Source organism: Serratia sp. CC22-02, from assembly GCF_900182895.1.
GTDB lineage: Bacteria > Pseudomonadota > Gammaproteobacteria > Enterobacterales > Enterobacteriaceae > Serratia > Serratia nevei.
Genome location: NZ_FXUD01000001.1, coordinates 1 through 112,744, shown reverse-complemented (window position 1 = coordinate 112,744; position 112,744 = coordinate 1). Strand labels below are relative to the sequence as shown.

Annotated in this window: 112 protein-coding genes, 2 pseudogenes and 1 riboswitch (1 of these 115 cut by a window edge); of the genes and pseudogenes, 56 read left to right on the top strand and 58 right to left on the bottom strand. The window is 58.4% G+C overall.

The genetic code is table 11. The annotated features are described in order from the left end of the window. A protein-coding gene (locus QOL81_RS00570) for a VOC family protein (protein ID WP_070915219.1) crosses the window boundary here: on the bottom strand, positions 1–175 show its beginning. The gene continues 203 nt to the left of window position 1, outside the view; the window shows 175 of its 378 coding nt (coding positions 1–175); the start codon lies at positions 173–175; the stop codon falls past the left edge of the window. A 121-nt stretch (positions 176–296) separates the two neighbouring features. On the opposite strand from QOL81_RS00570, the gene QOL81_RS00565 reads away from it, so the two are divergent. Next, positions 297–536 carry a hypothetical protein gene (locus QOL81_RS00565; RefSeq protein WP_139159367.1) on the top strand — a complete coding sequence of 80 codons (240 nt, stop codon included), beginning with the start codon at positions 297–299 and terminating at the stop codon, positions 534–536. A 548-nt stretch (positions 537–1,084) separates the two neighbouring features. Here the strand turns inward: QOL81_RS00565 and bla are convergent. The 4 genes from bla to QOL81_RS00545 all read right to left on the bottom strand — a co-directional run bounded on the left by bla (position 1,085) and on the right by QOL81_RS00545 (position 4,172). Further along, positions 1,085–1,942: a class A beta-lactamase gene (bla, locus tag QOL81_RS00560; protein ID WP_070914323.1), complete on the bottom strand. Its 858-nt coding sequence runs from the start codon at positions 1,940–1,942 to the stop codon at positions 1,085–1,087. Positions 1,943–2,143: 201 nt separating this feature from the next. Beyond that, positions 2,144–2,524 (bottom strand): nuclear transport factor 2 family protein, encoded by a 381-nt coding sequence (locus tag QOL81_RS00555; RefSeq protein WP_070914325.1) that lies wholly within the window; start codon positions 2,522–2,524, stop codon positions 2,144–2,146. A gap of 85 nt (positions 2,525–2,609) precedes the next feature. Next, complete coding sequence (locus QOL81_RS00550; protein ID WP_060418879.1) at positions 2,610–3,122, bottom strand: hypothetical protein; 513 nt, start codon at positions 3,120–3,122, stop codon at positions 2,610–2,612. A 39-nt stretch (positions 3,123–3,161) separates the two neighbouring features. Continuing rightward, positions 3,162–4,172 carry a LacI family DNA-binding transcriptional regulator gene (locus QOL81_RS00545; RefSeq protein ID WP_060439933.1) on the bottom strand — a complete coding sequence of 337 codons (1,011 nt, stop codon included), beginning with the start codon at positions 4,170–4,172 and terminating at the stop codon, positions 3,162–3,164. A gap of 317 nt (positions 4,173–4,489) precedes the next feature. On the opposite strand from QOL81_RS00545, the gene QOL81_RS00540 reads away from it, so the two are divergent. The 3 genes from QOL81_RS00540 to QOL81_RS00530 all read left to right on the top strand — a co-directional run bounded on the left by QOL81_RS00540 (position 4,490) and on the right by QOL81_RS00530 (position 7,608). Further along, a complete protein-coding gene (locus QOL81_RS00540; protein WP_147839957.1) occupies positions 4,490–5,413 on the top strand; it encodes a substrate-binding domain-containing protein in 924 nt (307 codons plus the stop codon). A gap of 67 nt (positions 5,414–5,480) precedes the next feature. Beyond that, a complete protein-coding gene (locus QOL81_RS00535; RefSeq protein WP_060418885.1) occupies positions 5,481–6,656 on the top strand; it encodes a Gfo/Idh/MocA family protein in 1,176 nt (391 codons plus the stop codon). Between the two features lie 10 nt (positions 6,657–6,666). After that, positions 6,667–7,608 carry a sugar phosphate isomerase/epimerase family protein gene (locus QOL81_RS00530; RefSeq protein WP_197658256.1) on the top strand — a complete coding sequence of 314 codons (942 nt, stop codon included), beginning with the start codon at positions 6,667–6,669 and terminating at the stop codon, positions 7,606–7,608. A 36-nt stretch (positions 7,609–7,644) separates the two neighbouring features. Here QOL81_RS00530 and QOL81_RS00525 read toward each other — a convergent pair whose 3' ends face one another. Next, entirely contained in the window at positions 7,645–8,577 is a 933-nt protein-coding gene (locus tag QOL81_RS00525; RefSeq protein WP_039566114.1) for an AraC family transcriptional regulator, read from the bottom strand. A 166-nt stretch (positions 8,578–8,743) separates the two neighbouring features. On the opposite strand from QOL81_RS00525, the gene QOL81_RS00520 reads away from it, so the two are divergent. The 7 genes from QOL81_RS00520 to QOL81_RS00490 all read left to right on the top strand — a co-directional run bounded on the left by QOL81_RS00520 (position 8,744) and on the right by QOL81_RS00490 (position 15,205). Further along, on the top strand, positions 8,744–9,766 hold the full coding sequence (locus QOL81_RS00520) for an MBL fold metallo-hydrolase (protein WP_050438956.1): 1,023 nt from the start codon (positions 8,744–8,746) through the stop codon (positions 9,764–9,766). A gap of 32 nt (positions 9,767–9,798) precedes the next feature. Beyond that, positions 9,799–10,665, top strand: a complete 867-nt coding sequence (locus QOL81_RS00515) for an oxidoreductase (RefSeq protein ID WP_283439566.1) — start codon at positions 9,799–9,801, stop codon at positions 10,663–10,665. Between the two features lie 27 nt (positions 10,666–10,692). After that, a complete protein-coding gene (locus QOL81_RS00510; RefSeq protein WP_043147473.1) occupies positions 10,693–11,553 on the top strand; it encodes an oxidoreductase in 861 nt (286 codons plus the stop codon). Positions 11,554–11,709: 156 nt separating this feature from the next. Then, a complete protein-coding gene (locus QOL81_RS00505; protein WP_283439565.1) occupies positions 11,710–12,174 on the top strand; it encodes a MarR family winged helix-turn-helix transcriptional regulator in 465 nt (154 codons plus the stop codon). Further along, on the top strand, positions 12,171–14,108 hold the full coding sequence (locus QOL81_RS00500) for an FUSC family protein (protein WP_180548612.1): 1,938 nt from the start codon (positions 12,171–12,173) through the stop codon (positions 14,106–14,108). Before QOL81_RS00505 ends, QOL81_RS00500 begins: the two co-directional genes overlap by 4 nt. A gap of 1 nt (position 14,109) precedes the next feature. Continuing rightward, a complete protein-coding gene (locus QOL81_RS00495) occupies positions 14,110–14,322 on the top strand; it encodes a DUF1656 domain-containing protein (RefSeq protein WP_033648323.1) in 213 nt (70 codons plus the stop codon). 7 nt (positions 14,323–14,329) lie between these two features. Beyond that, positions 14,330–15,205 carry an efflux RND transporter periplasmic adaptor subunit gene (locus QOL81_RS00490; protein ID WP_033648322.1) on the top strand — a complete coding sequence of 292 codons (876 nt, stop codon included), beginning with the start codon at positions 14,330–14,332 and terminating at the stop codon, positions 15,203–15,205. Here QOL81_RS00490 and QOL81_RS00485 read toward each other — a convergent pair. Continuing rightward, positions 15,202–16,122, bottom strand: a complete 921-nt coding sequence (locus QOL81_RS00485; RefSeq protein WP_039566122.1) for a LysR family transcriptional regulator — start codon at positions 16,120–16,122, stop codon at positions 15,202–15,204. The two genes, QOL81_RS00490 and QOL81_RS00485, sit on opposite strands and share 4 nt — an antisense overlap. A 115-nt stretch (positions 16,123–16,237) precedes the next feature. On the opposite strand from QOL81_RS00485, the gene QOL81_RS00480 reads away from it, so the two are divergent. Beyond that, positions 16,238–17,125 (top strand): SDR family oxidoreductase, encoded by an 888-nt coding sequence (locus QOL81_RS00480; protein WP_197827061.1) that lies wholly within the window; start codon positions 16,238–16,240, stop codon positions 17,123–17,125. A 59-nt stretch (positions 17,126–17,184) separates the two neighbouring features. On the opposite strand, the gene QOL81_RS00475 is transcribed toward QOL81_RS00480, so the two are convergent. From QOL81_RS00475 to QOL81_RS00455, 5 genes are all read right to left on the bottom strand, one after another. Then, positions 17,185–18,720, bottom strand: coding sequence for a phospholipase D family protein (locus tag QOL81_RS00475; RefSeq protein ID WP_087762820.1), 1,536 nt, complete (start codon positions 18,718–18,720; stop codon positions 17,185–17,187). A gap of 86 nt (positions 18,721–18,806) precedes the next feature. Continuing rightward, positions 18,807–19,598 carry an AraC family transcriptional regulator gene (locus QOL81_RS00470; protein WP_060418899.1) on the bottom strand — a complete coding sequence of 264 codons (792 nt, stop codon included), beginning with the start codon at positions 19,596–19,598 and terminating at the stop codon, positions 18,807–18,809. A gap of 357 nt (positions 19,599–19,955) precedes the next feature. Further along, entirely contained in the window at positions 19,956–20,273 is a 318-nt protein-coding gene (locus QOL81_RS00465) for a cupin domain-containing protein (RefSeq protein WP_038871643.1), read from the bottom strand. Between the two features lie 237 nt (positions 20,274–20,510). Further along, positions 20,511–21,533, bottom strand: a complete 1,023-nt coding sequence (locus QOL81_RS00460; protein WP_226908255.1) for an NAD(P)/FAD-dependent oxidoreductase — start codon at positions 21,531–21,533, stop codon at positions 20,511–20,513. A gap of 38 nt (positions 21,534–21,571) precedes the next feature. Further along, complete coding sequence (locus tag QOL81_RS00455; protein WP_228011806.1) at positions 21,572–22,744, bottom strand: MFS transporter; 1,173 nt, start codon at positions 22,742–22,744, stop codon at positions 21,572–21,574. A gap of 181 nt (positions 22,745–22,925) precedes the next feature. On the opposite strand from QOL81_RS00455, the gene QOL81_RS00450 reads away from it, so the two are divergent. Continuing rightward, positions 22,926–23,795, top strand: a complete 870-nt coding sequence (locus QOL81_RS00450; RefSeq protein WP_100395794.1) for a LysR substrate-binding domain-containing protein — start codon at positions 22,926–22,928, stop codon at positions 23,793–23,795. A 19-nt stretch (positions 23,796–23,814) separates the two neighbouring features. On the opposite strand, the gene QOL81_RS00445 is transcribed toward QOL81_RS00450, so the two are convergent. The 4 genes from QOL81_RS00445 to QOL81_RS00430 form a co-directional block, all read right to left on the bottom strand. After that, on the bottom strand, positions 23,815–24,498 hold the full coding sequence (locus tag QOL81_RS00445; protein WP_087762876.1) for a hypothetical protein: 684 nt from the start codon (positions 24,496–24,498) through the stop codon (positions 23,815–23,817). A 239-nt stretch (positions 24,499–24,737) separates the two neighbouring features. Next, positions 24,738–25,145, bottom strand: a complete 408-nt coding sequence (locus QOL81_RS00440) for a DUF2000 family protein (protein ID WP_060418907.1) — start codon at positions 25,143–25,145, stop codon at positions 24,738–24,740. 52 nt (positions 25,146–25,197) lie between these two features. After that, on the bottom strand, positions 25,198–26,046 hold the full coding sequence (locus QOL81_RS00435) for an AraC family transcriptional regulator (RefSeq protein WP_283439564.1): 849 nt from the start codon (positions 26,044–26,046) through the stop codon (positions 25,198–25,200). A 70-nt stretch (positions 26,047–26,116) separates the two neighbouring features. Continuing rightward, positions 26,117–27,997 (bottom strand): diguanylate cyclase domain-containing protein, encoded by a 1,881-nt coding sequence (locus tag QOL81_RS00430; protein ID WP_180548608.1) that lies wholly within the window; start codon positions 27,995–27,997, stop codon positions 26,117–26,119. A gap of 181 nt (positions 27,998–28,178) precedes the next feature. Further along, positions 28,179–28,254: riboswitch (Fluoride riboswitch) on the top strand. A 40-nt stretch (positions 28,255–28,294) separates the two neighbouring features. On the opposite strand from QOL81_RS00430, the gene QOL81_RS00425 reads away from it, so the two are divergent. From QOL81_RS00425 to eno, 3 genes are read left to right on the top strand one after another with little or no spacing between them, the layout of a single operon-like run. After that, the gene (locus QOL81_RS00425) at positions 28,295–29,260 is read left to right on the top strand and encodes a DHHA2 domain-containing protein (protein WP_283439563.1); all 966 of its coding nucleotides are present in this window, start codon (positions 28,295–28,297) and stop codon (positions 29,258–29,260) included. Between the two features lie 3 nt (positions 29,261–29,263). Further along, positions 29,264–29,692, top strand: coding sequence for an adenine nucleotide alpha hydrolase family protein (locus QOL81_RS00420; RefSeq protein WP_046687045.1), 429 nt, complete (start codon positions 29,264–29,266; stop codon positions 29,690–29,692). Positions 29,693–29,708: 16 nt separating this feature from the next. Next, on the top strand, positions 29,709–30,992 hold the full coding sequence (gene eno, locus QOL81_RS00415) for a phosphopyruvate hydratase (protein ID WP_060418913.1): 1,284 nt from the start codon (positions 29,709–29,711) through the stop codon (positions 30,990–30,992). Here the strand turns inward: eno and QOL81_RS00410 are convergent. Beyond that, a complete protein-coding gene (locus QOL81_RS00410) occupies positions 30,979–31,401 on the bottom strand; it encodes a MerR family transcriptional regulator (RefSeq protein ID WP_283439562.1) in 423 nt (140 codons plus the stop codon). The genes eno and QOL81_RS00410 overlap by 14 nt on opposite strands. Before the next feature lie 72 nt (positions 31,402–31,473). Here QOL81_RS00410 and QOL81_RS00405 point away from each other — a divergent pair, with 72 nt between their 5' ends. The 11 genes from QOL81_RS00405 to pqqF all read left to right on the top strand — a co-directional run bounded on the left by QOL81_RS00405 (position 31,474) and on the right by pqqF (position 43,979). Then, positions 31,474–32,694: an NADH:flavin oxidoreductase/NADH oxidase family protein gene (locus QOL81_RS00405; protein ID WP_193159081.1), complete on the top strand. Its 1,221-nt coding sequence runs from the start codon at positions 31,474–31,476 to the stop codon at positions 32,692–32,694. Positions 32,695–33,200: 506 nt separating this feature from the next. After that, complete coding sequence (locus tag QOL81_RS00400) at positions 33,201–34,583, top strand: diaminobutyrate--2-oxoglutarate transaminase (RefSeq protein ID WP_071845411.1); 1,383 nt, start codon at positions 33,201–33,203, stop codon at positions 34,581–34,583. Positions 34,584–34,601: 18 nt separating this feature from the next. After that, complete coding sequence (locus QOL81_RS00395; protein ID WP_060419700.1) at positions 34,602–36,071, top strand: pyridoxal phosphate-dependent decarboxylase family protein; 1,470 nt, start codon at positions 34,602–34,604, stop codon at positions 36,069–36,071. A gap of 146 nt (positions 36,072–36,217) precedes the next feature. After that, complete coding sequence (locus QOL81_RS00390) at positions 36,218–37,144, top strand: LysR family transcriptional regulator (RefSeq protein ID WP_060418919.1); 927 nt, start codon at positions 36,218–36,220, stop codon at positions 37,142–37,144. 133 nt (positions 37,145–37,277) lie between these two features. Further along, positions 37,278–38,327 carry a dipeptidase gene (locus tag QOL81_RS00385; protein WP_060418921.1) on the top strand — a complete coding sequence of 350 codons (1,050 nt, stop codon included), beginning with the start codon at positions 37,278–37,280 and terminating at the stop codon, positions 38,325–38,327. Between the two features lie 117 nt (positions 38,328–38,444). Continuing rightward, on the top strand, positions 38,445–38,522 hold the full coding sequence (pqqA, locus tag QOL81_RS00380) for a pyrroloquinoline quinone precursor peptide PqqA (RefSeq protein ID WP_004937827.1): 78 nt from the start codon (positions 38,445–38,447) through the stop codon (positions 38,520–38,522). 58 nt (positions 38,523–38,580) lie between these two features. Then, positions 38,581–39,492, top strand: a complete 912-nt coding sequence (pqqB, locus tag QOL81_RS00375; RefSeq protein ID WP_060418923.1) for a pyrroloquinoline quinone biosynthesis protein PqqB — start codon at positions 38,581–38,583, stop codon at positions 39,490–39,492. 9 nt (positions 39,493–39,501) lie between these two features. Next, positions 39,502–40,257, top strand: a complete 756-nt coding sequence (gene pqqC / locus QOL81_RS00370; protein ID WP_060418926.1) for a pyrroloquinoline-quinone synthase PqqC — start codon at positions 39,502–39,504, stop codon at positions 40,255–40,257. After that, complete coding sequence (gene pqqD, locus QOL81_RS00365; protein WP_016927749.1) at positions 40,257–40,535, top strand: pyrroloquinoline quinone biosynthesis peptide chaperone PqqD; 279 nt, start codon at positions 40,257–40,259, stop codon at positions 40,533–40,535. Before pqqC ends, pqqD begins: the two co-directional genes overlap by 1 nt. Beyond that, a complete protein-coding gene (gene pqqE / locus QOL81_RS00360) occupies positions 40,528–41,664 on the top strand; it encodes a pyrroloquinoline quinone biosynthesis protein PqqE (RefSeq protein ID WP_060418927.1) in 1,137 nt (378 codons plus the stop codon). Before pqqD ends, pqqE begins: the two co-directional genes overlap by 8 nt. 2 nt (positions 41,665–41,666) lie before the next feature. Further along, a complete protein-coding gene (gene pqqF, locus QOL81_RS00355) occupies positions 41,667–43,979 on the top strand; it encodes a pyrroloquinoline quinone biosynthesis protein PqqF (RefSeq protein ID WP_283439561.1) in 2,313 nt (770 codons plus the stop codon). Positions 43,980–44,385: 406 nt separating this feature from the next. Here pqqF and QOL81_RS00350 read toward each other — a convergent pair whose 3' ends face one another. The 6 genes from QOL81_RS00350 to QOL81_RS00325 all read right to left on the bottom strand — a co-directional run bounded on the left by QOL81_RS00350 (position 44,386) and on the right by QOL81_RS00325 (position 50,786). Then, complete coding sequence (locus QOL81_RS00350) at positions 44,386–45,771, bottom strand: purine-cytosine permease family protein (RefSeq protein WP_060418931.1); 1,386 nt, start codon at positions 45,769–45,771, stop codon at positions 44,386–44,388. A 162-nt stretch (positions 45,772–45,933) separates the two neighbouring features. After that, positions 45,934–47,400, bottom strand: a complete 1,467-nt coding sequence (locus QOL81_RS00345; RefSeq protein WP_049199554.1) for an aldehyde dehydrogenase — start codon at positions 47,398–47,400, stop codon at positions 45,934–45,936. 11 nt (positions 47,401–47,411) lie between these two features. Then, a complete protein-coding gene (locus QOL81_RS00340; protein ID WP_049199552.1) occupies positions 47,412–48,449 on the bottom strand; it encodes an LLM class flavin-dependent oxidoreductase in 1,038 nt (345 codons plus the stop codon). A gap of 19 nt (positions 48,450–48,468) precedes the next feature. Then, positions 48,469–49,398 (bottom strand): flavin reductase family protein, encoded by a 930-nt coding sequence (locus QOL81_RS00335; protein ID WP_060418933.1) that lies wholly within the window; start codon positions 49,396–49,398, stop codon positions 48,469–48,471. Further along, positions 49,385–50,212: an alpha/beta fold hydrolase gene (locus tag QOL81_RS00330; protein WP_060418935.1), complete on the bottom strand. Its 828-nt coding sequence runs from the start codon at positions 50,210–50,212 to the stop codon at positions 49,385–49,387. The genes QOL81_RS00335 and QOL81_RS00330 overlap by 14 nt, the downstream gene beginning before the upstream one ends. Beyond that, the gene (locus QOL81_RS00325; RefSeq protein WP_033648297.1) at positions 50,184–50,786 is read right to left on the bottom strand and encodes an amino acid synthesis family protein; all 603 of its coding nucleotides are present in this window, start codon (positions 50,784–50,786) and stop codon (positions 50,184–50,186) included. The genes QOL81_RS00330 and QOL81_RS00325 overlap by 29 nt, the downstream gene beginning before the upstream one ends. 338 nt (positions 50,787–51,124) lie before the next feature. On the opposite strand from QOL81_RS00325, the gene QOL81_RS00320 reads away from it, so the two are divergent. Together QOL81_RS00320 and QOL81_RS00315 are read left to right on the top strand one after the other, a co-directional pair. After that, positions 51,125–51,919 carry a GntR family transcriptional regulator gene (locus QOL81_RS00320; protein WP_204275777.1) on the top strand — a complete coding sequence of 265 codons (795 nt, stop codon included), beginning with the start codon at positions 51,125–51,127 and terminating at the stop codon, positions 51,917–51,919. A 1-nt stretch (position 51,920) separates the two neighbouring features. After that, complete coding sequence (locus tag QOL81_RS00315) at positions 51,921–52,217, top strand: DUF1330 domain-containing protein (RefSeq protein ID WP_060418938.1); 297 nt, start codon at positions 51,921–51,923, stop codon at positions 52,215–52,217. A gap of 74 nt (positions 52,218–52,291) precedes the next feature. On the opposite strand, the gene QOL81_RS00310 is transcribed toward QOL81_RS00315, so the two are convergent. Continuing rightward, on the bottom strand, positions 52,292–52,606 hold the full coding sequence (locus tag QOL81_RS00310; RefSeq protein ID WP_060418940.1) for an AprI/Inh family metalloprotease inhibitor: 315 nt from the start codon (positions 52,604–52,606) through the stop codon (positions 52,292–52,294). Positions 52,607–52,704: 98 nt separating this feature from the next. Next, the gene (locus QOL81_RS00305) at positions 52,705–54,144 is read right to left on the bottom strand and encodes a serralysin family metalloprotease (protein WP_060418942.1); all 1,440 of its coding nucleotides are present in this window, start codon (positions 54,142–54,144) and stop codon (positions 52,705–52,707) included. 933 nt (positions 54,145–55,077) lie between these two features. Here QOL81_RS00305 and QOL81_RS00300 point away from each other — a divergent pair. The 7 genes from QOL81_RS00300 (at position 55,078) to QOL81_RS00270 (ending at position 64,458) form a co-directional block, all read left to right on the top strand. Next, the gene (locus QOL81_RS00300; protein WP_169318417.1) at positions 55,078–57,183 is read left to right on the top strand and encodes a putative bifunctional diguanylate cyclase/phosphodiesterase; all 2,106 of its coding nucleotides are present in this window, start codon (positions 55,078–55,080) and stop codon (positions 57,181–57,183) included. Positions 57,184–57,484: 301 nt separating this feature from the next. Then, entirely contained in the window at positions 57,485–58,834 is a 1,350-nt protein-coding gene (locus tag QOL81_RS00295) for a glycosyltransferase family protein (RefSeq protein ID WP_230200964.1), read from the top strand. 81 nt (positions 58,835–58,915) lie between these two features. Next, the gene (locus QOL81_RS00290; protein WP_070914360.1) at positions 58,916–60,193 is read left to right on the top strand and encodes a glycosyltransferase family 2 protein; all 1,278 of its coding nucleotides are present in this window, start codon (positions 58,916–58,918) and stop codon (positions 60,191–60,193) included. Further along, positions 60,193–61,641: a radical SAM protein gene (locus tag QOL81_RS00285; RefSeq protein ID WP_060418950.1), complete on the top strand. Its 1,449-nt coding sequence runs from the start codon at positions 60,193–60,195 to the stop codon at positions 61,639–61,641. The genes QOL81_RS00290 and QOL81_RS00285 overlap by 1 nt, the downstream gene beginning before the upstream one ends. 3 nt (positions 61,642–61,644) lie before the next feature. Next, entirely contained in the window at positions 61,645–62,454 is an 810-nt protein-coding gene (locus tag QOL81_RS00280; protein ID WP_060419702.1) for a hypothetical protein, read from the top strand. Next, a complete protein-coding gene (locus tag QOL81_RS00275; RefSeq protein WP_060418952.1) occupies positions 62,451–63,623 on the top strand; it encodes an MFS transporter in 1,173 nt (390 codons plus the stop codon). The genes QOL81_RS00280 and QOL81_RS00275 overlap by 4 nt, the downstream gene beginning before the upstream one ends. 22 nt (positions 63,624–63,645) lie before the next feature. Beyond that, positions 63,646–64,458 (top strand): hypothetical protein, encoded by an 813-nt coding sequence (locus tag QOL81_RS00270; protein ID WP_060418953.1) that lies wholly within the window; start codon positions 63,646–63,648, stop codon positions 64,456–64,458. 30 nt (positions 64,459–64,488) lie between these two features. Here QOL81_RS00270 and QOL81_RS00265 read toward each other — a convergent pair whose 3' ends face one another. After that, positions 64,489–65,682, bottom strand: a complete 1,194-nt coding sequence (locus QOL81_RS00265; protein ID WP_283439560.1) for an MFS transporter — start codon at positions 65,680–65,682, stop codon at positions 64,489–64,491. Between the two features lie 149 nt (positions 65,683–65,831). Between QOL81_RS00265 and QOL81_RS00260 the strand changes: the two genes are divergently transcribed. Continuing rightward, complete coding sequence (locus QOL81_RS00260) at positions 65,832–66,749, top strand: ABC transporter substrate-binding protein (RefSeq protein WP_139159316.1); 918 nt, start codon at positions 65,832–65,834, stop codon at positions 66,747–66,749. A 67-nt stretch (positions 66,750–66,816) separates the two neighbouring features. On the opposite strand, the gene QOL81_RS00255 is transcribed toward QOL81_RS00260, so the two are convergent. The 6 genes and pseudogenes from QOL81_RS00255 to QOL81_RS00230 all read right to left on the bottom strand — a co-directional run bounded on the left by QOL81_RS00255 (position 66,817) and on the right by QOL81_RS00230 (position 73,328). Then, positions 66,817–68,001, bottom strand: a complete 1,185-nt coding sequence (locus QOL81_RS00255) for a multidrug efflux MFS transporter (RefSeq protein WP_060418959.1) — start codon at positions 67,999–68,001, stop codon at positions 66,817–66,819. A gap of 128 nt (positions 68,002–68,129) precedes the next feature. Next, complete coding sequence (locus QOL81_RS00250; protein ID WP_283439559.1) at positions 68,130–69,044, bottom strand: RnfABCDGE type electron transport complex subunit D; 915 nt, start codon at positions 69,042–69,044, stop codon at positions 68,130–68,132. Positions 69,045–69,088: 44 nt separating this feature from the next. Beyond that, the gene (locus QOL81_RS00245) at positions 69,089–69,604 is read right to left on the bottom strand and encodes an iron transporter (protein ID WP_060418963.1); all 516 of its coding nucleotides are present in this window, start codon (positions 69,602–69,604) and stop codon (positions 69,089–69,091) included. A 139-nt stretch (positions 69,605–69,743) separates the two neighbouring features. Continuing rightward, positions 69,744–70,094 (bottom strand): cupredoxin domain-containing protein, encoded by a 351-nt coding sequence (locus QOL81_RS00240; protein ID WP_060418964.1) that lies wholly within the window; start codon positions 70,092–70,094, stop codon positions 69,744–69,746. A gap of 47 nt (positions 70,095–70,141) precedes the next feature. Further along, positions 70,142–71,176 (bottom strand): annotated as a pseudogene (locus QOL81_RS00235) (porin). 367 nt (positions 71,177–71,543) lie between these two features. Beyond that, entirely contained in the window at positions 71,544–73,328 is a 1,785-nt protein-coding gene (locus QOL81_RS00230) for a sigma-54-dependent Fis family transcriptional regulator (protein ID WP_070914367.1), read from the bottom strand. A 275-nt stretch (positions 73,329–73,603) separates the two neighbouring features. Between QOL81_RS00230 and exaC the strand changes: the two genes are divergently transcribed. Further along, positions 73,604–75,124 (top strand): acetaldehyde dehydrogenase ExaC, encoded by a 1,521-nt coding sequence (gene exaC, locus QOL81_RS00225; protein WP_149572420.1) that lies wholly within the window; start codon positions 73,604–73,606, stop codon positions 75,122–75,124. Positions 75,125–75,191: 67 nt separating this feature from the next. On the opposite strand, the gene adhP is transcribed toward exaC, so the two are convergent. The 3 genes from adhP to QOL81_RS00210 form a co-directional block, all read right to left on the bottom strand. Then, the gene (gene adhP, locus QOL81_RS00220; RefSeq protein WP_004928541.1) at positions 75,192–76,208 is read right to left on the bottom strand and encodes an alcohol dehydrogenase AdhP; all 1,017 of its coding nucleotides are present in this window, start codon (positions 76,206–76,208) and stop codon (positions 75,192–75,194) included. A 196-nt stretch (positions 76,209–76,404) separates the two neighbouring features. Next, entirely contained in the window at positions 76,405–77,694 is a 1,290-nt protein-coding gene (gene blh / locus QOL81_RS00215) for a bifunctional sulfur transferase/dioxygenase Blh (RefSeq protein ID WP_283439558.1), read from the bottom strand. Between the two features lie 17 nt (positions 77,695–77,711). Then, positions 77,712–78,497: a sulfite exporter TauE/SafE family protein gene (locus QOL81_RS00210; RefSeq protein WP_080440217.1), complete on the bottom strand. Its 786-nt coding sequence runs from the start codon at positions 78,495–78,497 to the stop codon at positions 77,712–77,714. A 191-nt stretch (positions 78,498–78,688) separates the two neighbouring features. Between QOL81_RS00210 and QOL81_RS00205 the strand changes: the two genes are divergently transcribed. Beyond that, positions 78,689–79,927 (top strand): NAD(P)/FAD-dependent oxidoreductase, encoded by a 1,239-nt coding sequence (locus tag QOL81_RS00205; protein WP_060418974.1) that lies wholly within the window; start codon positions 78,689–78,691, stop codon positions 79,925–79,927. Positions 79,928–80,054: 127 nt separating this feature from the next. Next, on the top strand, positions 80,055–80,348 hold the full coding sequence (locus QOL81_RS00200) for an Rdx family protein (protein ID WP_004928553.1): 294 nt from the start codon (positions 80,055–80,057) through the stop codon (positions 80,346–80,348). 22 nt (positions 80,349–80,370) lie between these two features. Here the strand turns inward: QOL81_RS00200 and QOL81_RS00195 are convergent, their stop codons facing one another. Continuing rightward, positions 80,371–81,033: a CPBP family intramembrane glutamic endopeptidase gene (locus tag QOL81_RS00195; RefSeq protein WP_283439557.1), complete on the bottom strand. Its 663-nt coding sequence runs from the start codon at positions 81,031–81,033 to the stop codon at positions 80,371–80,373. A 215-nt stretch (positions 81,034–81,248) separates the two neighbouring features. Here QOL81_RS00195 and QOL81_RS00190 point away from each other — a divergent pair, with 215 nt between their 5' ends. From QOL81_RS00190 to QOL81_RS00165, 6 genes are all read left to right on the top strand, one after another. Next, a complete protein-coding gene (locus tag QOL81_RS00190) occupies positions 81,249–81,743 on the top strand; it encodes a TIGR00645 family protein (RefSeq protein ID WP_033648490.1) in 495 nt (164 codons plus the stop codon). 189 nt (positions 81,744–81,932) lie between these two features. Continuing rightward, positions 81,933–82,388 (top strand): 3-hydroxyacyl-ACP dehydratase FabZ, encoded by a 456-nt coding sequence (gene fabZ / locus QOL81_RS00185; protein ID WP_038873003.1) that lies wholly within the window; start codon positions 81,933–81,935, stop codon positions 82,386–82,388. Between the two features lie 30 nt (positions 82,389–82,418). After that, complete coding sequence (locus QOL81_RS00180) at positions 82,419–83,207, top strand: spermidine synthase (protein ID WP_147839975.1); 789 nt, start codon at positions 82,419–82,421, stop codon at positions 83,205–83,207. Positions 83,208–83,286: 79 nt separating this feature from the next. Next, positions 83,287–83,481, top strand: a complete 195-nt coding sequence (locus QOL81_RS00175; protein WP_038872997.1) for a ribbon-helix-helix protein — start codon at positions 83,287–83,289, stop codon at positions 83,479–83,481. 141 nt (positions 83,482–83,622) lie between these two features. Further along, a complete protein-coding gene (locus tag QOL81_RS00170; RefSeq protein ID WP_048321551.1) occupies positions 83,623–84,024 on the top strand; it encodes a VOC family protein in 402 nt (133 codons plus the stop codon). Further along, a complete protein-coding gene (locus QOL81_RS00165) occupies positions 84,024–84,563 on the top strand; it encodes a dihydrofolate reductase family protein (RefSeq protein ID WP_180548589.1) in 540 nt (179 codons plus the stop codon). The genes QOL81_RS00170 and QOL81_RS00165 overlap by 1 nt, the downstream gene beginning before the upstream one ends. Here QOL81_RS00165 and QOL81_RS00160 read toward each other — a convergent pair. The 3 genes from QOL81_RS00160 to QOL81_RS00150 all read right to left on the bottom strand — a co-directional run bounded on the left by QOL81_RS00160 (position 84,548) and on the right by QOL81_RS00150 (position 87,885). Next, positions 84,548–85,942, bottom strand: a complete 1,395-nt coding sequence (locus QOL81_RS00160; protein WP_060418979.1) for an MFS transporter — start codon at positions 85,940–85,942, stop codon at positions 84,548–84,550. The genes QOL81_RS00165 and QOL81_RS00160 overlap by 16 nt on opposite strands. Before the next feature lie 113 nt (positions 85,943–86,055). After that, positions 86,056–87,123 (bottom strand): oxidoreductase, encoded by a 1,068-nt coding sequence (locus QOL81_RS00155; protein ID WP_060418981.1) that lies wholly within the window; start codon positions 87,121–87,123, stop codon positions 86,056–86,058. Between the two features lie 12 nt (positions 87,124–87,135). Then, entirely contained in the window at positions 87,136–87,885 is a 750-nt protein-coding gene (locus QOL81_RS00150) for a DeoR/GlpR family DNA-binding transcription regulator (protein WP_048321547.1), read from the bottom strand. Positions 87,886–88,033: 148 nt separating this feature from the next. Between QOL81_RS00150 and QOL81_RS00145 the strand changes: the two genes are divergently transcribed. Beyond that, on the top strand, positions 88,034–88,909 hold the full coding sequence (locus QOL81_RS00145; RefSeq protein WP_060418983.1) for an alpha/beta hydrolase: 876 nt from the start codon (positions 88,034–88,036) through the stop codon (positions 88,907–88,909). On the opposite strand, the gene QOL81_RS00140 is transcribed toward QOL81_RS00145, so the two are convergent. Together QOL81_RS00140 and QOL81_RS00135 are read right to left on the bottom strand one after the other, a co-directional pair. After that, positions 88,836–90,053, bottom strand: coding sequence for an MFS transporter (locus tag QOL81_RS00140; protein WP_283439556.1), 1,218 nt, complete (start codon positions 90,051–90,053; stop codon positions 88,836–88,838). The two genes, QOL81_RS00145 and QOL81_RS00140, sit on opposite strands and share 74 nt — an antisense overlap. Beyond that, positions 90,044–91,210, bottom strand: coding sequence for a serine hydrolase domain-containing protein (locus QOL81_RS00135; protein WP_060418987.1), 1,167 nt, complete (start codon positions 91,208–91,210; stop codon positions 90,044–90,046). The genes QOL81_RS00140 and QOL81_RS00135 overlap by 10 nt, the downstream gene beginning before the upstream one ends. 121 nt (positions 91,211–91,331) lie before the next feature. Here QOL81_RS00135 and QOL81_RS00130 point away from each other — a divergent pair, with 121 nt between their 5' ends. Then, complete coding sequence (locus tag QOL81_RS00130; RefSeq protein ID WP_283439555.1) at positions 91,332–92,219, top strand: LysR family transcriptional regulator; 888 nt, start codon at positions 91,332–91,334, stop codon at positions 92,217–92,219. An 83-nt stretch (positions 92,220–92,302) separates the two neighbouring features. Here QOL81_RS00130 and QOL81_RS00125 read toward each other — a convergent pair whose 3' ends face one another. The 3 genes from QOL81_RS00125 to QOL81_RS00115 all read right to left on the bottom strand — a co-directional run bounded on the left by QOL81_RS00125 (position 92,303) and on the right by QOL81_RS00115 (position 93,628). Then, positions 92,303–92,437, bottom strand: a complete 135-nt coding sequence (locus QOL81_RS00125; protein WP_033643027.1) for an AcrZ family multidrug efflux pump-associated protein — start codon at positions 92,435–92,437, stop codon at positions 92,303–92,305. A gap of 193 nt (positions 92,438–92,630) precedes the next feature. Next, positions 92,631–93,101, bottom strand: coding sequence for an Rrf2 family transcriptional regulator (locus tag QOL81_RS00120; RefSeq protein WP_048321542.1), 471 nt, complete (start codon positions 93,099–93,101; stop codon positions 92,631–92,633). Positions 93,102–93,232: 131 nt separating this feature from the next. Then, complete coding sequence (locus QOL81_RS00115) at positions 93,233–93,628, bottom strand: DUF427 domain-containing protein (protein ID WP_060418991.1); 396 nt, start codon at positions 93,626–93,628, stop codon at positions 93,233–93,235. A gap of 231 nt (positions 93,629–93,859) precedes the next feature. Here QOL81_RS00115 and osmB point away from each other — a divergent pair, with 231 nt between their 5' ends. Further along, positions 93,860–94,072, top strand: coding sequence for an osmotically-inducible lipoprotein OsmB (osmB, locus tag QOL81_RS00110; RefSeq protein ID WP_004940700.1), 213 nt, complete (start codon positions 93,860–93,862; stop codon positions 94,070–94,072). A gap of 155 nt (positions 94,073–94,227) precedes the next feature. On the opposite strand, the gene QOL81_RS00105 is transcribed toward osmB, so the two are convergent. Continuing rightward, a complete protein-coding gene (locus tag QOL81_RS00105; RefSeq protein WP_502950659.1) occupies positions 94,228–95,850 on the bottom strand; it encodes a methyl-accepting chemotaxis protein in 1,623 nt (540 codons plus the stop codon). Between the two features lie 336 nt (positions 95,851–96,186). Here QOL81_RS00105 and QOL81_RS00100 point away from each other — a divergent pair, with 336 nt between their 5' ends. The 3 genes from QOL81_RS00100 (at position 96,187) to QOL81_RS00090 (ending at position 98,300) form a co-directional block, all read left to right on the top strand. Then, complete coding sequence (locus tag QOL81_RS00100; RefSeq protein ID WP_100395823.1) at positions 96,187–97,425, top strand: putative porin; 1,239 nt, start codon at positions 96,187–96,189, stop codon at positions 97,423–97,425. Between the two features lie 49 nt (positions 97,426–97,474). Continuing rightward, a complete protein-coding gene (locus QOL81_RS00095) occupies positions 97,475–97,870 on the top strand; it encodes an SRPBCC family protein (protein ID WP_060418995.1) in 396 nt (131 codons plus the stop codon). 226 nt (positions 97,871–98,096) lie between these two features. Continuing rightward, complete coding sequence (locus QOL81_RS00090) at positions 98,097–98,300, top strand: hypothetical protein (RefSeq protein ID WP_223294866.1); 204 nt, start codon at positions 98,097–98,099, stop codon at positions 98,298–98,300. Positions 98,301–98,372: 72 nt separating this feature from the next. Here QOL81_RS00090 and QOL81_RS00085 read toward each other — a convergent pair whose 3' ends face one another. After that, a complete protein-coding gene (locus QOL81_RS00085; protein WP_038875183.1) occupies positions 98,373–100,091 on the bottom strand; it encodes a penicillin-binding transpeptidase domain-containing protein in 1,719 nt (572 codons plus the stop codon). Between the two features lie 107 nt (positions 100,092–100,198). Continuing rightward, entirely contained in the window at positions 100,199–102,124 is a 1,926-nt protein-coding gene (mrdA2, locus tag QOL81_RS00080; RefSeq protein WP_197756873.1) for a peptidoglycan DD-transpeptidase MrdA2, read from the bottom strand. A gap of 294 nt (positions 102,125–102,418) precedes the next feature. Here mrdA2 and QOL81_RS00075 point away from each other — a divergent pair, with 294 nt between their 5' ends. Further along, on the top strand, positions 102,419–102,700 hold the full coding sequence (locus QOL81_RS00075) for a YjcB family protein (protein WP_033634498.1): 282 nt from the start codon (positions 102,419–102,421) through the stop codon (positions 102,698–102,700). Between the two features lie 36 nt (positions 102,701–102,736). Here QOL81_RS00075 and QOL81_RS00070 read toward each other — a convergent pair whose 3' ends face one another. Further along, positions 102,737–103,186, bottom strand: coding sequence for a MarR family winged helix-turn-helix transcriptional regulator (locus QOL81_RS00070; protein ID WP_087762849.1), 450 nt, complete (start codon positions 103,184–103,186; stop codon positions 102,737–102,739). 251 nt (positions 103,187–103,437) lie between these two features. On the opposite strand from QOL81_RS00070, the gene QOL81_RS00065 reads away from it, so the two are divergent. Next, complete coding sequence (locus QOL81_RS00065; RefSeq protein ID WP_197756871.1) at positions 103,438–104,637, top strand: multidrug efflux MFS transporter; 1,200 nt, start codon at positions 103,438–103,440, stop codon at positions 104,635–104,637. 171 nt (positions 104,638–104,808) lie between these two features. Here the strand turns inward: QOL81_RS00065 and QOL81_RS00060 are convergent, their stop codons facing one another. The 4 genes from QOL81_RS00060 to QOL81_RS00045 form a co-directional block, all read right to left on the bottom strand. Then, a complete protein-coding gene (locus QOL81_RS00060; RefSeq protein ID WP_060419002.1) occupies positions 104,809–105,300 on the bottom strand; it encodes a nuclear transport factor 2 family protein in 492 nt (163 codons plus the stop codon). 9 nt (positions 105,301–105,309) lie between these two features. Beyond that, positions 105,310–105,762, bottom strand: coding sequence for a MoaF-related domain-containing protein (locus tag QOL81_RS00055; RefSeq protein ID WP_204275775.1), 453 nt, complete (start codon positions 105,760–105,762; stop codon positions 105,310–105,312). A 310-nt stretch (positions 105,763–106,072) separates the two neighbouring features. Continuing rightward, positions 106,073–106,507 carry a VOC family protein gene (locus QOL81_RS00050; RefSeq protein WP_147839984.1) on the bottom strand — a complete coding sequence of 145 codons (435 nt, stop codon included), beginning with the start codon at positions 106,505–106,507 and terminating at the stop codon, positions 106,073–106,075. Positions 106,508–106,524: 17 nt separating this feature from the next. Continuing rightward, complete coding sequence (locus tag QOL81_RS00045; RefSeq protein WP_096242226.1) at positions 106,525–107,394, bottom strand: helix-turn-helix domain-containing protein; 870 nt, start codon at positions 107,392–107,394, stop codon at positions 106,525–106,527. A 181-nt stretch (positions 107,395–107,575) separates the two neighbouring features. Here QOL81_RS00045 and QOL81_RS00040 point away from each other — a divergent pair, with 181 nt between their 5' ends. Beyond that, positions 107,576–108,493 (top strand): DMT family transporter, encoded by a 918-nt coding sequence (locus tag QOL81_RS00040; protein ID WP_060439986.1) that lies wholly within the window; start codon positions 107,576–107,578, stop codon positions 108,491–108,493. A gap of 54 nt (positions 108,494–108,547) precedes the next feature. Next, on the top strand, positions 108,548–109,444 hold the full coding sequence (locus QOL81_RS00035; RefSeq protein WP_283439554.1) for a PhzF family phenazine biosynthesis protein: 897 nt from the start codon (positions 108,548–108,550) through the stop codon (positions 109,442–109,444). A gap of 151 nt (positions 109,445–109,595) precedes the next feature. Here the strand turns inward: QOL81_RS00035 and QOL81_RS00030 are convergent, their stop codons facing one another. The 6 genes and pseudogenes from QOL81_RS00030 to QOL81_RS00005 all read right to left on the bottom strand — a co-directional run. After that, positions 109,596–109,973: a hypothetical protein gene (locus QOL81_RS00030; protein ID WP_060419005.1), complete on the bottom strand. Its 378-nt coding sequence runs from the start codon at positions 109,971–109,973 to the stop codon at positions 109,596–109,598. Between the two features lie 209 nt (positions 109,974–110,182). Next, positions 110,183–110,509: a hypothetical protein gene (locus tag QOL81_RS00025; protein WP_230200966.1), complete on the bottom strand. Its 327-nt coding sequence runs from the start codon at positions 110,507–110,509 to the stop codon at positions 110,183–110,185. A gap of 223 nt (positions 110,510–110,732) precedes the next feature. Then, positions 110,733–111,086: a hypothetical protein gene (locus tag QOL81_RS00020; protein ID WP_060448642.1), complete on the bottom strand. Its 354-nt coding sequence runs from the start codon at positions 111,084–111,086 to the stop codon at positions 110,733–110,735. A gap of 144 nt (positions 111,087–111,230) precedes the next feature. Further along, positions 111,231–111,407 (bottom strand): annotated as a pseudogene (locus tag QOL81_RS00015) (RHS repeat-associated core domain-containing protein); the annotation flags it as partial. Positions 111,408–111,470: 63 nt separating this feature from the next. Further along, positions 111,471–111,947: a hypothetical protein gene (locus QOL81_RS00010; protein ID WP_060419007.1), complete on the bottom strand. Its 477-nt coding sequence runs from the start codon at positions 111,945–111,947 to the stop codon at positions 111,471–111,473. Next, positions 111,944–112,744 (bottom strand): RHS repeat-associated core domain-containing protein (locus QOL81_RS00005; protein ID WP_283439553.1); only part of this gene is annotated, 801 nt, incomplete at its 5' end. The genes QOL81_RS00010 and QOL81_RS00005, both read right to left, overlap by 4 nt.

Genomic DNA, 112,744 nt, shown 5'->3' with positions numbered 1-112,744 from the left:
TTTCATCGGTTTGAAACAGGCACAATGACACGTTACCCCGATCGGGACAAAGTTCGACGCCATAGCCGGGCTCGCCTTCGGCAACGATCTTTACGCCCAGCGGCGCCAGCGCATTGAGGAAAAACGCTTTGCTAAGGGCAAAGTCGCTGACGCCAAATTTCACATGGTCAAACATGGAGAGGCTCCTGGAGCATGGAAGAATATTCCCATTCAGTATAGCCAACGCCGTGGTGGGCGCCGAAAGCGATACAAACGCACGCCAATGCGTATTTAGCATACAAATAGTGCCCGTTTAAGTGACGCGTTTGGGAGAAATCTGCAGTATCTTAGCCGCCACGTTTTATCAGATTTCACGTAGCGCGATCAAAAAAGCAGGGGATTTCTGGCCAATATCGGCAGGTATGCGCCTTAGAAAATCATGTCCGGTCATCATTACTGAAACGGGAAATGGCGCACGCAGCATCACGGTCGAGGGCTATGAGACGCAGTGGCTGGAACGTTATCAAGATGAAGCGTTGAAACTACGCGAGATGTAGGCTGGCGTATTAACGGCAATTCATCATATCGGTAGTACAGCAGTGCCAAACCAACGATTGATATCTTGCTGGAGATTGAAAGCCTGGCGGCGTTGGATGGTGTGAATGACAAGATGCATGATATGAGATCTACGCCGCGTGGCGAGAACAGCATTACTGGCAGGCGTTGCTGCAGCAAGTGAACAGGCGATCAGACAGTTGGCGTTCAGAGATTTCCTGCGCAAGCATCATGGTATTGCTGAGCAACACAAACACCAGGCAGCAGAAGACCGTCGGCAAAACCCGGCGGCTTATGGCCGGTTGAAAAACGAATTAGTTCAGCGGCATGAGCAGCCGGCGCCGGCATGGCAAGCCACAGGAGAAAGCCCATGAATCAGGCCTGGACGGCAGAATCCACATATCACCACCAAGGTGCGCATAATGTATATTATGTTAAATTAAACCTGATGAATGCTAACCGCCATGGCGTGGAGCTTTCCTGAGTACGTAACTCTCTGCTGCTTATCGGGGCTCTTCCATAGAACCCCTAACCTCTTACTACTATCCTCTTAGTGGCTAAGGTATTCGTCAAATATATGCGAACCTAAAGTACGGATCACCGCTGAGCGTTCATCCAAAGAGGTATCCGCTTTTCTCACATAGATGCTGATGAATACAGGATCATGATTATTTGACCAGACCATCGACGTTATCCCTCTGACACCATAATCACTTGCACCTGACCTATCGGCGATTTTCCATCCTTTAGGAAGAGACGCTCTAAGCATATTATCAGCGACTTTGTTATTGACCATCCATTCTTTCAATTGCGCTTTTGATGCATCGCTGAGAACTTCGCCGGTCAAAATTTTCTTGATACTCTTGCTCATCGCATCAGGAGTCGTTGTATCTCGCAAATCATCCACGGGATTGACCGTCAATTCTGGCTCATATCGGTCAGAGCGAGTAACCGTATCTCCTATAGATCTCATAAATTCGGTCAGAGCTTCTGGTCCTCCACCCGAAAAAATAGCAAAATTAGCTGCTGTATTATCACTGTATTCATTGGCCGCTTTGCAAGCTTGCTCAAGCGTAAATGGCTTGTTCATATAATCTTTAGCAACGGGTGAATAGGTCACAATATTTTTTTCAGTCACTACCATAGAATGATTTAATGAAAGCTTCTTTGCATCAACCTTTGCCAGGACATTGGCACAAGCAATTGATTTAACTGTGCTATCTAAAGGAAAGCGTTGGTTTCCATTTATAGAAATCGTTTTATCATCTGAAGATAGAATTGACAACCCTACCTTCCAGCCCTCTTTTTCGTACTGTTTAACTTGATCTTGTAAAGTCAAAGCAAAAGCAGAGGGTGCCATAGGCATGCTTAATACCAATGTGGCAAATATTGTAAGTCGCAATTTCATAGCAAACCTTTTATAGTCAATGTTTATATAATGAAATTATTCCAGCATAAATATAAGGTTTAATTTATGCAGGGTTTTGTTTTTCCTCATGATTATATTTTATTTTTTATGGTTAACAAATGATGATAATTTTTAGTAGCCTATAGAAAAACTTATAGCGTGAGTTAAATGACTCCATTCGATCAGCTTTTTAAACTCTGCTCAATCCTCTGCCGGCGTACCTTGATGAAAGCGCATCTGCCAACCCGCCTTTTCCGTCAGCAGCCAAATCGATGAGCGTTCAGTGCAACGAACGGCGCGGCCCTGCGCATCACGCTGAAAACTTTTGTACGTCAGCAACACGGCGCCTTCACTGATTTTCGCCAGCTTAAAACCTTCGGCGAAAATTGGCGGATAATCCGTTTCCATCTCCAGCGCCGCAACGGTTTGGCATTTGTCATAACGTAGGCCTGAACGACCAATCTCTTCAAAGTCTTCATGCAACAATGCCGCGACATGTTTCGGATCGCAGCGCGTTGTTGGCTGGTGCAGTTCAACCTCAAGCGCCTGAATTTGGCTAAGCCACTGTGCAAAATGGGTCAAAATGCCCTCCTTTTTGATCGCGCTACGTGAAATCTGGCAAACTTCGGCAGTCAATCTACATCTGAATGACACTCGTGAAACCTGACTATTCCCAGGATTCCTTCTCATAGGGTTTTTGCCAGTTTTTTTCCGTGACGGGCACCAGTTCCCCGTTGAACGTATAGGTACAACAGCGGCATCTCACCGGCACATCTTCTGCGGTGAATGCCGGGTTCACTTTCTGCAGTATCCCGTGCTCATCTATGCATAGCCCGCTGTAATAGCTCGACTCACCACAGCAGACATAGCTCTGCCAGTTTTTACGGTGCAGCGCCACCAGGTAAAAAATAGGTGCTTCTTTATCCAACCGACTAACCGCTTCGCTGTGCACTTCACTCCAGGGTTGGCCCACTTTACTGAGCAAAAATTGAAATAGCGGCGTGTAATCCATGCCATGTTGTATCCGCCCATGCATGCTTTCACGCAGCGGCAACTGCTCATCATCCAGCTGTTTGCTATGCCGTTCCCAGCGGTACTCACCACCGCTGGCTATGGGCCCTCTGGATGTCACGCTTTCTCTCCTATAGAGTTTTTTCTTTCTATCTCGATGTGCTCTCATCAAGCCTCAATAGTGACATTGTCACACAAAAAGAAATCCTTACGCCGGTTTCCCAGCCAAATGCGACCGCCGAACCCGCAACTCTCCGTGCCGCCAGGCGCCGTCTGCCGTGGCGCGATTGTCGATCAGGCGATTCAAAGCCTCCTCGACCAGCCGGTCGATGCGTTGGCTGTAGCTGGTCAGCGCCCAATTGGCTGAGCCGGCTTCGTCGATATCGTCGAAACCGACCACGGCCATCGTGGACGACGGCGCCGTTTGCCTGAGCGCTTCGAGCGCCCCCAGCGCCAACACGTCGTTCTCGCAGAACAGCGCCTCAACCCGCTCGCTTTCCGGCGTTGCCTGCAGGTATTCGCTCATCAGCTGGAAACCGCGTTGGCGATCGTAGTGGCCGGCGGTGAGCACCCGATCCAACTGAAAGCCGGCAGCCATCAGTTTGTCGCGGTAGCCTTCCATGCGCAGCAAATGGCTGCTTTGCGTGTCCGGCCCCTTCATGTAGCCAAAGCGCCGATGCCCTTGTTCTATCAGCAACTCAGCGATCTCTTCGCCGGCGCGGTAACCGTCGATATTGACCACATCAATGTGTTCACTTTCCGTATTGCGGCACACCTGCACCAGCGGGATCTGATGCAGGTCTTGCGCGATCGCCGCCCACTCTTGGGTTAACACCGTCGCCAGGAACAAAATGCCATCGACCTGCAGCTGATCGGCCATCGCCATCACCGCCCGGTAGTTTTCCCCGGCGGTGATGTTCAGCAGCAGCGCCATATAGCCGCGGGTTTGCAGCTGTTTGGTGACCATATCGAGCATCATCATCGAATGCGGGTTCTTCATCTCGTCGATGGCCACGCCGATGATGTGCGTGCGTTTTTGCGACAGGCTGCGCGCCAGCAGGTTTGGCCGATAGCCCAACTCGGCCGCCGCCGCCAGTACGCTTTCACGCGCGCTGTCCGAGATCGACGCGCCGGGCGTAAAGGCGCGCGATACCGTCCATTTAGAGACGCCGGCCTTTTCGGCGACGTCGCTGGCGGTGGCTTTGTGGTGTTTTATCATGGTTGCGTCGATCCCGGCTTCGATGAAGTCAAACTATACCCTGCTCGCTCAGATCCCCTAAGCGCCCGTCGGCATTCCTGCTGCAATTATGTCCCGTTTTTGCACCCGATTGCAATTTGTTGTGCAACCGGGTGCAAAAGGTAAAGAGTTTGTGATCGTCCACGCTGTTTTCACCTTTCCCCAGTTGACCGAATTTTATCCATAGCCGACATTCACGGTGGCATTCAGAGACTCATCGCCGTCTTGTCTTTTGTTTTGCACCCGGTTGCAAATACACTGCTTTAACACAACACCTCTCATCTCGACAGGATACCGTAATGAAAAAAACCAGACTGCTGTTGATGTTAGCCTGCTCGCTGTTTGTCGTGACCGCCCAGGCCAAGACCTACCAGGTCGGCGTGGCGCTGGCCAACTTCGATCTCAACTTCGTCTCCATCCTGCGCAGCCAAATGGCACGAGAACTGGCTGCGCAGCAGCTGCAGGGCCAGTTCGTCGATGCCAAGGGCGATGTCGCCCTGCAGGTGCAGCAGGTAGACGATCTGATTAATCAGGGCGTGGACGCCATTATCCTCAACCCGGTCGATACGCAAGGCGTCCAGCCGATGATAACGGCTGCCCAACGCGCCGCGATCCCCCTCATCTTCGTCAACCGCAAGCCCGAAGTGCCGCTTAGCGGCGCGACGGCCTACGTCGGCTCCGATTCGGCGCTCAGCGGCCGCCTGCAGATGGAAGCCCTGGCGAAAAAAATGAATTACCGCGGCAACGTGGCGATCCTGATGGGCGCCCTCTCCAACGAAGAAACCCGCGAACGCACCCGTGCGGTAGAAGCGGTAATCGCCACACACAAAGACATGAAAGTGGTAGAGAAACAGACCGCCAAATGGCAGCGCAATGAAGCGGTCGACGTGGTTTCCGGCTGGTTGCTGAACGGCACGCCGATCGATGCGATCGCCGCCAACAACGATGAGATGGCCATCGGCGCGATCATGGCGCTGAAGCAGGCCAAAAAGAATGGCGTGCTGGTCGCCGGTATCGACGGCACGCCAGACGGCCTGCAATTTATCAAAAGCGGCGACCTGGCGGTGACCATTTTCCAGGATGCCAAAGCCCAGGCGATCGGCGCGGTGCAGGTGACCCGAGCGATGTTGGATCACACTAAAACCGAGCCTTACAACTGGGTGCCTTATGCCACCGTGACGCGAGAAAACTACCCGCAATTTGCACAGATGAACCAGAAATAAACCGTTGCCACTCTCTTTTTCAACCCATTTTGCACCCGAGTGCAAAACCACAGTATCAGGAGTCAGCATGTTAAATGGTGAAAGAAGCATCCCTCGCCCGCTGCGTTGGGCGATGATCGGCGGCGGCCGCCTCAGCCAGGTGGGCTACAAGCACCGTTCCGGCGCACTGCGCGACAACACCGCTTATCGGCTGGTTGCCGGCGCTTTTGATATCGACGCGGCGCGCGGACGTGAGTTTGGCGTCAACCTCGGCGTGCCCGCCGAACGCTGCTATGACAACTATCAACAGCTGCTGGATCAAGAAGCCGACCGCGAAGATGGCGTTGAGGTGGTGACCATCGCCACCCCCAACGGCACCCATTATGCAATCACGCGCGCCGCGCTGAATGCTGGCCTGCATGTCATCTGCGAAAAGCCGCTGTTCTTCACCACGGCGGAGGCGAGAGAAATCAAGGCGCTGGCGGCGGAGAAAGGCCTGATCGTCGGCGTAACTTACGGCTTCTCCGGCCATCCGCTGCTGATGCAGATGCGCGCCATGATTGCGAACGGCGACATCGGCGAAATACGCATGGTCGAATTGCAATACACCCACGGTTTCAATGCCAACGAAAGCGCGGACACGTTCGAGGCGCAAAAGTGGCGCGTCGATCCGAAAATCGCTGGCCCCTCTTTTGTGCTGGGCGACATCTCCACCCATACCTTCTACATCTCGCAGCTGGTGATGCCCGATATGAAGATTGCCTCCCTGCTGTGCGATCGCCAGAGCTTTATTCCTTCTCGCGCCCCGCTGGAAGACAACGCCATGGTGCTGATGCACTACGAAAACGGCGCCGTCGGCCGCATGTGGGCCTCCGCCGTCAATGCAGGCGCAATGGACAGCCAAAGCATCCGCGTGGTGGGCTCGCTCGCCAGCCTGCAGTGGAGCGACGCTGCCCCCGGCGAATTGCGCCATGAGATCCAGGGGCGGCCCAACCAAACGCTGCACCACGGCATGCCCTATCTGGACGACAGCGCCCTGGCCGAAGAGCGGCTCGGTGCACTGCATACCGAAGGGCTGGCCGAATCCTGGGCCAATATCTACCTCAAGTTCGCCATCGCCATCAGTGCCAGCCAGCGCGGCGATCGGCAGACGCTGGCCACGCTGATCTATCCGGATATCGACGCCGGATTGGAAGGCGTGCGCTGGATTGAAAACTGCGTTCGTTCCGCCGACAACGGCGCCACCTGGGTTAATTACCAATAAGGAAAGCACCATGAAACTTTCATTCTGTACCGACAGCCTGGGTCATTTACCCTTCGAGCAGATGCTGGATCGGCTGCTGGAGCTGGGGGTGAGCGGCGTGGAAATGACCACCGGCGGCTGGTCTCCGGCGCCCCATCTGGATACCGACGATCTGCTGGCTAACCCCGCCAAACGCCGGCAGCTGCAGCAGGCGCTGGCCAGCCGCGGCATGGAGATCGCCGCGCTCAACGTCTCCGGCAATCCGCTCGATCCCGGCGAACTGGGGCAACGCCATCAGCGCCAAACCGACAATACGCTGGAGCTGGCCGGGCTGCTGGGGGTGAAAAAGATCGTTATGATGAGCGGCCTGCCCCCGGCCAGCCCGCATGACACCATTCCCAACTGGATCACCTATACCGTCAGCTGGCCGCCGACGGTGAAAAACTGTCTGGACTATCAATGGAATGAAGTGGCAATCCCCTATTGGCAGGCGCTGGTCGCTCGGGCCAAAGCGTGCGGCGTCGAGCGCTTTGCGCTGGAAAACTTCAGCGCCATGCTGGTGTGGAACCCGGAAACGCTGTTCCGGCTGCGCGAGGCCGTTGGCCCGATGGTGGGCCTGAACCTCGATCCCAGCCACCTGATCTGGATGGGTGCGGATCCCATCGCGGTGGCCCGCGCCCTCGGCCCCGCCATTCACCATGTGCACGGCAAAGACGTGCGCCTTGAGCGCGGCGTCGTTGAGGTTAACGGACTGCTGGAGACCAAACCGATCGACGACGTGGCCCGCCGCGCCTGGAACTATGTCGCCGTCGGCTGCGGCCGGGATCTGCAGTGGTGGAAGGCGTTCTGCTCGGTGGTGCGCATGATGGGCTACAACGACTGGGTGTCGCTGGAAATGGAAGACCTGACCATGTCGGTCGATGCCGGCATCGTTTCCTCCGTTCAGGCGCTGCAGCAGAGCATCAGCCAGTAAAGCCAGGCGCGGCGGTCACGGCCGCTGCGCCCCCTTTCACTCCGGCTCACTCGCCCCGGCCGGCATTTGCCGCCGATACTGCGACGGCGACTGCGCCATCACCCGTTTGAAGGCGGTGCTGAACGCGCTTTCCGAGCCGTATCCCAACGAGTAGGCGATCGACGCGACGTTTTCTTTACCGGCCCGCAGGCGATCTGCCGCCTGCAGCATACGCCAACGCGAGAGGTATTCCATGGCGGTGCTGCCAACCAGCCCTTTGAAACGTTGAGCGAATACGGTGCGGGAAATGCCGGCGATGCGGGCCAGCTCTTCCAGCGTCCAGTTGCGCGCCGGCTCGGCGTGCATGGCGGCGATCGCCAGGCTGATCTGGCGGTCGGTCAGCGCCAGAAACCAACCTTTCGGCAGCCCATGGGCCGTTTCGAGGAACTGGCGAAACACCTGCACCAGCATCAAGTGCGCCAGGTGGGTCGACATCAGCGCACCGCCGAGCTGCGGGTGACGCAACTCGTTCGTCCACTGTTCGAGCGTCCAGCGCAAAACGCCCGCCTGGCTCGAGGCTTTGGGGATGTTGATGATCGGCGGCAGCGCATCAAACAGCAGCGCCGCATGCTGGCCGGAAAAACCGAAACGCCCGCTGATCAAAAAGACCTCGCCACCGCCGTTATGCACGGCGATGCCGTCGCGCGTCGCCTCGGCCATGATCTGCTCCCCTCCCTGCGGCGGCAACGCCGGATCGGACGCGACCCTGAAGCGCCGCCGGCTGTTCAGCAAAAAGCAGTCCCCTTCGCGGAAATGGATCGGCTGCGCCAGATCGTCGGTCATGCCCCAGCAGGCGCCGCGCATCACCGCCGTGAATTTGATGCCTTCATGAGGGGGAAACTCGAACGACCAGTCCCCGGCGGCGTCGAAACCGGCGTAAAACTGGTTTTGGGGTTGCAGCAGCGACAACACGTCTGACAGCGGGTCCATGATGAAATCCGTACTCTTGATAAACAAACAAGTACTTTAGCGCATGGATCGTCCGTCTCTCAAGGCTTATTCTTGACAACAAGTTTTATCGCGTCGTGCGGGCAAAGGCGACCTGAACCGCGCCGCTGCCCGAATCATCCATTGCTGTGCTGAAGGAATTCTGACTTTGAGCCGTTGTTCCAAATTGCGCCCGACAGCGGGCGGCTATGCTTCATCGCCACAATGGCGCGATCGGCGCTTTAACAATCAGCGGCCGCCGGCGCCGGGTGACCTGCCCGAGTCCACCCTGCGCGTGTGGTGGGACGTATTTTTCAACAAGCCCAAAGGCACGGTGCCGGCGACGCCGGTGCCGATTCAGCGCCTGTCGCGCGCCGAGCTTGAGGCGGCACCCGATCGTAGCCTGTACCGCCTGGGGCATTCCACGGTGTTGCTCAAGCTGCGCGGCCAATGGTGGCTGACCGATCCGGTGTTCTCCGAGCGGGCATCGCCGCTGCCGTTCGCCGGGCCAAAACGCTTTCACGCGCCGCCGATCGCGATCGAGGAGCTGCCGCCGATCCGCGCCGTGATCCTCTCACACGATCATTACGACCATCTGGACCAGGCCGCCATTCGGGCGCTGGACGGCAAGGTGGGCCAGTTCGTCGCACCGCTCGGCGTGGGCGATCGCCTGGCGGCCTGGGGCGTGGCGCCGGACAAAATCCGCCAGTTCGACTGGTGGCAAGGCACGGAAATCGACGGCCTGCGGCTGACGGCTACCCCGGCCCAGCACTTTTCGGGCCGGAGCCTGACCGACGGCAACCGCACGCTGTGGTGTTCCTGGGTGATTGAAGACGATGAGCTGCGGGTGTTCTTCAGCGGCGACAGCGGCTATTTCACCGGTTTTGCCGAGATTGGCCGCCGTTTTGGCCCCTTTGACCTGACGCTGATGGAAACCGGCGCCTACGACAAACGCTGGCCCTATGTGCATATGCACCCTCAGCAAACCGTGCAGGCGCACCGGGATTTGCTCGGCCGCTGGCTGCTGCCGATCCATAACGGCACCTTCGATCTGGCGATGCACGCCTGGCAAGACCCGTTCGACCAGGTACTGCGCCATGCCGCTACCTCTAGCGTGCAGGTCGCGACGCCGATGATCGGCGAACGTGTCGATATCGTTCGGCCGCACCCCGGCAGCCGTTGGTGGCGCTAAGCGCCGTTTTATTTATTCGCAGGAAACCTGAAATGAACAATGACCATAAAGTGTGGCTGATCACCGGCGCCTCGTCGGGCCTGGGCAAAGCCCTGGCGGAAGCGGCCATCGCCAACGGCGATCGGGTGGTGGTGACCGCCCGCCGTCTCGACCGCCTGCAGGCGCTGGCTAAGGGCCAGGAGGATCGCGTGCTGCCTTTGGCGGTGGACGTCACGGATGCCGCCGCGCGCGATAAGGCGGTCGCCGATACCCTGGCGCGGTTCGGCCGCATCGACGTGCTGGCCAACCTGGCCGGGCGCGGTGTAGCCGGCGCCTGCGAAGAGTTCAGCCTCGAACAGCTGCGCGAGCAGATGGAGCTGAATTTCTTTGCGGCGGCGGAGATGACCCGCGCCGTGCTGCCGCAGATGCGGCGCCAGGGCAGCGGCAACGTGATCACCGTAAGCAGCATCGCCGGTCTGGTGGCGATGAACGCCGCCGGCCCCTATTGCGCGGCGAAGTTTGCCCTCGAAGGCTGGACGGAGTCGCTGGCCATCGAGGCCAGGCCGCAGGGGATCCACGTGACCCTGGTCGAGCCCGGCGCCTTCCGCACCGAATTCGCCGGCGACGTGAACATGCGGCCGACGCAGCGCATCGAGGCCTACCGCCCGTCGATTGCACCGTTTGAAACCTACCTGGCGCAGTCCGCCGGCCGACAGATGGGCGATCCCGCCAAAGCGGCGCAGCGCATGCTGGAGTTGGTCACTCTCACGGCCCCGCCGGTGCGCCTGATGCTGGGGCGCGACGCTTACGCCATGTGGGACACCACCCTCGCCAAACGCCAGCAGGAGCTTAACGCCTGGCGCGAACGGGGCGAAGACACCGCCTTTGATGGCGCAGAACTCACTGAAATTCAACTGTAACTCCCCACGATAACGAGGAATCTCGATATGAACAAAACCTGGTTTATTACAGGCGCATCTTCCGGCTTCGGCCAGGCTTTGGCTGAGGCCGTGCTGGCCAAGGGCGACAACGTGGTGCTCACCGCCCGCCGTCTGGCGCCGCTGCAGGCGATCGCCGCCGGCCACGGCGAACGCGCGCTGGCTCTGCAGCTGGACGTGACCGATCCTGCGGCGCGCGCCGCCGCCCTGAAGAAGACCGTCGAAACCTTCGGCCGCCTCGACGTACTGGCCAACATCGCCGGCGCCGGTTCTTACGGGGCGCTGGAAGAGTTCACTTCCGAACAGATCCGCGCCCAGATGGAGCTGAACTTCTTTGCGGCCGCCGAGCTGTCGCGTGAAGTGCTGCCGCAGATGCGCGCTCAACGGTCCGGCCATATTCTCAATCTGACCAGCATCGCCGGCCTGGTGGCCTTCCCCGGCAGCGGTCTGTACAACGCCACCAAGTTCGCGTTGGAAGGGTTTACCGAAGCGCTGCACCACGAGGTCAAGCCGCTGGGGATCCACGTCACGCTGATCGAGCCGGGCGCCTTCCGTACCGGTTTCGCCAGCAGCGCCGCCATGAAGGCCGAACGCGAAATCGCGGCCTATGCGCCACTGGATGCCGGCATGGTGGAGTATTACCGCACGCAGAACGGCAAACAGATGGGCGATCCGGTCAAGGGCGCTCGCGTGATCGTCGATATGGTGGCCAGCGCCACCCCGCCGGTGCGTTTGATGCTCGGTAAGGACGCGTATCAGCTGTGGGACAGCGCGGTAGCCTCCCGCAGCCGCGATCTGGCGCCGTGGCGTGAACGCGGTGAAGATACGGCCTTCCCCGGCGCTGCGATGAATCCCGTTCAGGCGCTGTAATACCCACCTTTCAAACGGGCTGCCTATGTAGCCCGTTTGTTTTATGTGACGTCGTCACGTATGTCTTACCTTTTGTTTCTCAGTCGAGCGTTCAAAACTAATTGCCAAAGCAACTGTTGCCATTTAACCTATATACACTGTTTGCCGAGGTATCCCATGTCATCGAAAGAAAAATCCCTCTATGCCCTCACCAACGCCCTGCAACCGGTTCGCCGGGTGTGGAAACAGGCTGCGACGCTGGCGATCGCCAAATCCGGCATCTCCATGTCGTTGGCTACCGTCGTGGTTCTGGTGCATCGCAATCCGCAGGGCATCAATCAGCGCGACCTGGCGGAAGAAGTCGGCGTCAATCCCGGTGCGCTGGTGCGTCTGTTGGATCAGGCCGCCGCGTTAGGCTTCCTCGAGCGGCAGGAGTCGGCCGGCGATCGTCGGTTTAAAACCCTGCGCATTCTGCCCGCCGGCGCCGAATTGGCCAAAAAGGTCGAAACCGCGGCCGATAGGCTGCGAGTCGAGCTGATGCACGACGTGCCGTTGGAAGATATTGAAACCGCCACGCGCATTCTGCGCCTGTTTGAAGAGCGCGCAGGCCACTATCTGCAACAGGCCGGCAATGAGCCATGAAAATCGGTAAACCGCAGCTGCTGTATGCCGCGAAACTGTTTATTTCCGCCATGCTGGCCTTCGCGCTGGCGGAAAGCATCGGCCTGCAAAATCCCTATTGGGCGATGGTGACCTGCTGCGTGCTGAGCAATCCGGTCAGCGGCGCCGTACGCGCCCGCGCCACCTACCGTTTTTGCGGCACGCTGTTCGCCGGCGTGCTGACGCTGGGCCTTTCGGCCTGGCTTAGCAACACGCCGGTGCTGTTGATCGTCGCCGCTGGGCTGTCATCGTCACTGATGCTGGGCCTCTCCTATCTCGATCGCACGCCACGCGCTTACTTTTTCCAGCTGGGCGCCATCACCATGATGCTGGTCGCCATCGCCTACATCAATCACCCGGACACGATGTTCACTATGGTCGTCACGCGGGTGACGGAGATCTGCCTGGGTATTTTGGCGGTGACGCTGGTAGACAGCGTGCTGTTCCCATCGTCGCTGGCGCCGGTGTTGCGCACGCGGCTGAAAGGCTGGCTGGCTGACCTGGCGCGTTGGCAGGAGGACAGCCTCGACGGCAAGGGCAGCGACGCCCAGGCCGACGCGGACCGTATCCGTTTGCTGGGCGACATCGCCTCGTTCAATCAGATGATGACCACCCTTGGCTATGACAGTTCGGTCGATAAGCCCACCCGTCAGGCGGCGATTTCGATACAGCAACGCGTACTGCAAATCGTGCCGCTGCTCTCGGCCATCGGCAGCAGCATCGCCGCACTGCCGGTCGGCCTGCGCCCCCGCCTGCAGCCGTGGCTGAATGAGGTCCGGCGGCAGGCCGTTGAACCCGCACCGCACGCTGCGCCCTCGGTAAGCTTGTTGCCGCCTGCGGCGTCGCTGTCGCCGTGGGAAACGCTGGTCGTCGACGAGCTGGCTGAACAGGTTGAGCAGTGGTTAACGCTGTGGGCCGAGGTACAGCAGTTGAACGCATTCCTGGACGGCGAGCCGCTGCCCGCGGCGCTGCAGGCGCAGATGATGCGCAGCCGCGTCTTCTCGCCGCCGCCGGATATCGGCATGGCGGTGCGCATGTTCGCCGGAATTTTGACGACCTACGCCCTGCTGTGCGGCCTCTGGTATTTCACCGGCTGGGAACAGGGCGCCAATATGGTGCTGATGGGGATCGTGGCCATCGCCTTCTTCGGCGCCGGCGACAATCCCGGCGCCACCATCGCCACTTTTGGCCGCTTCGCCGCTATCGCTATGGCCCTCGGCGCCCTGCTCAGCTATGTGCTGCTGCCGCTGGCCGGGGATTACGGCAGTTTCCTGATCGTGATGGGGCTGTTTTTGCTGCCGCTCGGCGTGTGGGCGGCGAGCAACCCGTTGGCGACGTTGGCGATCGCCCTGTCGCTCAGCAACGTCAACTTTCAGGGACACTATGCGCCTAACAATATGGGGCTGTATCTGGAAAGCACTACCGGCACGCTGATCGGCGTCTATTTCGCATTCCTGTGCGCCGCGCTGTTCCGCCGCTGGGGCACCGATCAGGTGGTGGCGCGGCTGATGCGGCAGGATGCGCAAGAGATGCTGCGCCTCAATCGCCACGTCACGGAGCGCGACTTACAGCGCTATCAGGCCCGCGCGTTGGATCGCATCACCGCGCTGGGTAGCCGCCTGGCCGCCGTTGGGCAAGCCGATCGCAGCCCACAGCTGTTGATGCGCTTAAAAACCGCTATCGACCTGATTCGTCTGCAGCAGGCCGGCGCTCTCAGCCCTGGCGCTTCGCCGAACGCCGGTCTGCCGGCGGCGTTCCGCCAACTTTCTCTGCACGCTGAGGCCCCCTCCGCGCTGCTGGGCCAGATCGACGTCGGTCTGCAACAGGCCTGGCGGCAGAACGATCGGCGCGCGCTGCGGCCGCTTACCCGGCTACGGCTGCTGCACTTCCCCACGGCTTTGCACTGGAATCCCTGACATGATCGGTGAAATCAACATTGACGGCGTGTTCATCTCGCCCTTGCTGCTGTGCCTGGTGTGCGCATTCTTCTCGCGCATGGCGCTTTCCTGGACGCTCAGCGCGGTAGGCGTCTATCGCTGGGTCGCGCAGCGCCCACTGTTCGACACCGCCCTGTTTCTTATTCTGGCCGGGCTGTTTTTCCACGGCCTGAAATGGCTTACCACCCCCTGAGGACCCCATGTTTCGTGAACGTACCCTTGTTCTGCTGCGCCCCGCGCTGACCCTGATTGCCGTTTTGATCGCGGCAGGCGTGCTGTGGCAGCTTTATCTCTATTACACCTATGCCCCGCAAACGCGCGACGGCAAGATCCGCGCCGACGTGGTGCCGCTGGCCACGGATGTTTCCGGCAAGGTGGACGCCGTGCACATTCACGACAACCAGGTGGTGCATAAAGGGCAGCTGCTGCTCAGCCTGGACAAAGTACGGCTGCGCAATGCGCTGGATCAGGCCGAGGCCGCCGTGGAACGCGCCAACGTCCAGTTGGCGTCATCCCAGCGCGAAAACCGGCGCTATCAGGCGCTGCAGTCGGCTATTTCACAGCAGGAACGCGACAATCGCCGCGATGCCCAATCGCTGGCGAAGGCCAATCTGGATCAGGCCCTGGCGGATCGGGCGCTGGCGCGCATCAACCTGCAGCGCGCCGATCTCTATGCGCCGGTGGATGGCGTGATCACCAACTTCTCCCTGCGCCCCGGCGCTTACGCGACCGCCGGTCAGCCGATCATGGCGTTGGTGGATTCCAACAGTTTCTACATCGCCGGATACTTCGAAGAGACCAAGCTGGGCCGCATCCAGAACGGTGACAAGGTGGTGATCCGCATCATGGGGGAACGGCAGCCGCTCTATGGCCACGTCGACGGGCTTTCCGCCGGCATCAACGACAGCGAGCGCACCACCGCCGCCGGCAATCTGCTCGCCAACGTCAACCCGACATTCAGCTGGATCCGTCTGGCGCAGCGCATCCCGGTGCGCATCGCGATCGACACCATTCCCCACGGCGTCGAGCTGATCGCCGGCCGCACGGCGACGGTCAGTTTAAGCGAAACTCATTAAGCCTGTCCCTCCGGCGTCAAACCGGCGATCAGCGCCTGAAGCAAGGCGCTGACTTTCGGCTGAGCCCGGCGGCTTTTCAGCCAGACCACGTTGATCGGCAGGCCGTCGGTCGCCAGATGCGGCAACACCTCGGCCAACGCCCCCTCCTCTAGCTGCCGTTTGACCAGCCAGGTCGGTAACTGAGCGATGCCGTGCCCCGCCAGCACCGCCGTCAGTTGCCCCTCCGCATCGCCAATGGCCACCCGCGGCGTCAGCGTTCTTCGCTCTACCGGCTGGGCACCGCTTCCCGAGAAATGCCAGGGCGTCTGCATGCCGTCGTTTTCCTGATACAGCACGCAGTGATGATGCGCCAATTCAGCGGCGGTGGTGGGTTCACCCTGGCGCTTCAGGTATCCGGGCGCGGCGCAGAAGATATGCCGCTGCTTACCAAGGTAGTGATGCCCCAGCGTATTTGGCCACACATCCGAACCGCCGATACGCACCAGGATATCGATGCCTTCACTGACCGGATCGGCGAAGCGGTCCGTAAACGTGATATGCGGCACCAGCAACGGGTGATCCTCAATACATCGCAAGATCACCGGCAGCGCATGCAAACGGCCAAAGGAAGCGGGAAGATCGATGCGCACCCTGCCGCGCGGCTCGGCGCTTTCCGCCTGCATCGCCAGTTCGGCCTCTTCCAGCTCGGCCAACACGCCGGTACAGGTGCGATAAAATTGGGTGCCGGCGTCGGTCAGCGCCAGCCGCCGCGTGGTGCGCTGGAACAGCTTCGTCTGTAATCGGCTTTCCAGCCGGGCGATCCCTTTGCTGACGGCAGAAGCGGTCAGGTTCAGGCGTTCCGCCGCCAGCGTAAAGCTGCCCATATCGGCCACGCAAACAAACAGACCGATCCCTTTAAGACGTTCGGAAGAAAACATTCCCCTGCCTTATTGATGAATTTAGTTCCCGCAACTCGGTAATTTATAGCGCAAATCATGATTTTTATTCCTATAGACTTTCCCTCACAGCGTTAAAAACCGCAAGAGGTAAGTTATGAAGAACAAGAAGCCCCAGATCCTGATCACCGGCGCCACCGGCCAGATAGGCGGTGCGACCCTGCGTCTTTTACAATCCCAGGCAGAGATCGAGCCGGTTGCCGCCGTGCGCTCTCCCGCCAAGGCGGCGCCCTTCGAAAAACTGGGTATCCGCACCGTCCAGCTCGATTTTGATCGGGAAGAGACGCTGGCACCGGCGCTGGCCGGCATCGAGCGCGTATTTCTGGCCACTGGCTACACGGTGGACATGCTGCGGCAAAGCAAGGTGTTTCTCGATCGCGCGCGCCAGGCCGGCGTGCGGCATGTCGTGCACCTCGGCGCCTGCGGCCGTGACGACACCAGCGTCGCGCACTGGGCCTGGCACCAGCTCATCGAGCGTTACATCGAGTGGTCGGGATTTTCTTTCACCCACCTGCGGCCGGAGTGCTTTATGCAGAACCTGCTCAACTACGACGGCGTACCGGCGGTGAAAAACGGCGTGATCCGGCAATATACCGGCGATGCGCCGTTCAGCTGGGTGGACGGCGATGATGTAGCGCAGGCGGCGGCGCTGGCGCTGCTGCACCCCGAGCGGCACGGCGGCCAAACCTACCGCATGGGCTATGACGTTAAATCCTACTGCGAGATCGCTGCCATGATGACGGAAGAGCTGGGGCAGCCGTTCCGCTATGAAGCGCAAGATCCGCAGGTTTTTCTGGATGAGATGCGCGCGACGGGCGCCGAAATGGCCTACATGAGCTGCGTCTACGACAATTTTCGCCGCATGGCGGCGCGCGATATCCCAGGCGTCGATGAGGTTTTCGATAATTTCCCGCAGATCGCGGGCAGAGAGCCGATGCGGCTAAGGGCGTTTATCCGCAAGCACCGTGACAAGCTGGCCTACTGAGCCTCGCAAGGTTCGCCGGCCAAAACCAGCGAACCTTCCGTTTCCCTCCTGCCGCGCCGTTACAGCATCCATTCGATCGGCAACCAGCCGGCCACGGTAAGAACGATGCGTTTTACCCAGCCGGCGCCGGGCTCTTGCTGATGCACCTCGGTGTGGCCGTCTTCGAAGGCTTCTTTCCACACCATTTTGCCCTCGGGCGTCAATACCGGGCGGTAGGCGGCGTACTCGAGCGGGCCATCAAACAGTTGGCGAGTGTCGGCCGCCAGCGTCGGGCTGTCGATCAAGAAGCCCATTTCGCAGTTCAGGTGCGCCGAGCGCGGATCGAAATTGAACGAACCGATAAACACCCGCTTATCATCGATGGCGAAGGTTTTCGCGTGCAGCGCCGCGCCGGACAGCCCCAGCGGCTTGAGTTCCTTGCGCCCGGTCGGTTGACCGGCGCGCAGCTTCAGCTCGAACAGTTCGACGCCCGCCTGCAGCAGCTCACGCCGGTATTTGGCGTAGCCGGCATGCACCACCAGCACGTCGGTGGTGTTCATCGCGTTGGTCAGCACGCGTATGGACTTCCCCTGTTTGGCAAGCGATTCAAAGAAGCTCGCCCCTTCCCGCCCCGGCACGAAATAGGCGGAAACCAGATCCAGTTGCCGGCCGACGCCGCCGATGATCTTGCCGAGCTGCGTCACCATCAACCGATCGCGCGACGCCTTGCCCAGCCCTTTCGCCGGATCGTCGGCCACCAGCTCTACCTGGGTGAATTCCGGCTGGACGGCGCCATCGCGAAAGCGCACCGCGCTGGTTTCCAGCTGCACCGCCAATTTGCGGGCCCGCTCGCTGCTTTCGGTCGCGGTGGCCTGCGTCAGGAAGGCAGAAAGATTACCTTTGCCACGGATAATCTGCTCAACGCCGAACACCGACGCGCTGTTCCAGTAGCGATCGAAGACCTCGGCCGTTTCTGCCACTACGCTGCCGACGCTCAGCACGTCGAGATCGAGGAAATAGTTTTCGTCGCCGACCTGGAAATACTCGTCGCCAATGTTGCGGCCGCCGATGATCGCCACGGCGCCGTCGACGATGTAAGACTTGTTATGCATGCGCCGATTCATACGCATAAAGTCAAAGGCGTAGCCGGCCAACTTCGGCGTGCGCACGGTTGATGGGTTGAACAGGCGGATCTCGACGTTTTCCTGGGCGTTCAGCGCCGCCAGGGTCTCGTCCATGGCGACGCCGTTATCGTCCAGCAGCAGCCGCACGCGCACGCCGCGTTGGGCGGCGTCATACAGGGTTTTCAGCAGGATCTGCCCGGAGGTGTCGTTATGCCAGATGTAGTACTGGGCGTCGATCGACCTTTCCGCCATCCGCGCCAACGCCAGGCGGCTGGCGAACGCATCGTGCCCGCTGGCCAGCGGCACCACGCCGCTCAGGCCAGGATGCGCCGCCATCAGTTCGGCGGCCCGCGCCGGTAACTGGGCGGCAGGATCCGCCGGCAACGCCGCCTGCGGCAGACGCTGGGAAATATCCGGCAAACGAAAGAGGACTCTTGCCGCAATAATGGCGATCGTCACGGCGAGAATCAGATACACGACAATTTTTATCACGGGAAGCGGCCTCGGAGGTTGACTGCTTTGCTTTATACGTCATTAGGTTGCTTCAATCTATAGGAGAAGCGCGCTATGCCATAAGGCTATAGCGTAAAGCGCGAAGGCGAAACGCCAAACAGTTTTTTGAACGCCACCGAATAGGCGCTGTGGCTCTCGTAACCGCTTTCGAAGGCGGCATGGATGATCGAGTTGCCGGCCAACAGCAGCGGAATGGACGACAGCAGCCGCAGGCGCTGTTTCCACTGGCCGAAGGTGATGCCGGTTTGTTGAGTGAAATGACGCTGGAAGGTTTTCGCGCTGATCGACAGTGAATCGGCCCAGGCCTCAATGCCGCGATCGTCGGCCGGCGTGATGACCAACAGCCGGCAAATCTCGGCCATTCTCGCCTCTGCCGGCCAAGGCAAATGCAGCGCCAGCTGCGGCTGCAGGCTCAGCTCCTCAAGGAACAACGCTCTGAGCAGCATATTGCGTTTGGTCTCCGCCCCTTCGGGCGCCAGCGTCGCCAGCTGAGCGATCAGTTCTCGCAGCAGCGGTGAGACCTGCAATACGCCGTCGCGCAGCGGCAAACGCGCGGCGGTGACTTCATCAACCAAAATCCCGTAAACGCAAATGTTGCTCTGCATGACCAGCTGATGTTCTACCCCCGGCCGCAGCCAGACCGCGGTGGTGGGCGGCACGATCCAGCGCCCGCTGCTCGCCTCGACCGCCATAACGCCCTGCTGCGAATAGAGCAAATGGCAGCGTTTATGCGAGTGGTAAGGAATGACAAACCCCGCCGGATAGTGTTTCACCAGCCCCGTCACCTCGAACGAGGAGTTTTCGTGGCTGCTGAGGTCGATGCGTTTCGTTTCGGCGTTGTCGACTTCGAATCCCATGGTCGTTTGTCCCTTTTGATAACGCGAATGTCTTTTATTTGATAGAGGCGCCGCATGATCCTCCATATAGTGACGTTCTCGCAAGCCACACCAGGGGCCTTATGCGAAGAAACTCACTATTTACACCAAAATTTCATCGTTCTGCGTAAAACCAAGGCGATGACGTTGCGCATGCGCTGCGCGATGGCGGCTCGTTGCGGGGGCGACGTTGCCGAAAGTGATGGAAAGGGAAAGCGCGGTGGCTTAAATCAGGAGGTATACGCATCAATCAGCAGGTAGCTCAGCCTGGGGGGCGGCTTAATGCTGCAGGGATAGGGAGAGCGCCTAGGCTCTCCTCTATCCATTCGTGTTATCACCTCAACGGGCCAACTCAGCGCCGTCCAGCTCGGAAATCGCCAGACAAATAACTTCAGTAATGGCCTGTACCGTATAGGCAGTATTGGCAGGGATGATTAACATCTCATGGGGTTGCAACGTCTGATCGTCAACCTTCAGTTCACCGCTCAGCACCATCAGTTTCACCCACCCCGGATGAAAACGCGCCGGTTGTCGGCTGCCCGCATCCAACTTCAGCAACGCCGTATGGCCAGGCGTCTCCCGTTTCAAAATATGAAAACGCACCCCATCGTAAGGCATGTTTTCGTAATGCAGTGACGCCAGTGTTCTCTTATGCATGGTAAGTGTCCTCGTGACCTGTGAGTAGCTGCTCCGCCTTCGGTCGCCATAAAAACGATTGGCGGCTGTCCCTACCGAAAGCACAGGCTCGCAGCCTCTTGGCGAACGGATTTAACTGTCGTACTTGCAGCGGCCCGACCGACCGCCGTTTCATGCCCAACCTGCCTCAGGCATGCTACTAAATATATAAGAGCCTCGCCGACGGCGCAAAAAACCGCTGCCAGGTTGAGCGTATATTCATTTCCCGTCGTCAAATCGCTCGGGGCGATAAGCGTGCGGAATGGCAGGATTGACGCCATACAGCAGCTCGTCGCTGACCAGTCGGCCAAGCGTTGGCGCGCACATCACTGCCGGGTGCATCACCGCCACATAGAGCCGGGTAGCGCCCAGTGGCCCGATGATGGGATAACCGTCGCGCGGCCGGGGCCGCATCCCCACCGAACACGCCTGCAGTTGCAAGGGTGCCGTATCCGGCAGGCGGTTTTTAATCGCCGATTGCGCGTCGTTTTCCACCCGTTTAACGTCCCCCTCCGGCGGGTAATCCTCCGCCGCCAGCAGATCGCCGCTTTGCGTATGGCGCACTTCAACGTCATCGCCCGCAATCAGCGTGTTCACTGCCAGCGCCGCCGCACGATAGCGTAACAGAATCGCCGGCGACGCCTCGATCGGCAGCGAGAACCCGCTGCCATCCAGCAGCGCGGAGATTCCCGTGCCGCAGGCGAGCACCACCCGATCGGCGGCAATCGCGCCTTCCTCGGTAACGATGCCGATTATCTGCCCCTCTTCACGCAAAAATCCGGTGACGGTTCGCCCCAGGAGCAACTCCCCGCCCCACGCGCTAACGCACTCGAGCAACCGCTGTGTCACTTCTTGCGGATCGACGGCGCCGTCACGCGCCGCAAAATAGGCTTGGCTATCGGGCTGCCTGAGCCCCGGTTCCAGCGCGTTCACCTCGGCGGAGGGCAAAAGCCGATTGTCGGGGTTTTGCGTCGCCGGCGCCTGGCCATAGCTGAGCGCGCCGGACCAATTCACCCAGAGATCCGGGATCTCCTGCGCCAGGCGCATCCAGTCAGCGACGATCTCGCGCCGCAGAAACGCGTCGGGAGCGCCCTCAGGCACGCCTTCGCTGATCCAGCCAAACGAGCTGCCTGTGGCCCCCGCCGAGGGATGCGCCTGCTCAACGACGACAACGTGCTGCCCCTGGCGCGCGAGATGATAGGCGACCGATGCCCCGACAATCCCGGCGCCCACGATAACCATGCGTGATGATGTTCCATTCATTTAATGATGTCCGTACCTCATTTCAAGTGCTGCCGCCAAAGCAGGCAGGCCGCCAAACAGGCTACTCCACCGCCGCAGGCCAATACGGCATAAGACGTGCCCCAGCTCTGGGTGGTATCCATCACGACGCCAAAGGATAAAGGGGCGAACGAACCGATGCCGAACCCCAGCAGCGATCGCCAGCCCATCACGCTACCGAGCTGTTGCGGCGGCACGTTGTCCGCCATCGCGGCCGACAGCACGCCGGAGTCGCCGAGGATGAAGAAACTGCCGATGCTGACGGCCAGCAGCGTCCAGCCCGGCCCCCAGTTCGCCGACCACCCCATCAGCAGCGATCCCAACGCGCCGGCGGCGCCCATAAACATCAGCACCGATGCACGGTTAAAATAGTCGGAAACGGTGCCGACAATCAGCGTGGCAACCATGCCGGCCAGGTGGATCACCGCCGCGACGATCAATCCGGCGCTGAGCGGATCCAGAGAGAAACCGCTCAACGCCTCGCTGACCAGGCTGGGCGCCCATGCCCAGTTACCGAGCAGTTCCCAGCTGTGGGCGATATACCCGACCAGCAACAGCAGGGTCGCATAGGTGATAGCATAGCTTTCACGTTTCGTCTGCCTCCCCAGCGTACGCGGCTGCGGTTCCCGATAACCGACCAGGGCCAACGAACCCGCCAGCGCCCCCAGCAACGCACCGGCGGCACACAGGGAGAACGCCACGCCGGCCCCCCAGCGCATGGCGCTCCAACCGGCGATGAAAACCGACAGAAAATACCCCAACGAACTGGCCGCCAGCATCATGCCGATGGCGTAACCGCGCCGGGCCGGGCCGTTCATCCCCATCGCCAGCAGCAGCGCCGGCGTATAGGCACCGCCCTGCGTCAGGCCGACGAAGGCCATCAACACCAGCGCGCCGGCATAAGAATGGGCAAACACGGCGAACAGCATCAGCGCAGCGGCGCCCAGCCAGGAAAACAGCAGGTAAACCCGGCGCGCCCCCAGCGAATCACACCACCAGGAAGCCACCAGCAACGCCAGGGCGTTGGTCAGGCTGAACACCGTTTGCACCGTACCGGCGGAGGCGGCGTCGAGCTGCCACTCGCTTCTGATGGTCGGCAGTGCACCGGCGAACATCATGGTGCCCAGGCAGAGGCCGGCCCGGCTCACGCAAAGCAGAAAGAAAGCTCGCATCTCAGCGCCGTCTCCCTGCCCATCGGGAGGTGAGGATAATTCGACTAACACGAACGACAGACGAGGAAAATCGCTGCATGACACACTCGGCAAACCGGGAAAGATGCGTGATAATAGTGAGAAAAATCAACGGCTGACAAACGATCTTTCCTCGCTCATTTGGTTGAGCTAGACTCAACCAATGAAAAAAATTCACTCCCTGCCGCACCTGTCCGCTTTCGAAGCCGCCGCCCGCCTTGGCAGCTTCAGCGCCGCTGCGGATGAGCTGTTTCTCACCACCGGCGCGGTCAGCCGCCACATTCGCAGCCTGGAAGAACAGCTGGGGATCACACTGTTTTATCGCGGACACAAGTCCGTGCGGCTGACGCAGGCCGGCGAGAATTTTTCCCGCACCGCGTCCCGGGTGATAAGCGAACTGTATGCCGCGGAAAGTGCACTGAAAGCGAGCGCCGGCCGGCAGCGGTTGGTGGTGCACAGCCTGCCGACGTTCACCATGCACTGGCTGATGCCGAAGCTGGCGGCGTTCAATGAGATTCATCCGGAGGTCGCGATTGATATCACCACCAGCACAGGGGCCGTCGATCGCAATACGCCGTTTGATCTGGCGATCCGGCGCGATCCTGCGCACTTCTCCGGGCTGAAAGCGATCCCTTTTCTGCAGGAAGAGAGCCTTTTGGTCTGCAGCCAGAGCTACTTGCGCGCCATGCCGGTCAGTGCGCCCGGCACGCTGGCCGGGCATACCGCCATCCGTATCCGCGCCCGTGAGGATTTATGGCACAGCTGGCTGAATACCTACCCGACGGCGTTGGACGCCTCGCCGGCGCCGCTCACGCTCGACCATACCTTCGCCGCCATTCAGGCGGCCGAGGACGGCCTGGGGCTGGCCGTCGTGCCTTACCTGTTCTGCGCCAAGCATCTGTCGTCCGGTCGACTGGTGTCGCCTTTCCCGGCGTTGACTATCCGAACCGGCGTTTATTCCCTGCTGCTGCGCGATCGGGACGATGAGGTCGTGAGAAAATTCGCCGCCTGGCTGCAGGCGTTTCAGGCGTAAGCGCCGGTTCGGGAACGCGTCAGCCCTCCCGGACATGCGCGAGCGTTTCGTGCGTCCACTCGGTAAACCAGGCAAAAACGTGGTCGACATGAGCGATGCAACGTCGCCTGATGCCATCCGTCAATGGGATCGCCGCCAGTTCCGCATGATCCTGCAGCTGGGCATGCCCGCTCTCCAGCGCCAGATGAAACTCGCCGCAGTAGCGCAGTTCGACGCCGGTCGCCTGATGAATGCGCGTGGCCAGCGGCGCCGTCAGCCCAAACAGCACGTTACCGGTAGCTTCGATGGCCTCGATCACCACGATCCGCTCCAGGCCGCCGAGGCCGCTTACCCGCGCACATAGCCGATAGGTCAATAACCGATTCGCCTGAGTGCTGTCGCTCCACAGCGTTTCCAGATGCGCCACCGTGTCGACGCAGCGGTTGTAACCGAGTTTGTCCAAATCCTCGAGATACCACGGCCAATGGTGATCATCTTCATGGGTATGCGCATTGACTTTCCGTTGGTAAATATCGGCCGCCGGCGTTTCATTGCGCAGCATCAGCTTATTCACATCGGCGAAAGCCATAATAAAAAACGCGATATGGGGCAGAAACGCCAGCCGCTCCTGAGGCGTGCGATTTTCATCACGCAGGAACTCAAACAGCGGAAGCTGGGCGTAACGTGCTTTATTGACCAAAATATGCTGCAGGACGGTTTTCATAAAAACCCCCTTGATGTTGAAGTGATTTGATAGATTGCGTATCAGGCTGAACGGCTTGCGAGCCAAAAAGAAACGTTGGAGAACTCTCCTGCAGTATAGCTGCTTTCGTTTTATGCACACTGAAGGATAAATAAGGCATTTAATATGAGTTAAATAATCATGCCGTTGATTATTTAACTCAGCTTCAAACTCCTTAACGCTTATTTCGAGGCAAAAAAAACATCGCGCTCACGGTATTCTCAGCCGTGAAGCGCCAGGCCTTTTATCGCCTTATCCACCGCTTTTTTCGATCCGCGCAGCGCCAGACCGACCAAATCCAGATTGTCCGCGTCTTCAGCGAGAAAAACCTGCCGATTGGCTTCATCGTGCCCGGTCGAGAACATGGCGTGCACATAGGGGATCAACGTCAATTCCCGCTCCAACCCTTTGCGATGCACATTTTGCAGGCCCGGCAAATCTGCGGCGAAAATCAGCATCGGCTGCCCGGAAATACCGCCGTAGCGTCTGCCCTGCGCATCCACGTAACACTCGCCGATGATTTCCGGGGCGGCGGCGGCGATGCCCGTCGCCAGAAAGGCCACCACGTTCAGCCGCTGCCAGGTCTGCAGATCGTCGCGTACGATAAACGCTATCTTGGTATCAAACATCTTTCGCTCTACTCCGTAGTGCTGTTAAAAGCACATCATCGGAAATGGCAAATCAGCGGTATAGAACGTTTGTGCACTGGCGTTGATAGGCCGCCGGTGATAAACGGTAGGCACGCTGGAACCAGCGACCCAAATGGCTCTGATCGGCAAAGCCCACCTGCATGGCGACCTGCGCCGGTTCTTGCCCCTGCGCCAACAACAAGCGTGCGGCCCGCAGCCTCAACCGAACCAAATACGCATGCGGCGACTGGCCAAAAGCCCGAGTGAATTGGCGAGTCAGGCGGAAACGGTCCAGACCACACTGAAGCGCCAGGTCATCCAGACTGGGGTTATCCGCCATATGTGCATGCAGATAGTCCCGTAAGCGGTTCATCTCAACCAAAGCGTCGTCGTGTTGGGAATCCGGCCTGGCACAGATGTGCCGTGACAATAGCGTCAGCAGATGGTCCAGGCTTTGATCGCGCGCCAGTCGCCCCTCTCTATGATGCAACGAGAAAAAGGCCTGCTGTATCGCGGCCGCCAGCATCGGATCGTCGGTCAAAGTGCTGTGGAAGGCACCTTCCAGCACGGAGGCATCCCCCATTCCACGGCGGTGCATAGCGGCGGATACCCAATGCTGGGGTAAATAGAGCATTGCATAGGTAAATCCCTCGGCCTGCGGCGCATGGCCATCATGCACCGCACCCGGTTCGATCAGCATGGCGCGTCCCGGCCGGCTGGTATGCAATGAGCGGTGGCAGTTGAAACGCTGTAAACCCTGCTGCGTGACACCCACCAGCATTTCATCATGATCGTGAGGATCGTAGGCATGCCCCTGAAAGTGGGCATTGACGCTCTCAATACCGGTTTCCTCATCGCGTCGCAGTTCGAGCCAATCTTTATGTTGATGATTTGACGCCATGCAATAAATCCGGAGTTCTGCTCACAGGAAAAGAAAAACAGCTTACCCTGAGACCGCCACCGTTGCACGCTCACAGCTCGCAGATGGCATAAGTGCCCTTTCCGGCCGATTTCGCCTGATACATCGCGCCGTCGGCGCGGGTCAGCAGCATTTCCTCCGTCACATCGCCGCGTGGGGAAATGGCCGCGCCGATGCTGGCGGAAAGCCGTACCTTCTGCGGCCCGATCTGCGTAATTTTGGCCAGATGCGCCAACACGTTTTCGCAAAACTCGCTGACTTCGCGCCGCGGATCCGTCAACGGCCACAGGATCACCGTGAACTCGTCACCGGCCAGACGCGAGACGCTGTGGCGCTCGCCGGCGCAGGCGCTGAGCAATGTGGCGAATGTCTTCAGGATCGCGTCGCCGAAGTCATGGCCATAGCTGTCGTTAAGGGTTTTGAACCCGTCGAGATCGATAAACAGCAGCGCCATCTGCCGCTGATGGCAACAGGCCTGCAGCGTGCCCGACAACCGGCGTAGAAACGCGCGGCGATTGGTCAATCCGGTCAACATGTCGTGGGTTGCGTCATATTCCAGCCGCTGCTGCAGCCGCTTCAGTTCGGTGATGTCCATGGCGAGAATGTAAAAGCCCTGCGCTTCGCACGGCACCAGCGTGGTGTGGATCATCAGAAGCCCTTGCCGGGTCTGCAGCTCATTCTCAAAACTCACCATTTCGCCCGCGAGGGCCCGCTCGATCATCGGTTTTGCTATTCGATAAACGCTTTCCCCCATGAAATCGCGCACCGTCATCCCCCTGAGGCTGGACTCCTCCAGACCGAACCAGGTTTTGTAGGCGCTGTTGGCGAACAGGTAGCGTTCATTGCCGTCGATCTGGCTGATTAAGGCCGGCATATTGTCGGTAATGGCGCGCAGACGCTCCTTCTCCGCACTGAGCTGATATTCGGCGAGCACCCGGGTCTCAATCTCTTCGTTGAGCTTTTTAACCACCACGTTCAGCTCCCGCGTGCGAATTTCGACGCGTTGTTCCAGCTCGTGTTGCAGAGCGAACAGATCGGCCTCGGCCGCTTTACGCTCGCTGATATCGACGATAACCGAGATGAAATGGTCCGGCTTGCCGTTCGGCAAACGATTGAGCGCCACCGTCAGCTGCACCCAAACGATCGAGCCGTCGGCGCGGAAATAGCGTTTTTCCATCGAATAGGTACTGATTTCATTTTTCAGCAGCTGCTGCAGCTTTTCCAGATCGGTGTTGAGATCGAGCGGATAGGTGATGTCCTGGAAGGTGCGATCCATCAGCTCGCGCTCGGAGTACTGAAGCATTTCGCAGATGCGCGGATTCACCCGCAGCCAATATCCTTGCAGCGAGACCAGCGCCATCCCTACCGCCGCCTGGGAGAAGGTTTGTTCGAACAGCGCCTCCGTGCGCTGCAGGTCAGATTTCAGGTTTTCGGTATAGACGAGGCGTTCAATGCTCTGCAGATATTCCTCCACCACGGCGGCGAAATCGTGCAGATCGGCCAGTTGAGCAGGAGAAAACGGCTGCGGGTGGCTGTCGATAATGCACAGCGTGCCTAGCGGCAAGCCATCGAGCGACAACAGCGGCTGCCCGACGTAAAAACCGATCCTCGGCCCGCCGATCACCAGCGGATTATCGAAAAAGCGCGGATCCTTGGCGGTATCAGGCACCACCAGCGCTTCGCGTTGCAAGATGGCATGGCCGCAAAACGAGATATTGCGCGGCGTTTCTCGGGCATCCAGACCGTAGCGCGATAAAAACCATTGGCGATCCCGGTCGATCAGCGACACCAGCGCAATGGTCACGCCGAAGTATTTCGCCGCCAACCGCGTGATGCGATCCAGTTTTTCCACCGAGTTCGAATCCAGCACGTTCAGTGAGTTCAATACCGACAGGCGTTCGGCTTCGTTTTCGGGGAAGCAGGGTTCGAGCATGTTGTCTCCCATTGTGTCACCCACGGACCCGGCATAGCCGGCGTGAGTCCGTTCAGCCTATCCGTCGGTTAGCGGCAAATAATATCCTTGTCCATCATAGACTCACTCACAGTATCAATCCGATTATGTATTCTCGCCAACTTTGCCGGGCGTTGCGTTTCCCCCCACGCTGCGCTACAGTCGTTCACAAGGTGATGGTGTTCCACCTTTCCCAACCGCCGCGTTCACTCGAACCGGATGATGACGCCTGATATACAACTTCGCTTTATTTTTTAGGCAGGTATGTCAGGAGTCGCTATGAATGAAATCTCAGGTTTTACCCCTTTTGCACTCCAGCCCGATGCCGTCGCGCGGGAAATGCCCCTGTACGTTTTCGGCCATAAAAATCCCGACAGCGACAGCATCTGCAGCGCGCTGGTGGTCGCGGACTGGCTCAATCACCTCGGCAAACCGGCCGTGGCTTTCCGCCTAGGCGACCTCACGCCGGAAACTCGCTACATACTGGCTGCCGCCGGCGTACAGGCGCCTGCGCTGCTGACAGAAGATCTCCGTGACCGCAAAGTCTGGCTGGTCGACTTTACCGATATCGAACAAGGCCCGGCCTCATTGCCCGACAGCGACGTGGTCGGCGTTATCGACCATCACCGGCTGGGCACGTTAGTCACCCGCAACCCGCCCGATGTCTGGGTGCGCGCCGTCGGCTGTTGCGCCACCGTGATCCTGCAAATCCTGACGACAGAAAAGCCAATGCCACTTAACGCCGCGCAGGCCACGCTGCTGCTGGGCGCCATCTTGAGCGACACCGTCGCGCTCAGTGCGCCGACCACCACGGAACAGGATCGGCTGGCGGTCACCCGGTTGCGCGCAATCTCTCACGTCGACTATGACGCCTTCACCGCCGGGCTGCTGGCCGCCAAAACCGATCTCTCCGGGCAATCCGCCCCGCAGTTGCTGCAGCGCGACGCCAAGAATTACCGCATCCATACCGTTTCGCTGCTGCTGTCGCAGATAGAAGTGCGGGCCATGATCGACATCGATCCGCTGTTGCCCGCGCTGCAACAGGCGCTCGAGCAGGCGAAGCAGGAAGCCGGGCTGGAGATGACCGCACTCCTGGTTACCGATATCACCCACCGCCGTTCCACCCTGTATTTCTCGTCGAACCGGGTGCTCGCCATTCGGCAGGTGTCGCTGCCCGGTATGACGAGCCGAAAAAAAGAGGTTTTACCGTGGTTAACCCTACAGATTGCTCACGCAGGGAGATAAGTCATGCCGATCTACCAACACGCTTTACTGCTGGTACAGGATGAACGCGACGGCCGGCTGCTGTTGCGCCATGCCGAACGCCTCAATCAGCAGATGAATACGCGCATTACCGTGGCGCACATCAGCGCCGACTATGCCGAGCTGGACTACCTCAGCGATGCGCAAACCAAAGATCGCCAGTCCAGCGAGGTGATCGCCGCCAAAGCCATGCTCAGCCGCCTGGTGGAAGACTGCTCAATCCCCCTGGAGGTACGCGCAATGGTCAGCATCCATCGCTTCAAAGACGTCGAAGCCCTGATTGCCCGTGAAGGCGTCGATCTTTTGTTGCTCGGCCATCAGAACCGTCCGTTTGGCGTCTATGCCTCCTTCGGCTTCGAATTCATCAACCATTTATCCATCGACGTGCTGATAAAGCACGTTCCCACTCCCTAGAACGAGGTGACACCCCATGAACGATGAGATTGAAAGCGTAACCGCCAGAGAGATCCTGGATTCGCGCGGCAACCCGACCGTCGAAGTCGAAATGAGCGCGGCGGGCGTCGTGGCCCGGGCTTCGGTGCCTTCGGGAGCCAGCACCGGGTCGCGCGAGGCGGTGGAGCACCGCGACGGCGATCCGCACCGTTTCGGCGGCAAAGGCGTACTGGAGGCGGTGCACAGCGTCAAAACGGCGATCAACGAGGCGCTGCGCGGAGTGGATGTGCGCCAACAAGAGGAGATAGACCGCCGGCTGATCGCGCTGGACGGCAGCGAGAACAAGAGCCGATTGGGGGCCAACGCCCTGCTCGGCGTTTCTCTGGCCGCCGCCCGCCTCGCGGCGCAATTGTCGCAGCTGCCGCTGTATCGTTATCTGGGCGGCATCGGCGCCAACCTGCTGCCGGTGCCCTGCATGAATATCATCAACGGCGGCGTGCACGCCCGGTGGCAAGGGGCGGACTTTCAGGAGTTTATGATAGCTCCCCTGGGCGCGCCGTCGCTGCGCGAGGCCGTGCGCTGGGGCAGTGAAGTTTATCAGACGCTGCGCCAAATCCTGTTGGAAAAAGGCCTGTCGGTCGGCGTCGGTGACGAAGGCGGTTTCGCGCCGGCGGTCGCCTCAAACCGCCAGCCGCTCGAGCTGATCGTGCAGGCGATAGAGAAAGCCGGCTACCGGCCGGGAGAAGATATCGCGATCTGCATGGATCCGGCCTCGAGCGAATTCTACGCCGACGGCAAGTATCGCCTGCGCAGCGAGAATCTCGAGTTGGACGCAGCCCAGATGACGGCCTATTACCAACGGCTGGTGCAGGATTTCCCCATCGTGCTGATTGAAGACGGCTTGGCCGAGGACGACTGGGCCGGCTGGCGTATTCTGAGCGACGCCCTGGGCGACCAGGTGGAGCTGGTCGGCGACGATCTGTTCGTCACCAACGTGAAATACATCCAGCGCGGGATTGATGAACGGTTGGCCAATGCGGCGCTGATCAAGCTGAACCAGATCGGCACGCTGAGCGAAACCTTCGCCGCCGTACAGCTCTGCCAGGCGAACGGCTGGGGCACCTTTATCTCGCACCGCAGCGGTGAAACCGTCGACAGCTTTATCGCCGACATGACGGTCGCGATGCGAGCCGGCCATCTGAAAACCGGTGCGCCGAGCCGCGGCGAGCGGATCGAAAAATACAATCAGCTGATGCGCATCGAAGACCAGTTGGGCGCCGCGGCGGTGTATGCCGGGCGTTCCGCCTTTAAACGCCGCTAAGCTTTGCCGGCCGGGCCGGCGATGCGTCGGCCTGTTTTTCGCCCTTGGCTTGGCACAGCCCGGCGACACCGGACTCCAATAAGGTCAGCCGGGTCATCAACAAGGTTTCTCGTTGTTCATTCAGCGTGGCCATCATCAGCTCGATCTCCGCCAGCCGTTCATCGACGCCGCGTATCAACCCATCCTCATAAGCGCTGCCCTGCAGCGCCAGCACGCGTTGGATCGCCTGCAGCGAAAACCCCAGATTTTGGCCGATTTGGATCAGGTGCAATCGCTCCAGTGCGCTATCGCTGTAGACCCGATAGCCGTTGACGCCGCGCACCGGTTTCGGCAGCAACCCCAGCTGCTCGTAGTAGCGTATCGCCGAGGCGGCCACGCCGGCGCGCTGCGCCAATTCTCCGATCTTCATGCCCTATTGACCTTAAAGTTAACTTTAAACCTAGTATAGCGCCATTCCCCTTACGACAGGAGCGCAAAACCGATGTTTACCCCACTGACGCTGCCCAACGGCAGCCGCCTGACCAACCGTCTGGCCAAGGCGGCGATGGAAGAAAATCTGGCCGCCCCAGGCCAACTGCCCGGCCCGGCGCTGTGGCGCTTATACCGCTATTGGGCCGAAGGCGGCGCCGGCTTGATCATCACCGGCAACGTGATGATCGACGGCCGCGCCATGACCGGCCCCGGCGGCGTGGTGCTGGAACAAGACACGCCGCTCGCCGCGTTCGAAACCTGGGCCAAGGCCGCGCGCCAGGGCGGCGCGCAGGTGTGGATGCAGCTTAACCATCCGGGCCGGCAGGTGATGGCGAACATGGGCGGCAACGCATGGGCGCCCTCCGCCATCCCGCTCGCGATGGGCAAGCACAGCAAACTGTTTGCCCAGCCGCAGGCGATGGATGAAGCGCAGATCGCCGAGGTTATCGCGCGCTTCGCCGCCAGCGCGCACGCTGCCGAACGGGCCGGTTTTACCGGCGTGGAGATCCACGCGGCGCACGGCTATCTGATTTCCCAGTTTCTCTCGCCGCTGACCAACCAACGCAACGATCGCTGGGGCGGCGAGTTGGCGAACCGCGCCCGCCTGCTGCTGGAGGTGGTGCGTGCGGTGCGCGAGCGCGTCTCGCCGGGCTTTTGCGTGGCGGTCAAACTCAACTCCGCCGATTTTCAGCGCGGCGGTTTTTCTTCGGACGATGCGCGCCAGGTGGTGCTGATGCTGAACGATCTGCCGGTCGATCTGATCGAACTGTCGGGCGGCAGCTACGAAAGCCCGGCGATGCAAGGCGAAACGGCGGACGGTCGCACCCTGGCGCGAGAAGCCTATTTTCTGTCCTTCGCCCGCGATCTTGCCGCGGTGGCCCGCATGCCGGTGATGACCACCGGCGGCATCGCCCGTCCTTCAGTGGCGCAGCAGGTGCTGGACAGCGGCGTCGCGATTGCCGGCATCGCCACCGCCATGGCGGAAGTGCCCGATCTGCCGCGGCGCTGGCAAACCGGGGCGGCCCCCCATGCGCTGCCAGCCCCGGTCACCTGGCGCAGCAAAGCGATGGCGTCGCTCGCCCGGATGGCGTTGGTCAAGCGCCGGATGCGAGCGCTGAGTGACAATCGGCCGCGCAGCGTGCGCTATTCCCCGCTGTTCACGCTGCTCGTCGATCAGTGGCGTACCCGCCGCATCCTGCAGCGCTACCACGCCTGGTTACGGCAACGTTAACGGCAACAGCGCCGGCGAACCCGGCCGGCGCTGCGTAAAAATCGCGCTTTTTTGATCGCGCTACGTGAAATCTGAGAGAAATCACCGATCTGGATGCAGCGCTTTTAACGGTTGGCCATTTATATTCATCACAAATTTTGTGTATATAAACGCTATAGGACTTAAGGTGGTGAATAGATAAAAATAAGCCGTTAATTCCTATTTATGTTATTAAACGGAAATTCACCTTATTAATAAGCGTATTAAAGCCGCCTGCAGGTTGGCGACGGAAAGGATTTTTGTGCCATGTTAACGATATGTTGTTTTTTACCGGCAAAACCAACGGTCAATAAATCAACAACATATTGATGAGCCTAAGAAAAAACTAAACAATTCAAAACAAAATCGGCTATTGAGTCCCAGGCGAAAAAGCCATATATTGGTCGCGCTTTTCACAAGGCAGTTACTTTTCTAATTCATTAATTCAATCGGAGCGTGTTGAGACCTTCGGTTGTAGGAGAGATATGATGACGGATAAAGTCCGTATTGATACTTTAGTTGCAAACTCATTAAACGGAAACAATGAAACCTATTTGGCGCGCCAAGCCGAATTTGAGTCGAATGTTAGGAGTTATCCGCGCAAATTGCCGTTGGCAATTGCGAAAGCCCAGGGCGTTTGGATCACTGATGTTGAGAATAATCAATATCTTGATTGCCTGGCCGGGGCGGGAACGTTGGCTCTTGGACATAATCACCCCGACGTCCTGCAAAGCATCCAAAATGTCATTACCAGCGGCTTGCCGTTACATACTCTCGATCTCACGACCCCGTTAAAAGATCGTTTCTCCGATTACCTGCTCTCTCTGTTGCCGGGCGAAGGCAAAGCCTATTGCCTGCAGTTCTGCGGCCCGTCCGGTGCCGATGCGGTGGAAGCCGCGCTGAAGCTGGCGAAAAAGCACACCGGCCGTTCCGGCGTGATCAGCTTCTCCGGCGGTTATCACGGCATGACCCACGGCGCGCTGTCGGTTACCGGCAACCTGTCGCCGAAGGCGGCGATCAACGGCATGATGCCGGAAGTGCAGTTCATGCCTTATCCGCATGAATACCGCTGCCCGCTGGGCATCGGCGGCGAAGCCGGCGTCAAGGCGCTGACCTACTACTTCGACAACCTGATCAACGACGTGGAAAGCGGCGTGCGTAAACCGGCGGCGGTGATCCTGGAAGCCGTTCAGGGCGAAGGCGGCGTTAACCCGGCACCGGCCGAGTGGCTGCAGCGCATCCGCAAAGTGACGCAGGAGCATGGCATTCTGCTGATCATCGACGAAGTTCAGGCCGGTTTCGCCCGTACGGGCAAGCTGTTCGCCTTCGAACACGCCGGCATCGAGCCGGACATCATCGTGATGTCGAAAGCGGTCGGCGGCGGCTTGCCGCTCGCGGTACTGGGCATCAAGAAAGAGTTTGACGCCTGGGAACCGGGTCACCACACCGGCACCTTCCGCGGCAACCAGCTGGCGATGGCCACCGGCCTGACCACCCTGCAATACCTGAAAGAGCACAAGGTCGCCGACAAAGTGGCCGCTCAGGGCGAATGGCTGAAAGGCAAACTGGCCGAGCTGCAGAAACGTTATCCGGTGATCGGTCACGTCCGCGGTCTGGGCCTGATGATCGGCATTGAGATCGTCAAGCCGAACGAAGCGCAGGATCACATGGGCTGCTACCCGGCCGATGGCGAACTGTCTGCGCTGCTGCAGAAGAAATGCTTCGAATCCGGCCTGATCCTGGAGCGCGGCGGGCGCAACGGCTGCGTACTACGCCTGCTGCCTTCGCTGCTGATCACCAATGATGAGCTGGGTATTTTCCTGGATAAATTTGAGCAGGCGCTGTTGGCCGCCGGCGTCAAGCCAGTCTGATTGGAGCGAATGACCGCGATGTCCAAGTTAAACCCGATTCTGGCTTCCTCGGCGCACAGCGCCGAGGCTTACCGCCAGGCGATCGCGCAGAGCAGTGAAGCCGTCGTGCAGTGGCTGCAACAGCCCGAGATGTATCAGGGCAAAAGCGTGGCCGAACTGCGCGAGCGCATCAAGCTCGACTTCACCCCGCAAGGCCTGGGCAACCAGGCGGCGATCGATCGCGCCATCGAGTACTTTTTGAAAGACAGCCTGTCGGTACACCACCCGCAGTGCGTGGCGCACCTGCACTGCCCGAGCCTGGTAATTAGCCAGGCCGCCGAAGTGCTGATCAACGCCACCAACCAGAGCATGGATTCCTGGGATCAAAGCCCGTCGGCCACGCTGATCGAAATGAAGCTGATCGAGTGGCTGCGTGCCCAGGTCGGTTACCAGCCCGGCGACGCCGGGGTGTTCACCAGCGGCGGCACCCAGAGCAACCTGATGGGGCTGATGCTGGCGCGCGATGCGTTCTTCGCGCGTCAGGGCCACTCCGTGCAGCAGGACGGCCTGGTGGGCGATCTGCGCAAGCTGAAGGTGTTCTGTTCTGAAAACGCCCACTTCTCGGTGCAGAAGAACATGGCGCTGATGGGCCTCGGCTATCAGTCCGTCACCCTGGTGAAAACCGATCGCTTCGCCCGTATGGACGTGAACGACCTGGCGGAAAAACTGGCACAGGCCAAGGCCAACGGCGAGCAGGTGATGGCGATTGTCGCCACCGCCGGCACCACCGACGCCGGTGCCATTGACCCGCTGCGCGACATCGCGCGGCTGGCGGCGCAGCAGCAGATTTGGGTACACGTGGATGCGGCCTGGGGCGGCGCGCTGCTGCTTTCCGAGCAGTACCGCGACTACCTGGACGGCCTGGAACTGGTGGACTCCATTACCCTGGACTTCCACAAGCAGTTCTTCCAGACCATCAGCTGCGGGGCCTTCTTGCTGAAAGACGAGCGCCACTATGAGCTGATGCGCTATCAGGCGGCCTACCTGAACTCCGAGTTCGACGAAGCGCAAGGCGTGCCGAACCTGGTGTCCAAATCGCTGCAGACCACCCGCCGCTTCGATGCGTTGAAGCTGTGGATGGGGCTGGAAGCGCTGGGGCGGAAGCAATACGCCGAGATCATCGATCATGGCGTGACGCTGGCGCAGCAGGTGGCGCGTTACATCGCCGATCAGGAATCGCTGGAACTGGTGATGCAGCCGCAGCTGGCCAGCGTGCTGTTCCGCTACCGTCCGGCGCAGCTGGCGGCGAACGGCGACGCGGCCGTCGCGCTGTTCAACCAGCGCATCGGCGACGCCCTGCTGGAATCGGGCCGCGCCAACGTCGGCGTGACCGAGTTCGATGGCGTGACCTGCCTGAAGATGACGCTGCTGAACCCGATCGTGACGCTGGAAGACATCAAGCTGTTGCTGGCGCTGGTCGAGAAAACCGCCCAGCAGCTGCCGGCGTAACGTCGCCCAGCCTGCCACCCAAGCCGATAACCTCCGTTATCGGCTTTTTTATTGCTCATCAATCGCAGGAGACGCAGCGTTTACGCTGATATACTGCAGCAAACGCCTTCCCCCCATTTCCAGCACAACAGGACACCCAATCAATCATGACCGATCCGGATTTCAACCTGTTGATCGCACTCGACGCGCTGCTGACGGCGGGCAGCGTCGTCGGCGCCGCACGGCGTCTCGGTTTAAGCGCCTCGGCGATGAGCCGCACCCTCAGCCGGCTGCGCGCGGCCACCGGCGATCCCCTGTTGGTGCGCGCCGGCCGCCATATGGTGCTGACGCCCTATGCCGAAACGCTGCGCGAGCGGGCGCGGCACGCGGCGTTCGAAGCGCGCGCGGTGTTGCGCCCGGCGCAGGGGGCATTGGATCCCGCCGTGCTGGATCGGACCTTTACGCTGCGCGCCAACGACGGCTTCGTCGAAGCCTTCGGCCCGGCGCTGATCGCCGCCGCGGCCGAACAGGCGCCGCGGGTGCGACTGCGCTTTGCGCCCAAGCCGGAGAAAAGCGACCGCCCCCTGCGTGAAGGGCTGGTCGATCTGGAGATTGGCGTGCTGGGTGACATGGGCCCGGAAATCCGCCTGCAGGCGCTGTTCCGCGATCGCTTCGTCGGCGTGATGAGAACCTCACACCCGCTGGCGCAGCAGCCGGCGATCGGCGCCGCCGACTACGCCGCCTGCGGCCACGTGGTGGCTTCGCGCAGCGGGCGCATCCTCGGGCCGGTAGACGCAGCGCTGGCGGAGCTGGGGCTGGCACGCCATATCGCCGCCGTGGTGCCGAGCTTTCCGGCCGCGCTGGCGGTTGCGCAAGCCTCGAACCTGCTGGCGTTGCTGCCCGCCTCGTTCCTGCATGCGCAACCGGCGGGCGGCCCGCTGCGCGTCTTCGAGCTGCCGGTGAAAACGCCGCCCATCACCGTGTCGCAAATGTGGCATCCGCGCCTGGACGCCGAGGCCGATCACCGCTGGCTACGCCAGCTACTGCTGACGGTCTGCCGCCAACGCGTGCAGGAACCGTTTCGCGCAGAGTGACAATGTCACTAAATTTTGCCTTGCTGACGGCGAGTGATCCCGCCGACGGCAAAGCCCCCATAGCCTGAGGGTTGTTCCCCCTCGCGCGATGGGAGAACATAGCGTTCACGATGCCTGACTCAGTGAAGCGCCCATGACACTTCCCCCTCTCTGGCCGGTGTTCGACGGCCATAACGACCTGCTGCTCAACCTGTGGCTGCAGCATGACGACGATCCGGCCACCGCCTTCTATTCCCGCGTCACGCCGGGCCACCTCGATTTCGCCCGCATGCGGCGCGGCGGATTTTTCGGCGGGCTGTTCGCGGTATTTATTCCCCCGGTCAGCTATATCGCCCAGATGCGCCACCAAACGCAGGACGAGGCGCAGGCCACCTTCGATCCGCTGGCGATCGCCGAACGGCAAATCGCCATCCTGCAGCAGCTGGAGCAGGCTTCTCAGGGGCGGCTGCGCATCTGTCGCACCGCCACCGAGATAGAACAGTGTCGTCTCAACCGACAAATCGCCGCGGTGCTGCATATTGAAGGCGCCGGCATGATCGATGCGGAGCTGACGCAGCTGGAGGCCCTCTACCGGCTGGGTGTGCGCAGTATCGGGCCCTTCTGGAATCTGCCGAACGCCTTCGGCACCGGCGTCAGCGGGCCGTTCCCCGGCTCACCCGATACCGGCCCCGGCCTGACGCCGGCCGGCGAGGCGCTGATCCGCGCCTGCAACCGCCGCCGCATCATGATAGACGTCTCGCACATGAACGAGAAAACCTTCTGGCAAACCGCCGCGCTGAGCCGCGCGCCGCTGGTCGCCACCCACTCCAACGCCCACGCCCTCTGCCCGCAACCGCGCAACCTGACCGACGCACAGCTGGACGCCATCGCTCAGAGCGGCGGGATGGTCGGCGTCAATTTCGGTACCGCCTTCCTGCGTGCGGACGGCAAACGTGACAGTGCAACGACTGGCTTAACAGAAATTGTTAAACACGTTGAGTATTTGATCGCTAAACTTGGTGAAGATCGCGTGGGATTTGGCTCTGATTTTGACGGGGTCAACGTACCGCACCCGTTGGCAGATGTCGGCGGCCTGCCGCTGCTGACGCAAGCGCTGGCACAGGCCGGGTTCGATAACCGGCTGCTGGAGAAGCTGACCTGGCGCAACTGGCTGAACGTGCTCGCCACCACCTGGGGCGAATAACCCGGTTACGCTTTAAAGGTTGCGATCTCCGTCACATTTCGTCAACATTGGGCCGGCCGAATGCGAACGTTTCTCATTGGGCTCGAACTATTACGATGCATGCTAAGGAGCACCGCTATGACTACCTGGACTAAACCTGAGTTTGTTGACCTGCGTCTGGGTCTGGAAGTGACGCTGTACATTTCCAACCGTTAATCGCCCGTCTGCCCGCCTTTCGCGCGGGCATTTCTTTCCCTTTCTTTCTGGTTTAGACATGCAGATAAAAGTTCTCGGCTCAGCAGCAGGCGGCGGCTTTCCCCAGTGGAATTGCAACTGCGACAACTGCCGGGGCGTTCGCGACCACAGCATCAACGCCACGCGCCGCACCCAGTCTTCCATCGCCGTCAGCGACGACGGTAAAAACTGGGTACTGTGCAACGTTTCCCCGGACATTTGCCATCAGCTGCTGGCCTCGCCCGAATTGAATAATCCCGATGTGCTGCGCGGCACCGGTATCGGCGCGATCGTGTTGACCGACAGCCAGATCGATCACAGCGCGGGCTTGCTCAATTTGCGCGAGGGCTGCCCGCATCACGTCTGGTGCACGCCTGAAGTGCATGACGATCTCAGCACCGGCTTCCCGGTGTTTCCCATGCTCTCCCACTGGAACGGCGGGCTGATTCACCACCCGGTGACGCCCGGGGAGCCGTTCCACACGGCGGTCTGCCCGACCGTGCGCTTTACCGCCATTCCGCTACTCAGCAACGCGCCGCCCTATTCGCCGTACCGCGATCGCCCGCTGCCGGGCCACAACGTGGCGCTGTTTATCGAAGATACCGCGCGCGGGGTCGGGCTGCTGTACGCACCGGGCCTGGGTGAGCCGGACGAGGCGCTGATGCCGTGGCTGCGCCGCGCGGACTGCCTGCTGATCGACGGCACGCTGTGGCGCGACAACGAGCTGGCCAACGCCGGCGTGGGCCGCAATACCGGCAAAGACATGGGGCATCTGGCGCTGGCGGAAGAACACGGGCTGGCGGCCCTGCTCGCCACCTTGCCCGCCAGGCGCAAAATCCTGATCCACATTAACAATACCAACCCAATCCTCAATGAAGACTCGGCAGAGCGGCAAAGCCTGACCGCCGCCGGCATTGAAGTGAGCTGGGACGGCATGAATATCGAACTGTAGGGAACCGCCATGACGCAACCACTGCCCCTGACTCCGCCGGCATTTGAAGCGGCGCTGCGCGCCAAAGGCGCTTATTACCATATCCACCACCCGTACCACATCGCGATGCACAACGGTGAAGCAACCCGCGAGCAGATCCAGGGCTGGGTGGCCAACCGGTTCTACTACCAGACCAGCATTCCGATCAAAGACGCGGCGATCATGGCTAACTGCCCGCAGCCGGAAACCCGCCGCAAATGGGTGCAGCGCATCCTGGATCACGATGGCTACGGCGGCAGCGAAGGCGGCATCGAAGCCTGGCTGCGCCTGGGCGAAGCCGTCGGGCTGCAGCGCGACACCCTGCTCTCTGAAGCGTTGGTGCTGCCGGGCGTGCGCTTTGCGGTGGACGCCTACGTCAATTTCGCGCGCCGCGCCTGCTGGCAAGAAGCGGCCTGCAGCTCGCTGACCGAACTGTTCGCGCCGCAAATCCACCAGTCGCGCCTCGACAGCTGGCCGCAGCACTATCCGTGGATCGACGCCGCCGGCTACGACTATTTCCGCAGCCGCCTCGGCCAGGCCAACCGCGATGTGGAGCACGGCCTGGCGTTGGCGCTGGACTATTGCGACACCGTTGAAAAGCAGCAGCGCATGCTGGAGATCCTGCAGTTCAAACTGGATATTCTGTGGAGCATGCTGGACGCCATGAGCATGGCCTATACCCTGAACCGCCCGCCTTTTCACAGCGTGACCGCCGCGCGGGTATGGCACAACCAGAGGCTGGTGTAATGACGCTGAACCCTGAACACACCCCGGTCTTCCGCCGCGGCTACCGCCTGCAATGGGAGCAAGTGCAAAATAGCCACGTGATCCTCTACCCGGAAGGCATGGCCAAGCTGAACGACAGCGCCGCCGCCATCTTGCAGCTGGTCGACGGCCACACCACGCTGAACGGCATCATCGCGCAGCTGAACGCCCGCTTTCCCGGCGCCGAGGGGTTGGCGGATGACGTGCTGGAGTTTTTCCAGCGCGCCTACGAACAAAAATGGGTGACCTTCCGTGACTGAAGCACGCGCGCCGGCGGTGAACCCGCCGCTCTGGCTGCTGGCGGAGCTGACCTACCGCTGCCCGCTGCAGTGCCCCTATTGCTCCAACCCGCTCGATTTTGCCGCGCAGGAAAAAGAGCTGACCACCGCGCAGTGGATTGAGGTGTTTCGCCAGGCGCGGGCGATGGGCAGCGTGCAGCTCGGTTTTTCCGGCGGCGAGCCGCTGGTGCGTAAAGACCTGCCCGAGCTGATCGCCGCCGCGCGCGATCTCGGCTTTTACACCAACCTGATCACTTCCGGCATCGGCCTGACCGAGAAGAAGCTGCAGACCTTCGCCGACGCCGGGCTGGACCATATCCAGATCAGTTTTCAGGCCAGCGACGAAACGCTGAACGCCGCACTGGCGGGCTCCGCCAAGGCGTTTCAGCAGAAGCTGGCCATGGCCAGGGCGGTCAAGGCGCTCGGCTATCCGATGGTGCTCAACTTCGTGTTGCATCGCCACAATATCGGTCAGATCGACCGCATTATCGAACTGGCGATCCAGCTGGACGCCGACGACGTCGAGCTGGCGACCTGCCAGTTCTACGGCTGGGCACACCTCAACCGCGAGGGCCTGCTGCCGACCCGCGAGCAGATCGCCGACGCGGAAGCGGTGGTAAAACGCTACCGCGAACGCATGGCCGCCGACGGCAAGCTGGCCAACCTGCTGTTCGTCACGCCGGACTACTACGAGGAGCGCCCCAAAGGCTGCATGGGCGGCTGGGGTGCGATCTTCATGAGCGTAACGCCGGAAGGCATGGCGTTACCCTGTCACAGCGCCCGTCAGTTGCCGATCGCCTTCCCGTCGGTGCTGGAGCACGATCTGCAGCATATCTGGTACCACTCGTTCGGTTTTAACCGCTATCGCGGCTATGACTGGATGCCGGAGCCCTGCCGTTCCTGCTCGGAGAAAGAGAAAGACTACGGTGGCTGCCGCTGCCAGGCGTTCATGCTGACCGGCAACGCCGACAACGCCGACCCGGTATGCGGCAAATCGCCGCACCACGGCACCATTCTGGCGGCGCGGGAAGCGGCGAACCGTTCGCAGATCGGTATCGATCAGCTGCATTTTCGCAATCAAACCAACTCCCGTCTGATTTTCAAGGGTTGACGATGGCACTCGCCGGCGCCTCCTGGCAGCTCGACAACGGTTTGGCCGTCAAGGCGATAAGCGATCCTGCCGCCGCTAGCGCCGCCGCGCTGGTGCGCATTGAGGCAGGCAGTTTTCAGGCGCCCACCGCCTGGCCGGGCCTGGCGCATCTGCTGGAGCATATGTTGTTTCGCGGCAGCGCGAACTTCAGCGCGCAAGATAGTCTAATGGGCTGGGTACCGTCGGTGGGCGGCCGCCTGAATGCCACCACTCAGGCGACGCAAACCGCGTTTTTCTTCGAGGTGGGCGCCGATCATTTGGCGCAGGGGCTGGCGCGGCTGAGCGATATGCTCGCCGCCCCACAGCTGGCGGCCGAGGCGATCGCACAGGAGGTTGAGATCATCGACGCCGAATATCGCCTGCTGCGCGCCGAGGTGGAAACCCGCTGCGAAGCCGCACAGCGGCAGATGTTCGCCGGCCTGGACGCCATGCACCGCTTTCATATCGGCAGCCGCGCCGCTTTCGGCAACGACATTTCCGCCCTGCAGCAGGCGCTGCGGCAGTTTCACCGGCGCTATTTTCGCGCGCCAAACCTGACGCTGTGGCTGCAAGGCCCACAATCGCTGGCGCAGCTGCATGTTCTGGCCCAGCGTTACGGCAGCCGCTTGCCATCGGGCAGCGCCATACCGCACAAAGCCTCACCGCCGCTGACCGCTGCGAAAGATTACACTCTGTCTCTTCCCGGCACGCCGCAGCTGAGACTGGTGTTTGCCCTGTCGCGCTCCCATGCGCGCGGTTGGCTGCGGCGGCTGGAGCGCCTGCTGCTGGACGAAGCCCCCGGCGGGCTGCTGGCGCGGCTGCGCGCTCAGGCGTGGTGCGATGCGGTTCGGCTTGATTATTCGCGCTGCAGCGAGAACAACGCGCTGCTGAGTTTTATCTTTACCGTCAATCACGGTTCAGCCACTGAAGCTGCCCACATCGAAAGCGCGTTGTTGGCGTGGCTGCAGGCGCTGCAGGTGCTGGCACCGGCTCAGCTTGCGCATTACGAACGGCTGGCCAATCGCGATCTCCACCGTTTGGCGCCGCTCGATCAACTACGCGCCAGAGCGTTTGGGTTGCCGCCGGCGGAGCCGAACGACGAGTGGCCACGGCATATTGCGGCGCTGATTAGCGCGCCGCGCCGCCGCCTGGCCGTGCGGCCCGATGGCGGCGGCGAAACCCGTGAAATTCAAGGGTTGCCGCTGGCACTTGGCCCCTTCGTTGGCGCCGCGCTGACGCCCGCAGCGGAACCTTTTCGCTTTTTCACCGCCTCGGCGGCGCTGCCGAGTCCGACCTTGCCTTCCGGCCTGGCGCCGCTGCGGCATCTGCTCCCTGGCGAAGCGCAGCCGGTGCTGTTGCTGCGGCCGGCGCCGTCCAGCCCCTTCAGCGATGAACAGGCCTGCGGCATACAGGCGGCGCTGCGCGCCGGGGCGGCCGAACTGGCGCATCGGGAGGGACATTTAAGCTTCGAACGCCACCAGGGCGTGTGGCTGCTGCAGTTGGCGGGCTGCCACGCGCTGATCTGCCATGGGCTGAGCGTAGTAAACCGGGCGCTGGCGGTGTTGTCGCCGGCCGTGCTCAACGAGGCGGCGAGAAACCTGCGCCATACGCAGCGGAAAGAGCAAAACGATATCGCCATTCGCCGTCTGTTAGCCCAATTGCCGGCGGCGCTCAGCGCGCCAACCGCAGCGGCGCAATGGCATGCCACCTTGATCGGCGGCGATGGCGAGTTAAAACGGCAGCTGTCGCACCTGCTGTACGGTTTCCCCTATTCCGTGGCCGCGGAGCCGCCGCTGCCGACACATCACCATCATCGCCCCGTCACGCTGACGGAAAGCGGCGCCGAAAGCGCCTTACTGCAGTTTTACCCGCTGCCGAACGGCGAAGCCGAAGGCCGTTGGGCGCTGCGCGTGCTGGCTCAGCTTTACGCCCCGCGCTATTTTCAGCGGTTGCGCGTGGATCGCAACGTGGGCTATGTGGTGCAATGCGCCTTCCACCGCTGTGCCGATGCCGAGGGCCTGTTGTTCGCGCTGCAATCCCCGACGTTCAACGTTGAACAGCTGCGGCAGTTGACCGACGAATTCTTGCTGCAGATGCACCATGAGCTGGCGCACGTTGGCGCTGGCGAGCTGGCGCAAATACAACAGGCGCTGCGGCAAAGCCTGCAGCGCCTCAGCACCGAATCGTTGCAGCGCGCCCGAGAAATTGCCTTGGAAAATCGCGCACTCATTGCCGCCAAGCCGATGACACTGACGCAACTGACGGATTGGCAGCAGCGGCTGTTCCCCGCAGGCTGATGTTGCGGCGTTGCCAATCCGACGCGATATAAACGCAGCAAGACAAACAATCATCGGGAAAAGATATGTCTCAGAAAATCATGTTATCCCTGTAAAGCTTGCTCCGGAAAATTATTTAAATAAGAGCATGTTGATAAATCGCTTAATCGACTTCTTCCTTTTCCTTTTATACCAGGCATATATTCTTCGCTTTTTCATTCTTCTAAACTCATAAGCTAGAGATATATAAAACACCATGAGCAGCAACATTAATATAACAATCATAAGTTAGCCCAAATCCATTTAGCCATTTCATATGATTATTATCTAATTTAATAAATTAAAAAATTAGAAACATCCTGTTCTAAATATTACTTTATCACATCCCTCAAACCGGCCTTTTATGCTGGCCGGCGAGGCTCGAGAGTTATAATTGCACCGCCCAGTTAGCCCGTCGTGAACAACACAGTGGGTAAGCGATGCCGGTCAGCACCATGCTGATCACCCAGGAAATGTCTGCGCCCGGGATCAGATTGGCGTAAGGGCCGGAGAAAAACGCGTTCTCAACAAAAGGCACCTGCACCGCAATACCGCCGAAATAAACGCCGAGCGCGCGGGTGTTAAGCAGGCCGTAGCGCCCGCCGTCTGCGCTGAAAATGGCCGAAATGTCATAGCGTTGGCGGTTAAGCAGGTAAAAATCGATCAGGTTGATCATGCACCACGGGATCAGCACCGAGATCAAGGCAAAGATCAGGTTCAGGAACAGATGTACAAAGTTGGCCGAGGCAACCAACGCCACCCATACCGATCCCAGCAAAATCAATGCCGAGAACAGCGTACGTATCCGCGCATTAGGCATCCACTGCGGCAAGAAGGTTTGTACGGCGGTAATCAACGAGAGCACCGCACCGTACAAATTCATCGAGTTATGGCAGATGATGTTGATCAGAAACAGCACCATCAGCACCGGCCCCAACCCTCCCGTCGCCTGGCGTACCGCCTCCATGGCATCGTCGCTGCCGGCGACCAGATTGACCGCCACCATACCGAACACGAAGGCTAAAATGGTACCGCTGCAGGCGCCCAGATAGGTATACAGGAAGGGTTTGGCAATGCCGACTTCCGCCGGCAGGTAACGCGAATAGTCTGACGTGTAGGGCGAGAAACTGATTTGCCAGACGGCGCCGATGCAGAATGTGGCGAACCAACCGGCAATGCTGAACGATCCCCGCTGCCAAAAATCCGCCGGCAGCGGTTGAGAAAACATCAATACCAACCCGAGAATCAGCGCGCTGCCCATCACCCAGGCGCCGATTTTGTTGATCTTGTGGATGAAACGGTAGCCCACCACCCCGATCAGCGTCGCCAGCACCGCGCCAATCACCGTCGCCACGCCCATGCTCAATGACGGGATGACGTTATGGATGACCTTGCCAGAAAGCGTGATGTTGGAAATAAAGAACCCCAGATAGATCACCGTGGTGAACACGATCACCAACAGCGAACCATATCGGCCGAACTGCGCCCGGCTCTGCACCATTTGCGGTATCCCGACCTGCGGCCCCTGGGCCGAGGTCAGCGCCAGAAAAATGCCCCCGAACAGGTGGCCGGCGACAATCGCGCTCAGCGCCGAGAGAATATCGAGATGAAACGTCTGCGTGGAGATGGCCCCGGTCACCACCGCCAGCGGCGCAATGTTGGTGCAAAACCACAGGGTAAACAGGCTGCGGGCATGGCCGTGACGCTCCGCGGCGGGAACAAAATCGATCGACTTGTCTTCAATAAACGCGGTCTGCTCTGGCTGAGAATTCATATATCCCCCGGTTAACGTGGATTCTTATTTTTTTACAGCGTGTAGGGTGCGAATACGTCGAAAAAAGCGTGCGTTTGCCCCGGCGACATTGCGGTCGCCTGTATCAACGCGATGAAAACAGAGCTGCCGGCGCGACCTGAGATCGCGCCTGATTACGCTGACTCAGCGCATGACGAAGGGATCGTCTATCGGATCGTCACTGGTGCGCAGCCACACCGTCTTGCTGGTGGTGTATTCCAGCGCGGCGTCAATCCCGCCCTCGCGGCCAAACCCCGACTTGCCGTAACCGCCGAACGGCGCCAGCGGCGATACCGCCCGATAGGTATTCAGCCACACCACGCCCACCCGCAGGCGTCGGGTCACCCGATGCGCACGCGTCAGGTTCTGCGTGAAAATGCCGGCCGCCAGGCCATAGGCTGAATCATTGGCAAGCTGAATCGCCTCCGCTTCGTCCCTGAAGGTCAACACCGACAGCACCGGGCCGAACAGCTCTTGCTTTACGCACTCGGCGTCGGGTTGCGCACTGCAGTCGACGATCGTCGGCGGGTAATAAAAGCCCGGTGAATCGATCGCCGCGTGGCCAACCACCAGTTTCGCCCCCTGCTCCAGCGAGCGGCTGACGATGGCGGCGATCCGCTCTTGCTGCTGCCGGGTACAAAGCGGCCCGAACTGGGTGTCCGGGCGATCCGGCGGCCCGATGCGAATACTGCGCACCTTCTCCGTCAGCCGGGCCAAAAACGCGTCTTTGATGCTTTCTGCCACCAACAGGCGCGAACCGGCTACGCAGCTCTGGCCCGACGCGGCGAAAATGGCCGCCACCTGCGCATTCGCCGCGCTGGTCAGATCCGCATCGTCGAAGACGATAAACGGCGATTTCCCGCCCAGCTCCAGCGAGGTGCTGGCGAGGTTTTCCGCACTGCCGCGAACGATGTGCTTCGCGGTTTCCGCGCCGCCGGTAAAGGCGATGTGGTCTACCTGCGGATGCGCCGTCAGCACCGCGCCGCAGTCGGCGGCAAAGCCGGTGATCACATTGCATACGCCGCGTGGAAAACCGGCCTCGTCTATCAGCCTGGCGAACGCCAGCAGCGGCGCCGGCGCGGTTTCCGCCGCTTTGACCACCAGCGTGCAGCCGGCGGCGATCGCCGGGCCGATTTTCACCGCCGCAAGAAACAGCTGGCTATTCCAGGGCACGATCGCCGCCACCACCCCGATCGGTTCTCGCCGCACCCAGGTTTCCATGTCAGGTTTGTCGATCGCCAGCACGCTGCCTTCCATCTTGTCGGCCAGGCCGGCGTAGTACCGGTAGTATTCCGCCACATAAGCGATCTGCGCCTGGGTTTCCCGGATGATCTTGCCGGTATCCAGCGTCTCCAGCCGCGCCAGCTCGGGAGCGTGTTGCTCCAGCAAATCGGCCAGCCGCAACAACAGCTTGCCGCGCGCGCCGGCGGTCATATCGCGCCATTCGGCTCCCTGAAACGCCCGGTGCGCCGCGGCAACGGCGCGATCCACATCCTGGGCGCGGGCTTCCGCCACCTGCGCCCAGGGTTCACCGGTCGCCGGGTTGAGCGAGGCGAAGGTCGCCGAACCGGCGTCAAACCGGCCGTCGATGTAGAGTTTGAATGATTCCATCAGCGCCTCCGTCAGTGAAATTCCGGCATCACACAGCGAATGAACCGCTCCAGAGAGGCCTTTTTACGCGCAAAGCTCATGCCGCTGTCGATCCACAACGCAAACTCGTCATAACCCAGCGCCTCATATTTTTTCAGCCGCGTAATGACCTCATTGGCGGTACCGATAGCCAGGTTAGTGCGCATCATCTCGGCGGAATAATAGGTATTGGCGGCGATCTCTTCATCGCTCAGCGGCTGAATCAGCCCTTGCCGCACCGGCCGCTGGTTCTTGAACCAGGCGCCGAAGTAGTGGTAGAAACGGTTGAGTTCTTCCGCCGCCAGGCGGGCGTCCGCCTCGTCTTCCGCCACATAGCCATGTTGCAACAGCATGATCTTCAGCGGCTGCTCGGCGGCGAAACGCGCACGCGCCTCGTTGAAACAGGTCACCAGCCGCACGATCTCCTCTTCCCCCTGATGCAGCGGCGTAACCTGAACGTTGCAGCCGTTTTGCACCGCAAATTCGTGGCTGTTGGGATCGCGCGCCGCCACCCAAATCGGCGGATGCGGCTGCTGTTTCGGCAGCGGCGAGGAGGTGGTTGCCGGGAACGACCAGTATTCCCCCTGATGGGCATAGTCGCCCTGCCAGAGTTTTTTTACCGCCGGGATCAGCTCGCGCATGCGTTGCCCGGCATCCCAGGCGGTCAAACCGGGCATCAGCCGTTCGTATTCATAGGAATAGGCGCCACGCGCGATACCCAGCTCCAGCCTGCCGCCGGTGATGATGTCGGTCATCGCCGCCTCGCCCGCCAGACGGATCGGGTGGTTGAACGGCGCAATGATGGTGCCGGTGCCAAGCCGCACCCTGGAGGTGCGCCGGGCAATGTCCGCCAGATTGATGAACGGATTCGGCGCGATGGTGAAATTCATGCCGTGGTGCTCACCGGTCCAGATGGCGTGCATGCCGCCGCGATCGGCGATTTCACAGAGTTCGATCATCTCCTGGTAGAGCTTTTCCTGCGACTCTTCGGGTAACGTTCGTTCCATATGCACGAATAAAGACAGTTTCATCACACTCTCCCGTTCAGCCTCAACCGGCGAATTGCTTGATGGCACCGCTGTGCTCATCGCCATAATAGATACCGTAATTGCCCACGGCGTTTTCTTTGACGAACCGGCCCAGCATCGACCGCAGCGCCGGATCCTTGATCGGCAGCCGCGCCAGCGTCGGCATATCGAACCATTCCGCCGCGCTCAGCTGCGGCGTCAGGCTGCCGGCGTCGGTCGGCAGCGCACACAGAAAAACGATGTGCTGCTGGTGCTTCTGCCGGTCGTCATAGACGGAATAGACGAAACCCGGATGGGCGTTGATGCCCAACTGCCGCAGTAAATCTCCCAACGTTTCGCTGACGCTGCGTTTCTCCACCGCGCTGGACGGCAGCTGATAGCCGCCGTCGTTTTGCCGTACCATCACGGCATGCCCTTCAAACTCGATCAGCGCGCTCACCACCACCTGCGGCCCGCCAATCAGCGACTGCGCGTTTTGATACGGCGTGAAATAGGCACCGCGGTAATACCCCAGACCGGCGGTGGCGTTGGACTCGAACCCTTCGACCTGGCCGATCAAAATGGCATGGTCGCCGGCATCCACCACCTGATGCAGCGAGCAGTCGAACCACGCCGAACTGTTCTCGATCAGCGGCACCCGTGACGCGCTCCAGCGCCAATCGATCAGCGCAAAGCGGTCTTCGTTCTTTTGCGCAAAAATGGTTGAAGCCTCTTTTTGCTGTTCCGCCAGAATATTGATGGCGAAGTGGCTGCACTGGGTAAAGTGCGCCAGGTTTGCCGAACGTTTATCGATGCTCACCAACAGCAGCGCCGGATCCAGCGACACCGAAGAAAACGAATTGGCGGTGAAGCCAATCGGCCGCCCCTGCTTGTCCACCGAGGTCACAATGGTGACGCCGGTCATAAAGGCGCCGAAAGCGTCGCGCAACTGCCTGCGTTTATCCGCGTCCATTTGCCGCTCCTAAAGTCAAAGGTTGCTCTGCGGTCAGAAAATCGAGCATCAGCGCGTTGACGCGTTGCGCATCGGTCAGACTGACCATGTGTTTGGCGTTCTCAATGATCACCGCGCGCCCGTTCGGTGCGGCCTGCGCCATTTGCCGCGCCATCTCCGGGCTGGAGTTGGCGTCGTGCTCGCCGGTCAATACCAACACCGGGCAGCGGATAAGGTGCCAACGCTGGGCATACACCCGATCGCCGGTAGCAAACGCCTGATACGCGCGGGCGTAGCCCGTGACGTCCACCTGTTGCAACCAGCCACCCACCTGCCGGCGCAGACGCTGTTCGGCGGGATCGGCGCCAAACCACCGGCTCAGCGGCGAGTCGATCTGCGTCTGGCCGCTGGCCAACGCGCTGGCGCGTTGCGCAACCGCGGCACTGGCCTGGGCCGAGCGCTGGAACACGCCGCTCATCACCACGGCGCGTTTGACCCGTTCCGGATAATCGATCGCCAAACCGGCGGTGATCAACGCCCCCATCGAGTGCCCCGCCACTGCAACGCTCGGCGTATCCAGGGTGTTTAAGAAGGCCGCCATCCAGCGCACGTAATCCTCCAGCGTCGCGGCGTGGGCGAAGCCTTCGCTTTTGCCGTGGCCCGGCATATCGACGGCGATGACCCGAAAGTGCGCGCTAAGCGCATCGAGCTGGGGATACCAGGCCTCCGCGTTCATGCCTACGCCGTGGATCAACACCAGCGGCTCGCCACGCCCGGCGTCCAGATACCCTACCCGCAGAGCGGGCTCAGACAGCTGCCGGATTGTTCTGATCATGGCCCAGCTCTTTCAGATCCAAATAACGGTTGCCGATACGGTGATGCGGCCGCCCCCCCAGCGCCGCGCCCAGTGCGATGACGATTTCGTCGTCGAAAGGCGCGTCGTTGATGTTGAACTGGAATGTCAGGTAGTGCTCGCGGCTGCCTTCGTCGTTTTTCCCCATCATCGGGATCAGGATCGGCGCGTTGGCCGGCCCGCGGGTATTGTTGAACGCCAGATAGCTTTTACCGTTGACCGCCGAGCGGTAGTGGTTGCCGAAATGCAGCGTGTGAATCAGCGCCGAGGCGTGTTCCAACTCACCGCCCAGCCCCACCACCGCGCTTTTGCCGAAGGCTTCCACCCGCTCGCCGGAGCCGGCCTCTTTGAGGATCAAACCGGTCAGCAGCTCACCCAGCACCGGCGCCATTTCTCGAATCTTTGGCGCCAGATCCTCAACAAAGCCTTGCCCGGCCCAGGGGTTTTTAATCACCGCCGCCGCCGCGATCATCACCAGCGGTTTGCCCGCCGATTTGCCGCCATCGGCGTAGAGGGTTTCTGTGGAAACCAGAGTCTTACGGATGTCTTGATGCATAAGGGACCTCGAAAAGTAAATCAAATGTTAATCAGATGTCGCGAGTCGAGGGTATAGCATCGGGCAGATTGGTATGTCAAAATTTGGTATACCATAATACGGTATTCTTATTTTAATCTAAGAGGGTAAAGGAAAATTGAAAATAACAGATATTAATCAAAAGCTTAATAAACCTGCATGGGCTTTGGCCGGGGGCGAAACGCCGGCCACGACCGCTTCCGCTCAGCGGCCGGTGCCCGTGCCGAACCCGTTGAGCCAGCGGGTATCGGCAACGAAAAGCGGTTTTTTTAGGCTATCTTTCGATTTTGTGAGCTGCTGCAACATTCGCCGTTTTAGCGATGCGGCGCGAAATCGGCCGCCGTTGCTTTGCGGGTTGGAAAGATGTTAATAGTACCGGGCAAACGGGAATACGCGTCGTTATCCGGATTAATGATGATCCACAAAAAATAGAGACAATTATGGTTCAGGCGTCATTGAAGATTGAGAATGCACCGGTCACCTTGCGCGAATTGGCATTGGCGAAAATTAGGCAGGCGATTATCTCAGGGTATTTTCAGGCCGGCGATCGTTTGGTGGAACGCAGCCTGTGCGAGGAGCTGGGCGTCAGCCGCAGCGTGGTGCGCGAGGTGATCCGTTATCTCGAAGCGGAGGGACTCATTGAAACACTCGGCAAGAAAGGGCCGATTGTCGCTATTCTGACCTGGGAAATTGCCGAGCAGATTTATACTATTCGTCTGCTGCTTGAACAGGATGCCGCTCACGACTGCGCTTTGAAAGCCGGGCCGGAAGATAAAAAGAAACTGCATGAAAAATTAATTGCAATTAATCAGGCTTCGGCCGGGCAGGACGATATTCAGCGCGTTGAGGCGTCGCAGGCCTTTTATGAAACCATTTTCCAGGTGGCCCATCACGCCATCGCCTGGGAAATCGTTCAACGCCTGAATAGCCGCATCAGCCGCCTGCGCGCCCTGACCCTGAAAACCCCGGAGCGCCAGCTGGCCGGTTTCGAGCGCATGACGCGGATCTATCACGCCATCGAACAAAACAATCCGACGCAGGCCAGGCAAGAAGTCATCGATCACCTGACCGAGGCCGCCGCGCTGGCCAAGCGCATTCTGCAACAGGAGCCCTGAGATGCCCGCGTACTGGATTGCCCATGTCACCGTGAAAGATCCGCAGCAATATCAGCATTATATGGATTTGGCGCCTCAGGCGTTTCGCCAGTTCAACGCCCGTTTTCTCGCCCGCGGCGAACAGGCGCAAACGTTGGAAGGCCCGGCGTTTGTGAAACATGTGCTGATCGAATTCGACGACTATGCCACCGCCCTGGCCTGCTACCATTCACCGGCCTATCAGCTGGCGAAACAACAGCGGCGCCACGTAGCGGAAGCCATGATTACCATCGTCGACGGCTTGCCGACCTCCCCATAAAAGCCCCCCACCGTTACGGCGGAGGCTGGGTGGCGTGAGGTGGGATAACCGCCGGGTCAGGCCGGCGTTTTCCGCTAGTTATTTCTCTTCAGGATCTTTCCCGTCTCGGCCCAGATTTGACTGCGGTAATGATCGTCTTCCTGAGAGAAGAAAAGTACAGTCAGCCCTTCCTTGTCTAACAATGCAATGCCATCAGGTGCAGGACGCCACGCCACTGGCTCTTGCGGCAAGACGTCGGGCGTGCAATCAGACAAAAATTTTAGGCTATAGCCGCCGGCCGATTCCACACCCTCCGTGTTGAGCTGTACAACACAGGACTTTGATTTATCGCTGACCGTCCACTGCCCGGATAGCGTTTCGGCAGAAGGTAAAACCAGACTGCTTGCCATAGAGGCTCCTGAAAACAAGAATATTATTCCGACAAGAATAAATTTACACATAGCTGGCCCATGCAAAACGGTGGGCATCATCGCCCACCGTTGCCGTTTTATACGATAAAGTCAACAGCGACGTCAGCCTGCCCGACGATGTGCACCAGGAAGTCTGGATTTGCACCGCCATGGATGTTGAAGGCCAGTTCGCTCAGATTGCTTTGGGTATCATAGGACACCAGCGCCTCACCGGCCTGCCCGCTGAAATGATCGACAAACTGAATAAAATCACTGCCTTTATCGCCTTGGTTGAAGAAGGACAGATCGATCTTGTCCTTGCCTGACTCAAAGTCCCAAATTGTATCAGGAGCCCGAACAGGCGAGTCATTCAGGTCAGAGAAGACAAAAATGTCGTTACCTTGCCCTCCCCACAATTGATCCTGGCCCGCCCCACCGTAAATAACATCGTTACCGGCGCCGCCTTTGAGCGTATTGTCTGCGTGATTTCCAACAATGACGTCATTACCTGCTCCCCCTATCGCGTTTTCGATGGTGGCGCCGGCAGCGATGGAAACATTCCCTTTTAATCCACCGACGTCGGAGAAAGCGCTTTCGTTCAAATTGATACGCTGATTTTGGCTATACCCCGAAAAATCGAGGGTATCATTGCCACCTGCATCCCAAACAGACATCACCAGCTTGTCGTGGCTGTCCTTGAGCGTATAGAAGTCTCGGCCTGTATTTGAATTAAACCCGTAAACGGTGTCGCCGGTTCGGGTAGTCATGTTGGCGCCGTAAAGATGCTGGATGGCCGCGATATCATCAACCAGCGGTGCAGCGGCATAGTAATGGCCATGATCCGCGTTGGTAATGGATTCATTCCAGTAACTCATTACGCTAAACTGCCGGGTATCTTCGGCGTAAACTGCCTTGGTATAATTTGGGCTGCCTTGCCCCGCATTATAAGTGCCCGGGTGATCTAACCCGAGAGTATGGCCAACTTCATGGGTAATGGTTAAGCGGCCGTAATTACCTAGCTCAGGATGCAAATTTTCGGAGTGATTCTTAATGTTGTACCAACTTTGCCCATCAGAGTTGTATCCTCTGTAATCATTGCCATTATATGAGTAAGGTTTCAAGGCATACGCTTGTCCCGTCCCCTCATAATTCCCAAAGGTAATATTGGAAGGTTGACCTGAAGCAACTTCGACAAATTTGATGTTGGCAACATCGGCCCAGGATTGTAAAGACAGCTTCGCCTGTTCTTGCTGCTGTTGCGTGAACGCACTCAGCCCCGTATCACGTTCCGGGGAGCGGTGGCCCAGGTTCAGTTCGTTATAATCCCAATCCGGGAAGGAATAGGTCACCGTCGCCTCTTTTCCCGTGACGTGAACGCCATTCCAGGTTTTATCGCCGCGCGCTATCTGCAACCCCGCCTCATTTATGTCATAAGACGGTTTGTTATTTATCGTCAGGCCATTCCCGCGTTCATGGTAGTGAATAAGATCGTTAACACTGTCCCAACCCGTTTCGTTTCCATTCATGGTATTACCCATAACTTTCTCCACAAAGTAGCTAGTATTAATATGACATCCGAAATGTCGCTTAGGGATAATCAAAATCCGGAGAATAGCGATAACCCGATACGCCCACTCTTTTTCCTATCCCTTTACACCCAGAGAGTAAATTTACTTTTAACTACCCGAGCCTCCTTACCCATGATTGAGAACTGATGCAACTGCATGAGATCGCGATGTGTCCGTGCAAAATGCGCGAAAGTAACAGGCCGCATTGATCCGGCAAGGGTGTGATTCCAGTGTCTGCGCGTTGAGGCTAAGTTGAGATGCCGCTCAAGAGGTCTAATGACAACGGCCGTCCGATGCATTGCCTCGTTGCCAGAGACCACATCAGACAGGCTCTTGTGCTGTGAATCTGGTCTGTTATCCGAACGGTTACCCGGAGATAATTGCGTGAATGCATTTGCGCCACCATCCAGTTTTGCTAATGATTATCATTCGCGAGGCTATCTCACGCGTAAGCAAAGTGTCAACAGATGAAACAAAACATTTCTTGATTTGCATCATGATTTTTCCGCTAAGCCCCAGTAAACGGGCGCTGCAGAGTGCATAAAATGGCGTTCATCCCCGTCTGGACTGCGGTTTTTGTCAGTATTACCGCATAGAGCGGGCAGAATAGCGCCAGGGAGTACATCATGGCGACTGAACATTTAGCCATAGAGAAACATCAAGAATGATTAATTTTCACGGCAATAACGCGGTGTGGTCCGATCACTTATTTTTCGCTGCAATATAAGGGATACTTATAAATAACAGGAGTATTCCTAATGCGTTCACGCTGGATGTATTCCATGCTAGCGGGCCGATTTTTAGCCGCGCCCGCTGGCTATTCCCATTTTCATTGGCAAGACTATATTGAAAGAAGCTCTGCTCTAGAGCGAGAATATGGGTAATTTTCCGAGGAAATACCGCATGACCCTGTTGCCCAAGCAGAGCAATAACAAAAATCCGATTGATCTCTATGGCGAAATCGTAGACGACTTGCCCGGCCTGATTTGCTTCGGCAACCGCCTTGGCGGTTACTTCAATAAACAGTGGCGCGACTATACCGGCGCTATCGCCGGTGAACACGGCGCCGCCGACTGGCTCGATGCCCTGCACCCCGACGATCGCGAGCGGCTGGCCGCGCAGTGGCGCCAGGCGATCGTGGCCCTCTCCTCGTTCGCCGGCGAGGCCCGCCTGTGCGATCGCAGCGGCACCTACCGTTGGTTTATGCTGGCGTTTAACGCCCGGCAGGACGGCATGGCGCTGGAGCCCAGCTGGTACCTGACGGCGACCGACATTCATCCGCAAATGCTGCAGCGCCAGCAAAACGTTCAGGCGCTGTCTATCCAGCAAGACATGCTGGACGCCAGCGTGGACTGCATTAAAGTGATCAATCACGACGGCACGCTGCGCCACATGAACCGCTCCGGCAGCCTGGCGCTCGGCCTTGATCCGGGGCAAAAAGAGTTTGGCATGCCCTGGCTGGGGCTGCTGTCGCCCGAGATCCGGCGCCGCGGCCGCAAGGCGCTGCGCAGCGTCAGAGCCGGAAAAAATGCGCGCTTCACGGGATTGAGCGTGACGCCGCAGGGCAAAAAACAGCACTGGGACAACATTCTCACGCCGGTCAGCGACGAACACGGCACCGTGGCCGAGATCTTGTGCGTGTCACGCGACGTGACTTCGCAACGCGTGATGGAACAACGCCTGTTGCTCGCCAGCGAATATGACGAATTGACCGGCCTGCCCAACCGGCGCCTGTTCAAGAAGAAACTGAAGCAAGAGATGAAGCGGGCCCTGCACGGCAACAAGTCGCTTGGGCTGATGCTGCTGGATCTTGACCACTTCAAGCTGGTGAATGACACGCTGGGCCACGCGGCGGGCGACCATCTGCTGCGGGTTTTGGGCAAAAGGCTCAGCGCCTGCATGAATACGCACTCGTTCGTCTCTCGCCTCGGCGGCGATGAGTTCGCCGTCGTGATCAGCGACGTCGAAAACGAGCAGGATATTTTCCGCATCGCCAACAAATTTCTGCTGCAGCTGGAGACGCCGATCACCCACGGCGGCAAGACGCTGCACTGCGGCATGAGCATCGGCGGCGCCATCTACCCCAAAGACGCACGCGACGCTTCGGAACTGATGAAATGCGCCGATACTGCGCTGTATGAGCTGAAAGACGGCGGCCGCGGCGGTGTCTATATGTTCGACCGCAAAATGATGGACAAGGCGCGCGCCCGCGCCAGCCAGCTCAACTACGCGCGCCAGATCGTGCGCGACAACTGCATCCGCCCCAGCTACCAACCGAAGGTCAGCCTGACCGACGGCAGCATCGTCGGCTTTGAAGCCTTACTGCGCTGGCACTGCCCGATCAACGGCGTGCAGCTGCCGGCGACGGTGAGCGAGGCGTTCAACGACTACGAGCTGGCGACCAAGATCAGCGAAGCCATGCAGCTGAAGGTCTTCGCCGATATCGCCCGCTGGCGCGCGGCCGGCGTGGCGGTGCAGCCCATCTCGCTGAACGTGTCGCCGATCGAGTTTTTACGCGACAACTACGCCGAAACTTTCCTGCAGCGCCTGCTGAAGTTCCACATTCCCCACCACCTGATCGAACTGGAGGTGACCGAACACGCGTTCAACAAGCACGGTTCGAAGTACGTGCTGCGCGCGTTGCAAATGCTCAAGGAGATGGGCATCCGCATCGCGCTGGACGACTTCGGCACCGGTCACTCCTCGTTCAGCCATATCATGGATTACCCGCTGGACTGCATTAAGCTGGACTGCGACTTCGTTCAACGCATGAATACCGAACCGGCGATCCTGGCGATCGTGGAAAGCATCGGCATTCTCGGTCAAAAGCTGTCGATCGATATCATCGCCGAAGGGGTGGAAACCGAGCAGCAGCGGCAAACACTGTGCGAAGCCGGTTTCCATATCGGTCAGGGTTTTCTGTTCAGCCGGGCGGTGGACTCCCAGCGGGTGCCCGAAATGTTGCAGACGATACGACAACCCGCCAAAGGCGGCATGACGAACCGTTAAACCAGGCATCGCATATTCCGTATTCGGGGGTTTTGCCCCCCATATTCCCCACTGTTTTTTCACCACTTCCTCAGCGAGATATTTGTGAGAACCCTCACAAAGCATAAACGTATCTTTACATTTTTGAACGCTTGAGCTTCCGTTCTGTCGGATTTGAGTGTATTCCAGAGCGTCAAAGAGATTCTTTTTCCACTCAATTGGGAACGTTACCGGAGATTTGTTAAAAAATAGTTAATCCAAATCAATGCACTACTCAATGGCAGGAGGTTCTGCGATGCACGCTAGGCAAGAGAAGAATGCAATGTTCATTTCGTTCGATGCCGTCTCGGTCTCAGGGATCACGGTAGAAGCAATGAAGATTGCCAAACGACTGCAAGCCTGTGGATTTCGGTCTTATCTTGATCTGGGATACGACATCAAGATTGATAAGGGAAACTTTAATAAACCCTATAGACATGAGCATGATATCTACCAGGATGTCTTTACGCTTGTCCGCCTGGACGGCATCACGTCGATTCCAGACTACCACCCCGCCTTTCTCGACCACGCGCACGCGGCGTTGATCGGCCAGAAAACGCCCATTGACGAGCAAGAAAAAACCGACCTGTTGCACACTATTGCGCTGGCGGCGCGGCGACTTGCGGATCGCCTTATCGCCCAATGGGAAGCGCTTGCGATCAGCCATGTGGTGGTGGAAAACGGCACGCTGCCGGAAAACATCATCTATACCAAAGCGCTATATCTGGCGATCGAAGATTACGGCCGGCGTTATCAACTGACGCGTTTCGTGATATGGCGCGATCATGACCTGATGTGGAACAGTGAAAAAAAGGTGCTCAAATACGGCCCCCCACCTTATTCTCACGCTATCAAACCTATCGCTTCAAAATACATTACCTATGTCACGCTCAATCACGATCTGAAGCAGAAACTTGAGGCCTGGTGCAATCATGATGTCCATGTCGAGGTAAAGAAAAACACCTATGATTTCTCAGAAAACCTCGAAAGGATAAACTGCAGAAAGCAGATTAATATACGTGAAAATGACATTCTCATTGCCAGAACCACCCGTATAATCCCCCAAAAAAGATTGGATCGTGATATTGTACTGGTCAGCAGGCTTAACGCTTTATTTATACGTGACAACAACACTCGCCGAGTCTGTTTGGCGATCGCCGGCAATGAATATGAGAATCCTTCATGTTATTTGCAGCTCGCCAAATTGGCGCAGGAGCTGCAAGTTCTCCCCTACGTCAAATTTGTCGGCATGCTTCCCCATGCCAGTATGCGTTCGCAAAGTGATACGCTTTGCATAGAGGACCTTTATTATTCCTGCGATTTGGTCTCTTTTCTCACCTCATATGACTATGACAGCTACGGCAATCCCATTGGTGAAGCGGTAAGCTGCCGGCGCTGCTATATCGCCACCAGCTACGAGTATTACCATGAGGTCTATGGCCAGCACGGCTTTGAAGCCCCTATCATGACGATCTCTGAGTTACACGACGGTTTGCCAAGTGACGAATTCGTCGACGAACTCTATCAATTTATTAACAACAAAGAAAAAATGAGACGCGTAGCGGAAAACAATTTCACGCTAGGGAAACGGGTGCTGTCAAACAACGTCATGGAATATTTAAATATTAGTTAAACGTCAATATCACTTGATGTGATATTTCACTTTCAGACAAGGCATTTCTAACTGTGGACTTTCATTAGCCCTGGAGGATCTATGCGTGATACTGTTTTTGTGTCTATCGTACTGCCCGTTTATAATGAAAGCGACCGTATTGAGGCGGTCTTGCTTTCTCTATTCAATCAGAATACCAAAGATGAATTAATCACCCACGACACTTACGAGCTGATTATTGTCGATAATAACTCCACCGATGATTCCGTCGCTAAAATAAACGCGTTTAGTGAAAGATATCCGGTTATGGATATTCTCGTTATCGATGAAAAGGTACAGGGGGTCTCTTCGGCCAGAAAACGCGGTATGGATTATGCGTCGCTGCGATCCAAAGCCCGCGATAGCCGGCTGGGAAAGAAACGCAAGCACTATATCGTGTCCGCCGATGCCGATTGCACCGTGGATGCATTTTGGCTTTACGAGCTGGTGAATACCATGCTCGATCAACAAGGCGACCTGGGCACCAGCAACTATTACTACAACCCCGTAGATTTTGAGCAGCGCCCCAACCTGTTCCGCGAGATCCAAAAAACGCTGCGTCTGCGCGAATTCTCGTTCTCCCTGTTCGGCGGCTTCCCCGACGGCAAGGGGTTCGGGGTGGAACGCAGCCTGTATGACGCGATAGGCGGCATCGAAATCTTCTATCAGCTCAACAACGGCCGTTTTGTCGAGCACCTGTCCGACGACTGGGATTTCGGCATTAAGGTTATCGCCTACGGCGGCAAACCGGTTTACGCCCGGCATGCTTACGTTGAGATCAACAGCCGTCGGGTCGACACCATCCTCGACGAGGTAATCAACGGCATCGCCTACGGCAAAGACGGCATCATTATCATGAAGGACGTCCGGCCGGACGTTGAGCAGCAGAAAACCGTGCTGGCGGACGCCACACCGGCGGAGGCGAAACTGGCCTGGGATTACTCGGTCAAGGACTACACGCCCAAGAATATCTTACTGCCCGTGCTGCTCAACCCATATCTGCTGTTGGAAAACAGCGAAGTGCGCGATTTCTTCTCCGGCCCGTTGGCCGACCGCCTCTACCGCCGCATTCACGAGCTGAAACACGAAATGCGCATCATCGATTTCAAACCAATTCATGCCTACAAAACCCCCGCCTATCGGCTTTACCTTGAGTTTCGCGATGCGCTGTTTGCCGCCATGCGCCGCGCCGTCGGTGACGATATCGGTTTCCCGCCCGCATTGCCGACCTGTTTCGACGCGGTCAACGACGAGGATTTCTCCCGCTTTGTTTATTACTTCTGTGAAGACCGCGAGTCCGGCGAAGCCCATAACTATTTCGGTAATGGAGGGGTCTTCTGATGAATGACGAAGCCTTGCAATCGTTATTGGATATCGATGAAAACTACCCTACGCCGCAGGTGAACGGTTTTCTGGCGCAACCGGAAAACCGGGCCTTTCTGGAGTATGTGCATAAGGATCCTTTCGGCTGTCACGTGTTCCCCGGCGATATCGTCGACTATCCGCTGTCCGCGTTTTTTGCCGATATGGAAGACGACATTCGTCAGGCGGGCAAAATCCATCTCTGGGCCTATATCCCGACCTGCCGCTATCGCTGCCATTTTTGCCAATACCCCACGGTGATACTCAATCCCAAGGCGCCCGCCTCTCAGGAGGTATTCCGCGATTTGGTCGACTTCAATATCAAAGAGGCTCAAATGTGGCTGGCGCGCGTGCCCAGTCTGGCCAAGGTGGAAATCGGCGAATTCAACGTCTTCGGCGGCACGCCGTCCCTGCTGCCGGAGCCGGAACTGCGCCGCATGATGGCCTTCTACTACAGCCACTTTAACTTCGCCAACGCCACCCTGCGCTTCGAAGGAGAGCCAGGCACCCTGAATAAAGCCTATCTGACGCTGTTGAAAGAGCTTGGCTTTAGCAAAATCAGCTTCGGCACCCAGTCCTTCAATGATGACATCATCACCGCCTGTGGGCGCATGCATTCGGCCGAGGAGTGCGTGGAAACCATTTATCATGCGCGTGCACTCGGCATCGATTGGGTCAGCGTGGATCTCATCTATGGCATGCTGGGTCAAAGCGTGGACGACGTAAAATACGACATGGAAAAGGCGCTTGCGCTGGATCTGTCACATGTCGTCTGCACCAAGCTGCACATGGATGAGTTTATTAAAAATCGCACCGGCGTCTCGGGCGAACGCGAAAGCCTGTGGCAGAAAAAGGGGCTGATCAGTATCAATAACATGCGCTTCCCAGGACTGGGCAAGCAGTACCAAATGCGCGAACTGGTCGAAAGATACCTGAACGACGGCTATACCGAACACCCCACCATGTACTTTCACCGCAATGATCAACAGCCGGAAAAGTGGAAAGCGCTCATCACCGATCTCGATAAGCAGTATCCGGAAGTGGCGATCGGTTTGGGCGGCAGCTCCAAATCGACGCGATCCGAAGCCATCAACATCACCGGTTACAAGAAGTACAAGGAGGCGCTCAACCAAGACCGCCTGCCCATCGAGGAAAGCCGCGGTTTCTCCCCGATCCAGCGTGAAGTGAACGCCTTCAAAATGGCGCTCTCCACCTTGCTGCCGGTTGACGATCGGGTGTTTAAACGGCGCTTTGACGGCAACAGCCTGTTTGCTAACCCGGTCATCCGCCGCACGTTGAAAACCTTGGTGGATAAAATGCTGGTCATCGTCGATGGCCCGTGCGTCACGCTAACGCCCATCGGCGTCACACTGGTTGAAGCCATTATCAATACCCAATTTTCCGCAGAATTCCCCCATCAGGAGTGAATGATGACCACAACCGCCTCCAAACCTAAACCGGTATTCAGCTTCTATTACATCGGCATCGATACTGAAGCCGGCGTAACGCAACCACAGTTTGAAACCTTTGTCCGCGAAAAAGGCGTACATATCCCCTGTTATCCCGGCTGGCGCTGGACGTTGCTGCGCGGCCTTCGCGGTGAGCGCGTCGGGCAATACCTGATGCTGTATGAGATTGACAGCGTCGAGCAGCGCGATCGTTACGTTACCGCTACGGGGCAGCGAACGACACAGGCGCATGAATTCTGGCGGCAACATGCCGATGCGCAGGAGATCCTCGCCCAGTGGCGAAAATTGGGCACCTACAGTCAGTTGCCGACGCTGTTCAGCGATTACCGTCTGCTGGCGGAGAATGAAAGAAGTGACGTGCCGAGTGGCCCGCGTTATCAAGAACGGCCCGGAGAGGCACCTGAAGCACGCATTATCGGCATCCACAATCTGGCGCTGCGCGAGGGCGTGACGCCGGCGCAGTTCGAACGTTTTATCGCCGAGAATCATCATCGCATTGAAGATTATCCGGGCTGGAAGTTTCATTTGCTGAAGGGAGAGCGCGGTAATCGGCTCGACCAGTACGCGGTCATGATGGAAATCGCCAGCCTGGCGGCGCTGGACGTGTTCTACCCGGAACCCGACATCGCCACCGCCGAAGCGGCAACCTTCGCCAAAGCGCATCGCGACACCAAACAAATGTATGAAGAGTGGAAGCAACTGGCGTCATTTTCCGGTTCGCCGCAAATTTATACCGACTATCTGTCCGTCGCACAGAGCCGATCGTCATGATGCTGCATTGGCTAACCGGTGAGGCCACGGAGAATCATCGCCGGCAAATCGCCACCCGAGCGATATTCTTCCTCGCCGGGTTGGGCATGGCCGCCTGGGCGCCGCTGATCCCTTTCGTAAAAGCACGGTTGGGCATCGATGACGGCACGCTCGGTTTGCTGCTGTTTTGCCTCGCCGCCGGCTCCATGGCGATCATGCCCTTTGCCGGTTATCTGATCGGCAAACTGGGCTGCCGCACCGTGTTGCTGGGTGCAGGCGCCTTGCTGTGCATCGACTTGCCGTTGTTGGCATTACTCGATGCTCCGCTGCTGATGGGGGTGGCGTTGGGGGTATTTGGCGCCGTTAACGGCATCATGGATGTGGCGATGAACTCACAGGCGATAGTCGTCGAGCGGGAGAGCGGCCAGGCGAAAATGTCCGGCTTTCATGGTTTTTACAGCCTTGGCGGCATTGCCGGCGCCGGCGGCGTCAGTCTGCTCCTGCTGCTGGGCATCGTCCCGGCCTTGGCCATCGGCCTGATCGCCCTCCTCATCGCGATCCTGCTGCCGATCGTCGCCGGCGACTTACTGGCGCAGGGCGGCATCGGCGAACGATGCCGGGGCGGCGTGCGGCTAGCGCTGGCCCATGGCAAGATCCTGTTTATCGCCCTGCTCTGTTTCTTCGTGTTCCTGACAGAGGGAGCGATGCTCGACTGGTCGGCATTATTCCTGCATGCCGAGCGCGGCGTGGCCAAATCGCAGGCGGGGATGGGGTTCACGTTGTACGCCGTCGCCGTGGCCTGCGGGCGGCTGTATGGTGACAGACTGATCGGCATCATCGGGCGCTACCGCACTCTGCTGTTCGGCAGCCTGTGCGCTGCAACGGGGTTACTGCTGACCGTCACCGTTCCTCTGGCCTGGGCCGCCTTCGGCGGGCTGATGATGATCGGGCTTGGCATCGCCAACATCGTTCCCATTCTGTTCAACGCCGTCGGCAATCAAAAACAGGTACCGCCTGGCCAGGCGTTTCCCGCCGTGACGCTGGTCGGTTATGTCGGTTTATTAACCGGCCCGGCGCTGATCGGTTTTATCGCCAAGTACACCACGCTGACTTTGGCTTTCGGTTGCACGCTGCTCTGCCTGGTGCTGGTCAGCATCAGCGCCAAAGCCGTAACGCGCTCATCTCACTGATTCAATTTGCGAGGATCGTTAAATGAATGTATCAACAACGCCGGTTTTCTCCCTGCACTACGTGGGGATCAACCTGAAAAGAGGCATCGCCTCGGATCGCTTCGAGGATTTCGTTCGCCGCAAAGGCGTCGCCATCCCAGCCTACCCCGGCTGGCAATGGACGCTGCTGCGCGGCCTGCGCGGCGAGCGTGAAAATCAGTACCTGATGGTTTATCAGGCTAAGGACGCCGCCACCTACACGCGCTATATCGACGGCAACGGCGAGCTGACCGATGAGGCGCACGCCTTTTGGCGGCAGCGCCCGGAGGCAGCCGCACTGATTGAGGAGTGGAGAACCTTCGCGACCTTCGCCGAACTGCCGACCCTTTATACCTGTTACAGCCTGGTGGCGGAGAATAGTCGCAGTTCGTTGCCTCCCGGCCCCAATTACCGCAACCAACCTGGACAGGAAAGCATTCAACGTGTCGTCGGCATTCATAACCTGGCGCTCAAAGCCGGCGTCTCGGCCCAGCGGTTTGAACGGTTCATCACCGACAACATCCACCGCGTGCAAGACTACCCAGGCTGGAAGTTTCACCTGCTGAAGGGCCAGAGTGGCAATCGTCTGGACCAGTACGCGGTGATGCTGATCATTGAAAGCCTGCCGTCGCTCAACGCATTCCATCCGGATCTCGACGTCTCAACCGAGCAAGCGCTCAGGTTCGTGGCCGAACATCAGGATACCGAGCGGATGTACGACGAGTGGAAAACACTGGCGTCGTTCTCCGGCGCGCCGCAAATCTACACGGATTACCTGGCGATTGGCGGCAATGAAAATCACGCGCATCCGGCGTAAACCGAGTGGCGGCGTTGAGCGCCGCCGCCTTCACGGGCGCTGTTCGCCGAACGGCGCCAGCGGCATGCCGATAAGCGTCACCACGCAGACGATCGCTCCGGCGTAAAAGGTGGAGGCGGAACCGGCCAGCTCCCACAGCATGCCGGCCCCGAGACTCGCCAGCAGCAGCGCCACGCCGCTGATCAGATTGAACATGCCAAACGCGGTGCCGCGCAGATGCGCCGGCGCGGTATGCGCCACCATCGCCGCCAACAGCCCCTGCGTCATGCCCATGTGCACGCCCCACAGCGCCACGCCAAACAGCACACCCGCCCAATGATCGCTCAACGCCAGCACCACATCGGCGGCGATCAGCACCAGCAAACCGGCTTTTAACATTCCTTTATGGCTCATGCGGTCGGACAGTTTACCGAACGGATAGGCCGAGCAGGCGTAGACCAGGTTCATGGCGACCATCACCAGCGGGATCAACGCCAGCGGCGTGCCGCCCTGCTGCGCCTTCAGCACCAGAAACGCCTCGCTGAAGCGCGCCAACGTGAAGACGGCGCCGATGCCCACCACCCACCAATAGCCGCGCCCCAGCAGCCGCAGATTGGCGCGGGTAATCGGGTGGGATCGCTTGTCGGTTATCGCGGCGGCCGGCTCTTTCAGGCCGAAGAACAGCAGCGCGATCGCCAGCGCCGCCGGGACCGCCGCCACCCAAAAGATGGCGCGAAAATCGTTGTGCCACAGCAGCATCAGGCCAACGGCCAGCAGAGGCCCTAAAAAGGCGCCGACGGTATCCAGCGACTGGCGCAGCCCAAAGGCCGCGCCGCGAATTTCCGGCGGCGTCACATCGGCCACCAGGGCGTCGCGCGGCGCGCCGCGGATGCCTTTGCCCACGCGATCCAACAGGCGCGCGCTCATCACCATGCCGGATGACGACGCGACGGCAAAAAACGGTTTGCTGATGGCGCCCAGCCCGTAGCCCAGCAGCGCCAGCCCTTTACGCTTGCCGAGGTAATCGCTGAGCACGCCGGAGAACACCTTGACGATCAATGCCGTCGCCTCCGCCAGCCCTTCGATCAGCCCGATGACGATCACGCTGACGCCGAGCGTCGTCGCCATAAACAGCGGCAGCAGGCTGTGGATCATTTCCGAGGAAACGTCCATCAGCAGGCTCACCCCACCCAAGATCCACACGCCGCGCGGTATGCGGCCCAACGTAGCGAAGCGCGACGACATGGTTCATCCTCGAAAGATTCAGCGCCACCGGCGGCGCATCATGATTTTTCCAAGATTGGATAGTTGATTTTGTTCGTTCACAGACCTTTAGCCTTCAGAGATAGTGCAACGACCCTGTGACAATCCTAATAATGAAGGTAATTAACATAATGATAGATAGCAAAAAGATGATGGTGATGGCGGCGTTGCTGAGCTTTTCCGCCGCGGCCGCGCCAGGGGTGGACATCGTCGCCAACGAAACGCCGATCCATACGGTGAAGAACGCCGAGGCGGTCGCCAAAATCCCCGCCGGTTTCAAGTTCGTGGAGCCCGGCACGCTGACGGTGGCCATTTCCCTGCTGGGCAGCGGCCCGCCGTTCGGCCTGTACGCCCGCGACAACAAAACGGTGATCGGCAGCGAGGCGGACATCGCGCGCCTGGTGGCCGACGGTTTGGGGTTGAAACTCAAGCTGGTGCCCACCTCGTGGGAAGACTGGCCGCTGGGAGTGGCCTCCGGCAAATATGACGCCGCGGTTTACAACATCACCGTGACCAACGAGCGCAAGACCAAATTCGATTTCGCCACCTATCGCCAGGATACGCTGGGCTTCTACGTCAAATCCGACAGCAAGATCACCCAGATCAACACCGCGCCGGATATCGCCGGTAAAAAGATCATCGTCGATTCCGGCACCAACCAGGAAGCGGTGCTGCTGGCCTGGGACAAGGAGAACCGCGCCAAGGGGCTGGCGCCGCTGCAGCCGGTGTACGTCACCGACAAGGCCGCCTCCACGCTGGCCATTCAGTCCGGCCGCGCCGACGCCACCTTCGGGCCCAACGTCTCCGGCGCTTACCAGGCGCGGCTGACCGGCAAAACCCGGCTGGTAGGCATCGTGCCCGGCGGTTGGCCGAAAACCGCCAACATCGCCGTCACGCTGAAGAAAGGCAACGGCTTGGTGGACGCGGTGCAGGCATCGCTCAACGGCGCCATCGCCAACGGCAGCTATCTGCAGGTGCTGGATCGCTGGGCGGAGAGCGACGAGAAGATCGCCCATTCCGAGATTAACCCGCCGGGCCTGGGGGACTAAGGCGGTTAGATAATATAAAAATGTGGGAACCGCCGGTGGGGGTTCCCATAGGCATGAGAAGAAACGGTTACTCCCGCTTTTGAAGTTGACGATACAGTTGCCACACGTTCGCCATGACGATAATAGACGTCATGACGAATACCCATCGGTATCCCGCCAGTGCTGAGACACCTGCCCCCAATAATGGGCCACACACGTTTCCAAGATACATGAATGACTGGTTATAGCCGAAAATACGGCCTGTCGTCTGCTCGGAAGAAGACTGAAGCAATAATGTCTGTAACGCAGGCATTAGCGCCCCGTCGGCAAAGCCGAGCAAAAAGCGTAGAACACCCAACTGCAACGGCGTTCTCACGCACGCCATGGCAGACAATAGCACAGCCGTCAACAGCAACGCGGCGATCAGGATACGGACGGCACCTATGCGATCGCCGAGCCGACCGAAATGTGGTGCCGAGACCAGAGCGGCTATCCCGGGGGCGGCTGCGATCATGCCGCTGATAAAAGCAATATTGCCGGTGTTACACGCCAATGCACGAATGAACAAAGTAAGAATGGGGCTGATTGAAGAATTGGCTAATTGGATCATTAACGTACAAATGAACAAACTAACAACCCACATCGGCTGGGGTAAAGACTGAATACCCCTCTTTCCACTGAACCGCTCTGTCTTTCCGACCCCGTCATGGCGCTCTTTAATCAGGAGTAACGTCAATAGAAAATTGATGAACATCATCCCGGAAGTAACGTAAAAAATCATCCGAAGCCCCAGGTGATCGGCCATCATGCCACCGAATAATGGCCCCCCGATCATCCCAGTAATTTGCCCTGTCGACAGCATACCCAATGCCCATCCGCTCTTATCACGCGGTGCTTGCGAAGCGATCAGCGCCATGGCATTGGGAATATAACCACTGGCAAGTCCCATCAAGGCCCGCAAAGCAAATAACTGCCAAACTTGGTTCACCATACCTTGTAATGCAGTGGCCACCGCCATTCCCAATGAGGCTCGCAACAACATTAATTTACGACCTTTACGATCGGCCAGACTCCCCCACAGTGGTGAAACCATCGCTGAAACAAAAAACATACCGCTAAATACTAATCCTGACCATAGATTGAGAGAGGAATGACCTTTTACCCCCAGTGTTTCAATATACAATGGCAAAAAAGGAAGAATTTGGCTCATTGCTAACCCAGTCAGAAAACAACCGAACCAAGCCGAAATCAGGTTGACTTTCCATACATTCATTGAATTTCATTACCCGTCTTAGAAACTGTTGACCTGGATAGAAATTCTTGAGAAAGCAACACCTACCAGCCAAAAAACTTTTAGATGTGAAATGAAGCGAAAATTTAACATCGACCTCATTATAAACATCAATCCATATTCAATGAATCAACCTTTCTTTTAAAGAAGAAAAACACCATGAATAAAACTTGCGACATTACCAAAGATATCAACGTCGCTTCAGGGAAAGGCAATATCCCTCTAAAGATAAAACACAGTAACCCCACAAGAAAATGGTAGGTAAGCATCTCATTACGCCTCAAGCCATGAGTAAAATGATCCTGCGTCATGAAAACAAGACCAAATAAAAAACTCCCCATAAATAGATAATCTATCATTCGCGGCAATAGCGTAAAGGTGTATCCCACGCCGAGAAAAAACCAACCTATGACGGCACCGAATATACCTGCAATAAGAAAAAAAGGATTGTAAAGTTTAAAGGATATCAGAATTAATGCGCCAATCAGCACTCCAACTTTAGACGTCTCCCCGAGAGCACCAGGCCAAGCCCCGAACACCAAGTATTTTAGAGGGTAAACGCCACACTCTGACATTCGCATCATGCTTTTACGGCAAAGAGAGAGCGGTGTAGCGCTGGATATACTGTCATACTTTATTATTGGCGGATTTAGAAAGAAAATGATCATCCTGCTTGAAATTGCTGGATTAAGATTAAATGTACAACGATCAATCCGCACATTAAACAGAGACACGAACGTTCCGGCAAAAAAAGAAAATGCAACAATAAAAGGTGTCGCGTTCCATGGAATAATGCACAAAAAAATTATCGCACTAAACTTTATCGATTTATATACGCCATTTATTTTCAAACGGTGTAGTGTAATAACAACAACTAGCGAGGCTGCCACTATGGCAGAAACTTGCCATAGTTTCGATTCAAAAAAAAGCATGGTCTGTTTATGAAAAACATAAACGTACTGATTTAACCCGCCAAGAAACACGACGGGAGCAAGGCTAAAAATAAATTTTTTATATGTTGTCATGTTCTTTCCCCAAAGGGCGACGCATACGTCGCCCTTCCGTCTCCTTACTTTTGAGGATAGCTGAATGTAAATGTTTCAATAAATGGTTTAAACCATTTCGGCACGCCGGTTTCTTTGTCAGTGTGGCGCAAGAAGTTCTTTTCGTCGGGTGCCGAATATTTCAGTCTTACCGTATATGTTCCGGGGCCATTCATTTTTAAGGATTGTGCATAGTGAGCCCCATCCTTGGCTATCATAGGAAGTAGTTGCCCAAATGCGACGAAGTTTTTATCGTCTTTCTTGGTCATAACATAGTTTATTGAAAGATAAGGTATCCATTCATCTTGAGAAAAACCCCAAATGTTATTTTGCGTTGCATGAACGTCACTTTCCAGATGGATAATATCGTTACCCATCGCCATTGACGTAATATCCGGCTCCATAGTTATACCCACAAGGTACGATGAGGCAATCTCCATACCCTCATGTTCAACCGGCCCCCCGATAGGGTACTCCCTCGCGTGAGCCATGACGGTGAATAAAAACATTGGTGCAACGACGAACAGCTTAATTAATTTCATGGTATTGACCTCTGATTACGTGAATAATATCGATTCGGCCCGGATAGGTTCGGCGACCTCATCAGGAAAAATATATAAAAATATGAAGACTAAAATAAAAATGCCAGAGTCCGCTATCTTACGAGCAAGCCTGACGTGACTATCTTCTGTTTAACCGCACTTTAGATATCACTTTTCCTTTTGCATCCTGCGCACTGTAATCATCGAAGAAAAGATACTCCCCAGGTTTAAGTGGGCCAGTCAAAACCGAGATCGTTTTCGCAGGAGGCGCTATTTTTTCGAATTTCATATCAAAACTTTCAAATTCGGCCATTTTTTTTGTGGCATTGTACATCCTGATTTCGATCTTTTCATGTGCCGGAACCTCCAGTTGCGAAGGAACAAAACCTTGTTCCGTCAGCGTCAAATTGAACGTTTGACGCTCACCGGCCCATGTAAACGTAGTCAAAATCATTAAAAAAACGGCTACAAGTCCAGATATGATTTTCATAACACCCTCTTAATTACGTGTTGAAGTCAGCAATAAGCATTGAAAGATTAAAACTGGTACACGATTCCAATACCGATACTGTCATCAGTGGGAACGTTCAGTGTATTTTCTCCAGAATTTCCGGATGAGTTTATTAAGTTAATCTTGTAATCAATATAAGCACTCATATTGGAATTGAATATGTAGCTCGCATTCACATCAACATAATTTACAATATCTGTATCTCCCGTGTTATTTTTAAGTCCGTGCCCCCGAGTGTATACCTATGCAAAACCTGGTTGAACTCCCGAATCGAAACTATACTGCCCCACAACCTCCCAACTATCTGCTCTTCTTATCCACCCATAATCCTCAATATGGATAATATTGTTGCTTCGCGTGTAGTTGGCTGCCAAGAGGATATTTTCTTTGTTATATTTTATCCCTGCAGTCACCGCATCTGCCTTATCGCCCTGGCCATCAATCTTTTGCATCGGTGTTCTTTGGGAGCGCGTCAATGCAGCCCCCAGGCTGATCTCATCGTTCCCATTCCATACCACGGATACCCCATAACCGTCCCCGTTCTGAATTTCTGATTTCCTGTCTTCAGCGCTATTCTTTCCCTGATACTGCAGTGCCAAACTCACCCCTGGAAAATACCCAAAGAGATCGTTATTCCGCCAAGTCAAAAGTCCACTACTGCGGCCAGTCATGAAACGATCCGTATCCTCATAAGAATCATTGCCAAATACGGGCAGAATGTCGGTCCAGGCCCCAATATCATACAGAATGCCGTAATTGCGACCGTAATCGAGAGATCCAAACCGGTCTACTTTAATGCCAGAATAACCCAAGCGCGTATACGCGCTGTCATCATCGCCGCCCTCGGTTTTATTCACTTTTATTTCGTATTCCCATTTCCCATATCCAGTGACACTACGGCTTATTTTGGTTTCACCGATAAAACCAAAGCGCGCATAGCTCTGGTCGCCATCCGTGTCGCTGTCCGGACTAAATTGATGTCGAGCATCGAGCATTCCCGTTAATTGAACCCTATTTCCGTTTTTATTGAAAATCTCGGTCGCGTTTACCCGGGGGCACATGCTAAGCATGAGAAATAATGGCAAAGAAGCCATAGCTGTCGCTGCGTATTGGTTCATAAAAGTCCCTTCCAACATGAAAAATAAACAATACATAAACGATAATGATTATCAATATCATTTATTTTTATCACTCAACGCTTGGAAAGTCCTTGGGTAAAATGTAAATTTATGTAAGCAAAATAAAAGTTAACCAATTGTTGTTAATTGGTTTTTTTCCACGAAAACATTCTTTTCATCCTGTTCAGTTGTTGACTAAATTTCAGAAAATAGCTGTCTATCCACAAATAATTTTATGGATAGACGGAATCAACGGCTATTTTTATTGAGTAGTTAAAGGGAAAGGACTTTGTGAAAGAACCGTATACTGCTATTGAGATTTTATCGCGAAATGCCGCTTGCCCAACTTGCGGTACAGCGTGCTGCGCGAAACGCCGAGCGCCTTCGCCGCCCGGCTGAGATTACCCCCCGCCCTGTCGATCGCCGCCTGCAGATCCTCCAGGCCGGTATCGGCGTTCTCCTGGCGCGGCGCCAGCACCGCGATGGACTGTGGCAGATCGTCCAGAGTGAGCACCGCATGATCGTCCGCCAGCGCCAGCAACACCTTGAGCGTACTCAACAGCTGCCGCACGTTGCCGGGCCACGGGTAGCGCGCCAGCATCGCCAGCGCCTCCGGCAGCAGGCGAATGTCGCGCCGCTCGCCGCCCAGCTCTCGCCACAGCTGCAAAATGAAGGCTTCCAGCTGCGCCCGCTCTCTGAGCGGCGGAATGAGCAGGCTGTATTCCTGGATGCGGTACAGCAAATCCTCGCGAAATGCCCCCGCCTGTACCTGCCGATGCAGATCGTGGTGCGTGGCGCAGACCAGCGCGAAATCGACCGGATAAGCGCTGCGGCTGCCGAGCGGCGTGACCGTTTTTTCCTGTAACACCCGCAGCAGCCGCGTCTGCAGGCCCGCCGGCATGTCGCCGATTTCATCGAGGAACAGCACGCCGCCGTCCGCCTCGCGGATCTTGCCGATATAGCCTTTCGGGTTGGCGCCGGTAAACGCCCCCGGGGCATAGCCGAACAACTCGGACTCGATCAGCGGCTCAGGCAGCGCCGCGCAGTTGATCGCCACGAAGTTGCCGTTGCGCCAGCGGCTCTCTTGAAACAGGCGTCGGCTGAAGTGCTCCTTGCCGCAGCCGGTTTCGCCGGTCACGCACAGGGAAAGACCGGCATTGAGAATGCGCAGCGCCTTCTGATGCTGTTCGTCATGCCTTTCCGCCGGCGGCGGAACCGAACGCAGGGCGCTGACGCGGCGCTGCGGCGCCTCGAGCAGCGAATAATAATGCCGTTGATTGCCGGCCAGCGTCTGGTGCGGTGCGCCGTAGGGCTGCCGCAGCAGATCGGGGAACAGCTGGGCGAACTCAACCGAGCCGAATGCGGCCGGTGAAAGCTGGAACTCCAGCATCGCCAGCCGATTGGCGGCGACCAGCACTTCGTCGTGAAACACCAGCAGCAGCTCCTGCGCGCTGCCCAGGCTACCGGCGTCGGCGTGCAGGCGCAGCGTCCAGTGACGATCGGCGATCGCGCTTCTGACCCAGCGGTGTTCGATATGTCGCACCGCCTGCATGATCAGGCGCTGTGCATCGCGATACGGCCGCTGCGCGGGGGCGGAAAGATCCAATATCCCGGCAATGTGGCCATCCGGCCGGTAGATCGGCGCGGCGGTGCAGTTCAATCCGGCATTTTGGTTGAGGTAATGCTGGTCGCCGCGCACTTCGCAGAACGCGCCCAGCGCCAGCGCGGTGCCGATGGCGTTGGTGCCCCGCTCCGCTTCTCCCCACGGGTTGCCCGGCGCCAGCGCAAAGCGCGATGCCTTATGCAGAAAATCGGTATTGCCGCGGGTTTCCAGCACCAGCCCGTCGGCGTCGGCAATGACCACAATGGCGGGCTGGCGCGTAATTTGCGCGCCCAGCTGCTCGATCAGCGGCTGCACCCGTTGCGGCACCCAGTCGTTGCGGCTGCGCCGCTCTTCGAGCAACCCGGCTTTGATGAACGAGATGTGCTGATCGGCGCGCGCCAGGCCGTAGCCCCGGCTGCGCTGCCAGGATTCCGCCAGCGGATGGGTCAACAAACTGGCGCCCTCAGTGGGCAAGCGGTCGTCAGGCAACATGCGTTTCTCCCCCGTTCGCGAGTGTTGCAAATATGTATCACAGATGTGTATCAGGCGTTGCGACACGGGACACAAAAAATCATCGCCGGCGGCGGCACCGCTCGATTCCCTAAGCCATATCCGTTTTTAACACGCTAATAAATAAGCTCTTTTAACGAGCATCTTCGCCATTCATCAATCTGGCACAGGGCGTGCTTCTCCCTGCTGCGGCGGCATGCCGCACTCACAGGCGCAGCGCAATAGCGCCGGTTATCATCTGCAGAGAGGTGCTTCACATGAAATATGTCCACCCCGGTTTGCCTGGCTCGCTGGTTTCGTTCCGCAAACGCTATGGCAACTACATTGGCGGCAAATTCGTCGAACCGGTATCCGGCAACTACTTCACCAACACCTCGCCGGTGACCGGCCAGCCGATCGCCGAATTCCCGCGTTCCGACGCCAAGGACATCGAGCTGGCGCTCGACGCGGCGCATGCGGCGGCGGACGCCTGGGGCAAAACCAGCGTGCAGGAGCGCTCCAACGTGCTGCTGGCGATCGCCGATCGCATCGAAGCGCGGCTGGAGATGCTGGCGCTGACCGAAACCTGGGACAACGGCAAACCGATCCGCGAAACCCTGAACGCCGATCTGCCGCTGGCGGTCGACCATTTCCGCTACTTCGCCGGCTGCCTGCGCGCGCAGGAAGGCACCGCGGCGGAGATCGATCAGAACACCGTGGCCTACCATATCTATGAGCCGCTGGGCGTAGTCGGCCAGATTATTCCGTGGAACTTCCCTCTGCTGATGGCCGCCTGGAAACTGGCGCCGGCGCTGGCGGGCGGTAACTGCGTGGTGCTGAAACCGGCGGAACAGACCCCGCTTGGCATCAGCGTGCTGATGGAAGAGATCGGCGATCTGCTGCCGCCGGGCGTGCTCAACGTGGTGCAAGGCTTCGGCGCCGAGGCCGGCGAAGCGCTGGCGCGCAGCAAACGCATCGAGAAGATCGCGTTCACCGGTTCCACACCGGTCGGCCGCCATATCCTCGCCTGCGCGGCGGAAAACATCATCCCCAGCACCGTCGAACTGGGCGGCAAATCGCCGAACATCTATTTTGAAGACATCATGCAGGCGGAGCCGGAGTTTATCGACAAGGCGGTTGAGGGGCTGGTGCTGGGCTTCTTCAACCAGGGCGAGGTCTGCACCTGCCCTTCACGCGCATTGATCCAGGAATCCATCTACCCGCAGTTTATGGAGAAAGTGCTCGCGCGCATCGCCACCATTCGCCAGGGCGATCCCTTCGATACCGAGACCATGATCGGTGCCCAGGCGTCAAAACAGCAGTACGACAAGATCCTGTCCTACATCGACATCGCTAAAAACGAGGGCGGCAAAATCGTGGTGGGTGGCGAACCCGCCCAGCGTGGCGACGAAATGCAAAACGGTTTCTACCTGCAGCCGACGTTGATTACCGGCAACAACAGCATGCGCTTCTTCCGCGAGGAGATCTTCGGGCCGGTGATTGGCGTCACCACCTTCAAGGATGAGGCCGAAGCTCTGGCGCTGGCCAACGACACCGAGTTCGGTCTGGGCGCCGGGCTGTGGACCCGCGACATCAACCGCGCCTACCGCATGGGCCGCGCCATCAAGGCGGGCCGCGTGTGGACCAACTGCTATCACCTGTACCCGGCGCACGCCGCGTTCGGCGGCTACAAGAACTCCGGTATCGGGCGCGAAACCCACAAGGCGGCGCTGTCGCACTATCAGCAGGTGAAAAACCTGCTGGTCAGCTACGACGCCAAACCGCTGGGCCTGTTCTGATCCGGGCGTAACAACAAGAAGGCCACCCGCAGGTGGCCTTCTTATTTGGCATGGTTGATGGCGTGATTTATTTCGCCATGCCGAGATCGATCACCATGCGACCGCGAATGGTGCCCGCCTTCATCTCGTCGAAGATGGCGTTGATATCGCCCAGTGGCCGTTTGGTCACTTTCGGCGTCACTTTTCCTTCGGCGGCGAACTGGAACGCCTCTTTCAGATCTTCACGCGTGCCCACCAGCGAGCCCACCACCTGAATGCCGTCCAGCACCAGGCGCGGAATGCTCAGATCCATGCTCTCCGGCGGCAGCCCCACGGCCACCACTTTACCGCCGGCGCGCACCGCATTCACCGCCGAGTTGAAGGCCGCTTTCGCCACCGCCGTCACCACCGCCGCGTGAGCGCCGCCGGTTTGCTGCTGAATGATCTCCTCCGCGTTTTGCGTTTTGGAGTTGATGGTCAGATCGGCGCCGATCTGTTTGGCGAACTCCAGCTGGCCGTCGTTGACGTCGATGGCGATCACCTTGGCGTTAAACACGTTCTTGGCATACTGCAGCGCCAGGTTGCCCAGCCCGCCCAGGCCGTAGATGGCGATCCACTGCCCCGGCTTGATATCGGAAATCTTCACCGCCTTGTAGGTGGTGACGCCGGCGCAGGTAATGCTGCTGGCGGCGAAAGAATCGAGCCCGTCCGGCACTTTCACCGCGTAGTCCGCCACCACGATGCACTCTTCCGCCATGCCGCCGTCAACGCTGTAGCCGGCGTTCTTCACCGAACGGCACAGGGTTTCGTTGCCGCTGACGCAGTATTCGCAATGGCCGCAACCCTGGTAAAACCAGGCGACGCTGGCGCGGTCACCCACTTTTAACGAGGTGACGCCCTCACCGACGGCGGAGACCACGCCGATGCCCTCATGCCCCAACGTAATGCCCGGCACCTCGCCGAAATCGCCGTTTTTCACGTGCAAATCGGTGTGGCACACCCCACAACACTCCATTTTCAACGCCGCCTCGCCGTGCTTCAGCGGGCGCAGCACTTTATCCTGAATGTCTACGGTATGGTTTTTCGTCACTACGGCAGCTTTCATGGTGTTTTCCTTAGCAGAATGGGAAGTACAGTTGTTAATGTAGTGACTGTATTCGGTGAGGGCAAGTGCCACGTGTTTTGTGTAAAAACAAATAATTAAATATGAATCAGCATGATTATTTCATAAAAAACAATTAACAGACGGCGCGATCCCAGGCGAATGATTTGCCTGTTCGCTGGCGCCGCCATGACCTGATTCAGCCCTTAAATCGATTCACGGGGATTTTCAGATAGTGTTGCCCATCGTCTTCACAGTCAGGCAAAACGCCGCCGCGAATATTGACCTGCAGCGCCATCAGCATGAGTTCCGGGTGCGGCAGCGTGGCGTCCCGCTGTTTTCTTTGCGCAACGAACCGGGATTTATCCATGTTGACCACCCAGGGATTGTTCTCGCGCTGCTCTCTCACGGTGCTTTCCCAACGGGCCTCACGCCCCGCCGGGCGGTAATCATGGCCGGTAAACAGGCGGGTATCCGCCGGCAGGCTCAAGATGCGCTGCAATGAGTCCCACAAGGCTTCCGCATTGCCACCAGGAAAGTCGGCCCTTGCGGTACCGCTGTCCGGCATGAAGAACGTATCGTGGATAAACGCCGCATCCGCAATGTGGTAAGTGACGGACGCCAGCGTGTGCCCGGGAGACAGCAAGACTTCAGCGCGCAGGTTACCGATAAAAAAGACGTCCCCGTCCGCGAACAGTACATCCCAGACGGTCTTGGCCGCAGGCAGGTCTTTTAAATTATAGATCTCTTCCCACAGCCCCTGAACGGCGGTAATTTTTTCACCGATACCGGTGAAGGCGCCGGTTTTCTGCGCCAGCCAGGTGGCAGCCGAAAAATGATCGGCGTGCGGGTGCGTATCCAACACCCAGGCCACTCCCCACCCCCGTTGATGGATAAAATTCAGAATGTCGTTGGCCTGTTGATGCGAGACCGTGCCCGATCGGCGGTCAAAATCCAGCACCGGGTCGATAATCGCACAGCGGCGCGCCTCGGGATCGGCAACCACATACTGCAGGCTGCCGCTTTCCGGCTCATAAAACGCGTGAACTTCCGCCGTGGCCCGCACGGACCGATGCTTGCCATACCAGCTGAGCGCCTTATCGGCGTCCGCGCCGTATTCGTCGCATTGGCGGCGAAACTGCGCTTCATCTATCTGACCTTCGCGCAGCGCATACAGCAGGGAAAGGCAGGCAGATCGAGCCCCGCTTCTGCAGTGCGCCAGGGTTTTCTTGCCTTGCCGCAGCAGAAACTGGAAGGTGTAAACGGTCTCCCAGGTCAGCGTATCGAACGTGTAAGGGAGATAGACGTAACGCATCCCCCCTTGTTCAGCCAACGCTTTCTCTTGCTGATGATCAAGATACTCCCCCGGTTCCTCGTCCGGCCGATTGTTGACGATAAGGCGATAGCCCTGTTGAGACAGCGCGTTGAAATCACTCGCTTCAGGCGCGCCCGAAAAGGAGAGCTGAGGGTGGTAAGTGCGGATGCGCATGTTTTTTTCCTTCTGTTTCATAGGCTTTTAAATAACATATACAGGGCCAGCGCCAGGAGCATGACGGCATAGAGCACATTGATAATGTCCTCGCGTTTTTTCAGGCGCTCGGCGAGCGCCACCCCCACCACGCCCCCCAGGACGCCGCCGACGATGAGCCAGCACGTAATCGCGATCGAGACCTTTCCCGACATGGCGTAGCTGGCGCTGGTCGACAGCCCCATGGCCGCCACGACCACCAGTGAGGTTGCCACCGCTTCAACCATCGAGAAGCGGAAAAACCAGACCAGCACCGGCACAACCAAAAATCCGCCGCCGATGCCCAGAAAGCCCGCCAGCCCGCCCAGGGCCAGGACGCTGGGCCATACGATGGCGGGATGAACGGCAGCATGGGGGGACGGCAAGGGGGTGCCGGCAAGGCGATTTCTTTTCAGCGTCAATCCGGCGACAACCAGCATCAACAGGGAAAAAGGCAGGGTTAAGTAGTGCCCGTCCGTGATTTTTCCCATCTGAGATCCCGCCAAAGCGCCCATAACAGCAACCAGCGAAACGACAACCCCGGTCTGCCACCTGACGTTGCCTTTGGCAGCGTGCGCGGCCAGGTTGATCAGCGCGTTAATGGCCACGGACATGGCGCTGGTTCCTATAATCAAATGCGTATCCGGCACTTTCACCATATACAGCAATAACGGCACGCAGACGATTGACCCACCGCCGCCGGTCAGGGCCAGGAGGAATCCTACAATTCCCCCGGTGACCACTAACAGCATCACGATATAAAAACTGAAATGGAAAAAATCCACTGCACTAATCCCTTAATGATGCTCATGCCATTTATTAACGATCAGTTTACCGGCGATGTCAAATAACTTATTTCGTTTTGTTATTACATATAGCAAAATAGAATATGTGAATTTTTATATAACCACAAGTTCTATAAATTCGCTTTTAATCTGGCCAGCAACCCCCTACTTTCTTATGAAAGGAGGCCTGCATGAAACCCGAAAAAATAAACACCCAGAAAAGCGTCGTTGTTATTGGCGGCGGCTCATCCGGAATAGGTATCGCGGCAAGCATAAGGAAGCGAATTAAAGACATCGATATAACGGTCGTGGAACCTAACGACTGTCATTATTATCAACCGGCATGGACCCTGGTGGGCGGCGGGCTCTTTGATATCAATAAAACACGGCGTTCCCTGCGCGCTGTCCTGCCTGCAGGAACCGCATGGGTACAGGATAGCGTTGTCAGGGTCGAGCCCAGTCAAAAATACATCGAGACTCGCCAAGGGCAGAAAATAAACTATGACTTTCTTATTGTTGCGTGCGGCCTCGTTTTACGCTGGGATAAAATAGAAGGCCTTGAAGACACCCTGGGATTAAACGGCGTCACCTCTAATTATCGCTTTGATCTTGCCGAATACACCTGGCAACTGGTTCAGGAAATGAAAGGCGGCCAGGCGATATTTTCTCAACCGGCACTACCCATAAAATGCGCCGGCGCACCGCAAAAAGCCCTGTATCTTTCATGCGACCACTGGCGCCGCCAAGGCATCCTGAATAATATTAACGTCAATTTCTGCCTTGCGGGCACGGCGATTTTCGGCATTCCGCAATTTGTCCCCCCGCTGAGCGAGTATTTGCAAAAATACCGTGCAAAGGTCAATTTCAATCATCATTTAATTCGTGTTGATGGCCCGAATCGGCAAGCAACATTTGCCGTAGAGACAAATGAAGAGGGAAAACGCGAGTTAACCCTGCCCTTCGATATGCTCCACGTGGTGCCGCCTCAATCGGCCCCGGCGTTTATTTCGCAAAGCGGGCTCGCTGAGGGATCCGGCTGGTGCGATGTGGATAAATTGACGCTGCAGCATAAGCATTGGCCGGATATTTTTGCGGTAGGCGACTGTTGCTCAACGCCAAACGCCAAAACCCTGGCGGCAGCCCGAAAGCAGGTGGTGGTGGTGGCGGAAAACGTCGCGGCGCTGATTCATGGCGCGCCTCTCACGGCCCATTATGATGGCTATGGTTCCTGTCCGTTGACGGTCGAGAAAGGCAAAGTTGTGCTGGCGGAGTTTGGCTATGACGGTAAGTTACTGCCCACGTTTCCCCTGTTCGACGCAACCCAGCCCAGCCGTCTGGCCTGGTGGCTGAAAGCCTGGTTTTTACCCCGGTTTTATTGGGCGGGCATGCTGCGTGGGGTTGAATGGTTTGCCGGCAGCAAGCGGCCATGACGCACACTCGGCCCCCCTTGCCGCTCTGGCCGCAGCAGACGCTTGACTATTTGGCGAGACAAAGCCACCATCGCTTGCAGGTCCATCAGGCTGATTGCAAGCCGTTACCACTACCGGTCGATCATCGATGAAAAATGCCCCCGCAGTGACGATCCACTACTGTTCACAATGCAACTGGCTGCTGCGCGCCGGCTGGATGGCGCAAGAGCTGCTCAATACCTTCGGCGACGATCTCGCCTCCGTCACGCTGATGCCGGGCACCGGCGGGGTCTATCAAATCAGCGTCGATGGCGTGATGATTTGGGATCGCAAAATTGACGGCGGCTTCCCCGATGCGGCGCAGCTGAAGCAGCGGCTGCGCGATCACAGCTTCCCCGATCGTTCTCTCGGCCACAGCGACGGGAAGAAAGCCAGGCACTGAACATCCGGCGGCAAGCACAGCTTCAATTTAACGCATAGCTGGCCGCCATCACGACGCCATTCATGGTCATATGCAGCCCAATGGGCAAATAGATCCCTTTGGATCTTACTCGGGCGGCCGTTAACACCAGCGAGATGAGCACCAGGGCTGCCAATGTGCGCCAATCGGTGTACTGGGTATGCAAAACGGCAAAGATGACAGACACCGTTAACGCGGCCCAAATCACCTTATCGTTAAACCAATACATCAGTGCGTTAAACAGACAGCCGCGAAATACGATCTCTTCATAGACGGGGACGACGAAAACCAACAAAGCGGCATTGAGCGCCAAAATCTCGTCGGGCAATGCCACCTGCTCCGTCACCCAGGTTTCCGTTTTTTCCACGCCCATCAAACGCGGGAAAATAAACTGAATCACCAACAGCGCGAACAGCAGCAGCGCAAAATCGTTGCGTTTAACCTCGCCTTTGCCCAATCCTTCTCTACGGCGGAAAAAGAGCAGGTATAACGAAAAGATAGCGACAAATTCCATTCCGTACAGCAACGGCAGCAATAGCCCTTGTCGCATCAAGGCGGTTCTGTTCTCAATGAACAACGGAATAAATGTAATCAGGAACATCAGCAAAAACATGGAAAAGCAGCCATTAACGGCTCGCGTTCTCGCGATAAACGCATTGTCGACCATATAACCATCCTTAGTTTTGAGCAGCGATTGACGAAACGGTAGCAAGGCAAGAGACCGCGGCAGTTTATCCCCATGCGATATCATTGTCATGAACCCGTTCGCAGCGAACGTCCATTCGCAAATTTCTCCAAGCCATTGGCACGCGGTTGATTTCGCCCGGGTCTCCTGCGTTATACTGAGCGCTCTTTTAGCCACGTAATTAATAAAATTTTATGATTGAACGCTTGCTCGAAAACACGATGTACGCCTCCCGTTGGCTGCTCGCACCGGTTTATGTCGGCCTTTCACTGGCTCTGGTCGCCCTGTCGATCAAGTTTTTTCAGGAGATCCTGCACGTCCTGCCCAACATTTTTTCTATCGCCGAAGCCGATCTGATCCTGACCCTGCTGTCGCTGGTCGACATGGCGCTGGTGGGCGGGCTGTTGGTGATGGTGATGTTCTCCGGGTATGAAAACTTCGTCTCGCAGCTGGATATCACCGAAGGGAAAGAAAAGCTGAGCTGGCTGGGCAAAATGGACGCCACCTCGCTGAAAAACAAAGTCGCCGCCTCCATCGTCGCCATCTCTTCCATTCACCTGCTGCGGGTGTTTATGGACGCCAAGAACGTGCCGGACAACAAGCTGATGTGGTATGTGATCATCCATCTCACCTTCGTGCTGTCCGCTTTCGTGATGGGCTATCTGGACAAGGTCACCCGTTCCAAGCACTAACCACGCGCTACCACACCCGATCGCCAGCATCGGGTGCCTCCTTCCTCTCCATTCTGCGCCTGTTTCTCCGCCATCATGTCTTTCATCTGGCACATATGATGATAATTTTATTATAATGCTATTACACTCACCATGGACTGAACGCCGGCCATCGCACCGGTTTCGCCGCAGACAGGATCACGCGCCCCCATGCCATTGAATGGTCATCCCCTGCAATTCAACGATATTCAGGCGATTTTGCCTCATCGCTATCCCTGCCTGTTGGTCGATCGCGTGCTGCCCGCCGGCACCTGCATTGCCGAAGGGCGGCTGAGCGCCATCAAGAACATCACCGCCAATGAACCGACGTTCTGGAGCGGCCACGCTCACTTCGCCGGTTTTCCCGGCGTGCTGTTGGTAGAAGCGCTGGCGCAAAGCACCGGCCTGCTGGCCCATTACTATCTCGGGGCGCTGAACGAAGGGGAACATTACTATTTCGCCGCCATCCAGCGGGCGCGTTTTTATCGCGCCGCCCGCCCCGGCGATCAGGTGCTGATGGAGGTCGCCTTTGTGCGCCGGCGCGGGGCGATCGCCCGCTTTACCGGCCGTGCCAGCATCGACGGCCAACGCATTTGCACCGCCGATTTCATGTGCGCCCGTAAATAGGCCGCTTGCCAAAGGAGCCCTGCGAATACCATGTCTCTGGTTGACAGCTTACTCAGAACCCTCGATTTCTCTCCGCGCGGCCAGGTGATCGCCCGCGAAGCCGACGCCTGGGGCGAAATCATCGTTTCCGATCACAAGGACTACCGCACGCTGCGGTTTGACGGCATCTGCGAGCAGAGCAAGATGAGCCTCAGCAACCCCGCGCAGCCGATCCACAACTACATCAAAGCGATGCTGATGGCGGTGGCCTGGCAGCCGCCGACGTCGGCGTTGATCCTGGGGTTGGGCGGCGGCAGCCTGCTGCGTGCGCTGCACGCCCTCGATCCGGCGATGCGCCTGGAGGTGGTCGAGCTGCGCGCCGCGGTGATCGCCATCGCACGCCGTTATTTTACGCTGCCGGCCACCGACACCATCAGCCTGCGCACCGCCGATGCCATGGACTTCGTGCGCCCGCCCGCCGAGACGCGCTACGATCTGATTTTCTCCGATCTCTATTCGGCGTTTGCCATGGATCCGCAGCAAGGCAGCCAGACCTTCCTGGAAAACTGCGCCGCAAGGCTGAACGACGGGGGCTGGCTGGTGCTGAATTACCACGATCTGCCCGACGAAAATAGCCTGCTGTACCACAGCCTGCACCGGGTATTCAACACCGTGCTGTTTTGCGTCGCCCCCAGCGGCAACGTCATTATTTACGCCACGCTAGCCCGGGTGACGCTGCCGCTGAGCGCGCTGCGCAATCTGGCCGCCGGCAGCGGCGAACTGTTCAACTGCGAGCTCGGCTATCTGTCGCGCAAAATAGAGCGGCTGCATTTCCGCTAAAGGCGGGGGCGACGCGGTCTGGCTGGCCGCTTCGCCCACGTGGTATTATCATTCAGTTATCATTCTCTGGAGGATCCTGATGGAAAAGAAAACGGCGCGGCTAACGGTGCTGATTGACCCGGACAAGAAAAAAGCCCTGGAAGACCTGTGCCTGCAGCAGGACGTCACCCCTTCCCAGGTGGTGCGCCAGCTGATCCGCGATTACCTGCATAAGCATCAGGTGGACTATCCCAGCCAGCCGACTCACGCCAACCCGCGCGTAGAGAGCAATTGAGCGGCGGCCTGCCCCGCATACCGTGAAGCGCGCTATCCCCCTGCGCGCGTCCCTAATCCGAATCCTCCGTTGCGCTCTGTCCATTCGGCAGCATCGCTGCTACTGTTTGATGCGTTCATCCCTCTTCGGAAAGGAAGCGCCATGTTCAGCCATATTACCGTCGGCGTCAGCGATCTGGACGCCGCCGCCGCATTCTACGACGCCATTCTGTTGCCGCTGGGATTACAGCGGCGGGAAGTGACGCCGGACGGCGGCCCCGCCGCCCGCTGCTGGGTGATGCCGGGGCAAACGCTGCCGCGTTTCTATGCCTACCAACCCTTCGACAGACAGCCTGCCAGCGCCGGCAACGGCAGCATGCTGGCCTTTCTCGCCGCCGATGAGCTGGAGGTCAAGCGCGCCTACGCCGCCGGCCTGCTGGCGGGCGGCAGCAGCGAAGGCGAACCCGGCGAACGCGCGCACTACGGCAAAGGCTATTTCGGCGCTTACCTGCGCGATCCCGACGGCAACAAGGTGCATGTGGTTTACCGGGGAGATCTCGCCTGATGAAATGCTCGGTTTACATCGCCACCAGCGTGGACGGCTTCATCGCCGGGGCGGATGGCGACATCGACTGGCTGCTCCGGCCCGAGTACGCGGTTTCATTGCTCAACGGGCTAAGCTATGAGGCGTTTATCGCCGACATCGACGCGCTGGTGATGGGGCGTCATACCTATGAGAAAGTCCGCGCCTTTCCCGAGTGGCCCTATGGCGAATTGCCGGTGGTGGTGCTGTCGACGCAGCCGCCCGCACAACAAGATACCGGGCACGTGCGCTGGATGACTGGCGAACCGGCGGCCATCGTGGCGCAGCTGGCCGATCAAGGCTGCCGTCACCTGTATATCGACGGCGGCCAGACCGTCCAGCGCTTCCTGCAGGCCGGGTTGATCGACGAGCTGACTATCACGCGCGTGCCGCTGCTGTTGGGCGGCGGCATTCCCTTGTTCGGCACCGATGGTCCGGAGCAGCGCCTGCGCCTGCTCGCCGTCACTCCCTCGGACAACGGCTTCGTGCAAGAACGCTACGCGGTTCAGCGCGCGTCGTAACGCAGCATCAGCCGGCGGCCGCCGAAGGCGATGAGCAACGCCGCCAGCGCCAACAGCGCCGCCGTCCCGTAGGTCACACGCATACCGTAAGCCGCGGCGGCGGCGGTTCCCACCACCCGCTGCGAGGCCAGATAAAACAGCGCCCCCATCGCCGAGGCGCCGGTGATCGCCCCGAGATTGCGCGCCAGATTGACCATGCCGGCGATCAAACCGCGCCGTTCAGGAAACAGATCCTTCATCAGCATGGTGTTGTTGGCCACCTGAAACAGCGCATAGCCGGCGGTCAGCAGCGCGATGGGTGCCACATAGCCGAGCACGCCGGCGCGGCTAAGCAGCGACAGCAACGCCGCACCGGCGGCCACCGCCGCCAGCCCAAACTGGGCGATGCGCTGCGATCCAAAACGATCCACCAGATAACCGGCCGGAATGCCGGTCAGGATCGCCACCGCCGGCCCCGCCGACATCACCAGCCCGACCTGCGCAGCGCTTAACCCCAGCGCGCGTGACAGATAGAACGGCCCGACGACCAGCGTGGCGGTCATGACCGTCATCACCAGCGCGCTGGCCGCCAGCCCCGCCGTCAGGGCCGGATGGCGGAACATCGTCGGCGCCAACAGCGGCGATGCGGCGCGGCGCTCCACGCCGATGAACAGCGCCCCCGCCAACAGGGCCCCCAGCATCAACACCAGGTTGAGCGCGCCGAAATTGCCGCGCCCCAGGGTCATCGCCAGCGAATAGCAGAGCAATGCGCCGCCCAGCAGCAGCGTACCGGCGCGATCGAACGGTTCCTGGCGCGCGGCCGGGCGCGCCCCCTCCGGCAAGTATCGCCAGGCGAGCCACAGCGCCAACAGGCCCAGCGGCAGATTGATCAGAAACATTGCCCGCCAGCCGAAACCGGCGATCAGCGCGCCGCCCAACGACGGCCCCAACGCGGTGCCCACTGCCGACATGGTACCGAGCAGCCCCATCGCGCGGCCGATTTTTTCCGTGCCCAGCGCCTCGCCCGCCAGCGCCATGGCGATCGACATCATGACCGCGCCCCCCAGCCCCTGCGCCATGCGCGCCGCCAGCAGCAGCCAAAGCTGCGGGGCCAGCGCACAAGCCAGCGAAGCGGCGGTAAACAGCGCGATACCCGCCAGCAGCAGGCGGCGGCGATTAAGGCTGTCGCCCAAGCGACCGATGCCGATGATGCAGGTGGTGACGGCCAGCAAATAACAGAGCAATACCCACTGTACCGCCTGGAACGAAGCATGGAACGCGGTGGCGAGCGCCGGCAGCCCGACGTTGGCGATGCTGATGCCGAGCGATGACAGCAGCATGCTCAGAGACAGTGCGGCCAGTATGCCGCGGACGCCCTGCGGCGTAGGATGGGATAACATGATAAACACTCCTGACATAGACTGAGGGATAGCCTATGCCAGGGGTTGGGATGGCGGAAGACGCACGACATGCACTGTATCCATGCGTCTGACGCCTTATCTGACGCGAGCCGTTACCAGGCGGCGATCTCCGCCTCGGTGAGCGGCAGGGTTTGGGTGACGCCGGTTTCCGCCGCCAGGGTGGCCGCCTCCAGCACCGCCATCACCGCCAGCGCCTGCGCAGCGGTAACCGGGTTGGCGCCGGCGCCGCGCAGCGCGTCGCGCACCTGGACATAATACTGACGCTGGTCGCCATCCGGCGTCGGCAGCGTGCGCACCGGCTCCGTGCCGATAAACAGGCTCATCGCGTCGTCGTCTTTGCCCCACTCCGCCGAGCCCGGCGTCACGCCGGCCAGCAGCTGGCTCTCCTGCCCGTCGGCGCGCGCTTTGACTACGCTGCCTTTCTCGCCGTGCACGGTAAAGCGCGCCACGCCCCCCGCCACCAGCATGCTGCCGTGCAGGATCACGCGGTGCGTCGGGTAGTTGAGCACCACATGGGCCCAGTCGTTAACCTGCGCATTGTGGCGCAGCGTGGCGATGTTGGCCTGCACGCTTTGCGGCAAACCGAACAGCTGCAGCGCCTGATCGACCATGTGCGGCCCCAGATCGAACCACAGCCCGCTGCCCGGCAGATTCTGTTCGCGCCAGCGCACCCGCACTTCAGGGCGGTAGCGATCGATGTGCGACTCAAAGTGCGTCACCTTGCCGATCAGCCCCTGTTCGATCACCTGCTTCACGCCCAGGTAGTCGCTGTCCCAACGGCGGTTCTGGAACACCGACAGCAGGCGATCGTGTTTTTCCGCCGCCGCAATCAGCGTGCGCGCCTGCGCCAAATCCAGCGTAAAGGGTTTATCCACCACCACGTGCTTGCCCGCTTCCAGCGCGGCCAGCGCCAGCGGCGCATGGGTATCGTTCGGCGACGCGATCACCACCAAATCCACCTCCGGCCGGCGGATAGCCTCCAGCGGGTCGGCGATCACCTGCGCGTGCGGCAGATCGGCATGCACCTTAGAGGCATCGCGCGAAGCCACCACGCTCAGTTCCAGCCCCGGCACCGCGTTAATCAGCGGCGCGTGAAACGCCTTGCCGACAAAGCCGTAGCCAATCAGCGCCACCTGCAACGGTCGTGCGGTATCGTTCATCAGTGTTCTCCTCTAGCGGTCGTCGGCGACGACACAAAGTTCAATCAGTGATTGTTCGTCCAGGTTGTCCCACGGGCGGTCGGTAAACAGCCGTTGGATCTGCGCCAGATCCGCAACGTGATGCGGTTCGCAGCGATCCAGCTTCATATGGTCGGCCACCAGCCAGCGCTCGCCGCTGTTGGCCAGCATGGCGCGTTTGACCTCGGCATCGGCCTCCTCGCCGGCGCTCAGCCCCAGCTGCGCATGCACCGCACAGGCGCCCAGCAAGGCGATGTCCGCGCGGTAGCGCGCCAGCAACGCCAAAGTGGCGCCGCCGGCGAACAGCCGCTGGCGCGCATCCCATTGGCCGCCAAGCAGAATCAGGTTGATCTCCGGCCTGTCGCTCAGGCACTGCGCGATATCCAGCGAAGCGGTGATCACCGTGGCCGGCCCACGCAGCGCCTGCGCCACCGCCAGCAGCGTACTGCCCGCATCCAGCATCAGGGTGCTGCCGGGTGGGATCTGCGCGGCCACCGCGCGACCGAGCCGCTGCTTGACCTGCGGCAACAGCGCCGCACGCGCCTGGCGCGGCATGTCGGACGGTTCGAGCGCGATCGCCCCGCCGTGATGTTTCTGCGCCAACCCTTGCCGTTCGAGATCGGCCAGATCGCGGCGCACGGTATCGACCGAAACGCCGATGGCGCCGGCCAATTCCGCCACCGCCGCCTGCCCGCGTTCGCTGAGCAAATCCAATAAATGGCGCTGTCGTGCCGCTTTGTGCATGGGTTTATTCCGCAATAAAAAGCATAAAACAGCAATATACAGCAGAAAACAGCATCAGAGAAGCCGCAATGATGCGCACCGGAGATCAAACATCTTTTCGCCTGCGGGACGATGATGAAGGCATAACGCATAACAATCCGGAGAAGTGATGAGCATCGATCTGACGTTTGAAGACCTGAGCGCGCGCGCCGTGCAATACAACGCCCGCGCTTCGGTGGACGATTTTGACGCCTGCATGGCGGAATACGCCGCGCTGGCCCAGCGCGCCAGGGCGCAGACACCCGGTATTTACGACCTGCGCTACGGCATGAGCGCCGCAGAGCGCCTCGATCTGTTCCCGGCCTGCACGCAGCCCGCCCCGCTGCTGATCTTTATTCATGGCGGCTACTGGCATTCGCAGCGCAAAGAGGAAGCCTGTTCGATGGCCGCCACGTTTGCCCGCCGCGGCGTGGCGGTCGCCACGCTGGAATACACGCTGGCGCCGGAAGCGACGCTGGCGGAGATCGTGCACGAGGTGCGCAGCGCCGTCGCCTGGCTTTATCATCACGGGGCGCCTTTCGGCATCGATCCGGCACGCATTTTCGTCAGCGGCAGTTCGGCCGGCGGCCACCTGTGCGGCATGCTGATCGCCGACGGCTGGCAACCACGCTATCGCCTGCCGCCCAACGCGATCAAAGGCGCGTTGGCGCTGAGTGGCCTCTACGATCTGCGCCCGCTGTGCGATATCTATATCAACGACTGGCTGCACCTGACGCCCGAGCAGGCGCAAACCCTTAGCCCGCTGTTTTTACTGCCGGCGAAGGAACATGCGCCGCAGATATTGCTCGACGTCGGCCAGCGGGAAACCCAAGGATTCAAAAACCAGACGCAGGCCTATTATGACGCCTGCCTGGCGCGCGGCCTCGACGTCCAGCTGCTGGCCGATCGCCACTGCAACCACTTTACACTGGTCAACGAGCTGGCCGATGCGGAAAGCGCGATGTTTCGGCAGGTGATGGCGATGATTGACGCAACGCAACCGTAGCCTGCCGTTGCAGCCACAGCCTGGCGGCGATCGCGATCGCCGCCAGTGCGGCAAACATGGCCCCACACAGCAGGCTGCCCTGTAGCCCCCAGGCAGCGATAAACCAACCGCCCACCAGCGACCCCACCGCCACACCCAGGTTGATAAAGGCGATATACAGCCCGGTGGCGAACGCCGGCGCCTGCGGCGCTTCGGAGGTCAGCCAGACCTGCGTCACGATCAAACCGCTGGTGTGCGCCGCCCCCCAATACAGACAAAGTGCCGTCATCGCGCCGATATTCGCGCTGCCGTAGCGATACAGCAGCGCATAAGCCGCAATCAAGGCTATCGGATGCAGCAGCACCGTCACTGCGCGATGGCGGCTCAACCCCTTGCCGGCCAACAGGTTGCCCGCGACGCCGCCCACACCGAACGCCACCAGAAGCCAGCCGATGGCGGCGTCGCCAATACCGGCTTCACGGCTGAGGTACTCGGCTGCGTAAGCGTAGACGGCAAACATGGCGGCAAAGATCAGCACGCAGGTAGTGATATTCAACCACAGCGTGCCGCTGCGCAGGATTGCCAACTGCTTGCCGTAGCTGAGACGCTGCACGGCCGCATCAGGCAAGCGCCACAGCAATCCCAGCGTCGCCAGCAGGTTGACCAGCGCGCAAAATCGGAACGATGCCTCATAGCTGAACTGCCCGGCTATCCATTGCGTCAGCGGTATGCCCAATACCATCCCCATGCTGGTGCCGATAAACGCATAAGCGGTTGCTTTGGTGGCCAGATGCGGCGGATAAAGCGCCGCGGCCGCCACCATGGCCAGTGAAAAGTAGATCGGATGAAACAACGCCGGCAAAATACGCAGCAGCATCAGCATGGCAAAGCTGTCCGCCTGAGCGGCCAGCGCGCTGGCTGCCGTAAATACGGCCAACGCGATCAACAACATGCGTTTGCGATTGAACCGCGACGCCAGCAGCACCAACAGCGGCCCGAACAGCGCAATGGTCAGGGCGAAGACCCCGACCAGCCAGCCGGCCTGCGCCGTGGAGATGCCATAGCGCGCGATGATCTGCGGTAAAATACCCACCACGCCGAACTCGATGCAGTAAACGCCGAACAGCCCCAGCGCGATGAAGAAAATCGGTGGCATCAGGCCCATGACGGCACTCCCGTGGCGGCATAAACCGCCTGACAAATCTCGCCGACAAAGGTGCCGGACATTCCTTCCAGCGCCGTGTTGGTAAATGCCACCACGCTGAGCTGCCGGGCAGGATCGACGAACCACGAGTGGCCATAGGTGCCGCCCATCCGCCAGCTGCCCACAGACTCCGGCGTTTGCGCAGCGACGGGATCTTTCAGCACGGTGATGCCCAGGCCGAAGCCGCGCCCTGGCCAAAACGGCATCGGCAGATCGCCGATTTGGTTGGTGGTCAGCGCCGTCACCCAATCAGTTGGCAGTACCGGCTTTCCTCCCTGGCGCAACGTTTCCAGCAGGCGCAGGAAATCCGCCGCCGAACCGACCATGCCGGCGCCGCCGGAGGCGTACGCCTGCGGATCCAGCGCACGTGCCGGCGACAGATGAAAACCGGCGCTGCCGTCGATGAAGGGTAAACGATCCGGCTGGCGCAGGCGGCGCGGCTCGCCGGGATGATCAGCGTAAGCGGCCGCCAGGCGCGCGGCGTCCACCGCCAGGAAATCGGTATCCGTCATCGCCAGCGGCCCGGTCACCCATTTTTTGACCGCCTGCGCCAGCGGCAAGCCGCTCGCCCGTTCAATAACCGCGCCCAACACATCGGTGGCGATGGAATAACGCCACTCCGCGCCGGGCGGTGCCAGCAACGGCGCGGAGGCAATGCGCCGCACATTTTCCAGCAGGCTGAGCGCCGCCTCATCCATCCCGTCGGAGACGCCCAATCGGGCGTAGCATCCGCCTTCCGGCTGAAAAAAACGGTAGCTTAACCCGGCGGTGTGGGTCATCAAATGGCGCAGCGTCAACAACGGGACGGTGCCGTCCGCCAGCCGCGGACGAAAATCCGGCAGCCAGCGGGTAACGGGATCGTCCAACCGCATGTCTCCTCGCGCCATCAGCGCCAGCGCCGCCGTGGACACGATCGGTTTGGACACCGAAGCTAACCTGAACAGCGTATTGCACGCCATCGGTTTGCCCGCTTCGCGATCTGCCATGCCCGCCGCACGTCGATAAACGATCTCACCGCCCTGCGCCACCAAAACGACCGCGCCAACCAATCGTTTTTCGCGCAAGGCTTTCTCTATCGCGCCGTCGATCGCGTTGGCGGAGGATCCGTATTCACTCATCTTTATTGCTCCAGGTAGTCAGCCCATGCTGTCGCCACCGAGCATAGAGCGTGGCGATTAACGGAAAAACAGGCTAGATTTCCTTTCATAGCGGACAATTTCGTCCGCAATGAGGCAAGCAATGGATAATCTGTCTGGGGTGAGCGTCTTTGTGCAGGCCGCGGAGACGCTGAGTTTCGTTGAGGCCGGCCGCGTGCTCGGCATTTCTGCCTCCGCGGTGGGGAAAAGCATCGCCCGCCTGGAAAATCGGCTGGGTGCACGCCTGTTCCACCGCAGCACGCGCAGCATGACGTTGACCGCCGAAGGCCGGCTGTTTCTGCTCCGCTGCCAGCGTATTCTCGGGGAATTAGCGGCGGCGGAACGGGAAATCAGCGATACGCACAGCGCGCCGCGCGGCAAGCTGCGCGTCAGTTTGCCGTTAGTGGGCGGCCTGTTGAATCCGGTGCTGGCGGAGTTCGTCCGGCGTTACCCGGAGATTGAGTTGGAAACCGATTTTTCCGACCGCCGGGTCGATGTCATCGAAGAAGGCTTTGATGCCGTAGTTCGCGTCGGCGAGACCGAGGACTCACGGCTGATGAGCCGCCAGCTGGGCACGTTTCAACTGCAGCTGGTGGCCTCGCCGGATTATTTGCGCCAGATGGGGATCCCGCATCAACCGGCGGAACTGCAAGGCCATGCCTGCCTGCTGTACAAATTTCCCTCGACCGGCAAAGTGGAACCCTGGCCGATCGCCGGATGGGAAAAGCTGCTCGCCGAGGGGATCAACACCCGGCTGGTCTGCAACACCGTCGATACCCTGATTTACCTGGCGGAAAGCGGCCAGGGCATCGCCTGTTTGCCGGATTTTGCCGTGAAGCGCGCACGGGAACAGGGGCGATTACAACAGATATTGCGCGAGCATAGTCACCACCGCGGCAGCTTTAAAGTCCTGTGGCCTTCCAGCAAGCACCTAACGCCGAAACTCAGGGTGTTCATCAATACGCTGAGCGCCCGACTTTTTCTGGAGTAGAGGGGTATTTACGCTATGACGCAGGGAGGGTGCAGGATAATTCGGGGGGAGCCGGAGGACGAGAACCGCCCCCTGGCGTGCCATCAGCCGTTTTTGCGGCCGATAGCGGAAAAGACGTTGAACACTTCACCCAGGCCGTAAATCGCGCCGAGCAAGACGGCCACCATTACCGGCACCAGGACCACCACGGTGGCCAAGCTTTCAATCATTTCTAACATCGTTCTCTCCTGGTTTATAAGCACAGCGAATCTGCGCCGGAAGAAAAGGTTTCCGGCCAATCGGTTGAGTATCGTGGGGAGGCAGTCTAAAACGTGAGCTACATCACACTTGATGCGAGCTAATGTAACTTACACAATTACATTAAAGCAATGCAAAAAATGCTCTGCGCGTAGCGGGAATTGGCGTGGGTTTTTATTGCGTATCCGCTTGATATTGCGGTGAACAAGGGACAAAAGGATAGCCTGCGCGCCGCTCGACCTGCCCGGCCATTTCGGCGATGCTGGTTTGCGCCAGGCTGGCTTCCAGCGCATGACCGACGCGCGCGAACTCTTGCTCCAGCACCGGGGTAATCGCGTGGCCGATATAGCACGCATCGTTAGGCCGGGTACGGTGCAGCATGAAATACGGTTGATCCTCTACCGCGCGATACACGTCCAGCAGCGAGATCGCTTCCGCCGGCCGCGCCAGCAGCGCCCCGCCGCCTTGCCCCATCTGTGAATAGGTCAGCCCGGCCTCCGCCAGCGCGCCGAGGATGCGCCGCACCACCGTCGGGTTGGTGTTGACGCTGCGCGCGATATCTTCGGAACGCACCGTCTGGCCGCGACACAGCGTGATATTGGTCAGAATATGGATGGCAACGGCAAATCGCGTAGAGGTAGACACCTTGGCACCTGCTCAGAGTTTCGTTTATGTCGGATTAAAACATAAGGAAAGCGTATCAATTTCCGGTAATACACATAATGAGTAGGGACAATGAGAATGTCAACCTGCCCCCGCCCGATGGCGGCGGCGGCTCATGCTTCGGTGCGGATCTCCGTCACTTTATCGGGATAAAATGCCAGATGATCCTTGATTGCCACCACGGCGTTGTAGGGCATTTCATAACTCCAGGCCACATTGGCCTCCTGCTCGCCGTTAAGCACAAGGGAGAAATAACTGCAGTCGCCCTTATAAGGGCAGTAGCTGACGTGCTCGTTTTTCTGCAACAGCGCCCGATTCACATCCTCACGCGGAAAGTAAAACACCGGCGGATAGGTGGCTTCCTGCAGGATGAGCACGTTGCGGCTGTCGGCCAGGGTCTGACCGGCTGCACGCACGACAACCCGCGCCGGATGGTGGGTCAAGGTGATTGGGTGGGCCGGGCCGGGGATTTTCACCGGTTTGCCGGATGCGGAAACGAGATCGGACATGGCGGCCTCCAGAGTGTGCGCCCCGCACCCCGCGAGGCGTCTTTCCAGTATAGACCCACGATTTTACCGGCGGCCGCACATTCGGCGAGCAATCGCTTTTCACCGCTGCAAAATTAAGAATTTTTACCTGTTCGATTTTCTTACGGAGGAATACATTCATCCCAACTTCTACCGGCAGGTTAATCGGATTATTTTTAATCCATTAATCAGTCAATTTACCAGGAACTCATTATGAATATTAAACGTGCCGCAGGTGTGTTGGTGGTGGTGATGGCAACGCTTTCCGTTACCGCATGTGGGCATATGTCCAATCGCGATCGCAACACGGCGATCGGCGCGGGCGTGGGCGCCGTCGGCGGCGCGGTACTGACCGACGGCAGCACGCTGGGCACCCTTGGCGGCGCAGCGCTCGGCGGCATTATCGGCCACCAGACCAGCCGTTAATCATCCCGTCAAAAATAATCTCTGCAGGCCGGTGCTTTTTTAATCCATAAGCGTCGGCCTGCACTTTTATTTACCCGCTGAACTTTCTCAGGACGCGAAAATAATAAATAACGTTAAGCGCAGCTTTATTATTCATTAACCTGCATCGGAAGTATTTATTGCGCCGGTAGCCTGAAACGCGCCATCGCTTTTTCCAACCGTTCCGACTCGCCCTGCAACAGCTGCGAGGCCTCGGTCACCGCGTTCACCACCGTGCCGGTTTGGCGCGCCACCTGATTCAGCGCCGAGATGCGCGCCGTCACGTCCTGAATGCTCTCCCCCTGATTGAGCGATGCCAGGGAAATGTCCCCCATCAGCGCACTGCATTTGTTCACCAGATCGATAATCTGGCGCAGGTTGCCCGTCAGTAGATCCACCGCCTGCGAACCTTGATCGATTTGCTGCAGCGAACGGTTGATCAACTGCTGAATATCGCGCGTCGAATGGCTGCTCTTTTGCGCCAACAGCCCCACCTCTTTGGCCACGATGGCAAAGCCGCGGCCATGAACGCCGGCGTGCGCCGCCTCGATTGCCGCATTCAGCGCCAGAATATTGGTCTGGAACGCTACGCTGTCGATCAGCGCGACGATGCCGCGCATTTCGGCCGATTGGTTGACGATCCCTTGCATCGAAACATTGACGGTTTCCATCATCTGCTCACCGGCGCCGGCGTACTGCCGGGCCTGTTCGGTTCGTTGGTTGGCCTGCTGCGCATATTGGCCGTTTTCCTCCACCCGCGCCGCCAGCTGCTGCACGTGCTCAGTCGCCAACTGCAATTCGCCGTTCTGCTTCGCCGACTGCGCCGTCAACTGTCGATTGCCGTCCGCCAGCCGCCCGACGCCGTTCAGGATCCCGCTCGCCGCATCGCGCACCTCGCTGACCAGGCGCTGCAGGCCGCCCTGCATGTGGCCAATGCTGGTCTGCAGCTGGTGCATCTCGCGGTTGAATGCCCGCTCAGGCGGCAGCGGCCGCGAAAGATCGCCGGCGGCCAGCACGTTGAGGTGCGCGATTGCCCGCCGCAGCGGTGCGATCACCCAGCGAGAGACGCCGACCCACACCCCCACGGCGATCAGCGCCAGCGCGGCCAGCGCGCCGAGCGCAAAGGTCCTGGCTTGCTCCAGCGCCGCCAATTGCCGCACGTTGACATCATCGCCACGCCGTTCGTTCAGCGCCTGATAAGCGAGGTACTTCTCGTTGAAATCCGCCTGAAACGCCTGGATCGGCACGGCGAAAAACGCATCGATGCTGCTGCCCTGCAACCCTTGCGCCTGCTCTTTCAGGCCGTCATAGAACAGGCGGTAGCTGTCTTTCAGGGCGCCCGCCGCCTCGGGCGCCTCCGCGCTCAGGCGCTCGAACTGGGCGAAGGCCTGCTCTGAGGCCTGCAGCGCCGCCAACGACTCATCCAGCAGGCTGTGCCAACTGCCGTCGGAGCCGGTGGCTTTGTCCTGCAGGTAGTAAATGCCCGCACGGTTCAGACTGTCGCTGGCCGTCAGCAGCGACAGTCTGGCGCGATCCATCGTCGCCTGCTGGCGATGCAAGCCATCGCCCGCCACCAGGTTAGCCTTGGCGTCGCGCAGAATATTAGAAATAAATACGGTGGAAAACAGTTGCAGCAGAGAAAATAGCGCGATAACGCAAATTACGCCGCTTAATAAGCCCATGCTCTTGCCGAAGCCAAACGCGCGCGGCAGCGCCGCCGCAGATTTTACCCTGCGGCCCAGTGTCAGTTTTATGTTCATGATTTTTAGTCAGTAATACCAGGATGCCGCGAGTCTAACGGGCATTGATGACACTAATATTTCAGCCTGCTGTGTGCCGCCCCCGCCGACCAAGACAACCGAATAATCGGTATTGCCCGTCAACTCTCATTTTTATTTCTTGACTTGTTTAATACCGGATTTATAGTTTTCCCATTAAAAAAGAAACAAAGTTTCATATATTAACCGACGCGAAATTTAATATATGAAACGCTCGATAAAATCGTCTCAAATATAAAACTGATGAGCGTAAGCACCCTGTCCACAGGTGAAACTCGCTCGCCTTAATAAACAGTCTACTTTCTTCAGGGGCCTGGCATGCGCAAGATTACGCTTTGTTTTTTCCTTGTTTCACCAGTGAGTTATGCAACCGTCGCCGCAATACCCAACGACGTTGCCGCCACCGCGGCACCGGTAAAAAAAAGCCGCCCGGCATTTCCGCATATTCATTGGCAAAGCGAGGATAATAAAAAGAATATTGATATCGGTGGCGCACTGCGCGCCAATTATCGCTATGAAGACTGGCACAGCAGCAATTATCGGAATCCTCCGCATTTACGCTTTGACGCCTTTCGCATCGATGCTGCCGGCCAGGTAAACGACGCGTTTTTCGATAGCGGATTCTGGTTTCAGGATCGGCGCAAATACGCCATCGACCGCGCCTATGTCGGCTACCACCTGTCTGAGCATTCCGCCGTGCAACTCGGCGCGCCGTTCAAACCGTTCGGCCTGATGCCCTACCCGCAGTTCGGCTGGTCGTACGGCATTCCGTTTTACCTCGGCTTTGGCGTCAACACCGGGCTGGGCGCCAAATACCAATACCAGCATGACGATTGGGCCTTCGACGCCGCCTACTACCCGCGCATGATGCCGACCGGCGTGCGTTACGCCCCCGACGTCGCCAGCTACGACGATCTGAAAAACACCAACTACGCGTCACAGCACCTGCAGCGCAACGAAAAACGCGATCAGGTAAACCTGCGGCTGACGCGCGCTTTCCATCAGGGCGGCTGGAACAATGAGCTCGGCGGTTCGCTGGCGGCCTCGCGGCTCTACAACCAGGCGACCGGCGATAACGGCAGCTTCTGGGCGGCAGGCTTACATACGCTGGTGAATTACGATCCCTGGCATCTGTCCGGCCAGGTGATCCGCTACGGTTACGACGCCAAAGGCCCGGCCGGGGCCAACAATTCGGTGATCCTGATGGGGGGCAACGGCCTGACGCCGGCCTATCTGATCCCGTCGCAGGCCACCACCGCCGCCATTAACCTGGCGCGCGACGTCGACGTGCCCTGGGGGCCGGTGAAAAAGCTGCGGTTCTACAACGATTACAGCGTGCTCTGGAAGGACAGGCACGGCGGCTCCGACTCTAAAATGAACACGCTGGGGGTACAAGTGTTCGCCATGCCGGTGATGCTGTGGGTGGATCTGACCTGGGCGCAGAACGCCAACCCGTGGGGCGGCGTAGAAAATGCCACCGGTTGGACCGGCACCCAGTCCCCCGGCAGCAATAAATGGTATTTTCGCACCAACGTGAACATCGGTTACTACTTCTAAGCGCGGCGGGATCTACACTGAAGTATCGCCGCCAACCGGAGAAACCACGATGCTGAGCGCACAAACGCTGCATGTTACCATCAACCGCCCTTGTGACGAGGTGTATGCCTTTCTCAGCCAGCCGGAAAACTTCCCCTTGTGGGCCAAAGGGTTAGCGAACAGCTTGCGGCGAGAAGATGAAGACTGGGTGGCGGACACCCCGCAGGGGCGGATCCACATTCGCTTCAGCGCGCCAAATGCCTTCGGCGTGCTGGATCATTGGGTGACGCTGCCGGACGGCGGCGTGGTCTACGTGCCGCTGCGCGCGCTCGCCAACCGGCGCGGCACCGAGGTGATCTTCACCCTGTTCCGCCAGCCGGATATGGACGATGCGCTGTTCGCCCGCGACGCCGGGCTGGTGAACGCCGATCTGCAGGCGCTGAAGCATTACCTTGAGTCCAGCTAACCGCTTGTTGGAACATTTATTTCAATGAAAGACAGCAATTGCGCTCGGGAAAATAAATGTTTTTTTTAGATGTTGATATAAATATTCAATATAAATATCAATCAATGAATCAGGGCGCATCCATAATGAAATCTACCGTAGACGTTATACCAACAAATTAATACTCTCATTAGCGCTCGTCGTGTAACGGCAAGCATGTAACTCTATTTTCATTAATTAAGGAAGAATGATGAAGTTATCAAATCTGATGCTGCTCACAGCGATTTTAGCCACCACCGTTAGCCTCCCTCTCACCGTTAATGCTACCGAACGCCCGGCAGGCTACTGCTCAAGAATCTACTCACCGGTACCTTATATCACCAAAGAAGGTAAAACTATTCAGGCACCCAATGCTTGCGTAGCGAAATGGTGGGCAACCCAAGGGAAATAACGCGTAAGTCAGACTCGTTGCATTAAATATTGGGTCAGAGATTCTCTGGCCCAATATTTCCCGCTTAAATCATTACCCCTTGACCGACGACACCACGTTAAGCGGCTGGGCATCCGGCAGAATATTCATGTGCTCCAGCACCTGGGCCATGATCTTGCCGAACACCGGCCCGGCCACCGAACCGCCGAAGTGCTTGCCGGCTTTCGGGTTGTTGACCATCACCACCAGCGCCACCTGCGGATCGCTGGCCGGCGCCACGCCGGCGGTGTAGTTGATGTAGCCGCCGTCGTATTTGCCGCTCGGGCCCATTTTCTCGGCGGTACCGGTTTTGATCGCCAGCCGGTAACCCGGCACCGCGGCGCTCACCCCGCTGCCGCCCGGCAAGGCGTCGCTCTCCATCATATGCACCACGGATCGTACCGTATCCGCCGGCAGAATACGCTGCCCCATCACCGGCGGCGTCACCTTGGTGATCGACAGCGGCCGATAAATGCCGAAGGAACCGATAGCGGCGTACTCGCGCGCCATCTGCAGCGGCGTCACGCGCAGCCCATAGCCGAAGGAGAAGGTAGCGCGTTCGATATCGGCCCAGCGTTCACGATGCTGCGGCAGATAGCCGCTGCTCTCGTTGCCGATGCCAAGCTCGGTCGGCCGCCCCAGGCCAAAGCTGCGATAGACCGCAGGCAGCACCGTGGCCGGCAGCGCCAGCGCAATGTGCGATACCGCGATGTCGCTCGATTTTTGCAGCACGCCGGTGATGGTCAGCTTCGACCAGTGGCCGACATCTTTGATCAGGTGACCGTTCACCCGATACGGTGTGGTGTCCAGCACCGTATCCGGCCGGATCAGCTTATGCTCCAGCCCCACCATCACCACCACCGGTTTCACCGTCGAGCCCGGTTCGAAGCTGTCGCTGCTGCACACGTTGCGAATGTCTTTCGCCGGGGTGCTGCCATAGTTGTTCGGGTTGAACGACGGATAGCTGGCCATGCCGAGGATTTCGCCGGTGTCGATCTTGACCAACACCGCACAGCCGGAGTCGGCCTGGTTGGCCACCACGCCGTCGCGGATCTGCGCATAGAGCACATACTGGATAAATTTGTCGATGCTGAGCGTCACGTTCGGCGGCGGCACCGGATCCACGCTTTTTAGCACGCCGATCACCGCGCCGCTGCCGTCCTTCTGATAGACCCGCAGGCCATTTTTGCCCTGCAACAGCGGGTTGAAGCCCAGCTCGATGCCCTCCAGCCCCTGATTGTCCTGGCCGACGATGCCGATCAGCCCGGCGGCGTCCTGGCCCATCGGATAAAAGCGGCTGAAATCCTGCTCGGTGCTGACGCCGGTCAGATGCAGTTTGCTGATGTAGGCGGCGTTGTCGTCCTCCACCTTGCGCGCCAGATAGACGAAACGCTTGTGCGCGTTGCTCTGGATCAGATGCTGCACGTCCGCCAGCGGGATCTTCAGCACGTTGGCCATGCTCTGCCAGCGCTCGTTGCCGGTGTCGGTCTGGGTATCGAGAATGTGTTTCGGATCCAGCACGATGTCTTTGGACGATACGCTGACCGCCAGCGCCTCATCGTTGCGATCGGTGATCATAGCGCGGTTGGTCGGCACCACCTGGGTGCGGATAGAGCGCTGGTCAGCCTGATCCGCCAGCTGCTGGTGCTCCAGCAGCTGCAGATAGCCGACCCTGAACGCCAACAGAAAAAAACAGACCAGCATGCCGGCGCAAATCCAGCCGAAACGAACTGTGGAATAGGTTTTACCGCTTTTTTTGGTCGATGGCGCCACTGTTGTGTTAACCCTGCGTTTTTATTCGGTTTATGGTGTTATTTCAGTCTACCTTGCCGGAAATGGTCAGGAGATTGCAGTTTGTAAGAAAGTAAAAACAAACCGCATCACCGCTGCACATCCGCACTGTCGTTTAACTGCGGTTTACTTTGCGCCGGATCGCCGGGCTGCGGCGCGTTGGCCGGGTCAAAAATGTGGTCGAGGATCGCGCGGGCGGTCGGCCCCGCCACCACGCCGTCGCCGCCGCCGTTTTCCAGGATCAGCGCCATCGCCACCCGGGGGTTTTTGTAAGGCGCGAACAGCGTATAGAAGATGTGATCGCGCAGCCGCACCGGGATCATTTTGGCGTTGTAAGTCTGGTTTTGCTTCAGGCTGAACACCTGCGAGGTGCCGGATTTGGCGGCGATCTGGTATGGCGCGGTGTGGAACAGCTTGTAACCGGTGCCGTTCGGCAAGTTGGCCATGCCGTACATGCCGTTACGCACGATGCCCCAGTAAGGCGAGTGGGGATCGCCGATCTGCGCCGCTTGCGCCGGCGGCTGGTAGCGCGTCACCCGGTTGCCCTGCTGCAACGAATACAGCAGGTGCGGCGTTTTCACCTGGCCGTTGTTGATCAGCGTGGTCAGCGCTTTTACCATCTGGATCGGCGTCGCCACCCAATACCCCTGGCCGATGCCCACCGAAACCGTATCCCCCTGATACCAGCCCTTTTTGTGCACCTTCAGCTTCCAGTCGCGGCTCGGCAGCACGCCGCGGTACTCTTCGTTCAGATCGATGCCGGTGGACTGGCCGTAGCCGAACTGGCTCAGCCAGTGGTGGATACGGTCGATACCCATCTCATACGCCACCTGATAAAAGAAGGTGTCGGCGGATTCCTCGATCGCTTTGGTGACGTTGAGCATGCCGTGGCCGGTTTTCAGCCAGTCGCGGTAGCGGCGTTCGGTGCCGGGCAGCGTCCAGGTCGGCGCGCCGAAAAAGGTGGTGGTGGGTGTGATCACCCCGGCGAACAGCGCCGAAACGGCCATGTAGGGCTTCACCGTCGACGCTGGCGGGTACAAGCCCTGAGTGACGCGATTGATCAGCGGCAAATCCGGGTTGGTCAGCAAGGTCTTATAGGCCTGATAGCCGATGCCTTTGACGAAAGGATTGGGATCGTAGCTGGGGCTGGAGACCATCGCCAAGATGCCGCCGTCCCGTGGATCTTCCACCACCACCGCGGCGCGCTGCCCCTTCAGCACCGATTCGATGTACTGCTGCAGCGGTAAATCCAGCGTCAGGTAGATGTTCTTGCCGGCCTTCGGCGGCTGCTCCTTCAGCAGGCGGATCACCCGCCCGTGGTTATCCACCTCCACCTCCTGATAGCCGGTGGTGCCGTGCAGTTCGGACTCGTAATAGGCCTCGATGCCCTGTTTGCCAATGTTGCGGTCGGCGGCATAGTTCTCGCTCAGCCCGGCCTTGTCCAGGCGTTTGAGATCGTTGTCGTTGATCTTCGACACATAGCCCAGCACGTGCGCCAGCTGGGCGCCGTAAGGATATTCACGCTGTTGATAGGTATCGATCGTCACCCCGTCGAAACGGTATTGATTGACGGCAAAGCGCGCCACCTCGGTGTCGCTCAGCCCGGCTTTGAGCGTCACCGGTTTGTAGCGGCTGTTGTGGTGCATGTCGTCGCGAAACGCGCTGATGTCCTCCGGCGTCAGGTCGACGATCGGCGTCAGCGCCTGCAGCAGCGCCGCCATGTTGCTGATTTTGCTGGGCGTGATCTCGATACGATACAGTGTCACGTTTCGCACCAGCGGAATGCCGTTGCGATCGAAGATCAGCCCGCGGCTGGGGGCGATCGGCAGCATCTTGATGTCGTTCTGGTTGGAACGCGTCTGGTAAAAGCCGTGCTGGCGGATTTGCAGCCGGTAGAGATTGACGATCAGCACGCCGAAACAGACCACCACCAGCGCCAGCGCTACGCCGGCCCGGCGGATAAACAGCCTCTCTTCCGCAGAGTGGTCGCGAATTTTTTCTTTTAACAGGGCCATGCGGTGCCGATACCTTTTGCGTCACATTTCCCCGCAAAATCAGGGAACTGAAAAGCCGGCAAGCATAGCGTTATCGGGCGCACCGCCCCATGAAAAGGTTGCTAATGAAATGGCATAACTGTTTCAGCATATTGGAATGTTACCGTCGGCGTTTTTTTCACCGCGCTTCCCATTGAGCCGCCGTTCGCCCCAATGCTACAATGTGATCTTAATCACACTATTCCCGATATTCCCCCGCATTTCCCTGTCGGCGCCCTGCCGGATGCGGCTTTTTGTTACATAGGATCGAGTTCGATGAGTACCATTGCCACCGGTTTAGTCATGATGCGCTGGGAGTTGCTGAGCGCCGTGATGATGTTCTTCGCCAGCCAGTTAAACGTCGTTTGCCGTAAGACCAGCCGTAACGGCATGGCGTTCATGTTCAGCAGCCTGGGCCTGTTTACCGCCTGCTGGTTCGTGATGGGCCTGATGGGCATCCACCTTACCCTGGAAGCCTTCACCCAATTCTGGTCTTCGGCCTGGGATCGCTACGTGGACGTGGTCAGCACCATGCCGGTCGATTGGCCGATGCCGTAATCTCGCCGCAGGGGCGGCGCACCGGCCGCCCAGCGATTATTCCGTTTCCGTTGGCGGCGCCGCCGCCAGCCGCGCCATCAAGGCCCCCGCCTCAATCAACAGCGCCTGCTCCCGCTCCGTTAAACAGCTCTCCATCGCCGCCAGCAGCCACGCCTCGCGTCGGCTGCGGCTTTGCTGCAGCAGGCCCAGCCCGGCGGGCGTCAGGCGCACTCGCACCCGGCGTTTGTCTTCGGCGTCCGGCGTGCGCACCAGCAAGTCATCGGCCTCCAGCTCACGCAACGCGGCCGCCAGGTTAGAGGAACGCATGCGCTCCGATTCCGCCAGCAGCGACGGCGTCGCCTCGCCGCCGTGGCGATCGATAGCCCCCAACAGCATCAGTTGGGCCCAGGATTTTTCGTCGCTGCGCGATTCGCGCCGTAAACGGCGCACCAGCGACATTAACTGCGTGCGCAGCAGCGTCACGTCTTCAGGATGATCTTTCTTCATTGGCATCAATCTAGCGTTCAGTTTATCCCTGCTTTCACACCGCCGGATCGCGCGGTGCCCTTCCTGGCTACCGCGCCGCTCTGGCTTAACCCAGTTACCTATGATAATATAGCTATTAATATATAGCAAAAAAGACACTGCATCGGCAGGGTTACGTTTGCTCACGCATTTGCCCCTCGCCGATTAGTTTGCAGTGTTATTATTATTTTGCTTAATAAATCCCTCCTTATTCAACGTGGTACGGTAAGCCGATGGAAGCGTGGAAAGTCAATCTGATCTCGGTCTGGCTCGGGTGTTTCTTCACCGGGCTGGCGATGAGCCAAATCCTCCCTTTTCTGCCGCTGTACGTCGAACAGCTCGGCGTCAGCGATCACCAATCCCTCAGCCTGTGGTCCGGGCTGGTGTTCAGCGGCACCTTTTTGGTCTCGGCGGTAGTCTCACCGCTGTGGGGCAGCCTGGCCGACCGCAAAGGCCGCAAGCTGATGCTGCTGCGCGCCTCGCTGGGCATGGCGATCGTCATCGCGCTGCAGGGGCTGGCCACCAACGTCTGGCAGCTGTTCGCGCTGCGCGCCCTGATGGGGCTGACGTCCGGCTATATTCCCAACGCCATGGCGCTGGTCGCCTCGCAGGCGCCGCGCGATAAAAGCGGCTGGGCGCTGGGCACGCTCTCTACCGGACAGATCTCCGGCGTGATCGCCGGGCCGCTCTTGGGCGGGCTGATGGCCGATCATCTGGGGCTGCGGGTGGTATTTTTCGTCACCGCCGGGCTGATGTTCGTCAGCTTCCTGGTGACGCTGTTCCTGATTAAAGAGCGGCGCATCACGGTGAAAAAAGCGGATCAGCTGAGCGGCAAGGCGGTATTCCGTTCGCTGCCCTATCCGACGCTGATCGTCACCCTGTTCGTTTGTACCCTGATGATCCAGCTGGCCAACTCGTCCATCAGCCCGATCCTGACGCTGTTCATCCGCGAGCTGTCCGGCGACGTCAGCAATATTGCCTTTGTCAGCGGCATGATCGCCGCCGTGCCCGGCATTGCGGCGCTGATCTCGGCGCCGCGCCTCGGGCGCCTCGGCGATCGCATCGGCACCGCGCGCATCCTGATCGCCGCGCTGCTGTTCACCACCGGGCTGTTCGCCGTGATGGCCTGGGTCAATACGCCGCTGCAGCTGGGCATTCTGCGCTTCCTGCTCGGCTTCGCCGACGGCGCGCTGATGCCGGCGGTGCAGGCGCTGCTGCTGAGGTATTCCTCCGATCAGGTGACCGGGCGCATCTTCGGCTATAACCAATCCTTTATGTACCTGGGCAACGTGGTTGGCCCGCTGCTGGGTTCGGGCATTTCGGCGATGATGGGGTTCCGCTGGGTGTTCGCGGTGACGGCGGTGTTGGTGTTTTGCAATGCGCTGCAGCTGCGCCATCAGTTCAAAAAAGTGGAGAGTCAACGCGCGGGATAACGGGAAATGCGGGGAAACGCCTCAAGCAGTGGCGGGACAATGACGCCCATCAACCGTGCCACCACTGCCAAAGGCGGCCGTAGCCTACTCGACGCGGCGGTCATTTAATATTTATGTAAGTAAATAAAGTGTTGCGGGCGTGTTGAGGGCCGCCGCAGCGGCCCTTGCGGATCAGAACATGGTATTGTCGTTAGCCGATTTTTCCGGCACATCCTGATTGACGTCCCAATGCTCGGTGATTTTCCCCTGATCGTTCACCCGATAAATATCCACGCTGGCGGTGCCGCGATCCTGCGGGTTATTTTGGTATTTGACGTGAACATAGACCAGATCGCCGTTGACCGCGCTGCGGTATATTTTGGCGCTGTACTGCGGATTGTCCTTAAAGGTCTGGCTGAAGAAATCCAGGAACGGCTTGATGCCGTCGCCGACGAACGGGTTATGCTGCTTGTAGTTTTCCACAATCAGCCTCTGCGCCACGCCGATGTCGTGGCGGTTGAAGAAGCCCGCGTACAGATCTTCCACCACCTTCAGCTTCTGCTGGGCATGATGATAACCGCCTTTGCCGGTCGATTTGTAAGACGCCGCCTGATCCGTTGACAGCGCCGGGTAACTCGCCAGCAAGCCGCCGACGATCGCACAGGTGATCAATGCCTTTTTCATAACTGCTCCTTATTTTCCTGAGTGACCTACGATTTTCAGCTGCCCTTTCAGATGGGTGAAGCTGCCGTCCTTGGCGGCGATGTTGGTGTACACCTCGCCGCGCTCAAAGTCCTCGATATGCGTCACGTTGTCGCCGGACTGAGGTTCGTGCCAATAGACCATATAGACCTTCGGCCGAATCTCCACCGCAGTGTATTGCACGGTATCGGTGATGCCCTGCGACGCCTCGCCGATGCCGGTGAAGGTCATGGTCTTGTCATCGGTAAAATCCAGCTTGAAGGCGAAATCGCCGAAGGTCACCTGCACCACTTTACCGACCGCAATGAACTGCCCGTGTTTTTCCGTCATCGTTGCCGCCTTACTGTTAGTCAGGGAGGGTTGCGCCGCCGTAGCGGCGGGCAATGCCAGGGGGAAAGTCAGGGCTATCGCCAGCGCGATACCCGTTCGCTTCACTGTTTTCATCGTTCCTTCTCCTTTCCGTGGTTGAAAACGAGAATCATTATTATTTCTTAAGGGTTGGCGGAAATATAAGAATAATCTCTATTCCCATCAGGCACCTGGCGGCAAAAAAAGACGGGGGAAAATCGCCGTAAAATGGCATGGCAATAGCGCGTTCTGGCCATTGGTTTTTACGCAATGAACGGAATTTCTGCTTACAGGAAGGGAAACCACTCGGGGATTTGATGGGTCTATAGCGCAGACCGCTTTAAGCTAATGCGTATTTGTTCTTAAGCCGCCCACCGCCGGCAGGCGGCGGCGAACGGCGTGGCGTTTACCGCAGCCAGGGCGTATAGGTGACACCGACCAGCAACCCTTCCGGGCTGAGCAAACGGGTAACGCTCTGCCCCCACGGCTCTTCGCGGTTGGCGACCAACAGCCGATAACCGCGATCGACCAGCCCCTGGGTGGCGGCCGCCATGTCGGCCACGTCGAACTCGATCCACGCCTGCGGCACCGCGAGATCCGCCGGCCAGCGATCGTCGCCAAAGCAGGACTGCGCCGCCTGCGCCAGCGGCCACAGGGCGAAATGCTTCACGCCATCCAGCGCGCCCTGCTCCGACAGCAGATAGGTTTCGTTGCCCGGCATCGGCTTGAGCGGCAGCCCCAGCGCCTCGACATAAAACGCCTTGCTCTCGTCGTTCTCACGCGTGATGGGCCCGAATCCGGCGGCAAACAACACGCCCAGCCCGGCAAACTGTTGATCCATGCTGCACTCCCTTTCGGTTAGCGCCCCAGCCGCACCTGCAGCGGAGCAAATCCATAGGCCGCCTTGAAGCGGTTGCTGAAATGGCTGGCGGAACTGAAGCCGCACGCCAGCGCGATCTCGGTGATCGGCTGTTGGCTATGCCGCAACAGCTGTTCCGCCCGCTGCAGCCGGGCGCGCATCACGAACTGGTGCGGCGCCAGGCCGGTGGCGTGCTTGAACATGCGGGCGAAATGGTATTCGCTCAACCCGGCCTGCGCCGCCAGATCCGCCAACAGCAAAGGCCGATCGAGGTGGCTTGCGATATATTCCCGCACCCGCCTGGCTACCGCAGGCGCCAGGCCGCCGCGCACCGGCGGCAGCTTCCACTGCAGCTGGCTGTAACGTTGGATCAGGTGTGACATCAGCAGGTTCGACGCGCTGCTGAGCGCCAGCAGATTGGCGCTGTCCTGCCAATCGCAGTTGAGCAAAAACTGGCGGTACAGCAGCGTGATCTGCGGATCTTCGCCGAAGCTGCGCTGCTCCACGTTGATCGCCGCCGGGCTGCGATCCCAGGTCTGCTCCGCCAGCTGCCGCAGATGCCCGTCGGTGCAATACAGATGCACGAACGACAGATCGCTGCGCACATCCCAGGTGGAGGCGTATTGGCGCGGCATGATGCAGAACCGATCCGGCCCGCCGCCGTTGCGCCAGCCGCCCGGCACCTGCTGGTAGCACTCATAGCCGTCGGCGACGTACAGGCTCAGGGTATGGTGGTCGGCGCTTTCCTGCGTGACGCGATCGTTGCAGTTGGACCAGGCAGCCAGCTCCACGCCGGTGCCCAGCAGCACGCTGCCGTGCAGCCGCGCCTTGTGCTCACGCAGTGTTTCAAACGCCTGATAGTTGGACATCGCCGGCCCCGTTGTTCGACATGCCGACAGTGTAAAGAGTGGCGCCGCCGCATACCAGCCGCCGCCCCGCGCTTTTGGCAAAAAAAGCGCAAGAATATGCAACTGGGCGCAAAGCGCTGCAAGCGCCGCCGCGTGCCAAAGCGGATACTGCGCCATCGGTTTTTTCGGAGTAACAAATAGAATGAATGCGCTGTTGTACCTCGCCGTGGTGCTGATTTGGGGCACCACCTGGATTGCGATCACCCTGCAACAGGAAGGGCCGGTGGCCATTCCCGTATCGATCGCTTACCGCTTCGCCATTTCCGCCGCGGTGATGTTCGCCGTGCTGCTGCTAACGCGCCGCCTGCTCCGCCTCGCTCCGCGCGATCATCTGTTCTGCGTGCTGCAGGGCTGCTGCGTGTTCGGCTTCAACTTCTTCTGCTTCTACCATGCGGCGGCCTACATCAGCAGCGGGCTGGAATCGGTGATTTTCTCGATGGCGGTACTGTTCAACGCCCTCAACAGCCTGCTGTTTTTCCGCCAGCGCCCCAGCCCCAACCTGCTGCCGGCGGCGCTGCTGGGGTTGACCGGCATCGTGGCGCTGTTTTGGCAAGATCTGGCCGCCACCCGCATGGCGCCGGAGCTGCTCAAAGGCATCGGCCTGAGCGCGCTCGGCACCTACGGCTTCTCGCTGGGCAACATGATCAGCACGCGCCATCAGCGCCGCGGGCTGGATATCTTTTCCACCAACACCTACGCCATGACCTACGGCGCGCTGTTGATGGCGCTGATCGCCTTGGCGCAGGGCGCCTCGTTCCAGATGGAACACAGCAGCCGCTATATCGGCTCCCTGCTGTACCTGGCGATTTTCGGATCGGTGATCGCCTTCGCCGCTTACTTCAGCCTGCTCGGCCGCATCGGCGCCGGCGCGGCGGCCTACAGCACCCTGCTGTTCCCGCTGGTGGCGCTGACCATCTCAACGATCTACGAAGGCTATCAGTGGCACTTCAACGCCGTGCTGGGCCTGTGCCTGATCCTGCTGGGCAACCTGGTGATGTTCGCCAAGCCGGGGCTGAAATGGCGACGGGCGGGTATCTCAAAACAAAACTCAACCCTTTGAAGCCATTGGCGAATATCGTTATCATCAGGTTTTGTTGATAACGGATGATGGCAAATGCTCAGAAGTGATGATGTGACACCCCGCGCCTACAAACAGGTGGACGTGTTTACCCGTACGCCGCTGCAGGGCAACCCCGTGGCGGTGGTACTGGAGGCCGAGGGGCTGAGCAGCGCGCAGATGCTGGCATTGGCCCGTTGGACCAACCTTTCGGAAACCACCTTTGTGCTTAAACCGACGCACCCGGCGGCGGATTATAAGGTGCGCATTTTCACCACCGAAAAAGAGCTGCCCTTCGCCGGCCACCCAACGCTGGGCACCGCCCACGCCCTGCTGGAAGCCGGATTGACGCCCAAACGGCCTGGAACGGTGATGCAGGAATGCGGCGTCGGCCTGGTGGCGGTCAATATCCTGCCGGAAGGCACATTGGCGTTCGCCGCACCCGAAGTTGAGTTTCGCCCAATGGCGGCTGAGGAAACAGAACGGCTGATGGCCGCTTTACGGCCCGCGGTGATTGAAGGAGGCCCCCTGCCGGTGATTGCCGAGATGGGCATTCGCTGGCTGATGGTGCGCCTGCCGGACGCACAATCCTGCCTGGCGGCGACGCCGGATCAGGCCACGATTAAACGGTTGCAAACGGCTTGCGATGTGGATGGCGTGGTGATCTATGGCGCCTGCACCACGGCCGAACCGGCCGATTACGAAATGCGCGCGTTTATGGTGGAATGCGGTGTTTTGATTGAAGATCCGGTAACCGGCAGCGCCAACGCCTGCCTGGCGCGCTTATTGAAGGCCAACCGCTTTCCCGACGGCGGCCAGACCGCACAGGGCTACCTGGTGCGCCAGGGCACCCAACTGAATCGAGATGGCCGCGTGAGCGTGCGCTTTATTGACGGCGAACCCTGGATCGGCGGGCACTGCCGCACCCTGATTAATGGGACATTGGGTATTTAGTTTTGGGGGAGGAATGATACCGTAATATTAAATGATTTATCAATGTTTATGGATGGATATTTCAAAATTATCAAACCTGCTTTTAGATACTTTTTTACCCTAGACATTTAGAACCGACTGAGAATTACCGGCTCTAACAACATCACTTGTTTTAATCATTAAAAACCAGAGTGTTTATCTCAAGCTGGTGATCTCTTATATAGCCCTCCTCCCATTCATAATAATCATCCGGTGCTGTACGAGTAAAACCCTTCTCAAAGTATCTATCACCATGTGACATTACCATACCCCAATAATACTCATCCTCATGACCTAACATACAGGCCTCCATGAAATTCTTGGGTGGGGTTGTAAACATAGGTGTATTGTTAATTATGTAACTTGCTTCCTCTTCACTTTTTCTCCCATAAAAAATAATCACTCCATAAATAATATGGACCCAAGAATAAAAATTTATAGTGACACTTTCATTTTTATTAGATTCATTCAAAAACACCAGTTTGTCAATTAATCTATTATTTTCAAACATATTAATCATTACCCGCCCAGGTTATACACCGTGTCACTTACTTCCAATAACGCACTAATTCAATCAATGTAACATCAGCATATATCCGCCGAACAGTCGCCGTTGTCACATCACTCCTGCGAAAACCGACGGTGCTGCCACAGGAGGCTTATAAACTCTTCAAACTATGTGGTTAGTAAGAGAGAGTATTACCCTCCTATTAAGATACTTTATCTTGGTTTAAATGGATGAAGACATTGTTTAAAGACTTCCCTCATAGTCTTGTCACTCATTTTATTTAAAGAATCATGTTGATATTTATTGATTTTGCTCATTACTGCAATCTCATTATCCGGGTTTTGTATGTCATAAAACTTTCGTTCAAACTCTTCAAGATAATCAATAGCAATCAACTTATCAAAGAAACTATTGATCGCATAACTACCAGCATACTCTAATGACTCAACATCATCACAAGAAAACTTAACATACATGATAAGCTTCTTCAGCGCACTAATTTCAGCCTGAGTAACAATCATGTTTTCACTATCATCCACAATAGTCCCCTCCACTTAACAGCCCTGCTTCGTAGTTTTAACACGCTACCACCCCGCCGTTACTGGTTTAACAGCTAATAGGTTACAGATACCTACTCGATGGTATGGAGGCATCAAGTAGTCCTGTTTCGTGGTGTTCTATCAATCCAAAGGCGTCGCGCAGTGACTGCTGTTACTATGCCTCCTACCACTTCAATCTTTTTCTGCGACTCAAAACGCCCCGTTATTCATACAATATTTTAAAATTACCTGTAACATCGAAAACATGATCATAAATACTTAACGCAACTCTTTTTCTTCCTGAACTGTATTCTTCCAGCAAATCAAAGCTTGACTCTGAATACCTCTCATAAGGGTAGTCATCAACTTTATAAATAGACATCCTTTCTATTTCACTAAAAAAGAACTCTATTTTCACATCTGCCTCATTCAAAACCTCTGGCTCGCATGCCGATAACGAAAGCAACGCTTTAACTTTAAATGTAAAAGGAGAAAAACTCATTTCATGTTCAGAAATGATCAAGGCATCTCGTCCTAGTATGATCCCATACTTAGTTTTTATTGCTTGTACCTTCATCTTTAGCTTATTCTCTACTTAAATGATAATTAACAAAGGCATTGCGCTGTATATTCCAGACAAGTTGGTCGTCATACTGGTTAATTTCAATACCGCACTTTTCAGAAGCATTTTATCCCCTGAGAGTTAGTCTCTTCTGGTACTCAACCCCAGCGGATCCTGCGTGGTGAAACGCCCCACCTCGGGTTCGTAGTAACGGAATAGGTTGTAGTGCAGGCCGCTTTCGTCGTCCTGATATTGCCCGGCGTAGCGCAGCAGCTGCAGATATTGCGCGCCCTGCCGCTTCGCCGCGCCGGCCACCGTTTGGCCCTGAAGCTTGCCGATTTAGCTCATCACTTCATAGAAATAAACTTTCATCCACGCCAATCACTTTCGTTTAAAGTCTCACCAACTTTTTTCATTTTTTATAGATATGTTATTATTGGTTATATCAAAGCAGAGATAGAAACCCAGCGTAGATTGAAAATATACGCATTTGCCAGCTTCTATAACGTTAACAAAAGGGTTAGAGGTTGTTGAGTACATAAACCATTTCAATCTATTAATTCCATCTGTACGTGCAATAAACCCTTCATTGCCCATTTCACCCTCACCACATAACAAGAAATCACCGTCAGAAAGTTGCACCTTGTTATTCACTTGAATCTCTGACCACACCTCGTCATACTGTTCAATCAATGCATTCAAGGTTGTCTCACTACCTAATGAAATTTTATATTCCTTATTAAAGGTGTCTTTAAATTTATAATTTATCTCGAATTCAATGTCTATTTCTCTTACGACACCTACATCATTAATGATTACATCTAATCCGATCAGTTGATTGTCTTCCCACTTACTCTGCATTTCTTTAGCTATCATTTGCAACTCCCCGTTTTTTTGTTCTTGCTAACAATTGTTGGCTTTTTAGGTGTTCCTGTTGCTGGCAACTGGACTCTAGGAACATCAGAATTCTTAGGTTTAGAGTTCAGTTTTTTATTGAGATTACTCCCATACGTACCTCCAGTTGCTGGTGGTGGTAACGGTTCAGATAAATTAACTCTCTTAATCGGTACAGATTCTACATTAGCCATTTGTGCTGCATATAATCTGCGGTTGTCTAGAGATACTAATTGTCCATCCACTTCGGCAACATTCAATGGTCCACTTCGATTCCAATCCCAATTGTTATTAGACATATCATGTATATATCCAGTTACGTTATCAGATATATATGCTTGAGAATAATTTAACGATGAAGGATTAACCCATTCAATACTCAACCCAAACGGATCCACCCACATCAGCGGGTTCGGCGCATACTGATACAGGTTCAGCCCGCCGCGCAGCCCTATCGGATCCTGCGTGGTGAAACGCCCCACCTCGGGTTCGTAGTAGCGGAACAGGTTGTAGTGCAGGCCGCTTTCGTCGTCCTGATATTGCCCGGCGTAGCGCAGCGGCTGCTGGTATTGCGCGCCCTGCCGCTTCGCCGCGCCGGCCACCGTCTGGCCCTGCAGCTTGCCGAAGGTGTCGTATTGCCCGGACCAGCACAGGTTGCCCGCCGCGTCGGTCACCTCCAGCGGCGCGCTGTTCAGATCGGTGTGATACCAGTAAATATCTGCCGAGCGGCTGTCGCCCGCCTGCTCCAGCGCCGCCAGCGGGCTCCACGGGCTGGCCGG

Coding starts and splice junctions, on each gene's coding strand:
- QOL81_RS00075 (WP_033634498.1), top strand. CDS start 102,419: ATGAGTACCATTGCCACCGGTTTAGTCATGATGCGCTGGGAGTTGCTG.
- QOL81_RS00505 (WP_283439565.1), top strand. CDS start 11,710: ATGTCATCGAAAGAAAAATCCCTCTATGCCCTCACCAACGCCCTGCAA.
- QOL81_RS00010 (WP_060419007.1), bottom strand. CDS start 111,947: ATGATAGCTAAAGAAATGCAGAGTAAGTGGGAAGACAATCAACTGATC.
- QOL81_RS00130 (WP_283439555.1), top strand. CDS start 91,332: ATGGATAATCTGTCTGGGGTGAGCGTCTTTGTGCAGGCCGCGGAGACG.
- QOL81_RS00175 (WP_038872997.1), top strand. CDS start 83,287: ATGGAAAAGAAAACGGCGCGGCTAACGGTGCTGATTGACCCGGACAAG.
- pqqF (WP_283439561.1), top strand. CDS start 41,667: ATGGCACTCGCCGGCGCCTCCTGGCAGCTCGACAACGGTTTGGCCGTC.
- QOL81_RS00160 (WP_060418979.1), bottom strand. CDS start 85,942: ATGTTATCCCATCCTACGCCGCAGGGCGTCCGCGGCATACTGGCCGCA.
- QOL81_RS00330 (WP_060418935.1), bottom strand. CDS start 50,212: ATGATCAGAACAATCCGGCAGCTGTCTGAGCCCGCTCTGCGGGTAGGG.
- QOL81_RS00525 (WP_039566114.1), bottom strand. CDS start 8,577: ATGGACCCGCTGTCAGACGTGTTGTCGCTGCTGCAACCCCAAAACCAG.
- QOL81_RS00170 (WP_048321551.1), top strand. CDS start 83,623: ATGTTCAGCCATATTACCGTCGGCGTCAGCGATCTGGACGCCGCCGCC.
- QOL81_RS00040 (WP_060439986.1), top strand. CDS start 107,576: ATGAATGCGCTGTTGTACCTCGCCGTGGTGCTGATTTGGGGCACCACC.
- QOL81_RS00280 (WP_060419702.1), top strand. CDS start 61,645: ATGACCACAACCGCCTCCAAACCTAAACCGGTATTCAGCTTCTATTAC.
- QOL81_RS00290 (WP_070914360.1), top strand. CDS start 58,916: ATGCGTGATACTGTTTTTGTGTCTATCGTACTGCCCGTTTATAATGAA.
- QOL81_RS00550 (WP_060418879.1), bottom strand. CDS start 3,122: ATGAGAGCACATCGAGATAGAAAGAAAAAACTCTATAGGAGAGAAAGC.
- QOL81_RS00050 (WP_147839984.1), bottom strand. CDS start 106,507: ATGGATCAACAGTTTGCCGGGCTGGGCGTGTTGTTTGCCGCCGGATTC.
- QOL81_RS00495 (WP_033648323.1), top strand. CDS start 14,110: ATGATCGGTGAAATCAACATTGACGGCGTGTTCATCTCGCCCTTGCTG.
- QOL81_RS00260 (WP_139159316.1), top strand. CDS start 65,832: ATGATAGATAGCAAAAAGATGATGGTGATGGCGGCGTTGCTGAGCTTT.
- QOL81_RS00105 (WP_502950659.1), bottom strand. CDS start 95,850: ATGAACATAAAACTGACACTGGGCCGCAGGGTAAAATCTGCGGCGGCG.
- QOL81_RS00165 (WP_180548589.1), top strand. CDS start 84,024: ATGAAATGCTCGGTTTACATCGCCACCAGCGTGGACGGCTTCATCGCC.
- pqqC (WP_060418926.1), top strand. CDS start 39,502: ATGACGCAACCACTGCCCCTGACTCCGCCGGCATTTGAAGCGGCGCTG.
- QOL81_RS00115 (WP_060418991.1), bottom strand. CDS start 93,628: ATGTCCGATCTCGTTTCCGCATCCGGCAAACCGGTGAAAATCCCCGGC.
- QOL81_RS00470 (WP_060418899.1), bottom strand. CDS start 19,598: ATGGGATTCGAAGTCGACAACGCCGAAACGAAACGCATCGACCTCAGC.
- QOL81_RS00530 (WP_197658256.1), top strand. CDS start 6,667: ATGAAACTTTCATTCTGTACCGACAGCCTGGGTCATTTACCCTTCGAG.
- QOL81_RS00205 (WP_060418974.1), top strand. CDS start 78,689: ATGAAACCCGAAAAAATAAACACCCAGAAAAGCGTCGTTGTTATTGGC.
- QOL81_RS00420 (WP_046687045.1), top strand. CDS start 29,264: ATGCCGATCTACCAACACGCTTTACTGCTGGTACAGGATGAACGCGAC.
- QOL81_RS00245 (WP_060418963.1), bottom strand. CDS start 69,604: ATGAAATTAATTAAGCTGTTCGTCGTTGCACCAATGTTTTTATTCACC.
- QOL81_RS00250 (WP_283439559.1), bottom strand. CDS start 69,044: ATGACAACATATAAAAAATTTATTTTTAGCCTTGCTCCCGTCGTGTTT.
- QOL81_RS00305 (WP_060418942.1), bottom strand. CDS start 54,144: ATGGGTAATACCATGAATGGAAACGAAACGGGTTGGGACAGTGTTAAC.
- QOL81_RS00145 (WP_060418983.1), top strand. CDS start 88,034: ATGAGCATCGATCTGACGTTTGAAGACCTGAGCGCGCGCGCCGTGCAA.
- QOL81_RS00385 (WP_060418921.1), top strand. CDS start 37,278: ATGACACTTCCCCCTCTCTGGCCGGTGTTCGACGGCCATAACGACCTG.
- fabZ (WP_038873003.1), top strand. CDS start 81,933: ATGCCATTGAATGGTCATCCCCTGCAATTCAACGATATTCAGGCGATT.
- QOL81_RS00255 (WP_060418959.1), bottom strand. CDS start 68,001: ATGAATGTATGGAAAGTCAACCTGATTTCGGCTTGGTTCGGTTGTTTT.
- QOL81_RS00455 (WP_228011806.1), bottom strand. CDS start 22,744: ATGCGAGCTTTCTTTCTGCTTTGCGTGAGCCGGGCCGGCCTCTGCCTG.
- QOL81_RS00035 (WP_283439554.1), top strand. CDS start 108,548: ATGCTCAGAAGTGATGATGTGACACCCCGCGCCTACAAACAGGTGGAC.
- QOL81_RS00435 (WP_283439564.1), bottom strand. CDS start 26,046: ATGGCGTCAAATCATCAACATAAAGATTGGCTCGAACTGCGACGCGAT.
- mrdA2 (WP_197756873.1), bottom strand. CDS start 102,124: ATGGCCCTGTTAAAAGAAAAAATTCGCGACCACTCTGCGGAAGAGAGG.
- QOL81_RS00155 (WP_060418981.1), bottom strand. CDS start 87,123: ATGAACGATACCGCACGACCGTTGCAGGTGGCGCTGATTGGCTACGGC.
- QOL81_RS00545 (WP_060439933.1), bottom strand. CDS start 4,172: ATGATAAAACACCACAAAGCCACCGCCAGCGACGTCGCCGAAAAGGCC.
- pqqD (WP_016927749.1), top strand. CDS start 40,257: ATGACGCTGAACCCTGAACACACCCCGGTCTTCCGCCGCGGCTACCGC.
- QOL81_RS00490 (WP_033648322.1), top strand. CDS start 14,330: ATGTTTCGTGAACGTACCCTTGTTCTGCTGCGCCCCGCGCTGACCCTG.
- QOL81_RS00095 (WP_060418995.1), top strand. CDS start 97,475: ATGCTGAGCGCACAAACGCTGCATGTTACCATCAACCGCCCTTGTGAC.
- pqqB (WP_060418923.1), top strand. CDS start 38,581: ATGCAGATAAAAGTTCTCGGCTCAGCAGCAGGCGGCGGCTTTCCCCAG.
- QOL81_RS00430 (WP_180548608.1), bottom strand. CDS start 27,997: ATGCTCGAACCCTGCTTCCCCGAAAACGAAGCCGAACGCCTGTCGGTA.
- QOL81_RS00315 (WP_060418938.1), top strand. CDS start 51,921: ATGCCCGCGTACTGGATTGCCCATGTCACCGTGAAAGATCCGCAGCAA.
- QOL81_RS00535 (WP_060418885.1), top strand. CDS start 5,481: ATGTTAAATGGTGAAAGAAGCATCCCTCGCCCGCTGCGTTGGGCGATG.
- eno (WP_060418913.1), top strand. CDS start 29,709: ATGAACGATGAGATTGAAAGCGTAACCGCCAGAGAGATCCTGGATTCG.
- QOL81_RS00400 (WP_071845411.1), top strand. CDS start 33,201: ATGACGGATAAAGTCCGTATTGATACTTTAGTTGCAAACTCATTAAAC.
- QOL81_RS00320 (WP_204275777.1), top strand. CDS start 51,125: ATGCGGCGCGAAATCGGCCGCCGTTGCTTTGCGGGTTGGAAAGATGTT.
- QOL81_RS00460 (WP_226908255.1), bottom strand. CDS start 21,533: ATGGTTATCGTGGGCGCCGGGATTGTCGGGGCATCGGTCGCCTATCAT.
- QOL81_RS00180 (WP_147839975.1), top strand. CDS start 82,419: ATGTCTCTGGTTGACAGCTTACTCAGAACCCTCGATTTCTCTCCGCGC.
- QOL81_RS00465 (WP_038871643.1), bottom strand. CDS start 20,273: ATGCATAAGAGAACACTGGCGTCACTGCATTACGAAAACATGCCTTAC.
- QOL81_RS00445 (WP_087762876.1), bottom strand. CDS start 24,498: ATGAAAACCGTCCTGCAGCATATTTTGGTCAATAAAGCACGTTACGCC.
- QOL81_RS00065 (WP_197756871.1), top strand. CDS start 103,438: ATGGAAGCGTGGAAAGTCAATCTGATCTCGGTCTGGCTCGGGTGTTTC.
- QOL81_RS00350 (WP_060418931.1), bottom strand. CDS start 45,771: ATGAATTCTCAGCCAGAGCAGACCGCGTTTATTGAAGACAAGTCGATC.
- QOL81_RS00195 (WP_283439557.1), bottom strand. CDS start 81,033: ATGGTCGACAATGCGTTTATCGCGAGAACGCGAGCCGTTAATGGCTGC.
- QOL81_RS00440 (WP_060418907.1), bottom strand. CDS start 25,145: ATGTTTGATACCAAGATAGCGTTTATCGTACGCGACGATCTGCAGACC.
- QOL81_RS00135 (WP_060418987.1), bottom strand. CDS start 91,210: ATGAGTGAATACGGATCCTCCGCCAACGCGATCGACGGCGCGATAGAG.
- QOL81_RS00395 (WP_060419700.1), top strand. CDS start 34,602: ATGTCCAAGTTAAACCCGATTCTGGCTTCCTCGGCGCACAGCGCCGAG.
- QOL81_RS00390 (WP_060418919.1), top strand. CDS start 36,218: ATGACCGATCCGGATTTCAACCTGTTGATCGCACTCGACGCGCTGCTG.
- QOL81_RS00515 (WP_283439566.1), top strand. CDS start 9,799: ATGAACAATGACCATAAAGTGTGGCTGATCACCGGCGCCTCGTCGGGC.
- QOL81_RS00100 (WP_100395823.1), top strand. CDS start 96,187: ATGCGCAAGATTACGCTTTGTTTTTTCCTTGTTTCACCAGTGAGTTAT.
- QOL81_RS00230 (WP_070914367.1), bottom strand. CDS start 73,328: ATGTTGCCTGACGACCGCTTGCCCACTGAGGGCGCCAGTTTGTTGACC.
- QOL81_RS00045 (WP_096242226.1), bottom strand. CDS start 107,394: ATGTCCAACTATCAGGCGTTTGAAACACTGCGTGAGCACAAGGCGCGG.
- exaC (WP_149572420.1), top strand. CDS start 73,604: ATGAAATATGTCCACCCCGGTTTGCCTGGCTCGCTGGTTTCGTTCCGC.
- QOL81_RS00405 (WP_193159081.1), top strand. CDS start 31,474: ATGTTTACCCCACTGACGCTGCCCAACGGCAGCCGCCTGACCAACCGT.
- QOL81_RS00200 (WP_004928553.1), top strand. CDS start 80,055: ATGAAAAATGCCCCCGCAGTGACGATCCACTACTGTTCACAATGCAAC.
- QOL81_RS00500 (WP_180548612.1), top strand. CDS start 12,171: ATGAAAATCGGTAAACCGCAGCTGCTGTATGCCGCGAAACTGTTTATT.
- QOL81_RS00310 (WP_060418940.1), bottom strand. CDS start 52,606: ATGGCAAGCAGTCTGGTTTTACCTTCTGCCGAAACGCTATCCGGGCAG.
- QOL81_RS00485 (WP_039566122.1), bottom strand. CDS start 16,122: ATGTTTTCTTCCGAACGTCTTAAAGGGATCGGTCTGTTTGTTTGCGTG.
- QOL81_RS00325 (WP_033648297.1), bottom strand. CDS start 50,786: ATGCATCAAGACATCCGTAAGACTCTGGTTTCCACAGAAACCCTCTAC.
- QOL81_RS00345 (WP_049199554.1), bottom strand. CDS start 47,400: ATGGAATCATTCAAACTCTACATCGACGGCCGGTTTGACGCCGGTTCG.
- QOL81_RS00070 (WP_087762849.1), bottom strand. CDS start 103,186: ATGAAGAAAGATCATCCTGAAGACGTGACGCTGCTGCGCACGCAGTTA.
- QOL81_RS00285 (WP_060418950.1), top strand. CDS start 60,193: ATGAATGACGAAGCCTTGCAATCGTTATTGGATATCGATGAAAACTAC.
- QOL81_RS00335 (WP_060418933.1), bottom strand. CDS start 49,398: ATGGACGCGGATAAACGCAGGCAGTTGCGCGACGCTTTCGGCGCCTTT.
- bla (WP_070914323.1), bottom strand. CDS start 1,942: ATGAAATTGCGACTTACAATATTTGCCACATTGGTATTAAGCATGCCT.
- QOL81_RS00480 (WP_197827061.1), top strand. CDS start 16,238: ATGAAGAACAAGAAGCCCCAGATCCTGATCACCGGCGCCACCGGCCAG.
- adhP (WP_004928541.1), bottom strand. CDS start 76,208: ATGAAAGCTGCCGTAGTGACGAAAAACCATACCGTAGACATTCAGGAT.
- QOL81_RS00510 (WP_043147473.1), top strand. CDS start 10,693: ATGAACAAAACCTGGTTTATTACAGGCGCATCTTCCGGCTTCGGCCAG.
- QOL81_RS00265 (WP_283439560.1), bottom strand. CDS start 65,682: ATGTCGTCGCGCTTCGCTACGTTGGGCCGCATACCGCGCGGCGTGTGG.
- osmB (WP_004940700.1), top strand. CDS start 93,860: ATGAATATTAAACGTGCCGCAGGTGTGTTGGTGGTGGTGATGGCAACG.
- pqqA (WP_004937827.1), top strand. CDS start 38,445: ATGACTACCTGGACTAAACCTGAGTTTGTTGACCTGCGTCTGGGTCTG.
- QOL81_RS00275 (WP_060418952.1), top strand. CDS start 62,451: ATGATGCTGCATTGGCTAACCGGTGAGGCCACGGAGAATCATCGCCGG.
- QOL81_RS00020 (WP_060448642.1), bottom strand. CDS start 111,086: ATGAAGGTACAAGCAATAAAAACTAAGTATGGGATCATACTAGGACGA.
- QOL81_RS00060 (WP_060419002.1), bottom strand. CDS start 105,300: ATGAAAAAGGCATTGATCACCTGTGCGATCGTCGGCGGCTTGCTGGCG.
- QOL81_RS00090 (WP_223294866.1), top strand. CDS start 98,097: ATGATGAAGTTATCAAATCTGATGCTGCTCACAGCGATTTTAGCCACC.
- QOL81_RS00340 (WP_049199552.1), bottom strand. CDS start 48,449: ATGAAACTGTCTTTATTCGTGCATATGGAACGAACGTTACCCGAAGAG.
- QOL81_RS00055 (WP_204275775.1), bottom strand. CDS start 105,762: ATGAAAACAGTGAAGCGAACGGGTATCGCGCTGGCGATAGCCCTGACT.
- blh (WP_283439558.1), bottom strand. CDS start 77,694: ATGCGCATCCGCACTTACCACCCTCAGCTCTCCTTTTCGGGCGCGCCT.
- QOL81_RS00295 (WP_230200964.1), top strand. CDS start 57,485: ATGTTCATTTCGTTCGATGCCGTCTCGGTCTCAGGGATCACGGTAGAA.
- QOL81_RS00150 (WP_048321547.1), bottom strand. CDS start 87,885: ATGCACAAAGCGGCACGACAGCGCCATTTATTGGATTTGCTCAGCGAA.
- QOL81_RS00270 (WP_060418953.1), top strand. CDS start 63,646: ATGAATGTATCAACAACGCCGGTTTTCTCCCTGCACTACGTGGGGATC.
- QOL81_RS00125 (WP_033643027.1), bottom strand. CDS start 92,437: ATGTTAGAAATGATTGAAAGCTTGGCCACCGTGGTGGTCCTGGTGCCG.
- QOL81_RS00030 (WP_060419005.1), bottom strand. CDS start 109,973: ATGTTTGAAAATAATAGATTAATTGACAAACTGGTGTTTTTGAATGAA.
- QOL81_RS00300 (WP_169318417.1), top strand. CDS start 55,078: ATGACCCTGTTGCCCAAGCAGAGCAATAACAAAAATCCGATTGATCTC.
- QOL81_RS00450 (WP_100395794.1), top strand. CDS start 22,926: ATGAAAAAAATTCACTCCCTGCCGCACCTGTCCGCTTTCGAAGCCGCC.
- QOL81_RS00410 (WP_283439562.1), bottom strand. CDS start 31,401: ATGAAGATCGGAGAATTGGCGCAGCGCGCCGGCGTGGCCGCCTCGGCG.
- QOL81_RS00240 (WP_060418964.1), bottom strand. CDS start 70,094: ATGAAAATCATATCTGGACTTGTAGCCGTTTTTTTAATGATTTTGACT.
- QOL81_RS00140 (WP_283439556.1), bottom strand. CDS start 90,053: ATGGGCCTGATGCCACCGATTTTCTTCATCGCGCTGGGGCTGTTCGGC.
- QOL81_RS00540 (WP_147839957.1), top strand. CDS start 4,490: ATGAAAAAAACCAGACTGCTGTTGATGTTAGCCTGCTCGCTGTTTGTC.
- QOL81_RS00425 (WP_283439563.1), top strand. CDS start 28,295: ATGAATGAAATCTCAGGTTTTACCCCTTTTGCACTCCAGCCCGATGCC.